89 protein-coding genes and 2 pseudogenes are annotated in these 106,038 nt (G+C 34.2%); 42 read left to right on the top strand and 49 right to left on the bottom strand.

Annotated elements, in window-relative coordinates; all coding sequences use genetic code 11:
* Window positions 1-946: pseudogene (locus ASD98_RS23945) on the top strand (hypothetical protein); the annotation flags it as partial.
* A gap of 73 nt (window positions 947-1,019) precedes the next feature.
* Here ASD98_RS23945 and ASD98_RS02775 read toward each other — a convergent pair.
* The 15 genes from ASD98_RS02775 to ASD98_RS02705 all read right to left on the bottom strand — a co-directional run bounded on the left by ASD98_RS02775 (window position 1,020) and on the right by ASD98_RS02705 (window position 19,902).
* On the bottom strand, window positions 1,020-2,189 hold the full coding sequence (locus ASD98_RS02775) for a beta-ketoacyl synthase N-terminal-like domain-containing protein (RefSeq protein WP_056199899.1): 1,170 nt from the start codon (window positions 2,187-2,189) through the stop codon (window positions 1,020-1,022).
* A 132-nt stretch (window positions 2,190-2,321) separates the two neighbouring features.
* Entirely contained in the window at window positions 2,322-3,593 is a 1,272-nt protein-coding gene (gene bioA / locus ASD98_RS02770; protein WP_056199897.1) for an adenosylmethionine--8-amino-7-oxononanoate transaminase, read from the bottom strand.
* 98 nt (window positions 3,594-3,691) lie between these two features.
* Entirely contained in the window at window positions 3,692-4,309 is a 618-nt protein-coding gene (gene bioD, locus ASD98_RS02765; protein WP_056199893.1) for a dethiobiotin synthase, read from the bottom strand.
* Between the two features lie 161 nt (window positions 4,310-4,470).
* Window positions 4,471-5,085 (bottom strand): hypothetical protein, encoded by a 615-nt coding sequence (locus ASD98_RS02760; RefSeq protein ID WP_056199891.1) that lies wholly within the window; start codon window positions 5,083-5,085, stop codon window positions 4,471-4,473.
* On the bottom strand, window positions 5,075-5,506 hold the full coding sequence (locus tag ASD98_RS02755; protein ID WP_369814743.1) for an RNA polymerase sigma factor: 432 nt from the start codon (window positions 5,504-5,506) through the stop codon (window positions 5,075-5,077). The genes ASD98_RS02760 and ASD98_RS02755 overlap by 11 nt, the downstream gene beginning before the upstream one ends.
* A gap of 78 nt (window positions 5,507-5,584) precedes the next feature.
* Window positions 5,585-6,448, bottom strand: a complete 864-nt coding sequence (locus tag ASD98_RS02750; protein ID WP_056199885.1) for a TraB/GumN family protein — start codon at window positions 6,446-6,448, stop codon at window positions 5,585-5,587.
* Between the two features lie 212 nt (window positions 6,449-6,660).
* Window positions 6,661-7,797 carry a pyridoxal phosphate-dependent aminotransferase family protein gene (locus tag ASD98_RS02745; protein ID WP_056199882.1) on the bottom strand — a complete coding sequence of 379 codons (1,137 nt, stop codon included), beginning with the start codon at window positions 7,795-7,797 and terminating at the stop codon, window positions 6,661-6,663.
* A gap of 77 nt (window positions 7,798-7,874) precedes the next feature.
* Window positions 7,875-8,513, bottom strand: coding sequence for an NAD(P)-dependent oxidoreductase (locus tag ASD98_RS02740; RefSeq protein WP_056199879.1), 639 nt, complete (start codon window positions 8,511-8,513; stop codon window positions 7,875-7,877).
* 209 nt (window positions 8,514-8,722) lie between these two features.
* On the bottom strand, window positions 8,723-9,004 hold the full coding sequence (locus ASD98_RS02735) for a F0F1 ATP synthase subunit epsilon (protein ID WP_056199876.1): 282 nt from the start codon (window positions 9,002-9,004) through the stop codon (window positions 8,723-8,725).
* 91 nt (window positions 9,005-9,095) lie between these two features.
* Window positions 9,096-10,607: a F0F1 ATP synthase subunit beta gene (gene atpD, locus ASD98_RS02730; RefSeq protein ID WP_056199873.1), complete on the bottom strand. Its 1,512-nt coding sequence runs from the start codon at window positions 10,605-10,607 to the stop codon at window positions 9,096-9,098.
* 235 nt (window positions 10,608-10,842) lie between these two features.
* Window positions 10,843-12,408 (bottom strand): G-D-S-L family lipolytic protein, encoded by a 1,566-nt coding sequence (locus ASD98_RS02725; RefSeq protein WP_056199871.1) that lies wholly within the window; start codon window positions 12,406-12,408, stop codon window positions 10,843-10,845.
* An 87-nt stretch (window positions 12,409-12,495) separates the two neighbouring features.
* Complete coding sequence (locus ASD98_RS02720; protein WP_056199868.1) at window positions 12,496-15,267, bottom strand: carboxypeptidase-like regulatory domain-containing protein; 2,772 nt, start codon at window positions 15,265-15,267, stop codon at window positions 12,496-12,498.
* A gap of 317 nt (window positions 15,268-15,584) precedes the next feature.
* Complete coding sequence (gene glmS / locus ASD98_RS02715) at window positions 15,585-17,435, bottom strand: glutamine--fructose-6-phosphate transaminase (isomerizing) (RefSeq protein ID WP_056199865.1); 1,851 nt, start codon at window positions 17,433-17,435, stop codon at window positions 15,585-15,587.
* A 7-nt stretch (window positions 17,436-17,442) separates the two neighbouring features.
* The gene (locus tag ASD98_RS02710; RefSeq protein WP_056199863.1) at window positions 17,443-19,074 is read right to left on the bottom strand and encodes a DUF4270 domain-containing protein; all 1,632 of its coding nucleotides are present in this window, start codon (window positions 19,072-19,074) and stop codon (window positions 17,443-17,445) included.
* A 21-nt stretch (window positions 19,075-19,095) separates the two neighbouring features.
* Window positions 19,096-19,902, bottom strand: coding sequence for a glycogen/starch synthase (locus ASD98_RS02705; protein ID WP_056199861.1), 807 nt, complete (start codon window positions 19,900-19,902; stop codon window positions 19,096-19,098).
* Window positions 19,903-19,980: 78 nt separating this feature from the next.
* On the opposite strand from ASD98_RS02705, the gene panC reads away from it, so the two are divergent.
* The 5 genes from panC to ASD98_RS02680 all read left to right on the top strand — a co-directional run bounded on the left by panC (window position 19,981) and on the right by ASD98_RS02680 (window position 25,924).
* Entirely contained in the window at window positions 19,981-20,859 is an 879-nt protein-coding gene (gene panC / locus ASD98_RS02700; RefSeq protein WP_056199858.1) for a pantoate--beta-alanine ligase, read from the top strand.
* Between the two features lie 14 nt (window positions 20,860-20,873).
* Window positions 20,874-21,224: an aspartate 1-decarboxylase gene (gene panD, locus ASD98_RS02695; protein ID WP_053473997.1), complete on the top strand. Its 351-nt coding sequence runs from the start codon at window positions 20,874-20,876 to the stop codon at window positions 21,222-21,224.
* A gap of 199 nt (window positions 21,225-21,423) precedes the next feature.
* A complete protein-coding gene (locus ASD98_RS02690; protein ID WP_056199855.1) occupies window positions 21,424-22,578 on the top strand; it encodes an alpha/beta hydrolase in 1,155 nt (384 codons plus the stop codon).
* A complete protein-coding gene (gene radA / locus ASD98_RS02685; protein WP_056199852.1) occupies window positions 22,578-23,939 on the top strand; it encodes a DNA repair protein RadA in 1,362 nt (453 codons plus the stop codon). Before ASD98_RS02690 ends, radA begins: the two co-directional genes overlap by 1 nt.
* Before the next feature lie 20 nt (window positions 23,940-23,959).
* Complete coding sequence (locus ASD98_RS02680; RefSeq protein WP_056199849.1) at window positions 23,960-25,924, top strand: transglycosylase domain-containing protein; 1,965 nt, start codon at window positions 23,960-23,962, stop codon at window positions 25,922-25,924.
* Window positions 25,925-26,194: 270 nt separating this feature from the next.
* On the opposite strand, the gene ASD98_RS02675 is transcribed toward ASD98_RS02680, so the two are convergent.
* The gene (locus tag ASD98_RS02675) at window positions 26,195-26,941 is read right to left on the bottom strand and encodes a LytTR family DNA-binding domain-containing protein (RefSeq protein ID WP_199866265.1); all 747 of its coding nucleotides are present in this window, start codon (window positions 26,939-26,941) and stop codon (window positions 26,195-26,197) included.
* On the bottom strand, window positions 26,941-28,764 hold the full coding sequence (locus ASD98_RS02670) for a histidine kinase (RefSeq protein ID WP_056199841.1): 1,824 nt from the start codon (window positions 28,762-28,764) through the stop codon (window positions 26,941-26,943). The genes ASD98_RS02675 and ASD98_RS02670 overlap by 1 nt, the downstream gene beginning before the upstream one ends.
* Window positions 28,765-28,912: 148 nt before the next feature.
* Between ASD98_RS02670 and ASD98_RS02665 the strand changes: the two genes are divergently transcribed.
* The 4 genes from ASD98_RS02665 (at window position 28,913) to ASD98_RS02650 (ending at window position 33,512) form a co-directional block, all read left to right on the top strand.
* Complete coding sequence (locus tag ASD98_RS02665; RefSeq protein WP_056199839.1) at window positions 28,913-29,887, top strand: SIMPL domain-containing protein; 975 nt, start codon at window positions 28,913-28,915, stop codon at window positions 29,885-29,887.
* A 110-nt stretch (window positions 29,888-29,997) separates the two neighbouring features.
* Window positions 29,998-31,158: a VWA domain-containing protein gene (locus ASD98_RS02660; protein ID WP_056199836.1), complete on the top strand. Its 1,161-nt coding sequence runs from the start codon at window positions 29,998-30,000 to the stop codon at window positions 31,156-31,158.
* A gap of 22 nt (window positions 31,159-31,180) precedes the next feature.
* On the top strand, window positions 31,181-31,804 hold the full coding sequence (locus tag ASD98_RS02655; protein WP_056199916.1) for a murein L,D-transpeptidase catalytic domain-containing protein: 624 nt from the start codon (window positions 31,181-31,183) through the stop codon (window positions 31,802-31,804).
* A gap of 67 nt (window positions 31,805-31,871) precedes the next feature.
* Window positions 31,872-33,512, top strand: coding sequence for a DUF4139 domain-containing protein (locus ASD98_RS02650; RefSeq protein ID WP_082577781.1), 1,641 nt, complete (start codon window positions 31,872-31,874; stop codon window positions 33,510-33,512).
* Window positions 33,513-33,636: 124 nt separating this feature from the next.
* Here the strand turns inward: ASD98_RS02650 and ASD98_RS02645 are convergent, their stop codons facing one another.
* From ASD98_RS02645 to ASD98_RS02635, 3 genes are all read right to left on the bottom strand, one after another.
* Entirely contained in the window at window positions 33,637-34,674 is a 1,038-nt protein-coding gene (locus tag ASD98_RS02645; protein WP_056199833.1) for an aldo/keto reductase, read from the bottom strand.
* A 280-nt stretch (window positions 34,675-34,954) separates the two neighbouring features.
* Entirely contained in the window at window positions 34,955-35,899 is a 945-nt protein-coding gene (locus ASD98_RS02640) for an OmpA family protein (RefSeq protein WP_056199830.1), read from the bottom strand.
* A 148-nt stretch (window positions 35,900-36,047) separates the two neighbouring features.
* Window positions 36,048-36,809, bottom strand: coding sequence for an exodeoxyribonuclease III (locus ASD98_RS02635; protein ID WP_056199827.1), 762 nt, complete (start codon window positions 36,807-36,809; stop codon window positions 36,048-36,050).
* Window positions 36,810-36,929: 120 nt separating this feature from the next.
* On the opposite strand from ASD98_RS02635, the gene ASD98_RS02630 reads away from it, so the two are divergent.
* Window positions 36,930-38,732: a lysophospholipid acyltransferase family protein gene (locus tag ASD98_RS02630; RefSeq protein WP_056199824.1), complete on the top strand. Its 1,803-nt coding sequence runs from the start codon at window positions 36,930-36,932 to the stop codon at window positions 38,730-38,732.
* A 99-nt stretch (window positions 38,733-38,831) separates the two neighbouring features.
* Here the strand turns inward: ASD98_RS02630 and ASD98_RS02625 are convergent, their stop codons facing one another.
* From ASD98_RS02625 to ASD98_RS02610, 4 genes are all read right to left on the bottom strand, one after another.
* On the bottom strand, window positions 38,832-39,095 hold the full coding sequence (locus ASD98_RS02625; protein WP_056199821.1) for a TM2 domain-containing protein: 264 nt from the start codon (window positions 39,093-39,095) through the stop codon (window positions 38,832-38,834).
* Window positions 39,096-39,181: 86 nt separating this feature from the next.
* Window positions 39,182-39,460 (bottom strand): TM2 domain-containing protein, encoded by a 279-nt coding sequence (locus tag ASD98_RS02620; protein WP_056199818.1) that lies wholly within the window; start codon window positions 39,458-39,460, stop codon window positions 39,182-39,184.
* 21 nt (window positions 39,461-39,481) lie between these two features.
* Entirely contained in the window at window positions 39,482-39,853 is a 372-nt protein-coding gene (locus tag ASD98_RS02615; protein ID WP_056199815.1) for a DUF805 domain-containing protein, read from the bottom strand.
* Window positions 39,854-40,062: 209 nt separating this feature from the next.
* Entirely contained in the window at window positions 40,063-41,010 is a 948-nt protein-coding gene (locus tag ASD98_RS02610; protein WP_056199812.1) for a 2-hydroxyacid dehydrogenase, read from the bottom strand.
* A 280-nt stretch (window positions 41,011-41,290) separates the two neighbouring features.
* Between ASD98_RS02610 and nhaA the strand changes: the two genes are divergently transcribed.
* From nhaA to ASD98_RS02595, 3 genes are all read left to right on the top strand, one after another.
* The gene (nhaA, locus tag ASD98_RS02605) at window positions 41,291-42,436 is read left to right on the top strand and encodes a Na+/H+ antiporter NhaA (RefSeq protein ID WP_056199910.1); all 1,146 of its coding nucleotides are present in this window, start codon (window positions 41,291-41,293) and stop codon (window positions 42,434-42,436) included.
* Window positions 42,437-42,503: 67 nt separating this feature from the next.
* On the top strand, window positions 42,504-43,049 hold the full coding sequence (locus tag ASD98_RS02600) for a hypothetical protein (protein WP_056199810.1): 546 nt from the start codon (window positions 42,504-42,506) through the stop codon (window positions 43,047-43,049).
* Window positions 43,050-43,213: 164 nt separating this feature from the next.
* Window positions 43,214-43,513: a hypothetical protein gene (locus ASD98_RS02595; RefSeq protein ID WP_056199806.1), complete on the top strand. Its 300-nt coding sequence runs from the start codon at window positions 43,214-43,216 to the stop codon at window positions 43,511-43,513.
* Window positions 43,514-43,679: 166 nt separating this feature from the next.
* Here ASD98_RS02595 and proC read toward each other — a convergent pair whose 3' ends face one another.
* From proC to ASD98_RS24085, 12 genes are all read right to left on the bottom strand, one after another.
* Entirely contained in the window at window positions 43,680-44,456 is a 777-nt protein-coding gene (proC, locus tag ASD98_RS02590) for a pyrroline-5-carboxylate reductase (protein WP_056199802.1), read from the bottom strand.
* Between the two features lie 112 nt (window positions 44,457-44,568).
* Window positions 44,569-45,918 carry a magnesium transporter gene (gene mgtE, locus ASD98_RS02585; RefSeq protein ID WP_056199797.1) on the bottom strand — a complete coding sequence of 450 codons (1,350 nt, stop codon included), beginning with the start codon at window positions 45,916-45,918 and terminating at the stop codon, window positions 44,569-44,571.
* Window positions 45,902-46,687 carry a 16S rRNA (adenine(1518)-N(6)/adenine(1519)-N(6))-dimethyltransferase RsmA gene (rsmA, locus tag ASD98_RS02580; RefSeq protein WP_056199794.1) on the bottom strand — a complete coding sequence of 262 codons (786 nt, stop codon included), beginning with the start codon at window positions 46,685-46,687 and terminating at the stop codon, window positions 45,902-45,904. The genes mgtE and rsmA overlap by 17 nt, the downstream gene beginning before the upstream one ends.
* A gap of 239 nt (window positions 46,688-46,926) precedes the next feature.
* Entirely contained in the window at window positions 46,927-47,238 is a 312-nt protein-coding gene (locus ASD98_RS02575) for a DUF4286 family protein (RefSeq protein WP_056199791.1), read from the bottom strand.
* A gap of 92 nt (window positions 47,239-47,330) precedes the next feature.
* Window positions 47,331-49,112: a tetratricopeptide repeat protein gene (locus tag ASD98_RS02570; protein ID WP_056199788.1), complete on the bottom strand. Its 1,782-nt coding sequence runs from the start codon at window positions 49,110-49,112 to the stop codon at window positions 47,331-47,333.
* Window positions 49,113-49,225: 113 nt separating this feature from the next.
* On the bottom strand, window positions 49,226-50,497 hold the full coding sequence (gene serS, locus ASD98_RS02565; protein WP_056199785.1) for a serine--tRNA ligase: 1,272 nt from the start codon (window positions 50,495-50,497) through the stop codon (window positions 49,226-49,228).
* 178 nt (window positions 50,498-50,675) lie between these two features.
* On the bottom strand, window positions 50,676-52,085 hold the full coding sequence (locus ASD98_RS02560; RefSeq protein WP_056199782.1) for a T9SS type A sorting domain-containing protein: 1,410 nt from the start codon (window positions 52,083-52,085) through the stop codon (window positions 50,676-50,678).
* Window positions 52,086-52,109: 24 nt separating this feature from the next.
* A complete protein-coding gene (locus ASD98_RS02555) occupies window positions 52,110-53,006 on the bottom strand; it encodes a hypothetical protein (RefSeq protein WP_056199779.1) in 897 nt (298 codons plus the stop codon).
* 91 nt (window positions 53,007-53,097) lie between these two features.
* Window positions 53,098-54,648 carry a patatin-like phospholipase family protein gene (locus ASD98_RS02550; RefSeq protein WP_056199776.1) on the bottom strand — a complete coding sequence of 517 codons (1,551 nt, stop codon included), beginning with the start codon at window positions 54,646-54,648 and terminating at the stop codon, window positions 53,098-53,100.
* 24 nt (window positions 54,649-54,672) lie between these two features.
* Window positions 54,673-55,239 carry a hypothetical protein gene (locus tag ASD98_RS02545; RefSeq protein WP_056199772.1) on the bottom strand — a complete coding sequence of 189 codons (567 nt, stop codon included), beginning with the start codon at window positions 55,237-55,239 and terminating at the stop codon, window positions 54,673-54,675.
* Between the two features lie 265 nt (window positions 55,240-55,504).
* Window positions 55,505-56,047, bottom strand: coding sequence for a hypothetical protein (locus ASD98_RS02540; RefSeq protein WP_056199769.1), 543 nt, complete (start codon window positions 56,045-56,047; stop codon window positions 55,505-55,507).
* Between the two features lie 70 nt (window positions 56,048-56,117).
* Entirely contained in the window at window positions 56,118-56,288 is a 171-nt protein-coding gene (locus ASD98_RS24085; RefSeq protein ID WP_199866264.1) for a hypothetical protein, read from the bottom strand.
* Window positions 56,289-57,195: 907 nt separating this feature from the next.
* Between ASD98_RS24085 and ASD98_RS02525 the strand changes: the two genes are divergently transcribed.
* From ASD98_RS02525 to ASD98_RS02515, 3 genes are all read left to right on the top strand, one after another.
* On the top strand, window positions 57,196-57,705 hold the full coding sequence (locus ASD98_RS02525; RefSeq protein WP_056199760.1) for a hypothetical protein: 510 nt from the start codon (window positions 57,196-57,198) through the stop codon (window positions 57,703-57,705).
* A gap of 5 nt (window positions 57,706-57,710) precedes the next feature.
* Complete coding sequence (locus ASD98_RS02520) at window positions 57,711-58,268, top strand: YdeI family protein (protein WP_056199757.1); 558 nt, start codon at window positions 57,711-57,713, stop codon at window positions 58,266-58,268.
* A gap of 163 nt (window positions 58,269-58,431) precedes the next feature.
* The gene (locus ASD98_RS02515; RefSeq protein WP_056199755.1) at window positions 58,432-59,334 is read left to right on the top strand and encodes a PhzF family phenazine biosynthesis protein; all 903 of its coding nucleotides are present in this window, start codon (window positions 58,432-58,434) and stop codon (window positions 59,332-59,334) included.
* 57 nt (window positions 59,335-59,391) lie between these two features.
* On the opposite strand, the gene ASD98_RS02510 is transcribed toward ASD98_RS02515, so the two are convergent.
* A complete protein-coding gene (locus ASD98_RS02510; protein WP_035632488.1) occupies window positions 59,392-59,619 on the bottom strand; it encodes a CDGSH iron-sulfur domain-containing protein in 228 nt (75 codons plus the stop codon).
* A gap of 387 nt (window positions 59,620-60,006) precedes the next feature.
* On the opposite strand from ASD98_RS02510, the gene metG reads away from it, so the two are divergent.
* The 9 genes from metG to ASD98_RS02465 all read left to right on the top strand — a co-directional run bounded on the left by metG (window position 60,007) and on the right by ASD98_RS02465 (window position 69,119).
* Complete coding sequence (metG, locus tag ASD98_RS02505) at window positions 60,007-62,064, top strand: methionine--tRNA ligase (RefSeq protein WP_056199752.1); 2,058 nt, start codon at window positions 60,007-60,009, stop codon at window positions 62,062-62,064.
* A 93-nt stretch (window positions 62,065-62,157) separates the two neighbouring features.
* Window positions 62,158-63,042 carry a DMT family transporter gene (locus ASD98_RS02500; RefSeq protein WP_056199907.1) on the top strand — a complete coding sequence of 295 codons (885 nt, stop codon included), beginning with the start codon at window positions 62,158-62,160 and terminating at the stop codon, window positions 63,040-63,042.
* Window positions 63,043-63,258: 216 nt separating this feature from the next.
* A complete protein-coding gene (locus ASD98_RS02495; RefSeq protein WP_056199750.1) occupies window positions 63,259-63,969 on the top strand; it encodes an HAD family hydrolase in 711 nt (236 codons plus the stop codon).
* A complete protein-coding gene (locus ASD98_RS02490) occupies window positions 63,966-64,598 on the top strand; it encodes a chloramphenicol acetyltransferase (RefSeq protein WP_056199745.1) in 633 nt (210 codons plus the stop codon). Before ASD98_RS02495 ends, ASD98_RS02490 begins: the two co-directional genes overlap by 4 nt.
* Window positions 64,599-64,706: 108 nt before the next feature.
* On the top strand, window positions 64,707-65,837 hold the full coding sequence (locus tag ASD98_RS02485) for an OmpA family protein (protein ID WP_056199741.1): 1,131 nt from the start codon (window positions 64,707-64,709) through the stop codon (window positions 65,835-65,837).
* A gap of 152 nt (window positions 65,838-65,989) precedes the next feature.
* On the top strand, window positions 65,990-67,471 hold the full coding sequence (locus tag ASD98_RS02480) for a hypothetical protein (protein ID WP_056199738.1): 1,482 nt from the start codon (window positions 65,990-65,992) through the stop codon (window positions 67,469-67,471).
* A 78-nt stretch (window positions 67,472-67,549) separates the two neighbouring features.
* Window positions 67,550-68,068, top strand: coding sequence for a ferritin (locus ASD98_RS02475; protein WP_056199735.1), 519 nt, complete (start codon window positions 67,550-67,552; stop codon window positions 68,066-68,068).
* Between the two features lie 82 nt (window positions 68,069-68,150).
* Window positions 68,151-68,336 carry a hypothetical protein gene (locus ASD98_RS02470; protein WP_053473091.1) on the top strand — a complete coding sequence of 62 codons (186 nt, stop codon included), beginning with the start codon at window positions 68,151-68,153 and terminating at the stop codon, window positions 68,334-68,336.
* 90 nt (window positions 68,337-68,426) lie between these two features.
* Window positions 68,427-69,119: a DUF2461 domain-containing protein gene (locus ASD98_RS02465; protein WP_056199734.1), complete on the top strand. Its 693-nt coding sequence runs from the start codon at window positions 68,427-68,429 to the stop codon at window positions 69,117-69,119.
* 72 nt (window positions 69,120-69,191) lie between these two features.
* Here the strand turns inward: ASD98_RS02465 and ASD98_RS02460 are convergent.
* Window positions 69,192-69,524: pseudogene (locus ASD98_RS02460) on the bottom strand (single-stranded DNA-binding protein).
* Between the two features lie 175 nt (window positions 69,525-69,699).
* On the opposite strand from ASD98_RS02460, the gene ASD98_RS02455 reads away from it, so the two are divergent.
* The 3 genes from ASD98_RS02455 to ASD98_RS02445 are packed head-to-tail and all read left to right on the top strand — an operon-like array spanning window position 69,700 to window position 73,977.
* Complete coding sequence (locus ASD98_RS02455) at window positions 69,700-71,223, top strand: carbon-nitrogen hydrolase family protein (protein ID WP_056199905.1); 1,524 nt, start codon at window positions 69,700-69,702, stop codon at window positions 71,221-71,223.
* 3 nt (window positions 71,224-71,226) lie between these two features.
* Window positions 71,227-71,574: a hypothetical protein gene (locus ASD98_RS02450; RefSeq protein ID WP_056199732.1), complete on the top strand. Its 348-nt coding sequence runs from the start codon at window positions 71,227-71,229 to the stop codon at window positions 71,572-71,574.
* A 9-nt stretch (window positions 71,575-71,583) separates the two neighbouring features.
* A complete protein-coding gene (locus ASD98_RS02445) occupies window positions 71,584-73,977 on the top strand; it encodes a M28 family peptidase (RefSeq protein WP_082577780.1) in 2,394 nt (797 codons plus the stop codon).
* 247 nt (window positions 73,978-74,224) lie between these two features.
* On the opposite strand, the gene ASD98_RS02440 is transcribed toward ASD98_RS02445, so the two are convergent.
* On the bottom strand, window positions 74,225-74,620 hold the full coding sequence (locus ASD98_RS02440; RefSeq protein WP_056199730.1) for a rhodanese-like domain-containing protein: 396 nt from the start codon (window positions 74,618-74,620) through the stop codon (window positions 74,225-74,227).
* 145 nt (window positions 74,621-74,765) lie between these two features.
* Between ASD98_RS02440 and ASD98_RS02435 the strand changes: the two genes are divergently transcribed.
* The 9 genes from ASD98_RS02435 to ASD98_RS02395 all read left to right on the top strand — a co-directional run bounded on the left by ASD98_RS02435 (window position 74,766) and on the right by ASD98_RS02395 (window position 84,094).
* Window positions 74,766-75,668 carry a LysR family transcriptional regulator gene (locus ASD98_RS02435; RefSeq protein ID WP_056199728.1) on the top strand — a complete coding sequence of 301 codons (903 nt, stop codon included), beginning with the start codon at window positions 74,766-74,768 and terminating at the stop codon, window positions 75,666-75,668.
* Window positions 75,653-76,102 (top strand): GNAT family N-acetyltransferase, encoded by a 450-nt coding sequence (locus tag ASD98_RS02430; protein ID WP_056199725.1) that lies wholly within the window; start codon window positions 75,653-75,655, stop codon window positions 76,100-76,102. The genes ASD98_RS02435 and ASD98_RS02430 overlap by 16 nt, the downstream gene beginning before the upstream one ends.
* Window positions 76,103-76,274: 172 nt before the next feature.
* Window positions 76,275-77,087: an NAD-dependent epimerase/dehydratase family protein gene (locus ASD98_RS02425; RefSeq protein WP_056199722.1), complete on the top strand. Its 813-nt coding sequence runs from the start codon at window positions 76,275-76,277 to the stop codon at window positions 77,085-77,087.
* 207 nt (window positions 77,088-77,294) lie between these two features.
* The gene (locus tag ASD98_RS02420) at window positions 77,295-77,771 is read left to right on the top strand and encodes a methylated-DNA--[protein]-cysteine S-methyltransferase (RefSeq protein ID WP_056199719.1); all 477 of its coding nucleotides are present in this window, start codon (window positions 77,295-77,297) and stop codon (window positions 77,769-77,771) included.
* Window positions 77,772-77,899: 128 nt separating this feature from the next.
* Window positions 77,900-78,613, top strand: coding sequence for a 3'-5' exonuclease (locus ASD98_RS02415; protein ID WP_056199717.1), 714 nt, complete (start codon window positions 77,900-77,902; stop codon window positions 78,611-78,613).
* Window positions 78,614-78,708: 95 nt separating this feature from the next.
* On the top strand, window positions 78,709-79,782 hold the full coding sequence (locus ASD98_RS02410; RefSeq protein WP_056199714.1) for a winged helix DNA-binding domain-containing protein: 1,074 nt from the start codon (window positions 78,709-78,711) through the stop codon (window positions 79,780-79,782).
* A 110-nt stretch (window positions 79,783-79,892) separates the two neighbouring features.
* Window positions 79,893-81,332 (top strand): nucleoside recognition domain-containing protein, encoded by a 1,440-nt coding sequence (locus ASD98_RS02405; protein ID WP_056199711.1) that lies wholly within the window; start codon window positions 79,893-79,895, stop codon window positions 81,330-81,332.
* A 490-nt stretch (window positions 81,333-81,822) separates the two neighbouring features.
* The gene (gene tnpA / locus ASD98_RS02400; protein WP_056199901.1) at window positions 81,823-82,284 is read left to right on the top strand and encodes an IS200/IS605 family transposase; all 462 of its coding nucleotides are present in this window, start codon (window positions 81,823-81,825) and stop codon (window positions 82,282-82,284) included.
* Window positions 82,285-82,489: 205 nt separating this feature from the next.
* Complete coding sequence (locus ASD98_RS02395; RefSeq protein ID WP_056199710.1) at window positions 82,490-84,094, top strand: fumarate hydratase; 1,605 nt, start codon at window positions 82,490-82,492, stop codon at window positions 84,092-84,094.
* 171 nt (window positions 84,095-84,265) lie between these two features.
* Here ASD98_RS02395 and ASD98_RS02390 read toward each other — a convergent pair whose 3' ends face one another.
* Window positions 84,266-84,766, bottom strand: coding sequence for a PAS domain-containing protein (locus tag ASD98_RS02390; protein WP_056199708.1), 501 nt, complete (start codon window positions 84,764-84,766; stop codon window positions 84,266-84,268).
* A 96-nt stretch (window positions 84,767-84,862) separates the two neighbouring features.
* Window positions 84,863-85,945 (bottom strand): DNA polymerase IV, encoded by a 1,083-nt coding sequence (gene dinB, locus ASD98_RS02385; RefSeq protein ID WP_056199705.1) that lies wholly within the window; start codon window positions 85,943-85,945, stop codon window positions 84,863-84,865.
* A 139-nt stretch (window positions 85,946-86,084) separates the two neighbouring features.
* On the opposite strand from dinB, the gene ASD98_RS02380 reads away from it, so the two are divergent.
* Window positions 86,085-86,819, top strand: a complete 735-nt coding sequence (locus tag ASD98_RS02380) for a metallophosphoesterase family protein (protein ID WP_056199703.1) — start codon at window positions 86,085-86,087, stop codon at window positions 86,817-86,819.
* Between the two features lie 48 nt (window positions 86,820-86,867).
* Window positions 86,868-87,398 carry a DUF6646 family protein gene (locus ASD98_RS02375; RefSeq protein WP_056199700.1) on the top strand — a complete coding sequence of 177 codons (531 nt, stop codon included), beginning with the start codon at window positions 86,868-86,870 and terminating at the stop codon, window positions 87,396-87,398.
* A 73-nt stretch (window positions 87,399-87,471) separates the two neighbouring features.
* Here ASD98_RS02375 and ASD98_RS02370 read toward each other — a convergent pair whose 3' ends face one another.
* A complete protein-coding gene (locus ASD98_RS02370; protein ID WP_056199697.1) occupies window positions 87,472-88,359 on the bottom strand; it encodes an S-adenosyl-l-methionine hydroxide adenosyltransferase family protein in 888 nt (295 codons plus the stop codon).
* A 190-nt stretch (window positions 88,360-88,549) separates the two neighbouring features.
* Here ASD98_RS02370 and ASD98_RS02365 point away from each other — a divergent pair, with 190 nt between their 5' ends.
* The gene (locus ASD98_RS02365) at window positions 88,550-91,204 is read left to right on the top strand and encodes a TonB-dependent receptor (RefSeq protein WP_056199694.1); all 2,655 of its coding nucleotides are present in this window, start codon (window positions 88,550-88,552) and stop codon (window positions 91,202-91,204) included.
* A gap of 353 nt (window positions 91,205-91,557) precedes the next feature.
* Here ASD98_RS02365 and ASD98_RS02360 read toward each other — a convergent pair whose 3' ends face one another.
* From ASD98_RS02360 to ASD98_RS02330, 7 genes are all read right to left on the bottom strand, one after another.
* On the bottom strand, window positions 91,558-94,329 hold the full coding sequence (locus ASD98_RS02360) for a M4 family metallopeptidase (RefSeq protein ID WP_056199690.1): 2,772 nt from the start codon (window positions 94,327-94,329) through the stop codon (window positions 91,558-91,560).
* 325 nt (window positions 94,330-94,654) lie between these two features.
* A complete protein-coding gene (locus ASD98_RS02355) occupies window positions 94,655-95,083 on the bottom strand; it encodes a hypothetical protein (protein WP_128414772.1) in 429 nt (142 codons plus the stop codon).
* Window positions 95,084-95,207: 124 nt separating this feature from the next.
* A complete protein-coding gene (locus ASD98_RS02350) occupies window positions 95,208-95,861 on the bottom strand; it encodes a 3-oxoacid CoA-transferase subunit B (protein WP_056199685.1) in 654 nt (217 codons plus the stop codon).
* A 95-nt stretch (window positions 95,862-95,956) separates the two neighbouring features.
* Entirely contained in the window at window positions 95,957-96,658 is a 702-nt protein-coding gene (locus tag ASD98_RS02345; protein WP_056199682.1) for a CoA transferase subunit A, read from the bottom strand.
* Window positions 96,659-96,826: 168 nt separating this feature from the next.
* On the bottom strand, window positions 96,827-99,133 hold the full coding sequence (locus ASD98_RS02340) for a penicillin-binding protein 1A (RefSeq protein ID WP_056199679.1): 2,307 nt from the start codon (window positions 99,131-99,133) through the stop codon (window positions 96,827-96,829).
* A 10-nt stretch (window positions 99,134-99,143) separates the two neighbouring features.
* Window positions 99,144-99,623 carry a gliding motility lipoprotein GldH gene (locus tag ASD98_RS02335; protein WP_056199676.1) on the bottom strand — a complete coding sequence of 160 codons (480 nt, stop codon included), beginning with the start codon at window positions 99,621-99,623 and terminating at the stop codon, window positions 99,144-99,146.
* Entirely contained in the window at window positions 99,607-100,977 is a 1,371-nt protein-coding gene (locus ASD98_RS02330) for a regulatory iron-sulfur-containing complex subunit RicT (RefSeq protein WP_056199674.1), read from the bottom strand. The genes ASD98_RS02335 and ASD98_RS02330 overlap by 17 nt, the downstream gene beginning before the upstream one ends.
* A gap of 329 nt (window positions 100,978-101,306) precedes the next feature.
* Here ASD98_RS02330 and ASD98_RS02325 point away from each other — a divergent pair.
* A partial coding sequence (locus ASD98_RS02325) for a hypothetical protein (protein WP_131725757.1) occupies window positions 101,307-106,038 on the top strand: 4,732 nt, incomplete at its 3' end.

The raw sequence follows: 106,038 nt of genomic DNA, 5'->3' as shown, positions 1-106,038 counted from the left end.
CTATACCTTAACGGGAAGTATTGTAACAACAAGCGGTGCGGCGGCTCCAACAGGAAGCATTGCTGCAGGACAGGCATTTTTCTTTAAAGCCAGCACAGGAAGCAATATTGTCTTTACAAACGGCATGAGAATTCCCGGTGATAACACGCAGTTCTTTAAAACTTCACAAACAGCCGGTGAAACAAACCGTTTATGGCTGAATCTTACCAATGCCGAAGGAGCCTTTAAACAAGCTTTAATTGGTTATGTAGACGGAGCCACAAACAGCTGGGATCAGAATTACGATGCAGCCACCCTTAACGGAAATACTTATGTAGATTTCTATAGCGGAAATACTTATGTATTTAAACAAGCTTTAATTGGTTATGTAGACGGAGCCACAAACAGCTGGGATCAGAATTACGATGCAGCCACCCTTAACGGAAATACTTATGTAGATTTCTACAGTATCAGCGATGCAAAAAAATTAACTGTTCAGGGACGTGCACTGCCTTTTGAAAACACTGATTTAATTCCGCTTGGATATAAAACAGCCGTTGCAGGAGAGTTTACAATTGCCATAGACCATACAGATGGACTATTAAACAATCAGGCAGTTTATCTGGAAGATAAAACAACTGGTATCATTTATGACCTGAAAGCCGGAAACTATAAATTTACTACTGCAATAGGGACTTTTACAGATCGTTTTGTGCTTCGTTATACAAATAAAACATTAGGAACAGGCGATTTTGAAAATGTAAAAGACGGCCTTTTGGTATCTGTAAAAGACAAAGTAATCAAAGTCACTTCTTCTAAAGAAAATATCAAAGAAGTCTCTGTATTTGAGAAAGTGGGAACGACAGAATTGTCAATCTCAAATCTGCAGGCCGCTGATCAGGTTTTACTTGTAAAAGTTACTCTTGAAAACAAAGCTGAAGTAACCAGAAAGATTATCTTTAAATAAAAAAAACTTCTTCTAATAAAAAAATCCATTCCGTTTTGCGGAATGGATTTTTGTTTTTAAATAAGATAAATATTTAAGCTTTTTCAATTAAAATACTCACAGCATTGCCGCCAAAACCTACTGCATTAATTAAAACTTTTTTAATTGATTTGTCTTGTTTTTTTGATTCTGAAAAAGGTGTTTCGATAAAAGTATCATTCTGCAGCATCAAAAGTGCCAATTCTAAGCTCAGCGTTCCCGATGCTCCAAAAGTGTGCCCTATTTTCCATTTATTAGTCGTTAATAAAGGTAAATTAGACCCAAAAACTTTTTCAATTGCCCGCAATTCTGTTAAATCTCCTTTTATAGTTCCGGGAGCATGCATCACAATGGCATCAACACTTTCTAAATCAATATTTTTTAAAGCCATTTTCATAGATTTTTGAAAACAGTCAGCTTCTGCAGAAATTGAAATATTGTGTTCCAAAATTTCAGTCGCGTAACCAACACCAGTTACATACGCTATTGCATTTTCTTTTTCTCCTGCTTCTAAACAACAAACCGCTGCACCTTCACCCAAAATCATTGTGTTTTGTGTTTTCTTGAAATCAAAAGCCAAATTTGGCCACAAATCAATATTCTGGTCAATTCTTGAATAAATTTTCAGAGCCCGCATTTGTCCAATTGTAAAATCGGTTAAAGGAGCTTCACTTCCTCCAACCAAAAACTTATCAGCCATTCCTGATTTTAACCATGCAACTCCGTTTAAAAGTGCATGAAGCGCAGTTGAGCAGGTAATAGAATGCGAAATTTCAGGGCCTGTACTTTGCAAATCATGCGCTATCCAGGACGAAATATTTCCTAAAGTTGTTGTTGGCGAAGCTAAAGTTTGTGCTTTTCCAGTTTCAAGATATACTGCATAATGTTTTTCGAATAGATCTGTAGCGCCTCTTGAAGAACCAATATTGATTCCGAAAATATCATTTGAATTCCAGCCTGCATTTTCAATTGCTTTTCGCGAAGCTGTTAAAGCAAATAAAACAGAATCATCTAAAAATTTATATTTAATATCTGATTCGCGAATTTCAGCAACAATTTGTTTCGAATCATTACTCAGTGCAGCAACAGAAGTTTCCTGTTGATCCAAAAACTGTTTCGTAAAACAATGGTTATTGTCGAGATATTTTTTCCAAACTTCATCACTATTATTTCCTAACGGAGAAATAGATGAAAAAGCGGTTATGGCAATCTTTGGTGTATTCACAATAGTTTATTTATCACAAAGGTCTGTAAAAAAAATGGCATCACACACTGATGACACACATTAAACGGATGAACACGGAAGAAATAATTAATCTGTATTCATCCGTTTAATCCGTTAAATCTGTGGGCAAAATCACACCATTTCAATAGCTTCTTCAATCGTAGTGTATACTTTATGAAGCTGTTCATCTGTCATTATATACGGTGGTAAAATATAAACGATATTTCCAACGGGGCGTAAAACGACTCCTTTATTGATAAAAAAATTATACAACTTTGTCCGCATTGATCCGTAATAACTTTCTTCCGAATCTGATTTTATTTCAACGGCAAAAATAACGCCCAAAGTTCTGGCGGTGATTACTTTCGGATGAGTCCCGATTTTCTTTTGAAAGTTTAAATGACTTGTGTTTATTCTTGCGATATTTTGCTGCATTTCCTTTGTCTGCAATAAATCTATACTTGCCAAAGCTGCTGCACAACCTGTTGGATTTGCAGTAAATGTATGACCATGAAATAGTGCTTTATTAATATCATCATCATAAAAAGCATCAAAAATATCCTGCGTAAAAGTCGTAATCGCCATAGGGATTGTTCCTCCGGTTAATGCTTTCGAAAGACAAATCATATCCGGTTCTTCCAAAACATAATCCATAGCAAAAGTTTTTCCGGTTTTCCCAAAACCTGTCATTACTTCATCGGCAATTGTCAGGACTTTATTTGCTGCACAAATCCGAATCAATTTCTCTAAAGCTTCAGGCTCATACATTACCATTCCTGCCGCACCCTGAACCAAAGGTTCGAAAATAAATCCGGCACAATTATGTTTTTTAATTGCATTTTCTAAAGCATCAAAACTTACCTGCTCCTGCCCTTTTATTGGAACCGGAATTCGAACTACATCTATAAACATACCTTGAAAAGCTTGTGTATAAAACGAAATTCCGCTAGCCGCCATCGCCGCAAAAGTATCTCCGTGAAAAGCATTTTCAAAAGCAATAATCGTTGTTCGCTTTTCATTCTTATTAAAAAAATATTGAAGTGCTACTTTTATTGCTACTTCAACTGCTGTAGAACCATTATCTGAAAAGAAAATCTTCTGTTGGTTTTTTGGTAAAATTTCCATTAATCTCTCCGCAACTTTTACTGCCGGTTCATGTGTAAAACCTCCAAACAAAACGTGTTCTAAAGTTGTCAATTGCTTATAAATAGCATCGGCAATAAATTTATTACTATGTCCAAACGGATTTACCCACCAGGAAGCAATTGCATCGATATATTCTTTATTATTTTCATCCCAAAGCAATGCACCTTCTGCTTTTGTAATTGCAATTGGTGTTTGTGAAGTTTTATGCTGCGTATAAGGATGCCAAAGGTATTGGCGGTCTTTTTCTGTTAAGCTCATTTTTAAGAAAATAGAAGAAAGAGAATAGAAAAAAGACTAAACTCAATTGTTTAAACAAAGATAGGAAAGTCTATTTTCTTTATTCTATAATCTTTGCGCTATAAATTAAGCAAATTATCTCTAAATAAATCTGCGTATTCTTTAATTACGTTTTGATCGAAATAGGGTTCTTCGTCAATTCTTCCAATGCAGTTTATTCCGGTTTTATTCAGGATTAAACTTTCTGTTGATTTGTTTTCGCTTCCGCTGAAGATAATTCCAGCGACTTTAAATCCCCGATTCTGAATTGCTTCAATTGTTAATAAAGTATGATTAATACTTCCCAGATAATGTCTAGAAACCACTATTATTTTATAATCTGGTTTTATTAAATCGATGATTGTTTCTTTATCATTCAAAGGAACAAAAATTCCGCCAGCTCCTTCAATAACTAAATTATTCTTCGTTTTAGGTTCCTGAATTTGATTTAGTTCAATTGTTATTCCATCAATTTCTGCGGCAAAATGCGGACTTGCCGGCGTATTTAATTTATAACTGTTCTCAAAAATTTGAGTTTTTTTATTAGAAATTCTGGATTGAATTTTATGACTGTCTGAATTGTCTAAATCTCCAGCCTGAATAGGTTTCCAATAATCAGCTTCTAAAGCTTCGACAATAATCGAAGAAGCGATTGTTTTACCAACATCTGTCGAAATTCCTGTTACGAATATTTTCATAGGTTTCTTGTTTCGCAGAGATACACAAAGAAACACGAAGATTTACAAAGTTGTTTTTTTATACTTTGCGCTATTTTGCGTTTTTCTTTGTGTATCTCTCTGTAATAATTTCCTCAAAAATACCAATAAAAACAAACCCATCATTACGATGGGTTTGTTTATTATTCTTCTGTTAATTCATCTATTACTTTCCTTATTTCTTTGGCAAATTTTCCATAAAATTTGTGAACCCACCATTCTAAAGAAATTCCCATAAAAAGTACCCCGAAAACAACAACCAAAAAGAATCCAACTAATTGTCCATTTGAAAATTCGTGATCAAAAAATCCCGGAATTTTTGAAAATGCATAATAATAAAGACCCAAAAGATATAAAACCAAAAACGGCGTTAAGGCAAAGCCAAATGTTTTGTACAATTCCATATTCAATCTTATGTCAAAATAAGTTTCATATAAGCTGTCCTTCGTTGTTAAAGTTGTATTATTTAATCTTTTATAAAAGAAATAAAGTTTCATTAAATAGTAAACACAAACGGCCACAAAAAGACTAAAAAGTAAATAATAAAAAAAAGTCCATTTTGCGGGCAGATTACCAATCAAAGGAACTGTACCAATGAAAATTATTGACAGGATTTGATAATAAAATTCTGTTTTTAGATTTTTTTTAATTTTATCCAAAGGTGTATTTGCCGATTGTATTTTCTCTAAATTATTGGGAAGAACAATGTTTTTTGGTTTGTCGTTATTCCATGCGTTTTGTATTTCATCAAAATCCATATCCTTGGTTTTTAATTATTTCTTTTAATTTTTCTTTTGCCCGATTCAGTTTTACTCTGGCATTTCCTTCAGAGATTCCGAGATTTTCTCCAATTTCTTTATGTGAAAATCCTTCTAACTGATAAAAAATAATAGCCTTGTCTATTTTTTCAAGCTTTTGAACTGCTTTATAAAAATGTTCGATTTGGCTTTCTTTAATGTGAGAGTCGCCTTCCTCTTCTTTTATATTTTCTGAAGCGATTTCATATTTATCAACTTTCCGCTTTTCTTTCTTCAGAAAAACAATTGCCGTATTTACAGCAACCCGATACATCCAGGTCGAAAACTGGCTTTCATTTCTAAACGAATCATACGATCTCCAGAGCTGACAAATAATTTCCTGAAATAAATCCTGCTGATCGTCATGTGTATCCATGTACATTTTAGAAACTTTGTACAAAATTCCTTTGTGACTTTCAATCCGATTTAAAAATTCTTGTTCCCTTTCTTTCAAAATCTATTAATTCAGAATTGGTTTTACCTTGTAACCTGCTTTTCTTAATAAATTGATAACTCCAAATTTTCCTGCCAAATGTCCTGATCCAACAGCAAAAAAGATACTTTGATTCTTCATTAATTCGGGCATATTTTTTGCCCAGTTTAAATTTCTTTCGTCAAGAATAATCTTTTTTGTTTTATCACTTGTATATTTTTTATCTGTTGTAAAATCATACATTAAATCAATATTCTCGGTTTTATAGGCGGAAACTAATTTTGTTGATTCTTCGGGTGTTGACTCTTCCAGCATTGCAATCATTTCATCATTCGAATACGCTTTTTCAAACATGCCAAATTGTTCTTTTACAGTTTCAAAACCGCCAACTTCAATAGTTCTTTTTTTAGCCTGCTCGATAAATTCCATTTCGTAGAATTTTAAATCCAAACAGCCAAAACTTTTCATTGAAATCAAACTCATTACAGTCAGCAAACTAAAACTGTCAACTTGTTGTACCGTCATTCCGGTAGTTTTTTTGAGAATTGCATCTAATTTAGCCAGCTGCTCTGGGTTCAGTTTTTTACTTAAAGGTTCTTTTCCCATTGCCAATTGCTGCATTTCTGACATTTCTTTTGGGTCAGAAAAATTGATTTCTAATATCAGTTTTTCAGATGATTCTAAAGCTTTCTTCGTTTTTTCAGTCAGAAAATAATCCGAAGAACAAATCATGTGAATCGTTCCATACAAATAAGAAGGTTTCGAAAGTCCATTTCCGGAAACTTCCCATAAAAGAGAATTTTCTAATTTTGGAGATTCTGTTTGAGCTTGTGATTTTATGCTAAAAACAACTAGTATAAATGCTATAAATAAATGGAATACTTTTTTCATTTTGAAGGTTGATTAAGTTAATGACTAAAACTCATTTTGTAATTACAGCTCGTAAGTATAGGAATAGTCAAAACGTTACAAAAAAATATTAGAAATTTATTTAGGCCACTGATAAAATGTAAGATTTCATTAGCCAAATGTCACCCTGAGCGGAGTCGAAGGGCTCGCTGACTAAAATGGGCTTCGACTTCGCTCAGCCTGACAACTACATCTTAAAATATAAAATCTCGCAAAAGTTCTAATACGGAACTAATTTCTTCTTCAGAATTATAACTGTGGATGCAAAAACGCAAACGTTCCTGACCTTCAGGAACCGTTGGAGAAAGTATTGGTTTTACATCAAAACCTTTGTCTTGTAATTGCCGGGCTAATTTTTTGACACTTTCATTTCCCTGAACAATGGCAGACTGAATTGCTGATTTGCTTCGAACAAACATTGGCTTTAGACCTAATAAATTTTTTTGCTGATTGAAGAAAACAATATTTTGACGTAATTTTTCTATTGCTCCTTTTTCGGTTTCCAACTGTTGATATGCAGTTAAAATTGTAGCAACAGAATGTGGAGATAATCCTGTCGTATATATAAAACTTCGGGCAAAGTTTATTAAATATTCTTTGAGTTCCGGACTTCCAAGTACAACTGCGCCGTGACAGCCCAAACCTTTTCCAAAAGTCATGATTCGGGCAAAAATTCTGTTATGCAATTCCAAATATTGAAGAAGACCTTCTCCTTTCTCTCCAAAAACACCTAAAGTATGAGCTTCATCAACCACTAAATAACAGTTATGTTTTTCGGAAAGCTGTACTAATTCTTCTAAGTTCGGGCTGTCGCCATCCATAGAAAAAACAGTTTCGGTAACTATGTAAATATTGGTGTCGGGAAATTTTAGAATAAGTCGTTCTAAATCTTCAAAATCATTATGATTGAATTTGTATGATTTTGCATTTGACATTAAAATTCCATCCCGAATGGATGCGTGACTTAACTCATCATACAAAATAACATCATTTCTTTGCGGTACAGCACTAAAAAACCCCAAATTGGCATCGTAACCCGAATTAAAAATTAAAGCGGCTTCTGCATCATGAAATTGAGCAATAAAGTTCTCTGCTATTTGATATAAAGAATGGTTTCCAGAAATTAATCTTGAACCTGTCGCCCCGTTTTGAAAAATTTCATTTTCATGCAGATAAGCATGTGTAAGTTTGAAGATTGATTCGGATTTTGAAAAACCGATATAATCATTAGAAGAAAAATCAACCAGATTATTAAACACAGGAAGTTTGCGAAGCGAATTATTCAGCTTTCGGTTTTCGATTTTCTGATTAAGGTTTTCGGGTAATTTCATAAAAACAAAGTTATGAAATTGAAATTTGATAAAACAAACAGCGGGTTTTGATATTCCCCGCTGTTCTTTAATGTATTCTAAATGGTACTTATAAAAGGTGATTGCCTGCTATAATTTGATTCCATCATTTCTTTAACCATAAATTTGGCAATATCAAACGCACTGATTTTATCTTCTAAACAATCTTCAAGATTTACTGCTATATCAGAACTATCATCTGTGAATTCAATAAAAGGAACACGAACCTGCGTCCAATTTACATCGCTTTCAACTAAAAGAATGTAGGCTTTTTGACGATCTTCCTGAATTACTGGAAAATTGGTTTTCATCCAATCTGTTGCCATAATAGTTTTTGGACTTTTTTTATCGAATGGTGTATCGATATTAAGCCCCGCAAGAAGAACATAACGTTTAATTCCATATTCATTCATTGCTTTTAAAACAATTTTGGTTACTGCACTTGCAACCAAAGGTTCGTCTTTTCTTTGACCAATTGTACTTACTACTGCCTGACAATCTTTCAACAATAATTTTATGGATTCAAAATCAAGCGCGTCACCCTGAATGATTTCAATTTTAGGATTTTGAATTTCGAAATTTTCAGGATTTCTTAATAAAAGTTTTAAATTAACTCCTTCTTTTAATAGCTGGTTTACAAGATATTTTCCAGTTCTTCCGCTGCCGCCCAGAACAGCGATTTTTGATATATTTTTCATATGTATTCTTTATAAAATTTGACATAAATAATTTACGCTTTATCAGGCCAATAAAACGAAAAACATAAAAGCTTACTGAGCTTTTATAATTGAATCAATATTTTATAAAGAGATTTTAATACTTCAAAAGTAAAAAATATTTTTGAAGCATCGCATAAAAAAAGCCACTCACTATGTGAATGGCTTTTAAGATTATTTCGAAATTGTCTTTAGTCTACTAAAACAATTATCTTGTTATCTTTCATTTCGATTGTTCCTGACGTAATATCTAACGTATAGGTTTGGTCATTAACTTTCGTAAATTTACTTGCTACCTCTTTAGGAAAATCGAAGCTTGCCGCTGCAATTTTAATAGTTCCTTTTTCTAGAATAGAAACAATAGGAGCGTGATTATTCAAAATCTGAAAGCTTCCATCAACTCCCGGAAGTGTAACCGAAGTTACTTCTCCTGAAAATAATTTTGCTTCTGGTGATACTATTTCTAAAATCATAATTTTTGAGTTATGAGTTATGAGCTATGAGTTATAAGTTCGGTAAAGCTTTGCTAAACTCATAACTCATAACTCATAACTTAAAACTATATTAAGCTTCAGCTAACATTTTTTCTCCGGCTTCGATAGCGTCCTGGATAGAACCTTTCAAGTTGAAAGCTGCTTCTGGAAGGTGATCTAATTCACCATCGATAATCATGTTGAAACCTTTGATAGTATCTTTAATATCTACTAAAACTCCAGGAATACCTGTAAATTGCTCTGCTACGTGGAACGGCTGAGACAAGAAACGTTGTACACGACGTGCTCTTGATACAGAAAGTTTATCTTCTTCAGATAATTCTTCCATACCTAAGATCGCGATAATATCTTGAAGTTGTTTGTATTTTTGAAGAATTTCTTTTACTCTTTGTGCACAGTCATAGTGCTCAGCTCCTAAAATTTGTGGAGTCAAAATTCTTGAAGTAGAATCTAACGGGTCAACCGCTGGATAAATACCTAACTCAGCAATTTTACGAGATAATACTGTTGTTGCATCTAAGTGGGCGAAAGTTGTAGCCGGCGCCGGGTCAGTTAAGTCATCCGCAGGAACGTAAACCGCTTGTACAGATGTAATAGATCCTTTGTTTGTAGATGTAATACGCTCTTGCATAGCTCCCATCTCTGTTGCCAAAGTTGGTTGGTATCCTACTGCAGAAGGCATACGACCTAAAAGTGCTGATACCTCAGAACCTGCTTGTGTAAAACGGAAGATGTTATCAACGAAAAACAATACGTCTTTACCTTGATCAGTTCCAGCTCCATCACGGAAATACTCAGCGATAGATAATCCTGAAAGTGCCACACGTGCACGAGCTCCAGGTGGCTCATTCATTTGTCCGAAAACGAAAGTAGCTTTAGACTCTCTCATTCCTGGCATATCTACTTTAGATAAATCCCATCCTCCATTTTCCATAGAGTGCATGAAATCATCACCGTATTTAATAATTCCTGACTCTAACATCTCACGAAGCAAGTCATTTCCTTCACGTGTTCTTTCTCCTACTCCTGCGAATACAGAAAGTCCACCGTGACCTTTTGCGATATTGTTGATCAACTCCTGAATCAATACTGTTTTACCAACACCAGCACCACCAAACAATCCAATTTTACCTCCTTTTGCGTAAGGCTCGATCAAATCGATTACTTTAATACCTGTGAATAAAACTTCAGATGAAGTTGATAAATCTTCGAATTTAGGAGCTTGTCTGTGAATAGACAAACCGTTTTCTCCTGTTTTTGGCAAGTTTCCTAAACCATCAATTGCATCTCCAATTACATTGAATAATCTTCCGTATACATCCGGACCGATTGGCATTTGGATTGGATTTCCAGTTCCAACTACTTCATATCCTCTAGACAAACCGTCTGTAGAGTCCATAGAGATTGTACGAACAGTGTTTTCTCCAATGTGAGATTGTACTTCTAGAACTAATAAAGTTCCATCTTTTTTAGTGACTTCTAGTGAATCATAAATTTTTGGAAGTTCAACATCCTTACCGTTGAAAACTACGTCTACTACTGGTCCAATGATTTGAGCAACTTTTCCTATTACTTTTGACATTACTTATGTATTTATTAAATAGCTATTTAGGTTTATCGAAAATACCTCTTTTTTCAGAGCGCAAAGATAATTTTTTAAAATATAAAATCAATTTTTTTTTCATAAAAAATAGCATGATTTTGTTTGATTCATAAAAACAGACTTTTAAACTGTCGTTTATATCATTTTTTAACTAAATAAAAAAGCCACTCCATTTTATAAAACGAGTGGCTTTCTTAATTAAAAAAATGGTATATTATAATGACGCCGGATATTGAATTGGATATAAAGCCAAATCAACATGACGAAGTGTAGAACCATACTTAGCGTTTATTGCATCAATAAAAATATTAGCAATCAAACCATATCCTCTTCCGCTTGGGTGTACTCCATCTAAAGAAAAAGCACCACCAGTCACATAAGTAGACGACATTGTGTAATTTCCAAATCTATATCCTCCGCTTGCCAGTTGAGTTAATAAAGCTCTTGTATCTACAAAAGCCAATCCTTTTTCTTTAGCAACTGCTTCGATAGTTACATTATAAGCATCTGTTGCAGTTTTAATTTCTGCAATTTCAGTTGGAATTAAAACGTGTTTATCCTGTAGAGGATACGTTACCCCAAATTTATCTAGTGGTGCAGGCGGTGCAATACCAAGTCCAGAATCTGAAGCTTTAGGAGCAGCTCCAATATCGGTTCTTGTTGGAAGCACTACTAAATCTGTAGCTTTTGCTTGTCTTGCCTGTCCAAAAACAGCTCCGTAAAAAGCTGCAGTCTGCGCTCCTAAAGAAGGCGTAAATGCTGCGGTCAATTGAGCAGACAAATTAGTAAGAGACTCATCCTTTATTAAAACCGGATTTGCAGCAGTTTCAGATAATAAATTAATTCTGTCACCAGCCTGAAAAGCGGTTAATACTTGTTTTAAAGGACCGTATAATTGTGTATTTAATGCTTTAATCGTTGCTTTACCTACCGCTTCATTATTACCTCCAAGAGATTTTGCCGTAAGAGGATTATAAGGAACTGTTGTAAAATAAGGTAAAGCTGTAATATAAGGAAGATTTGCTACTACCCCTTTTGCTCCATTTGCTGTTAAAGTTGTTGCCAATGTAGAATATACATTCGCAAAAACTGTTGGATCTGTAATATCATTTCCTCCGTAAGTAGCTGGATTTAAATTTCCTTTTTGATCTTTTCCAATTCCACCAGAAGTTGCATAACTCAAAACATCATTTCCTCCAATAAATAAAGAGAAAAATGTTGGTGCCTGCGTTGCTGCATCACCCAAAACTGTTGTTGAAGGCGTACTTGCAAATCTTGCAAAATAAGGATTCGCTGCTCCAGTAGCTACACCTTGAACATTTCCATATCCCGGCGCAACTAAGTGAAAACTTTTTGCACCCGGAACTCCCATATTATTAAACGGCCCTGTAAGATGTGCTGTCACTTCTGTCGTTGGTTTTCCAGCTACATTTACCGGACCTTGTCCATTAAAATATAATCGGGTTGCGGCCACGACATTTCCTCCCAACAATAAACCACCAAGATTATCATTCATGAATGGAGTTGCAAAAGTTCCGCCGCCAGCAGCCGAAAACTGTTGTGCTAAAATATTAGTATAAGCACCTTCCTGTCCTTTTTTGAAAAGAGCATTATCGCTGTAACCAGCTGCAAAAGAATCTCCAAGGGCAACATATTTTGTAAAAACTGCCGAGCCCGGAGTTACCGGAACTTCTTCCGGAGTATTATTATCATCATCACTATTACAAGCCGCCATAAAGGTTAAAGAAACCAATAATAGCCATTTTATATTTTTTTTCATGTTAGTACTTTTTAAATTATTACCTCTTCATTTTCATTGAACCGCTTCAAAAAAGCTGAATCAATTTCACACAAATAATTATATCATTTAAGGATTAATTGTCCACGAAGCAAACCATTGCTGCCCTATCATTCCCGCTCCAATTACCTGAAGATAATCCTTTCCAAAAAGATTTGTTGCTCCAACTTTAATAACAGATTTTAGTTTTGGCAGTCCGTAGTTTATCTGAGCATCAAGAACCGTATTTTCTGGAATTATTCCATCTCCAAAAGAAGATTCCCATAAATATTCTGTATTCCATCTTACATTTACATTGAATCCTAAATTTTTAATTACTTTAGAATTTCCTAAAGAAGCTTTAATTCTGTGTTTTGGAGTGTTAAATCCTGCTACGAAATCAGGATCATCTTGCTGCTTAAAGTTAAATTGAGCATAGTTGTAATTAACCCCTAATTCAAAATCTTTATATACTTTTTTAGACAAACCAACTCCAAATCCTAAAGAAGAAATTTCAGCCGTTGTATTTGTATAAACCTGATAAACCCTTCTGTCTCCAAACGCCAAGGCTTGGTAACTTAGCGGCGTCCCTACTGTTCCGTAATACGGAGAAATAACTCTCGCAGTATTCATGAAATCATTATAAATATTGTAATATCCGTTAATATCAATTGATAAATCGTTTTGAATTACTGTACGGTAACCAGCTTCAAAAGCTTGTACTTGTTCCGGTTTTACCAATCCTATATTAGCCACCTGAAGATCAGCAACATTTCCTGATGCACCAAATGCCTGAACAGATGCTACAGTATAAGCATTATGATATGCATTTTGACCAGACATTCCAATTGTTGCTGGCTGTCCGGCGATTGTTTGTCCTGCCGCACTTACATTTACTGTTTCCTGAAAACGATCTAAATTTTCTGCTGCTGAACCAATCAACGCAAATGGTCCTAGATCTAAACCAATATATTGATCTTGTGTTGTTGGGTTACGGAAACCTGTTTGATAAGACACTCTGAAATTATGTCTTTTTGATGCTCCTGCAGAATATACAAATGAAACTCTAGGAGAAACATTTCCGTCAAAGTTTTGACTTTTATCATAGCGTAACGATCCTGTAAATTTCAATCTGTCATCTAAGAATTTTTTCTGTAATTGCGCATATGCACCGTATTCTCTGTAAGAGATTGGTCCGTCGTAATCTGTAAAGATTGTTCCTTCAGAGTTCATTATGTATTCTCTCCAAGATCCACCAACCTGAACTTCTGCCCATTTGATTATATCTCTAAAATTATAGTTCACATCTGAGTGGTATAATTTTGAATGATCGATAAATTTTGCTCCTTGCGTTAAATCAGGATTTGAAACCACAGTAGACAAAGCACTGTTGAATTTCGCAGAACCCGGTTCAAATCTAGGAGAACCTGTTGGAGCCGGAATAAATGATATAGCAGCCGGAAGTACGTTGTAATCAGCAAAATTTCTTGCTATTGCAGCAGATTGATTTGCATCTGTTCCCATAACTGCACCAGCATATTGGTAAGCTGTTGCGTAATTTGTAAACCATTCTGTATCTGATTTAGCAGCTCTGTTAACGTTCCATGCTGCAAATCTCATGTCATAAGAATCACCGGCATCTTCACTTGTAAAATATACTCTACCAAAAAAGTTTTTCCCTTTTACTTCAAATTTACCTTGCTGCATTAAGAAATCTTTTAAAGCATATCTGTTTGCACCTTGGTAGATGGTACTTCCTGTACCAATTTTATATTGTAGTATAAATTCTGTATCGTCTGCCCAAGGTCTAATATGAGCACTAAAATCAGCTTTCATACTTTTAACTTTATTGTCAGTCAAATCTTGTTCACGATACCCCGTTCTACTTACCTGACCTACATTTGGAACAAAAGTAGTAACCTCGTCACCGTATATATTCAATCCGTCATAATTTTGATTCACTGCATGGCTGTCGCCTCCTGCTGTCACACTTCTTTTATCTCCCGCAATCCATTCGGTAGCTGTCATATAAGTAAAATTAGCTTTCATAGCAAAATGCTTTGTAAATGCTTTTGCTGCTCTAATTCCGAAGTCATTGTAATCATTTGTTCCTGCAATATCCTGACTAGTTTTTCCGTATTTATAGTAAACACTGATTCCTTCATTTGTAAAAGGACTTTTACTATTCATAAACATAATTCCGTTGAAGGCATTTGCTCCATAAAGAGCAGAAGATGCTCCAGGCAAAAGCTCAACACTTGCCACATCAATATCAGAAACACCAATTAAGTTTCCTAACACAAAGTTTAATGCTGGCGAAGAGTTATCCATTCCGTCTACCAATTGCATAAATCTGGTATTGGCTACCGTAGCAAAACCACGGGTATTGATCGATTTAAAAGAAATACTGCTCGTATTGAAATGCACTTCTTTTAAATTTTCTAATCCGTCATAAAAACTAGGAGCTGTTGTATTCTTAATTTCCTGAATACCCATTCTTTCGATAGTAACTGGCGACTCAATAACTCTTTCTGGAGTTCTTGAAGCAGAAACCACTATCTCGTCTAGTTTAGTTTCTTCATCTTTTAAAACCACATTAATTTTTTGGTTTACAGATGTAATGCTGATTGTTTGAGCTTCAAAACCTACAGCCGATACTTTTATCGAAAAAGGCAATTTTGCACTTGTGGTTAATTTAAATGTTCCATCAAAATCAGTGGATACACCGTCGCTGCCTCCAAGTACAACAACATTGGCACCGGGAATAGATTGTTTGTTACTGTCAGTAACAGAACCTGTAATTGTATTCTGCGCGAAGGATATTCCGCTGAAAAACAACATAATTAGCAAGTAGACTCTCATTAGGGTTAGTTTTTGGTTAGTTCTTATTAGTTTTATTAGCCAAAATACAAATATTTTTAATATTAATAAAAAAACGTTAAAAAAAATTCATATTCAGCACAAATTTTTAAACTATTTTAACTATTTCATAATTGATTTTATTAGATAAAAATCAATTATAAAACAAAGAAAAACCATAATACTATGCATACATATAAAATTTGAAAGAAAAATTGCGGATTTACTAAAAATACAGGGTCTAGAAAAAAAATTTGACAAATAAAAAAAGCGAGACCTAAATCTCGCTTTTTTAACATATTTGTATTTTAAAAATATAGCTATTCTACAGTAACCGATTTTGCTAAGTTACGTGGCTGATCAACATTACATCCTCTCATAACTGCAATATAGTATGAAAGTAATTGTAATGGGATTGTCGTGATAAGTGGCGACAATGCATCTGAAGTTTCTGGAATTTCGATTACATAATCGGCTAATTCACGAACTTGCGTATCTCCTTTTGTAACAACGGCAATGATTTTACCACTTCTGGATTTAATCTCCTGAATATTGCTTACAATTTTATCATAGTGACCTTGTTTAGGTGCAATTACAATAACCGGCATTTGTTCATCAATTAAAGCAATTGGACCGTGTTTCATTTCAGCAGCCGGATAGCCTTCTGCGTGGATATAAGAGATCTCTTTAAGCTTTAAAGCTCCTTCTAATGCTACCGGGAAATTATATCCTCTACCTAAATAAAGGCAGTTTGGAGCATCTTTAAATTTAGCAGCAATTTCTTTTGCTCTGTCATTTGTTTCTAATGCTTCTGCAACTTTTTCAGGAATTAATTCTAATTCTTGTAAGTATGCATGGAAATCAGGATTTGACAAAGTTCCTTTTGCTTTTCCTAATCGCAAAGCAATCATAGTTAAAACTGTGATTTGAGTTGTAAAAGCTTTTGTAGAAGCTACTCCAATTTCTGGTCCTGCGTGCGTGTAAGCACCTGCATGACTTTCTCTTGAAATAGATGAACCTACAACATTACAAACTCCAAATACAAAAGCACCATTTTCTTTAGCTAATTTAATAGCCGCCATAGTATCTGCCGTTTCTCCAGATTGAGAAATTGCGATTACTATGTCATCTTTATTTATAATTGGGTTTCTGTATCTAAACTCAGAAGCATATTCTACTTCAACCGGAATACGTGTAAATTCTTCAAAGATATACTCAGCAACTAAACCAGCATGCCATGAAGTTCCACAAGCAACAATTAAAATTCGCTTAGCATTTAAGAATTTTTCAAGATTATCTTCAACACCAGCCATTTGAACAATTCCTTCATTGGCATGAAGTCTTCCTCTGTACGTATCTTTAATTACACTTGGCTGTTCGTAGATTTCTTTTAGCATGAAATGATCATAACCTCCTTTTTCAATTTGCTCCAAATTCAATTGAAGCTCCTGAATGTAAGGATCTACTAAAGAGTCATCTTTAATCTTTCTTACTTTAAGAGGCTTGTGAAGTCTGATATTAGCCATTTCACCATCTTCTAAATATACCGCATTTGCAGTATATTCAATAAACGGAGAAGCATCAGAAGCGATAAAGAATTCTCCTTCACCTACACCAATTGCTAATGGACTACCTAATCTTGCAGCAACAATTTCGTTTGGGTTTTTTCTATCAAAAACGGCAATTGCATATGCTCCAACAACTTGATTTAACGCAATCTGAACTGCTTTACCAAGTTTAATTTTCTCATTTTTCTGAACTTCTTCGATTAAGTTTACTAAGACTTCTGTATCAGTATCAGATTTAAAAGAATACCCACGTTTAATTAACTCTTCTTTAAGCGGCGCATAATTCTCAATAATTCCATTATGGATGATTACTAAATCTCCAGAATTAGAAACATGAGGATGTGAGTTCACGTCATTTGGTACACCGTGGGTAGCCCAGCGAGTGTGTCCAATTCCAATATTTCCATTAATTGTAAAACCTTCATTAGCTTTAGCCTCAAGATCTGAAACTTTACCTTTTGTTTTACAAACTTTTATACCTGATTCGTCATCATACAACATAACGCCGGCACTATCGTATCCTCTGTACTCAAGCCGCTTTAAGCCCTTGATAACAATAGGATAGGCCTCTCTATGGCCGATATATCCAACAATTCCACACATATATTACTTATTTATTTGGTTTCGTGTAGTAAACCTCAAGCCTCAATCTTTTGTCATAATCAGCATTACCGACAGGTATATTATTACCATATAATATCGTACCTAACGGATTCATAACTGATGCTCTCGGTGCTTCTGAAAAATATTCATTTGTACTTGCGTTTAACAGAATTCTATTTTTCAGTTTGTTTGATGTTACAACACTTATATCGTCGATAACAACTAAACCTAATTTAACATTAGTCGCTGTTGCAGTCTTTATAAGATTACGGATATGATTTGTAACTCTAATTTTATAAGTAGTCCCTCTTCCTGTTGTTGCATCTACATTTATTATTCCTCCGTAAACGACTTTTGACATTCTCGGATCATCTGTTATACTTGAGCTTCCATCTGCAGCATAATCTAAAATTGCTACATTATTTGTAAAGTCATATAAATAAACTCTTTTAGGTTCCTGAGCTTCCAGGTTATCCGTTTTTTTAACCGCCATTTTTGCAGCATCTATAGTAAAGACTAAATTAGCTTCATTTACCAGCCAGCCATTTTTTCTAATTTCTTCTAATTTAGAAGCAAAATCTTTAAGCTCTATAATGGCTAGAGACCCTTGGCCTCCTTTTAAATAAAGCCTCTCATCACCCGTAGTCATATTACGGCTGCTTATTGTATTTTGATACGTGGCATCTTTAACATCCTGAAGAAGACTAACATTACTTCCTGTTAAATTTATCACCAAAGTTCTGTCCTCTTTAACGTCATCAGCATCGGTTGTAATATCTGTTTTTGCTTTATAATAAACCGTAATTTTTCCTTTCGAAAAATCCATTAACGCCATATTACTTGGGCTGCCACTAACTCTTTCAACCTTAAAATATAATCCTCTAAAATATTCCTGAAACACATCAGCAGCAGAAAGTTTTTCTTTTGCAGCGTTTAAAATTTTAGTCTGGAAAAATGCTTTATTTAACTTTAAGCGCATTGCTGGCGACGTATAAGTTGTAACGTCTTTATTATCTTTATCTTTTGTTATCTCCGTAGTTTCCTTAGAACTAAAAAAGAATTTATTATTTTGAAATTCTTTAGGGTCATCATTCAATAGCGTCCCTTTATTAGTATCAAAATCACTATTTTGATCATTATAATAAAGCTGTGCTAATTGATTACCATTATCATAGTAAGAACTTCTCATTTGATATTTAGACTCATAAACCCCCAACTTTAAAAACCCACCAGGGCTTCCATAAATAGAATCAAGTTCATACTCATTCCTTCCAGTAGTAGCATTTGTACCTTTAACATGACTATAATAAGGTATATTAACCGTCACACTATCAATTACCGGCGCATCTCCAATTGATGGTGCGTACGCAGCAAGTGCTACCTGCGTATTGTAATTTGCAGTAGTTGTGCCAAAAACCGGATTATCATAAATCCCTAAAGCATTAGTTACTAAAGAATTTGATTGTATTGGAGTTACTTCTTGATTATAAGCTATAACATCATATTTTTCAGATTCTAATCCAAAATGATCATCACCAATTAAATCATCACCAATCGCATTAAAATCTTTGTCGCAAGAATATAATAAAACAACTGTTGCGGCTAATAGAATTTTCTTAATAAAAGAAGTATTGTACATATTCGTATTAATAGTTAAAATTTAAAGACCCATAGTTTTATAGAAATTTGTATACGCTTCTGCGAATGCATCTTTCGCGGCGAAAGGTAAAAAAGGTTTTCCTGAAGATTCTATAAATTTTGTTAAACTTGGAGAAACATTTTCTGACGCAATAATAACAGCATCAGAGTGCAATATACTGGCCTTTAAGACATTTTCGTAATTTGGGGTTTCAAGATCAGAAATTGATTCGTGCGGAACACCATCAAATTTAACCTTGTTTATCATTTCTAAATCTAAATTTTCATCAAAAGACTGACCATAAACTGAGGTAACGATTTTTGTATCATTAAATAAAGCCTCATTTTTATAATAGTGTTTCATATAAATTGGAAGCATCGCCGCTAACCATCCATGAACATGGATAATATCCGGAACCCAATTTAATTTTTTTACAGTTTCAACAACTCCTTTTGCAAAAAATATAGCACGTTCATCGTTGTCTGGATATAAAACCCCTTCTTCATCTGCAAAAGTGGCTTTACGCTTAAAATATTCATCATTATCAATAAAATAAACCTGAATTCTTTCTTTCGGAATTGAAGCTACTTTGATAATCAATGGCATATCTAAATCATTCACTACCAAATTCATCCCTGAAAGCCTGATCACTTCGTGTAATTGATGTCTTCTTTCGTTGATATTTCCATATCTTGGCATGAAAATTCTTATCTGACCTCCCTGATCGTTAATCATTTTAGGAACGTCATAAGACATTAAAGAAACCTCATTTTCAGCCAAATAAGGCACGACTTCAGATGATACGTATAATATCCTCTTATCTTTCATAATAGTATTTTACTTAATTTTTGGTAATAAAAACGTCGCAAAATTACAAAAATTTATGCAGTTTATAACTAATATATTATGTTTGCACTAAATTTTAATAATACCGCCATGCATATTTTCTACGGTAAAGTAGCTCTGATAGCTTATTTAAAAACTATCAAAACCGCAAATTCGACTATAGGATTTGTCCCAACCATGGGAGCTTTACACCAAGGGCATCTGGCTTTAATGCAACGTTCACTTAAAGAAAATGACGACACTGTTGTAAGTATTTTTGTAAATCCAACGCAATTTAACAATCCCGAAGATCTTGAAAAATACCCTCGAACTCTTGAAGAAGACGTAAAAAAAATGAGAGGTTTAAGTGACAAAATAATTTTATATGCTCCTTCTGTCGATGATATTTACGAAGGACAGACAATTTCGCAGTCTTTTGACTTTGACGGTTTAGAAAATCAGATGGAAGGAAAATTCCGTCCGGGGCATTTTAACGGTGTTGGAACAATCGTAAAACGTTTGTTTGAAATCGTGACGCCAACCAACGCTTATTTTGGCGAAAAAGATTTTCAGCAGCTTCAAATTGTTAAAAAATTAGTCGAAAAAAATAATCTTCCTGTAAATGTTGTGGGTTGCCCAATTTTTAGAGAAGACAATCTTTTGGCAATGAGTTCAAGAAACGAAAGACTAACTGCCGAAGAAAGAAAAGAAGCTTCTATAATCTATAAAGTTTTAACTGAAGCTAAAGAAATCTTCCAAAACAGTACTCCAGAAGAAACCATTAAATTTGTTGAAGATTCTTTTAAAGATAACGAAAGATTTGACTTAGAATATTTCGTCATTGCTGATGAATCGACATTATTACCTATAGAACATAAAACAAACGACAAAAAATACCGTGCGTTTATAGCAGTATTTGTTAATTCTATAAGGCTGATAGACACCATTTCATTAAATTAAATTACCTTTGCTCCATGCAAATTCAAGTTATAAAATCAAAAATTCATCGAGTAAAAGTTACCGGAGCTGATTTAAATTATATTGGCAGTATTACTATTGATGAAACTTTACTGGAGGCTTCAAACATTATTGAAGGCGAAAAAGTAGCTATTGTTAACATTAATAATGGAGAACGTTTTGAAACTTACGCCATTAAGGGAGAAAAAAATTCAGGCGAAATTACGCTGAATGGTCCTGCTGCCCGAAAAGTTCAAAAAGACGACATTATCATCATCATTTCTTATGCAACACTGGATTTTGAAGAAGCTAAAACCTTCAAACCGTGGATCATTTTCCCAAATGAAAACGATAATTCGTTAACATAAAACATATTCCTTTCTTATTTACGTGTGTAATTTGTCAAAAATATTTTTGTACAAACAGATTTTCTTATGCCTAAATCGAAAATGTATTAACCGTAAGAAATCATTGCTTTTTTTACAGCCCCAAATAACAAAAAGCAAATAAAGTATTATATTGCTACACTATTTGAATACTTTTTAATTCACTGAAATGCCACAAATCATGAAAAAAGTTTACCTGCTAATTACATTAATTTCCATTTCTGTTTTTTCCCAGAAAAAATTTGACAATATTCAATCCGAAAAACTTGGAGAAGAAAGAAGAATAACCATTGGACTTCCTGCTTCTTACGATGCAAAATCAGATAAAAAATATCCTGTTTTATATTTATTAGATGGTGATTATTTGTTTGATCCGTTTTCTGGAGCTGTAAGTTATGGTAATTATTGGGACGATATTCCGGAAATGATCATCATTGGTATTCATCAAAACAAAGATGAAGAACGTTATGATGATACCACGATTGATCAAAATGAAGGCTTGCCTTTTGAAAAAGGAGCAAAATTTTTCGAATTTATTGGTTCAGAGCTTATTCCGTATGTAGAGAAAAAATACCGTACATCACCTTTTAGAATTATCGCAGGTCATGATGTAACAGCAAGTTTTGCCAACTTTTATCTTTACAAAGAGGAGCCTCTTTTTAACGCATACATTTGTTTGAGCCCGGAACTTGCTCCAAAAATGGAAGTCCGTATCGCTGAAAAGTTTGCCAAAATACAAAAACCAATATTCTATTATCTTTCTGCGGGTGAAGGCGACATCAAGAAAATAAAAGAACCTATTGAAAAATTGGCCGGAAATATTAAAATCGCAAACAATCCGTTAGTGAATTATAAATACGAAGTATTTAAAAACGCGACACATTATACTGAGGTTTTACATTCGATTCCGAGTGCATTATATCAGATTTTTGAAATATACAGACCTATAAATTCTGCCGAATACAACGACAAAATTGCGGTTCTTCAAACGGGTTATGCTGATTATTTACAAAAAAAATACAATGACATGTCTGAAGTTCTGGGCGTTCAGATTCCTGTTAGAATGGGTGATTTTAAAATAATCGAAAATATTATTTTAAAAAGAAACGCCTACGACGAATTAGGAAGAATGGCAGAAATTGGAAACGTAAATTATCCAAAAGCCATGTTAGGTGAATACGAATTAGGCTTGATGTATGAAAAAATGGGTGATCCTAAACATGCCTCAAAAAAATACCAAAATGCTTCGCAAATGGAGCCTATTGGCGACTTGAATAAAGATTTGATGTATGAGAAAATTGACGAAATGAATACGCTTGCTAAAAAAACCAAATAATGTCAAAAGTTAAAACTTCCTTTTTTTGCCAAAACTGCGGTACTCAATATGCCAAATGGCAGGGACAGTGCAATGCCTGCAAGGAATGGAATACTATTGCCGAAGAAATAATTCAGAAGCAGGAAAAAGTAGCGTGGAAAAGTGAACCAACCTCAACAGGCAAAGCACCGAAACCTCTAAAAATTAATGAAATCGATTCGGCTCTGGAAATCCGAATGGATACTACTGACGGCGAATTGAATCGTGTTTTGGGCGGTGGAATTGTTCCGGGATCTTTAACCCTTTTGGGCGGAGAACCGGGAATTGGAAAAAGTACACTTTTACTTCAAATCTCATTAAAATTACCTTATAAAACATTATATGTTTCTGGAGAAGAAAGTCAGAAACAGATAAAAATGCGTGCTGAAAGAATTACCCCAAGCAGCGAAAATTGCTATATTCTAACGGAAACAAAAACGCAGAACATATTCAAACAAATTGAAGCTATTCAGCCAGAAATTGTAATCATCGATTCTATTCAGACTTTACATACTGATTATATTGAATCGACTGCCGGAAGTATTTCTCAAATTAGAGAAACTACTGCCGAATTGATCAAATTTGCCAAAGAAACCAATATTCCGGTTATTTTAATCGGCCATATCACCAAAGACGGAAATATCGCCGGGCCAAAAATCCTGGAACACATGGTTGATACTGTTTTGCAGTTTGAAGGCGACAGAAATCACATTTACCGAATTTTACGTTCACTAAAAAACCGTTTTGGCTCAACCTCTGAACTTGGAATTTATGAAATGCTTGGAAGCGGTTTGCGCGAAGTAAGCAATCCGTCAGAAATTTTGATTTCACATAAAGACGAAGAATTATCAGGAACTGCAATTGCTACGACGCTTGAAGGAATGCGTCCGTTAATGATTGAAATTCAATCTTTGGTAAGCACTGCAGTTTATGGAACTCCACAACGAAGCACAACGGGTTACAACGCCAAAAGACTAAACATGATTTTAGCTGTTCTTGAAAAAAGAGCTGGATTTCGTTTAGGTGCAAAAGATGTTTTCCTGAACGTAACCGGAGGAATTTCTGTTGATGATCCTGCAATTGACCTTGCGGTTGTTGCCGCCATATTATCATCAAATGAAGATATTCCGGTTGGTAAAGGTTTTTGTTTTGCCGGCGAAGTTGGACTTTCCGGAGAAATTCGTCCCGTTAATCGCGTTGACCAGCGTATTCAGGAAGCCGAAAAATTAGGCTTCGACACCATCTTTGTTTCTAAATACAACAAAATCGCTTTAAAAAATACCGGAATCAAAATTGAACTTGTAGCAAAAATTGAAGATGTTGCAAGTATTCTTTTTGGTTGATTTTTTATAAACCTACTACTATGAATCTTCCAAAACAAAAAATTTTCAAAGCTTTAAAAATACTTGCCCTGGTATTGATTTTGCTTTGCATTGGATTATACTTTTTTCGTAATTCTCTTTTAAAACAGGCAATTGCAAAAGTAACCCACAAAATGGCTGTTGATTATAACAGTGATTTTTCAATCAAAAAAGCTTCTTTTGACGGTTTATCAACCATTAAACTTACTGATGTTGTACTGGTTCCCAAAAATGCCGATACGCTTCTAAAAATTAAAAATATTGAAACCAGCGTCAGTTTAAGTAATTTACTAATTGGCGATGTTCAGGTTGGAACTTTAAAAGTCGACAACGGTTACATACAATTAGTTAAAAAAGGAAAAATTCGCAACTTCGATGCTTTCTTAAAAAGAGACCGTGACGATTCTGAAAAAAGCGAAAAACGAAAATATGGTGCTTTTGCCTATCGCATTATTTCAAAACTCCTCAATTTAGTTCCGACTGACATGAATTTGGATAACTTCCAATTCAAAATTGACGATAATGGCAAAAAAACGGCTATTGCAATAAATAAGCTGGTTTTAAACAACAAACAACTCGAAACCAGTATTCATGTTCAAAGTAAAAATTTTGATCAGCGTTGGAACTTAAAAGGTTTTGCAGACCCAAGAAACCAAAAAGCAGATATTCGATTTTTTAATTTAGATACCGGAGCGATTCGTGTTCCGTATCTTGATGAAAGATATGGCTTAAAAGCAAGTTTTGATTCTATCCGTTTAAACGTTGAAAACATTGATAAAAGCGGAAGCGAATTCCATCTTGATGGTTTTACTTCTATTGTAAACCTAAAAATCAATCATCCAAAAATTGCCAGTAAAGATGTTGTTATAAAAAATGCACGTTTCGATTATAGATTTTTATTGGGCGATGATTTTATTTCGATTGACAGTACTTCGACAATGACGCTGAATAAAATTAAACTGCGACCATACGTTTCTTACGATACTGAAAAAGATACAGTTTATACTCTAAAAGTTGATATTCCGAAAATGAATGCGCAGGATTTTATCGTTTCGCTTCCTGATGGTTTGTTTACGCATTTCCAGGGAATGCAGGCAACCGGGAATTTCGATTATAAATTGGATTTTAAGTTCAATAAAAATAAACCAAACACACTTGTTTTTGACAGTAAACTGAACAAAGAGGATTTACGGATTACGAAATATGGCGAAGCCGATTTAAATAAACTAAACGGCGAATTTGTCTATCGTGCGATTATTCAAAATGTACTGCAAAGACCAGTTTTGGTTGGAAATGCAAATCCGAATTATACCCCATTAGACCAGATTTCTCCTTATTTAAGAAAATGTGTTTTAACGACTGAAGATCCGTCGTTCTTCTCGCATCGAGGTTTTATAAATGAAGCTTTCAAACAATCGATTCTAAAAAACATCCGAACTAAGAAATTCTCGCGCGGCGCCAGTACGATCAGCATGCAGTTGATTAAAAATGTTTTTCTTACCAGAGAGAAAACGCTTTCGCGAAAGCTGGAAGAAATCCTGTTAGTTTACATTTTAGAAAATAACCGAATTGTAAGCAAGGAAAGAATGCTCGAGGTTTATTTCAACATTATCGAATGGGGACCAAACGTATACGGAATTGGCGAAGCGAGTCATTTCTATTTCCAAAAAAGTCCTTCGGCTTTAAATGTTGATGAATGTTTGTACTTAGCTACCATTATTCCGAAACCAAGGAAATTCATGTATCAATTTAATGACGAAGGAAATTTGAAAGATTATGCATTGAAAAATCAAAAATTCCTGAAAAGCTTAATGTTCCGTCGAGGCCTTTTAATTCCTGAAGATACAATTGGCCAGCTTCCAGTTTATATTTCCGGAAATGCGCGTTCTCTGATAAAAATCAAAGCTCCGGATTCGACTGCGGTTAAAAATGATTCTTTATCAACAGACGAGGAATTTGATTTGTAGGTTCTTGTTTAACCGCAAAGTTCGCAAGGTTTTACGCAAGGCACGCTAAATTTTTGAATTGCGTCCAGCTTTAGCTGGATGGAACAAGATTTAAATAGAAAAGGGCTTTAGCCAAAACAGTAAATGTTTGGCTAAAGCCCTTTCACTTTGGCTATTTCTCATCCAGCTAAAGCTGGACGCAATTCAAAAAACATTTGCTCTAACAGAAAAGAAACTATCTAAAATCTTGCGTGCCTTGCGTAAAACCTTGCGAACTTTGCGGTTAGAAAACTACCTGAAATTCTTTAAAAACTCTTCTTTATACGTTGATGAAACTTCAATTTCGGTTTCGTCATTGAGTGTAACGATGCCGCCTTTGTTGTATGCTTTTACGCAATTCATATTGATAATATGCGATTTATGAACACGAATAAAAGGCAGTGGTAAGATTTCTGAAAAGTGTTTTAAAAATCGGCAGACCATTTTTTTGCTTCCGTTATTGAGATATAAATCGGTGAAATTACCGTTACCGCGAAGACGCACGATTTCTTCCATTTTTACGACTTCAAAACCTTCAAGTGTTGGCAGAATAACTTGCTGTTTTTCGGGTTTTTGTTCGTGAAAGTTTTCTACAATGATTTTGTTTCGATTGAAGATTTCGTTGTTCATTATTTGATGCTGTACTTTATTTACGGCAACAATCAATTCTTCGATACTTATGGGTTTTAGCAGATAATAAGCTGCACTCTGATTCAAAGCTTTTAACGAATATTCAGAAAAAGCAGTGACAAATATGGTTTCAAAATGTAAATCTTTGCAGGCTTCCAATACATCAAAAGCATTTCCAAAAGGCATTTCTACATCCAGAAAAACTAATTGCGGTTTAACTTCGTGAAGCAGCGGAACAGCTTCTTTTATATTTTGAGCTTCGCCCACAACCTCAACCTGCGGACAATATTTGCTTAAATAATTTTTAAGCACTTCGCGCGCGGCAAGTTCATCTTCGACAATAACACTTTTTATCTTCTGCAAAGTCATCATATTTTGTCAATTAATGGAAAAACAATTTCAACAACAGTTCCCTTCTCTGCTCCTTCTTTTTCCGAAATCTTAAATGAAATCTCTTTTTTGTACAATTCGTTCAAAAGATCAATTCGCTCTTTTGTATTGTTCAAACCACGGGATTCGTATATTTTTTGATTCGTTGTTTTAAGTTCGCGGCTTTTGGTTAGACCAATTCCGTTATCATCAATGGTAACGATTATTTTTCCGTTTTTAAAATCAAAGCGAAGTGATAAAAATCCTTTTTGGTCTAAATATCGCAATCCGTGCCAGATTGAGTTTTCTAAATGCGGCTGGATAATCATATTCGGAACAAAAACTCTTTCAGTATCCAGCGAATCATTCACTATAATTTCAAAATTAAATTTATCCTCAAAGCGTAAATGTTCTAAATCCAGATATTTCTTAAGCTGCTCGACTTCTTTATCCAAAGAAATAAAATCCTTATTGGAGTTTTCCATCATATTTCGCATCAAATTCGAATACGAAGTCAGATATTTATTGGCTTCCAATTCTTTATTTTCAGATATAAACTGATTCACACTATTCAAACTATTGAAAATAAAATGCGGATTCATTTCACGACGCAATGACTGCAGAGCAATTTCTTTGTTTTTTATTCGAATGGAATACAATGCTTTCGAAATAAACGAAAACAAAAACAATAGTAAAACAACCGAACCAATCAGAAAATAATTGAATGTATTTTTCTTTGAAATCAACTCGTCTTTTAAGGTTTTTTCTTTTTCTAACTGACGAATTTTATCTTCGGTAATCTGAAATGTTTTGGCATCGATTAAAGTCGTATCAGAATGAATGAGCTTTTCGAAGTTTTCAAAAAACTGCTCATACAACGCCATGCTTTCTTTGTCTTCGCCTTTGGTTTTGTAATATTTAATTAAGGAAGACAAACTTTTTTTGGCTTCCGCCGAATTTCCTTTTTGAAACGATAAATCATAAGCTTCTTTCAAAGATGAAATTGCCTTTTCGGTTTCTGATTTTTGAAAATAAAGAGACGCCAGCGATTGCAATTGTTTTATTTCTGTGGTATAATCTTTATTGATTTTGGCTTCGGCAAGCAGCTTTTCATTTATGCTGACGGCTTTATCAAACTGATTGTCTTCGGCATATACTTTTGCAATTTCATTTTTGATTTTAATTACAGCTTCGGGTTTGTCTTTTGCATAAACTAATGCTTTTTTATAGCTTTCTATAGCAACCTTTTTATCTTTTAAGTCTAATGAATTTTGCGCTTTTTGCACATAGGCATCTGTAACTTCCTCGCTTTTCTTTTCCTTTTTCAGCAATTCAATATTAGAATCTACATAACCCTTTTGACTCACAGGATCAGACTGATTTTTAAGTCGGTTGGCGTCGTTTAAATTTATCTTTTCTTCAGAGACATCTTTTGCCAATGAACCTGCAACTTCATAATTTTTAATTGCCGAATCAAAATTCTTTTGGTTTTCCTGTGTTTTGGCTAAACTTCGGGTTACCCGGGTTTTATCTTCGGTTAATTTTAGTTTGGTATAACTGTTTAATGCTCTTTTAAAATATTCCTCAGCTTTGGCATTATCCCCTTTATTTAAAAATTCATTGGCCAGTCTTTCATAATTCTGGGCAATTTTTGCTTCATCATTTTCATCTAATGATTTGGATAAATCGTCGGCCGCTTTACTGATTTTGACCTGTTTGCTTTTTTCACTTTTCTGCACAGGAAGTTCCTGCGCTATTGTTCGCTGCGGAAACATTAGCACTAAAAAGAGCAGACTAAAACCAATTAATAAATGACGTTTCACAATAAGTTATTTTGAAAGTGTAAAGTAACCTAATTTCAAATTCCTATCCTATATTTTTCACCAAGTCAAACGACCTGTTGACCCATTCTGTCAAAAATACGTTTTTTCGATCAATACATTTGACCAGTAATTCTTAAAAACTATAATCATGAAAAAACTATCCTTTACATTTTTTGCTCTTCTATTTTCTTCATTTATAATTGGTCAGGCTTCAGGAAATGTCAATTATCAAAATCAGCAATATTATGGCAATAATATAATCAACGTAGACTTTCCTTCAAATGGTGATATTGTTGTAAGCGTAAAAGGGCTTGCTAATATTAAAGCAGATGCTTATACGGCGATTTTTAGCGTAACTCAAACTGGCAAAACCACTAAGGAAGTAAATGAATTAATTGACCAAAGAATTACGCAGTCAATCAATGCTATTAAACTTAAAAAAGGTGTTGAGACTTTTGTCGACATGATTTCATTTGTTCCTGCTTATGAATATGAAGCAGAAAAAAAACTTTTTAACCGTAAAACCTATAATGAAGTACCTGCAGGATTTGAGTTGAAGAAAAACATTCATATCAAATACTCAGATCCAAATCAGCTTAATGAATTTATTTCCATTTTGTCCAATAATGAAATCTATGACCTGGTAAGAGTTGATTATTTTTCCAATACTTTAGAAACAGTTAAGAGAGAAATGATGCTCAAAGCGAAACTCCTGGTTCAGGAAAAAATAAAAAACTATCAGGAATTACTTGGGGAAACATTTACAAATGCCGAAAAAAGAATCACCGATGATTATATCATAAATGTCCCTGTAGAAATGTACAAATCGTATGAGGCTTATAATGGTTCTTCTTTGAACTTAAAAAAAGCGGCAAACGTTAATCAGCTTAGCAAATCTGTTACACTTTATTACCAGCCTGTATTTAATAAAGAGTTTGATTTTGTAATTAATCCCACTGTTTTAGAACCTGTTATTCAAGTACAATATGAGGTTAAAATAGCGATTAACCGAGAAAAAAAACAGGTTTTAAAAGCAGATAAAACAGATAAAGAATTTATTCTGATTACTCCAAATGGTGATTTAAAAACATTGAATACAAATACAGCCAAACCAATTCATTAATCTGGCAGAAGCATTTCACCAAGTCAAAATACCGTTTCACCATTTGTACAAAAAGTGTGCATTTTAAGTTTTTAAGTTTGATCTGTAATCATCCAATTAAAACTAAAATTATGAAATCAAATCTTTTTATTTCCGCGCTTTTTGCCACTGTATTTTCTTTTGCCAGCTGTAATTCAGCTAATGCAAATCCAAAAAATAAAACTGAAATCGAAAAACCAGTTTCGGCTGCAACGACTAAAATACAAGTGGCACTTTTACTGGACACATCAAGCAGTATGGAAGGATTAATCGATCAGGCCAAATCGAGATTATGGAACATCGTGAATACGTTGACGACTTTAAAATATGAAGGAAAAACTCCGGATATCGAAATCGCCTTGTATGAATATGGAAATAGCGGCTTATCAGAAAAATCAAATTACATCAGACAAATTACGCCGCTTTCAACAGATTTAGATTTGATTTCGGAACAATTATTTGCACTTAGAACCAATGGCGGAAATGAATATTGCGGTGCTGTAATTCAGGATGCGACAAAAGAATTAAAATGGGAAGCAGAAAATAACAGCATGAAACTGATTTACATTGCCGGAAACGAAGGATTTAATCAGGGAAAAATCAGCTATAAAGAAGCCATAAGCAGTGCTTTGAAAAATGATATTTATGTAAACACGATTTTCTGCGGTAATAAAACAGAAGGCATAAACATATTTTGGAAAGACGGCGCTGACCGTGGAAAAGGAAAATATTTTAATATCGACGCCAATCAATCTGTTGAATATATCGCAACGCCATATGACGATGAAATCACTAAATGCGATGAAAAAATGAACAAAACCTACATTAATTATGGTGCTAAAGGCGAAGCCAAAAAAATGAATCAGGTTATGCAGGATCAAAATGCAAAAAAGGTTTCAAAGGCGAATTATACAGATCGTGCCGTAAGCAAATCAAAAGCGGTTTATAAAAATGAAAGCTGGGATTTGGTCGATAAAACAAAAGATGATGCCGCAGCACTTTCAAAAATTAGAAAAGAAGAATTACCCGAAGAACTTCAGGGTAAATCGACTGAAGAATTGCAAAAAATTGTGGCTGAGAAAACGAAGGAAAGAGAAACGATTCAAAAAGAAATTAGCGTATTGGCAAAAAAACGTCAGGCTTATATTGATACCGAAGCCAAAAAAACCAAAAAGCAAGACGATCTTGGCAACACGATAAATACTTCGATAGTTGCTTTTGCAAAAGTGAAAGGTTATACGGTTGAGAAATAAATCCTGCTGCAAATCCCGAAACATGAAAAAGAAAATATTCTTTTTGCTTTGGCTGAGCATTTTTGGTCTAAGTTTTGCCTGTAAGAATAAAGAAGAAAAACCAGAAATCGTTAAAAATTCAAAACCGGTTTACTCCTACGAAGAGGAACTAAAAAGTGAGATAACTGAGATTAGGAATTTTTTGGGGAAAACTCCTAAATACAATTCAAATGTTGTCTTCTTATTAGATATGAAGATTGAATCTGGAAAAAACCGGTTTTTTGTTTATGATTTAAAACACAACAAAATACTGAACAAAGGCTTAGTTGGTCACGGTTCCGGATCTGAAACCGGAATTGCCGGAAAACTGCAGTTTAGCAATACAAAGGATTCTAATTGCAGTTCGCTTGGCAAATATGCAATTGGCAATTCTTATTTTGGAAGCTTTGGAAAAGCATACAAATTATACGGTTTAGACAAAACAAATAGTAATGCTTTTGATCGAAATATTGTACTTCACAAATATGCAGATGTTCCTTTTGAAGAACAAATAAATCCTATTTGCAATAGTTTGGGATGCCCAATGGTTAACGAAAAGTTTTTTGGCGTAATTGAAAAAATGATCGATAGTTCTAAAAAGAAAATCATTTTGGTAATTTATTATTAAGTTAAACCAACCTAACGCCCGTTTTTGTTATCTATACTTTTATAATAACATTTTAAATTATACTCCGATGATTAAAAAACAAGCAACAGCGCTCTTATTATTGTTAGGCATTTTTGTCTTTGCGCAAAAACCAATTTTTACCACTGCAAAAGTAAAAGCGGCAACGGTATATTTTAATGCTGCCGAAATTTCTCAGACAGCAAATACAACTTTACCGTTAGGAACAAGCGAAATTGTGATTAAAAATGTTGCAGTAAATTTAAATGAAAGTTCTATTCAAATTGGTACGCCGGCAAGTGTAACAGTTTTATCGGTTCAGTTTACCAATAATTATATTTCAGAATATGAAACCGATCCTAAATCGCCTTTATTGAAAAGAGTTCGTGACAGTATTGTTTTGGTTCAGAAGGAAATTCAGAAAGTAAATAATACTATAAATTCTGAATCAAAAACCATTCAGTTATTAGATAAAAACCAACAGATTTCCGGCGTAAATTCTGGATTGAATGTTGCCGAGTTAATGAAAATGGTAGATTATTATAAAAGCAAGCAGATAGAAATTGCAAACAATATTAATACGCTGACAGAGAAAAAACAAAAGCTGGACGAAACGCTTCAAAAGCTAAACAACAAACTTGAAGTTGACACAAGCAAAGAAGAAAAAACTTCCTCTGGAAAACTGATTGTTCAGGTAATGAATAGTGCAGCCGGGCCGGTTCCTTTAGAAATATCTTATTTAACTAATAACGCTGGCTGGTCTCCTTTTTATGATTTACGCACTGAAAGTGTTGCAGCTCCAATTAATATGATGTATAAAGCACAAGTGGTTCAAAACACAGGAATTGACTGGAAAAAAGTAAAACTGACTCTTTCAAGCGGTTATCCAAATCAAAATAATCAAGCGCCAATATTGAGTTCCTGGTTTCTGGCGAATCAGGTATACGATAATGAAATTGTGACTATAGGATATGGAACACAGAGAAAAAAGAACCAGCTGCAGGGAAGTGTTTTTAAAGATAAAATAGCAGGTGTCCAAACGGAAATGGCTGCACCTGCGATAGCAGAATCTTCTGTTTCGAATTACACAACTGTTGCAGAAAACCAGCTTAATATTTCTTTTGATATTGATATTCCGTATGATATTTTATCAAATGGAAAAATTCACAGTGTATCCTTAAAAGAAATAAAACTTCCGGCAACGTACAAATATTATGCTGTTCCAAAAGTGGAAAATGACGCATTTTTACTTGCTGAAATTGCAGATTACAGTAAATACAATTTACTGCGAGGCGAGGCGAATATTATTTTTGAAGGAATGTATGTTGGCAAAACATTTATTGAACCAAATCAAACCAGCGATACTTTGAACTTAAGTATGGGACGCGATAAAAAAGTATCTATCAAACGTGAAAAAGTGGCGGATAAATCGGGAACCAAATTTTTATCTGCCAAAAAAGAACAGACTTTTACTTTTGATATTACAGTAAGAAATAACAAAAAAGAAGCGGTTGAATTGCTTTTGAAGGATCAATATCCGTTAACTACAAATAAAGACATTGAAGTAGAATTACTGCAAAGTGATTCGGCAAAAGTAAATGCCGAAACCGGAATATTAACCTGGCAATTGCAGTTGAAACCAAATGAAACTAAGAAATTCAGAATTAGTTACAGAGTGAAATATCCAAAAGATCAGACTTTGAATTTATAAACAGATAACATTTTAAACACAAATTCCACAAATTTTCACGGATTGATCTGTGTTAATTTGTGGAATTTGTGTTTATAAAAAGCCTTCTCCCGAAGCCTCGGGATCGCTCAGGCTGACACTTGTGTTATGGTGCCGGATCTGGAATTATCGCCTGAACGTGATTAATTTCGGCTATGATTTCTTTTGATAAAACTACATCAATTGTGGCAATATTTTCTTTTAACTGTTCCATTGTTGTTGCACCAATAATAGCACTTGTCAAAAATGGTTGTTGCAAAACAAATCCCATTGCTAATTCAGTTAGCGTTAATCCATGTTTTTTAGCAATTTCCTGATACAATTTTGTTGCCTGTGTACATTGTTCGCTTTTATAACGCGTGTATTGCGGAAAAAGATTAACTCTCGCATTTGGATGTGCTTCACCAGTTAAAAATTTACCCGTTAAAACTCCAAAAGCTAAAGGTGAATATGCTAATAATCCAACATTTTCATATTTTGAAACTTCTGCAGAACCAACTTCAAAAAGACGGTTCAATAAATTATATGGATTTTGAACTGTTTTAATTCTTGGAAGGTTTTGATATTTACTTTCTTCCAAAAGACGCATCATTCCCCATGCATTTTCATTTGAAACGCCAATATGTTTAATTTTTCCTTCTTTGATTAACCCGTCAAACGTTTCCAGGATTTCTCTAAAATGATCTTCCCAGGCATCTTCATAACCATTAAAACCACGCTGCCCAAAATAATTGGTCTTGCGTTCAGGCCAATGCATTTGGTATAAATCAATATAATCAGTTTGAAGACGTTTTAAGCTATTTTCAAGAGCATATTTGATACTTGCCGGAGAGAAATCTCCTTTTTCTCGCATATAGGTGAAATTCGGGTTTGGTCCTGCAATTTTAGATGCTAAAACGATTTTATCACGATTCCCGGATTTTTTAAACCAGGTTCCAATAATTTTTTCTGTGCTTCCGTAAGTTTCTTCACGTGCCGGAACAGAATACATTTCGGCAGTATCAAAAAAGTTTACACCTTTTTCAAGCGCATAATCCATTTGTGCGTGGCCTTCAGCTTCTGTATTCTGCTGGCCAAAAGTCATGGTTCCAAGATTTATTTTACTAACTTTTATATCGGTGTTTGGTATTGTAGTGTATTTCATTTTTTTTAAGGTTCTAAGGTGCTGAGTTGCTAAGATTCTAAGGTTTTTATTTTGATGCTTTTTATTAGTTTCAAAGTTTTAGAGGCGCAAAGGTACAAAGGGATTTTGCAAATCTAAATTTGACAAAGGTTAAAAAAAGTACAAGATTTTTTTTAAGGGGCTAAGGTTCTGAGGGACTAAGATTCTAAGTTAGATTTAGAATAATAAAAAAGGGTTCAAAGTAAAACTTTGAACCCTTTTTAAAAATCTTAGCATCTTAGTCCCTCAGAACCTTAGCAACTTAATTTATGCTATTAAGCATTTCAGCGATTTCATCTAATCTTGGTGTTAAGATGATTTCGATTCTACGGTTTTTAGCTTTTCCTTCCGGAGTGGCATTACTTGCCAAAGGAGAAAATTCGCTTCTTCCTGCTGCTGTAAGTTTTTGTTTGTTGATTTTATTGTTTTCGCTCAAAATAGCTACAATTGCTGTTGCTCTTTTAGTCGATAAATCCCAGTTGTTTGCAATTGGTCCAGAACCAGCGTACGGATCATCATCTGTATGTCCTTCGATAAGAACGGAAAGATCCGGATTATCACCCAAAACTTTTCCAAGTTCTACAACGGCTCTTCTACCTTCTGTACCAACAGCCCAGCTTCCTGAATTGAAAAGTAATTTGTTTTCCATAGAAACATAAACTTTTCCGTTTTTCTGTTCTACTGTCAAACCTTTACCTTCAAAACCGTTCAGGGCTTTAGATAAAGTTTCTTTTAGCTTGCGCATTGCTTCTTCTTTAGCGGCAATCATATCTTCAAGCTCTTTTAAACGATTTGCTGTTTTATCTAAACGTGCTTGTTCATCGGCCAATTTTTTAGATTTTGCTTCTAGTTGAGCAAGCAAATCACGATTTTTAGCCATATTACTTTCTAATGCATCGTTGCTGTTTTTCTCTAATGCATTATAAGAATCCTGCAATACTTTGTATTTCCTTTGCTCAGCAGCTAAATCAGCTTTTTGTTTTGCAAGTTCATCTTTTGTTGCCGATAAATCTTTTGTTAGTTTATCGCGGTCTAATTCTAGCTGATTTTTTGCTGTTTTTAAATCCGCATTTTCGTCAGTAATAGAACGGTTTTCTTTTTTTAGATCTGAATATTTAGTTTCGAGATCATTGTAAATCTTTTTGGATACGCAAGAAGTTGCAGACAATGCTAAAACTACTAATCCGATGGAGGCTTTTTTAATCATTTTACTTTTGTTTTTTATTTGGGGCGTATTAATTATTCTAAATATCTTAATTCTCAAATTTAAATTCCAAAATGCTTCATAGTTTTATTAAAATATGAATTTAAATCTTTGAACCGCAGTTCTCTTTCAACAAGAACAATACCAAACTTTATTCAATTTCAACTAAAACCGGACAATGATCTGAGTGAACAGCATCTGGAAGAATAACAGCGCGCTTTAAACGATGACCTATTACTTCACTCACTAAATTATAATCAATACGCCAGCCTTTGTTATTTCCTCGGGCTCCCGCACGGTAACTCCACCATGAATAATGATGCGGATCTTTATTAAAATGACGGAAACTATCGATAAAACCAGACTTCATAAAACCATCAAGCCATGCACGCTCTGCAGGTAAAAATCCCGAAACCGTTTTGTTTCGAACGGGATCGTGAATATCAATCGCTTCGTGGCAAATATTGTAATCCCCGCAAATAATAAGATTCGGGAGCGTAAGTTTCAATTCATTAATATACGCTTGAAAATCATCCATAAACATAAATTTATGATCTAATCTTTCGATATTAGTTCCAGACGGAAGATATAGACTCATTACCGAAATATCATCAAAATCAGCCCGTAAGTTTCTGCCTTCAAAATCCATATGATGAATTCCAGTTCCATAAACTACTTTTTTAGGTTCTATTTTAGATAATATTGCAACGCCGCTATACCCCTTTTTTGTTGCCGGATAATAATATTGATACGGATAGCCGGCAGCCGTTATTGCCTCAACAGGAATCTGATCCTGAGTAGCTTTTATCTCCTGAAGGCAGATCACATCTGGATTTGCTGCCTGAAGCCATTCAATAAAGCCTTTAGTAATTGCAGCACGAATTCCGTTTACATTATAAGAAATAATTTTCATCTGGATATTTTTTTTAGGATTCCAAATGTAATAAAAAAGAGGAAAGTTTGTAATTGAATAAAGGAAAAGTAGAGTTTTTTGTTATCTTTGTTCGCTGCTCTAATAAATTAAAAATAGTACATGGGTTTAGTTACCGCGAAAGAAGTTGCAAAGGCAATAAATGTTGAGAAGTACGGAGTGCTTGGTACTTTCTCAGGCTGGATTCTTATGAAGGTTCTTAAGATCTCTACCCTTAATAAAATTTACGATCATAATAAACATTTAGAGGATGTTGCGTTTTTAAACGGAATTTTGGATGAGATGGAAATCAAATTCGAAATACCTGAAGAAGATTTAAAACGTTTACCTAAAGATGGCGCTTATATAACCATTTCAAATCATCCGCTTGGAGGAATTGATGGTATTTTACTTTTGAAATTAATGCTTGAAAGAGAACCAAATTTCAAGATTATCGCTAATTTCTTATTACATCGAATTGTTCCGTTAAAAAAATACATCATGCCGGTTAATCCTTTTGAAAATCATAAGGATGCCAAATCGAGTGTTGTTGGAATCAAAGAAACTCTGCGTCATTTAAGTGACGGAAAGCCTTTAGGGATTTTCCCTGCCGGGGAAGTTTCGACTTATAAAGACGGGAAATTAGTTGTAGACAAGCCTTGGGAAGAAGGCGCTCTAAAATTGATCCGAAAGGCAAAAGTTCCGGTTGTACCGATATACTTTCATGCTAAAAACAGTAAATTATTCTATTGGCTTTCTAAGATAGATGACACTTTGCGTACTGCAAAACTTCCGTCAGAACTGCTTACACAAAAAGATCGCGTTATTAAAGTTCGTATTGGAAAACCAATTTCTGTAAGCGAACAGAACGAAATAGAATCATTTGAAGAATACTCAGAATTTTTAAGAAAGAAAACTTATATGCTGGCCAATCCTTTTGAAAAGGACAGCAAATTACTGGACACTGCCAGTTTAAAAATACCAAAAGCGCCTAAAAAAATTGTTACGCCGGCCAACGAAACAAAAATGATCGACGAAGTAAATGCGTTGAGAAATAGCGATTGCAGGCTGCTACAAAGCAAAAACTACGAAGTTTTTTTTGCCAGAGCAAAAGCAGTTCCGAACATTCTGCATGAAATTGGCCGTTTACGTGAAATTACTTTTCGTGAAGTAGGCGAAGGAACCAATGAATCTATTGATTTAGATAAATTTGACCAATATTATCACCATATGTTTTTATGGGATGATGAAACCAAAAAAATTGCCGGAGCTTACAGAATGGGACTTGGTTCTGAAATTTACCCAAAATACGGAATTGAAGGCTTTTATCTCAATGATCTTTTTAGATTCGAACCGGAATTACACGATATGATGCACAAATCGATCGAAATGGGACGTGCTTTTATCATTCGTGAATATCAGCAAAAACCAATGCCTTTATTCTTGTTATGGAAGGGAATTATTCACACCACATTGCGTTATCCTGAACATAAATATTTATTAGGCGGCGTAAGTATCAGTAATCAATTCTCAGATTTCTCTAAATCATTGATGATTGAGTTTATGAAGTCTAATTATTACGATCCGTATATTGCACAATACATTCACCCGAAAAAAGCATATAAGGTAAAACTGAAAGACGCTGACAAAGACTTTATTTTTGACGAAGCTGAATCTGACTTAAATAAGTTTGATAAAATTATTGACGAATTAGAACCAGGAAATTTACGTTTGCCTGTTTTAATTAAAAAGTACATCAAGCAAAATGCACGTGTCGTTGCTTTTAACGTCGATCCTTTGTTTAACAATGCTATTGATGGTTTAATGTACATTAGAATCGCAGATATTCCAGAAAGCACTATGAAACCCGTTATTGAAGAGTTTCAAATAGAACTAGAGCGTAAATTATCTGAGAAGGAAGATTAATCAGATTTACTTCAAATAGAAAAATCCCATTTGCTTATACAAATGGGATTTTTTATTTACAATTTTTGTTTAAAAACTAGTTCGTTTTACTTTCCAGGATTAAAACCAGCCTTTCTTACCAACCTGGTAGGTTTGATAAAAATCTTCATCTGATTTTGTCAGGTAAATAATTCCTTCGATTAAACCAATTATACCTCCTACTCCGCATAAAAGGCCTAAAATAAGCTGAATAATTCCTTCTTTGCTATATCCTAAATAGAATTTATGAATTCCTAATGCTCCTAATAAAATGGCTAGAATTCCAGCAACAACTTTTTTGTTTTCTGGTTTTGGTCCTCCAAATTCTGATTGTGTATTTTCCATAGTTTTATTAAAATTAATGTTCAAATTAAAAAATAATCGGGCAAAAAAAATCCCATTTGCTATGCACGAATGGGATTCAATATGTTTTAGAACCAGCCTTTCTTACCTACTTGGTAAGTTTGGTAAAATTCTTCGTCTGATTTTGTCAGGTAAATGATTCCTTCAACGAAACCAATCATGCTTCCAATTCCACAAGTAACAAGAGTAATTACTATTTGAATAATTCCTTCTTGTGTATATCCTAAGATAAATTTGTGAATTCCAAATCCTCCTAATAAGATCCCAAGAATTCCGGCAACAACTTTTTTATTTTCTGCTTTTGGTTCTGATGGTGTATTCCAAGATTCTGGTTTTGTAGTCTCCATTTTTATATCGTTTAATTTTAATTAAAGTTCAGCTTTTCCAATTTCATTGACTTCGTCAAATTCATTTTTAGGATCTGGTCCATATTCATTTACACCTCTATCGCCTTCAGTAGCAAGCAAAATAATGTTGTAAATTGGAATAAGTAGAAACCATCCGCTTTTACCTGTATCATGCAATCTTCTAACACCAACTGCAATCGAAGGAATTAAAACAGCCAGACTATAAACATTTGCAATCAATGCTAAACTAGGCGCAAGTAATCCCATGATAAAACCTAAACCAAAACTTACAATAAAATTTGCCAAGAAAAACATCCAATATTCTTTTCTTCTTGCTCTTCCATTAAAATTTGCATAGTTTTCAAAAACCACTTTTTTGTACCATTCAATCATAATTAATAAATTAGTTCGTTTATCCCTACTCTTTTTAGGATTTTCAGTTTCTCCTTATTTAAAATTTTGTTAAAAAAATTGGAAACAATATTAAACAAAATTAATTTTAAAAACTAATTATACACATTACTTTTACAGAAATGCCTTGTTATTAAAATCTAAAGTGATTTTCTCAAAATTAAGAAGTAATTAAATTCTGATATCAATAATTACTTAGAATAAACTTTTTTTATTTTATCTACAATAACCTGCGCTAAACGCTCGTGACTTTCAAAAGTCCATCCGGCAATGTGAGGTGTTAAAATCACCTTTCGTCCATCTAATAGATACTGAAAAGCTTCGGGAGTATTTTTATCCTGAAAAAGTGTTTCAAAAGATAATTTTTCATATTCCAAAACATCCAAACCAGCGCCAAGGACTTTCCCTGCTTTCATTGTCTCGACCAAATCGGCGGTAACAATGTTTTTGCCTCTCGAAGTATTAATTATCCATATTGGTTTTTTGAATTCGTTAATAAATGCCGAGTCCACCATTTTATCGGTTTCAGGCGTCCACGGAATATGCAGACTCAGCACATCTGTCTTTTCCTGAAGTTCCTTTAATGAAACTTGTCTGGCATTTTCGTCTCCCATATTATCCTGAATGTCATAACATAAAACGGTAACATCAAACCCTCTAAGCTTTTTTGCAAATGCTTTACCCATATTTCCATAACCAATAATCCCTACCGTTTTTCCATCAAGTTCATGGCCACGATTACTTTCTCTATTCCATTGTCCTGAGCGAATTTCATAGTCGGCAATATTCAATTTATTAAAGAGAGAAAGAATCATCCCTAAAGTATGCTCTGCAACTGCATTACAATTCCCTTCGGGAGCAGCAATTAGTTCAATATCTTTAGATAAGGCGTAATCACAATCAATACTTTCTAAACCCGCGCCAACCCGTGCAATAAACTGCAAATTGGTCGCTTTGTCTAAAAATGTTTTATCAATTTTAAATCGGCTTCGAATTACAATTCCGTTATAATCCTGAATTTTTGCTTCAATTTCTTCTTTGGAAGATTTAAAATCGGCGTGATTTTCAAAACCGGCTTCTTCCAGTTGTTTCCAAAGAATGGGATGATTGCTGTCGATATGAAGAATTTTTATGCTCATTTTTTTTATTTTAACTAAAACAAAAATACAGTAATTCTTTAAAAGTTACTTTAATTATTAATCTCGCAAAGTCTCAAAGCGCAAAGATTTATTACACGCATTCGTAACAGCTTTAGGATGTAGATTGAACTAATCTTTTTTAATAATATAGTATCATTAAAAAACTTTGTCCCTTTGCAGCTTTGTCCCTAAACTTTTTTTATTGGTCAGATTTTTTTTAACTTTGAAAAACAAGCCTCAAAGAAATTCTCTCTTTTTTAAATCACACAATCTTTCTAAAATGAAATTAACCAAGACTTTTAAAGCCTTTTTTGAAAACGAAAAATCAGGAGGAATGCTTCTATTATTTGTCACGATTATTTCTTTGTATGTGGCAAATTCGTCTTATGGTCCAGAATATATTGCTTTTTGGGAAAAAGATCTGGGCGGACACTCGATCACACATTGGATCAACGACGGATTGATGACCATTTTCTTTTTATTGATTGGTTTAGAGCTGGAACGCGAAATTTATCATGGCGAACTATCGAATATAAAAAATGCTTCGCTGCCTATTATGGCTGCTTTTGGCGGAATGCTGGTTCCAGCCGCCATATTTCTTGCTTTAAATTTTAAAACGGCAACGCAAAATGGTGCAGGAATTCCGATGGCGACAGATATTGCCTTTGCGATTGGAATTTTATCTCTTTTAGGAAACAAAGTTCCTGCGTCTTTAAAAGTCTTTTTAACTGCACTTGCCGTTATAGACGATTTGGGTGCTATAATTGTCATTGCTGTTTTTTACACTCAATCAATTGCATTTTTAAATTTAGGAATTGCATTAGGAATCTGGATTTTATTATTTGCTTTAAACCGAATGAAAATTTACAACCTGATTCCGTATTTAATTGGAGGCATCATAATGTGGTACTTCATGCTAAACTCTGGAGTTCATGCAACAATAACAGGTGTTATTTTAGCATTTGTGATTCCGTTTGGAGACGGCAGCGAAAAATCATCATCTTATAAATTACAGCATTTTTTACACAAACCTGCAGCGTTTATTATTCTGCCTTTGTTTGCAATTGCCAATACTTGTATCGCCATAGAATCTGACTGGCATGCCGGATTAAACCATCCTAATACATTTGGAATTATTCTTGGTCTGGTAATCGGAAAACCTTTAGGAATTGCTCTTTTTTCTTCCATTGGAGTAAGCGCCGGTTTATGTGCGTTACCGAAAAACTTAAGATGGGCGCATATTTTGGGTGCCGGAATGCTGGGCGGAATAGGTTTTACAATGTCTATTTTTATTACGCTTCTGGCTTTTAAAGATCCTGAAACAATTCTTTATTCTAAAATATCAATTATTATAGCCTCTGTACTTTCCGGCGTTCTCGGATTTGCTTATTTAAAGTTTGTTCTCTCAAAAAATAAAAGCGCTTAATTTTTGGCACACAGATTTTCGCAGATATAAACAGATTTAATTTTTAAAAATAACCTCAATTCGAAAAATGAAAAAGTATTACTATTTACTATTTAGTTTTGCCTTGCTTTTTTCTTGTAACGACAAAAAAAACGCTTCTGAATCTCCTGAACCTGCCATTTCAAAAAATTCAGTTACTTTAGAAAAGCCATTTGACAAAAAATGGATAGAAGGCACTTATGAAACTAAACCCGAGGAAAACGATTCAGGTGAATGTAGACTCTTATTAGAAATAACAAAAACAAAAAATGGTTATGCTTATTTCTTAAAAACAAAAACTAGAGAACTTAAAGGAATTGCAACTTTTAAAATCCAAAAATATGGAGAAAAATATTTGATTTTAGAAGGTATAAAATGGGATGAATATGAAGGCGACATAAGCCATGAAGAAGAAAATGATTCTATTTCGGATTCTAAAACATCTACAAAAGAATTAGAAATCCCAGTTGGAATCGAAGCCGGTTATTCAAAAGACACGCTTACTATTCAAAATTATGGCAACTCGATGAATTCTTATACAAAGCTTTCAGAATGTGGGAGGAAATATATTCAATTAATTAAATCTCAAAAATAAAATTCCAAATTCCAATTTTCTCCACAATATTGTCATTCCGAGGAACGAGGAATCTTCGTAAGAAAACTCGACAAAGATTGAGGCATTATATTGCGGAGCTACTTGCGAAGATTCCTCGTTCCTCGGAATGACAAAAAGCCTAAAATAACTTTAAATTCAATATTATGATCGCAAGAATATGGCACGGAAAAACAAGAATTGAAGATTATGAAACTTACACCGAATTCATTAAAAAGACTGCAATTCCTGATTACTCAAAAACTACTGGTTTTGTGAAACTGTCTTTTTTAAGAAATATAAAAGACAACGAAGCACATTTTACAATAATTACGTATTGGAAAAACGTAGAAGTAATTAAAAATTTTGCCGGAGACGATTTCGAAAAAGCAAAATACTATCCTGAAGATGATGACTTTTTATTAGAGTTTGAAGAGAAAGTCGAGCATTTTGAAGTTTTTGCTTAAACGACTATTATAACAGCTGTATCCTGAGCGAAGTAGAAGGGATTTGTCATATATAAGGTCTTCGACTTCGCTCAGACTGACAATCTATTAAAATTCCAAAAACAAAAAATCCCAAACTCCAACAAAAATTGGAATTTGGAATTTTAAATATTGAAATTTTAAAAAACTACCCTTTGATTTGCTTTAAAGAAGTCTTTATTCCTTTTATTAAAGACGAACTGAAACCATTATGTTCCATTTCATTTAAACCGACAATTGTACAACCTTGTGGTGTTGTTACGCGGTCAATTAATTGTTCTGGGTGTACTTTTTCCTCTAATAACATTTTTGCAGCTCCTTTTACGGTTTGTGCAGCAATTGCGAGAGCGGTATTAGAATCAAATCCAATTTCGATTCCCGCTTGCATAGAAGCACGAATATATCTTAAAGCATACGCAGTTCCACACGCGCCTAAAACTGTCGCTGCATCCATTAATTTTTCGTCGATTACAGGAGCCGTTCCTAAATCCTCAAATAAGTCCACAATTGGCAATGCTTTTTCTTTGTCTTTTTCAGGGAAAGAAATACATGTAGCCGATTCCCCAAACTGCGCAGCAATATTTGGCATAATACGCACAACAGGGTATTCGTTATTTGTTTTTGTTTGAAGAACATCAAGAGACAATCCGCTTACGGCAGAAGCGATTGTTTTGTTTTGAATTACCGGTAAAATTTCAGACAAAACGGTATCAACCTGATACGGTTTTATGGTTAAAATTACCACATCGGCTTCTTGAATATTATGTTTATTATCGTTAGAAACCGTAATCCCGTATTCGGCTAAATATTGAATACTTGCAGTGTTTCTTCTTGTTACGGTAACCTGATTGTTTTTAGAAAATTTTGCAATTCCCAAGGCAATAGAAACCCCAAGGTTTCCTCCCCCTATAATGTGTACTTTCATCCTGCTTGGTTTTAATTTATTCTGGGCTGGCTAACAGCATATTTTTCGGCTGTAAATTACGCAGATTTTAAGGATTTTAAATCACTGCAATCTATTAATTTGTGGCAAAAATTTAAAACCCAAGAATCAATTTGGCTACTCCAAAATAGAGCATAATTCCAAAAACATCATTAGTTGTAGTAATAAATGGCCCGGTTGCAATTGCGGGGTCGATTTTATTTTTATGAAGAAAAAGCGGTACCAAGGTTCCTAAAATTGCGGCAAACATAATGACCACTATCATAGAGATCGAAATAGCAATTCCTACTAAATATTGTCCGTACATAAGAGAATGGTATCCCAGCAGAAGCAGGGAAATTATACTTCCGGAAATCATCGAAACGGTAACTTCTTTACTAAAATAACTTTTGCTGAATTCTTTCAAGGTTCCGTTTGCCAAACCCTGCACAACAATTGCCGATGCCTGAACTCCAATATTTCCGGCTGTAGCCGAAAGCAGGGGTACAAAAATAATTAAGGTCGAATATTTCTGGAAAGCGCTTTCATTATCTTTCAAAACAAAAGAAGCGACAATCTCGATTACCATCCCAATTAAAAGCCAAGGCAGACGCGCTTTTGTTAATTCAAGAACACTGTCGTTTGTTTCAATATCCTGTGTAATACCCGCTGCTAATTGGTAATCTTTATCGGCTTCATCTTTGATTACGTCTACGATATCATCAATTGTAATTCTTCCAACCAAACGTCCCAGTTCATCCACAACCGGAATCGCCTCTAAATCGTACTTTTGCATAATACGGGCTACCTCAACATCTTCGGTATCTACGTTCACGAAATTTAATTTTCGAATATAAATATCTCCAATTTGAGTTTTGGTCGAAGTTGTCAATAAATCTTTAAGAGATAAACGGCCTTTTAAGCGGTTTTCATCATCAACAACATAAATAGAATGAACTCGCGAAACATTTTCTGCCTGAATTCGCATTTCTTTTACGCAGGTTAAAACATTCCAGTTTTCATTGACTTTTACAAGTTCTTTACCCATCAAACCACCCGCCGTATTTTCATCATAGCGTAATAATTCAACAATGTCTTTTGCGTGTTCTACGTCAAGTAACTCAGAGATAACTTCTGCCTTAATTTCCTGCGAAAGTTCAGCGATAATATCGGCCGCATCATTTGTTTCAAGCTCATCAAGCTCTTCGGCAATCTCTTTAGGAGAAAGTCGGCTTAAGATATTCTCACGCAAGTCTTCTTCTAATTCAAGAAGAATTTCTGCAGTTTTATCACTATCTAAAACTTTGAAAATATAAGTTGCTTCGTCAAAATCTAATTCTTCAAGGATTTCGGCGATATCAGCATGGTGAAGATCATTAAGTAAAACTTCAAGTTCATTGTCATTTTTCTTAACGATTAAATCTTCTAATTGATGAATAAATTCTTTGCTAACTTTGAACTCCATCGGCTTCTATTTTTTGAGTCAAAACAATAAATTCGTCAACGCTTAGCTGTTCGGGACGTTTATCAAAGATAATGTCTTCTCGCAGTTTATCTGATAAATTTAATGTTTTCAAACTGTTACGTAATGTTTTTCGTCTTTGCTGAAAAGCAGTTTTTACAACCGTAAAAAATAACTTTTCACCACACGGAAGACTATAATCTTCCTTTCGGGTCATTTTCATCACACCCGACTTGACCTTGGGCGGAGGAATAAAAACATTTTCGTCTACAGTAAACAAATACTCAGTATCATAGAAGGCCTGAGCCAATACGGATAAGATTCCGTAAGCTTTTGATCCTTTTTTCTCGCAGATTCGCTCTGCAACTTCTTTTTGAAACATTCCGGAAAACTCCGGAATCTGATCTCTAAACTCTAATGTTCTAAAAACAATTTGAGTCGAAATATTATAAGGGAAATTTCCAATTATAGCAAATTGCTTATCCTTGTAAACTTCGTTAATATTATACTTTAGAAAATCCTGAGAGATAATCTGATCTTTTAATTTTGGATAATTTTCACCTAAATACACCACCGATTCTGTGTCAATTTCAATAACATGTGTATTTATTGGCTTTTCAAGCAAATACTTAGTCAACACACCCATCCCTGGTCCTATTTCTAAAACCTCCTCGTATCCTTTTAAACTCAAAGTATCGGCAATTGCTTTTGCAATACTTTCGTCTTTAAGGAAATGTTGTCCTAAATGTTTTTTGGCTTTTACTTTTTCCATTTTCTTTCTTGTTTTGCCACAAGGGCGCAAAAGTATTCTTTTTGGAGCGAAGGGTCAAAGCTTATTTCACTTTTTTTGCCACAAAGGCTCAAAGACTCAAAGCTTTATATTTTTTTGCCACGAATTCCACAAATTAGCACAAATTTTAAATCTAATAATCTGTATAAGTCCGTTTAATCTGTCAAATTTCTGGGCAATTCTGTTTCCTGAAAACTGAATACCGAGACTGAAATACTAAATTAATGTTCCGAAATAACCTGCAGCTCCGTTCTGAAAGAAAGCATTTTATCTGCAAATAATTCTAAAGCTTCTCTGTCAAAATGCGGCTGGTCCTCAATATAATATTTCTCTAAAGTTTCTTTACTATCTGTTGTATATTGAACCGAATACGTGATTCCGCCCATTTCTTCTTCAACTAAAACTTTTACAATTCGTGCCGAAGAGAATTTCTCAGTAGCCAGAATTTCCGGAATATGTTTTTCCTGCATCCATTTTAACCATTGATCGTGAACGCTTTCGTGTATATTGGTAGTAATATTGTAAATTATCATTTGTTTTTAGATTATTAGATCGTTAGACTTATTAGATCGTTAGATTTTAGAAAAGTCTAAAAATCTAAGCAGTCTAATATCTAAGATCTATTTTATAAATTCTTATCCCCTCTTAACTCGCGGTATTTTTTTCTGGCATCAACAAAGTAAATACTATCCTGATGGTTAAAAATTACCTTTTCATATAAAGGCTTAGCCTTTTCTATATCTTTTAACTCGTCGTTGTAAATTTCTGCCGAGAAAAACAGCGCTTCATCTACATAAATTCCGTCGCTGTGATTGTCAATGATTTGCTGGTATTGGCTTAAAGCCGAAGTATAATCCTTCTGACTTTCATATATTTGACCTAAACGCAACAATGTTACAGCTTCGATTTCCTGTCCTTTAAAGGTTTTTAGAATATTTTGAAACTGTGTAATTGCTTCTTGTTTTTTATTCTGATAAAGTAAAAAATCGGCTTTTGCAAACTGTTTTAAAGCCGTTTGAGTTGAATCAGCAACGGTATTATCATTTATCAGTAAGAAATATTCAAGAGCGTCGTTGGCAATCAATTGCGTGTTTGCCGATTTCAATTCTTTAAATTGTTTTAAAGCCCATTCAAAATCGGTTTTGAAATAACTTGTTTTTGCCGCTTTCAAACTTGCTTCATGCGACATGACATCATTCTTTAAATCCAGCTGAATTTGAGAATAATAAATCAAGGCCTGATTGAACTTTTCTTCTAAAAGCAAAATATCTGCCAGCTCCATCTTTGCATCAGCCTGCTGATAAGCATTTAAATTTAATTCTAAAGCTCTTTTTACAACTGCTTTGGCTTCTTCTGTCTTTTTTAAATTAAAAGCCAGGAAATGTGCCTGAATTAATTGCAAAGATAAGGTAAAAGGATTTATCTCATAAGTAACCAGTAATTGCTGCAATTCAGTTGTAATGGCCGGATAATCTTTTTCCTGCGCTTTATCAATTTTAATCTGCATTAAACTGGCGTTGCTGTGAATCAGTAAATCCGTATCTTTTGTATTTTGAAGAATGAAATTCAGAATTTCGGAAGCTGTTTCGGTATCATCTTCATTCAATGCAAACTGACTTAAGTTTACAATACTAATTAATGATTCCGGTTCGCGTTTGTAAATGGCTTTTTCCTGGATAAAGGCTTTTCCAAATTCTTTCTGCTGTACATAAAACCAGCTTAAATAATGATTCCAAAAAACATCCTGCTCTTTCTGTGTTCTTAAAATCAACGCTTTTCGCATCGCGTCTTTAAAGGCCGTATTATCAGTTTCTCCATTCATAAAACGAGATAACTGCGTCTGGATTAAATTAGCATTCTGCTGATTATTATATGATTCTGTTAGCAAAAGATCGATCATCAAATCAGTTTTTCCTAATTGGCCGTACAACATTCCAATCTGAAAATTGAAATTATAATTCGGCTGAACCTGCATGGCAGTTTGGTACGCTTTTAAGGCATATTCTAATAAAACCTTTTTTTCAAAAGCATTTCCAACTCCGTAAACATCATTTGGACTGGTTTTGATTTTATCAATTGCCTGTTCGTAGTAACTTTTGGCTTTAGATTCGTTTTTCTGTAATTGATAATTGTATCCCAATTCAACTAAAAAAACACCTTGCTTATAGGCATTGTAACGACTTAAAATTGTTTTTTCTGCAAGATCAAATTGCTGCAATTGCTGATAACAATCTATCGTTCGTAAAAAATATTGGGTATTGGATGGTGAACTTCTTAAAAGGTCTTCGTAAATGATTTTTGCTTTTTCAAAATCACCTTTGTCGTAGTAATTATTCGCTAACTGTTCGTTTTGCGAGAATGCAAAACCAGACCACAACAAAACGATATAGATAAAGATGTTTTTCATATTTCAGTTTTTTAATGTGGCATTTTTAGTCGCAGTTTACAGTCCCGGCTTTAAGTTCAGTTTTAAAACTGTAAACTGAAACTGAGACTGTAAACTAAAACTGCATACTAAAGTTAGTCAATTATATCAAATCCGCAGTAAGGACGTAAAACTTCTGGAATTACGATTCCTTCCGGCGTTTGGTAATTTTCTAAAATTCCGGCTAAAACTCTTGGCAATGCTAATGAACTTCCGTTTAAAGTGTGAGCCAATTGGTTTTTTCCGTCTTTGTCTTTGAAACGTAATTTCAAGCGGTTTGCCTGAAAAGTTTCGAAGTTAGAAACTGAACTAATTTCTAACCAGCGGTCCTGCGCTGTAGAAAATACTTCAAAATCGTAAGTCAAAGCCGATGTGAAACCCATATCGCCTCCACAAAGACGTAAAACTCTATATGGTAATTTCAATTCCTGAAGAATGTTTTTTACATGTTCCACCATTCCGTCAAGAGCTGCGTATGAATTATCCGGATGCTCAATGCGAACGATTTCTACTTTGTCAAACTGATGTAAACGGTTTAATCCGCGAACGTGCGCTCCGTAAGAACCTGCTTCACGACGAAAACATGGTGTATAAGCTGTATGCAAAATCGGTAATTCACTTTCGTTTAAAATAACATCGCGGAATAAGTTCGTAACCGGAACCTCAGCAGTTGGAATCAAATATAAATCGTCAATTGTTGAATGGTACATCTGCCCTTCTTTATCTGGCAATTGTCCTGTTCCGTAACCTGAAGCTTCGTTTACCAAATGCGGAACCTGAACTTCATTATATCCTGCGGCTGTGTTTTTATCTAAAAAATAGTTGATTAAAGCACGCTGCAAACGAGCTCCTTTTCCTTTGTAAACAGGAAAACCTGCTCCGGTAATTTTTACACCTAATTCAAAATCGATGATATCGTATTTTTTTACCAGCTCCCAATGCGGCTGTGCGCCTTCATGTAAAACCGGAATATCGCCTTCCTGAAAAACATTCAAATTGTCGTCTGGAGTTTTTCCTTCAGGGACAATATCTGCCGGAAGATTTGGCAACGTGTATAATTTATTCGTTAAATCAACCGCTAAAGCTTCTGCTTTTTCACCAAGTTCTTTGCTTTTTTCTTTTAATGAAACTGTTTTTTCTTTTAAGATTGCTGCTTTAGCTTTCTCACCCGCTTTCATTAATTCGCCTATATCTTTGGACAATTTATTAGATTCAGCTAAAGTATTATCTAATTCCACTTGAGTTGCACGACGATTTTCGTCTAATTGCACCACCTCTTCAACAACGCTTTTAGCATCGATATTTCGTTTTGCTAAAGCCTTGATTACTTTCTCCTGATTTTCTCTAATAAATGCGATTTGTAACATAGCTTGATTTTTATAACTATTGTATTTTTTAATAACGGAAGCAAATTTAAGGAAATGTTTGCTAAGATTACATACAAAGTTTAGTCTAAAGTTATTTCGCAGATTTCGCAGAGATACACGAAGTTGGCGCAAAGATGCACGGAGCGTTTTTGTTTTTAAACGAAGTTTTAGAATAGATTTATTCTTTGATCACTTTAAAAGTTTCTATAGAATCTCCAAGTGTCACTTTTAAGATATAAAATCCAGAATCCAGACCAATGATATTTATACTTCCGTCGCTGGTTTTCCCTTTTAAAACTGATTTTGATTCGAAATTAAAGAATTCAAAATCAAAATTTTTAGCGTTTAAGTTTTCTATTGAAATGGTTGTCAGCGCCGGATTTGGCAAAACAAAAGGTTTGTTTTTAAGTGATTTTTCTAAAGGATGTTTATTACATGCACTTTCTAAAAGCGAATCCAGATCATTTTCATCGTATATCAAAGTGTAATGAAGTTCTTTTGCTTTTTGGAATAACTTACAGGCTTCGTCATACTTTTTCTGGTCGAGATAAATTATTCCGAGGTTTTTCATTGCATACGAATTGTTTTTATCCATTTCTAATGCAGCATTCAAATCGGCAATTCCTTTTTTAGATTCTCCCAGTTTATGATAAAGCAAACCTCGGGTTGTTCTTAAATCTCTTCCTCCGTAAGCTGGAGTTCGTTCGTTAATTACCTTTTCATATTGAAAGGCTTTTTCGATATTTTCAAATGCTTTTTCATACTCGCCTTCATCACTCAATAACCTGGAAAGCGCCCAGTATGCGTAGGCATGGTCAGGTTTTTCTTTTATAATTTTCTCTAAATAGTAGCGTGCTAAATCGTACGATTTTCGTTTTTGCAACAATGTTGCAAAATTATATAATATGCGATAATCGGCTGGTGCATTCTTAATCGCTTTAAAATAATAATTATACGCAAAGCTTTCCATTTCGAGTGAAGCATAGACACTTCCCATTCGATCATAAAGCTTACTTCGAAAGACTGCGGTTTTCTTTTGAGCAGAATCAGATTGTGCTAAATTTTTGTTTTTTGGATCTTTATCGATTGCAAATTCAACCTTTTTTAAATCCTCAATTGCTAAAGTATTATTACCAAGACTTATACCTAAAACACCTCGGTTATACAAATCATTAATACTCGTTGGGTTAAAATTGGTTCTTGCATTAATATCCGTGAGCATTTTTAAGGCTTTTTTGACTGATTCTTCACGGTCTTTGTTAAACGGAAGTTTATGATCTGTTCTGCCCGTCATTTTTCCGTGTGCAAAATTCCAGGTTACGAGTTTTTCGCCTTGGTAATTATACTGAAAACAATCTCCGTCTTTAAGTCCTTCTTTATCAAAATAGAAAACTTCGTTTAACTTTCCGCTCGGATAATAGGTTTTAGAACTGTCTTGTTTTTTATCTGCACCGAACCAAATTTCGACCGAAACTACTTTATCATCATAAAAATAGCGCGTAACATTATCAGGGGCCTCTTTTTGTTTTTCCTGAGCCAGCAAGAAAAAAGGCCAAATGAGTACAGCAAAAAAGATTTTTTTAGACATTTTTAGTTTCAATTGAATGCGAAATTACAAAAATCGATTCCTATCGTCTTTTTTAAAAGAATAAGTTTTTCCGTCAAATTTCAGTTTTTGGAATTCTTTTTTGACTTTTAGATCGCTTTTTTGTTGAATATCGTTTTCTAAATCTTCTTCGGCAGCGTCTTCATAAGTATAGATTTTCGAAACTAATAAATCATAAAAACCCTTTGTTTGCGAATCAGAAAGGCTTATTCCGGTTTCTAAGGTTTCTATTTGATAGGTTCCGCCTCCGTTTGAATCTCCGTTTGCTGATCGAATTGGATATTCGTATAAAACTTTTCTCATTCTGTTTCCATCAAGAGTCACAATGGTAAATTTTTCTTCAGAATACATTACAACTCTGCTATTTGAATATACTTCTGTACTAAAAGCAATGGCCGGAGTTTTGTCATTAAGCTGCAATACATTATTTAAAATATAAGTTTTTGCAACTCTTAAACCTTCATTTTCGTAATAACCAAGATTTTTATCGGTTTCTTCTGCCAGAATTTTTCCGTCTTCATTATTAACAAATACGAATTTTCTTTCGTAGTAATTGCCTAAATCTTCTTCGCTTGATTTTACTTTCTTGTTTTTATTGATAATACAAATGACAAAAAAAGTAGTTTCGCCGTTGTAACGAATAGAACTTACATCTTCAATTTTAATATTTGAATATTTGATGTTTAGATTTTCGGCGGTTTTTTTGAGCAGACTCAAATTGAGTTCTTCGGAAGGAACAATGTCTTCACTTTTTCTAAAAAGAAGCTGTTCGGCTGGTTTTGGGCTTTCAGACTGAACGGCTAACGATGGGGCGTTTTCGTCAATGATCTGTTTTTCATTTTTTCCACAGGAATATAGAAATAGAAAAATGCCACTGAGAATTAAGTAGGTTTTAATTTTCATTGGTGTTGATTTTAAAATTAGGGGCTATCAAATATAAAATATTCTTACTTAGCTTTTTAAATAAAATCAAAAATTTAATAAAATTGGTAAATTATTTATATTCTACTAATAATTCTCTTAATTCATTGTTTTTTAAAAACACCGCAAATCGTCCTGCCAAAAGCAGAATATCTCTTTCTTCGGGTCTGATTCTCAGTTTTGTTTCAATGTGCGAGGTGTATTCATACATTAATAAAATTTCTCCAGCCGTAAATTCTGAAAATTTATCTTTTTGAAGTGTTGCTGCAATTATCTCACCATCCTTATTTTTTTTGAATGCGCTTTCGCCGAATTTGTTTACAATATCTGTCTTAAAATCAGTATATAATTTAAACCAACCAGCAGAATCGTCGCTTGTATTTTTTAATTCTGTTACGAGTTCTTCATACTTTTCATCTTTTTGCATTTTTTGTAAATGATTTCGAATGGTAGTAAAACCAATAACCTGATAATTTTTTATCGGAATTTTATAGCGTTCAAAGGTGTTTTCTATATCCTTATCAAAAGTCATATATCGGGTTTGAACAGTATAAAGTGAAGCGGTTTCGAAAAGAGAAAGCAATCCAATTTTTGTGTCGTTGATGTAAGGTTCTTTTTTTCCCTGCCCAAGACAATCGATAAAAAGTGCTTTTTTGTTTTTATCATCAACTGTAGTATCCGAATGAAGAAGTTCTACCAGAGTTTTATAACCCGTATTGTCTGAAGCGCCGCCGTCAATAATACATAAAATTTTATCCTGATTTTTAATGCCAAATTTCACCTTTGGAAGAACGCCCGGAAAAGCAGAACTTGCCGTAATACCGTAAGTAACCGGAAAATTATAGCCGTCGTTTATTTTATTTTCATTCAAAACAAGATCAGCTTTATTTGGTGCGAGTGATTCATCTATTGATAAACCCTTGATGATGTGGGGCATAAACGGAATACGTTCGCCGTTGTTAAAAGCGGTTCCGTTGGCAACAAACATTGGAAGTGAAGGTTCTTTTTTGCTTTCTTTTGAAACAAAAAAATCAGACAAAAGCATTTGAGTGTCAAATTTATCTTTGTTATCAGGATTTGTCACATCATATTGCAAAATATCCGCATCAATACGCTGTGTCATTGGTATTTTATCTCCTTTTTCGTTTCGGCTGTTGTTTAAAAGTGATAAAATATTGGCCGATTTATCGACATAATCTTTGAAAGCATCGGCTTTTGAAAAGTAAAATTCATTAAAAGAACAATTATCATGATGCAGTTTGTTTTTTAAAACGGTTAAATAATATCCCGCCGAAAAGCAACCACCCGAAACTGTTGAGTAATAATCGATTTCATTTAAAAAATTGCGCTGCAAATAGTTTTCGTCAATTTCTTCAAGTCCGAGAAGAACACCCATACTGAAAAACTGTGCACGCGATCCACCTCCAGAAATCCCGATTCCGAGTGCAATATGTGGGTTTTGAAATTTTTGATCTCTCTCCTGAACCGATTTATAATCCGATAAAGAAACGGCAGGAATCGAATTGTAATTGATCTCTGAAAAAAGATTGATTTTATTTTGAGAAAATCCTCTATCCAAAAAAACCAGAAGCAGCAATATCAGCTGCAGCTTTTTAATTTTCATGCTAAATTCTTTTAATTAATATCGCTATTCAACATTAAACAATCTCAGTATGTAGGAGAGTTCGTAGAGAATAAAAAGTGATACTAAAATAGTGTGAAACATTTTGTTGTTGAATTTTATTGCTGCAAAACATAGAATAATATGACTTATAATGCGGACATAATATTCGGTTTGATTGTATAAAAAATAGTCGCCTCCTTTTATTGCCGTGTCAACAATATCAGCTATAAAACTGATGGCTAAAATCGAAAAGAACCATTTTTTTCGAGAGTAAAAATAATCTTCATATCCGGTATAATCTACCAAATCGTCCGGATATAAAATAGCTGACAGTAAATAGTAAATCAAAATATAACAGATAATGAAAAAATAGTCGGCAAAGTACCATTCGTGGATTAGTTTGAGATTAAATTCCCACCACCAAAAATGAATAAGCAGTAAAAAAACATAAAATACCCAAAGCGAATGCACGAAATAGATTTTCTTACGCCCCGGATGCTGAATAAAGATTACGGATCCTTTTATGAGATGTGTTAAACTCAAACCCAAAATGATTCCGATAACTGATTTAATATGAGTAAGTTCTTCCATAAATAACGCTATTATTTATACGGAACTAAATTTAAATCAATTAATTCAGAAAGAAGTGTTTACGTGAGTTTATTTCACAAAGCTTCGCAGAGATTTTTCGCAGAGATTCGCAAAGAATATTTAAAGAAGTGTGAATTAATCTCGCAAAGTCGCGAAGTCGCAAAGTTTTTATTTTCTCTGCGACTTCGCGACTTTGCGAGATTAAAACAAAAAAACTTAGTGAATCTCTGCGAGAAACCTTTGTGAATCTTTGCGGTAGAAAAAACTACGCTCTCTTAATTTCATGCCCAACAAATTCCTCTAAATCCGCAAACATTTCGTCTACAGAAAGCACTTCAAAATCGGGATGGTTTTTTAAGAAATTGGCATTTAGTTGGGCCAGATTTTCTTCTAATTCAAAAAAAATGTCGTTGTTTAATGAATCACGAACCGGATTTACGCCTTCTAATTTCGCTTTCAGGAATTTCCCCAGCTTGATATTGCTTATTAGTTTCACTTTTTTGCTTTGCTCCAGAAATAATTCTAAGTGTTTTTCGGCACCAATTAAAGCCAGGCCTTCTTCAATCAATTCGTTTAGTTCTTTGTTCCAGCCTGAATTGTAGACAAACTGCGAAAAATTTCCTTCGGTATATTGTGAATAGTAATAATCGAGATAGTAACTTGTCAATGCATCTTCGTGAATAAATTCGTCGTCTACACCTTCTTCACGCATTAAGTTGATTACCGAAATATTAGAGTGAATAACATCCTGCGGATTTTCACTTTTCATTGCTGTTTCAGAAACTATTATTCTACCGAATTCCTCCATTTGAGTTTTGTTTTGAGATTTGTTTTTGCAAATTTCAGCAAATTAAAACAGAAAAGAAATACAATCTGATTTATTTGGCATCAAGTTCGTCGTTCCTCTTTTTTTCATTGATTTTTGCAACTAATTCTTTCAAACGCAAGGCGCGTTCTCTTTTTTCTTCTTGAAGTTTAGCCTTTTTCCGATTTAGTAATTTGGTATGCAAAGCTTTGTTTTTGGTGTTTTTTTCGGGTCCCTTTGCCATGGTTTAGATTATTTAATTTTTCAAAATAAAAAAGCGACAAATACAAATTTACTGCTTTTCTTAAAGACTATATTGTTTTCTAGAATCTTTCAAAACTAAAGTTAATTTAATTTCAGAATAGAAACTGTATAGGACTCGATAAAACCAAAATTGAATTGACAAAACCTTCGGCATGATAAATGTAATAGTGTAAATTTCAATATTTAACCAAAAACCACCAAACCATGAAAAACATTATTTACAAAAGTTTACTTCTTTCTCTTTTAATTACCAATATCTGGTCAGTCGTTATGTTTTTTATTTATTATTTTGACAACCCTGTTCTTTTTAGTGGCTTTAAAACACTTTTTATTTACATATGGAGTTGCTGGATTAGTTCAGGATTAGGTATATTAATTCTTTTGTTTTCATTTTTAAAGATTTGGAAATCAAATCAATCAAAAGTTTTTCTGCTAATACTTATTGGCTGGTTTAATATTTTTTTTTCAATATTGCTTGTCGTAACCGTTTGTTTCGAAATAATTAGACATGAAGCTATAACTGGGTTTTATCTTTTTACTAATTTTATTATTTCAATTGTAATTTTCTTTCGTGCAAGAAGAATAATCAGCAGAACTATATGAACTTCCCCAAAAACCTAACTCTATTTTTCCTTTTAGGAATTCTCTCCATTTTAGCAGGAATAATTTATTCCATAATCCTGATAACAGAAAATTCTGCGGAAGATAGTTTATTGGGAATTTATATTTTAATGGGTTTGATTCCTGTTTCTCTAGTTATATTGATTGATAGATTATTCGTTAGAAAATTTGGAAATCAAAAAGTCAATAAAGTACAATTCTCTTTTCTGTTATTTATTATACTTTTATGGATTGTTAGAGCAATCGCTAATTTGTTCGTTTAAATTATGAAGAAAACAGTTTTATTAATTACAATCGGATGTCTTTTCTTCGGCTGCAAAAAAGAAGAAACAACAGAATTTCCATTTGACAGTTTGGTTTTATCTGAAAGTGGATTGCGTCATTCCATTTCTATTAAGTTTACCAAAAGTGACACTGTATTTTTTCAAAAAAGATTTCCAGAACCTCAAGGAAATTTTTACGCTATAATTCAAAGTGAAGAAAAAATAAAATTAAACAAATATTTCAAAAAATTAGACTTTAACAAGTTTAGCTCTGAATATCACCAAGAAAATTTATGCGACGGATATAGCTGTTTAATAAATATCATTGTAAATGGCAAGAGCAAGTCAATTTCTATCTATGGAAATAATGCACCTAAAGAACTTTATAACTACATCGATTCTTTAGCTTATTTTAAAAAAAATCTGAAGTTTATATCAACAAAACAAATTATAGATTTTGGTGATTTAACTTCTTTTCTACCGCCTCCACCACCACCTTTAAAAGAGAACTAATAAATATGAACCCAACCTTCTTCCCAACCCAGGAAAAATTTAGAGAATGGTTAGAAAAGCATTATCAAAAAGAAACCGAACTTGTCGTTGGTTTCTATAAAGTGAGCACCAAAAAACCATCTATGACCTGGTCAGAATCTGTAGATCAGGCACTTTGTTTTGGCTGGATTGACGGCATTCGAAGAACTATTGACGAGGAAAGTTATACGATTAGATTTACGCCAAGAAAAAAGTCGAGTATTTGGAGTGTTATAAACATTAAAAAAGTCGAAGTGCTCACAAAAGCCGGATTGATGAAAGAAGCCGGAATAAAAGCTTTCGAACACAGATCGGAAGAAAGATCTAAAATTTACTCGCATGAAAATGAAGCGTATGTTCTCGACCCTGAATTCGAAAAGCAATTTAAAGCTAATGAAACAGCTTGGGAATATTTCAGCAATCAGGCGCCATCATACAAAAAAGTAATAATTCACGTAATTATGAGCGCCAAACAAGAAAAAACCAGACTTGCAAGATTAGAGAAAGCAATAAAATTTAGCGCTGAAGGAAAACGAATGTTGTAAAGTAATGAAAGCATATTCTACCAACCGTTCAACCTGAAATTTGTGATTCAGAAAGCGAACTTCTTTTAACAAAATAACTATAAAAATGGGTATTTTTCCTGTAGGTTATTTACAATAATAAACCGTAATTTTATTCCCTCAAAAAAACAAAAGAAATTAAGGAATGGAAGGAAGAACAGCATTAGAATATTATGTTTTAGATGTGTTTTCAAACGAAAGCTATAAAGGAAATCCGCTTTCTGTAGTTTTTACCGATGGAAATCTAAAACTAGAAACCTATCAGGATATTTCTAAAGAATTTGGCTATTCTGAAACTTCTTTCGTGTATTATTCTAAAGAAAAGAAAGCACTAAATGTTCGTTCGTTTACTCCAACCGGAATTGAAATCGACGGCGCAGGCCATAATCTATTAGGTGCAGTCTGCGGTGCTTTACTAAAAGGAATGCCCATTTTTGACGAGCAAAATGAAAGCGAACCTTTTGTAATTATGAAGCGTTCCCCAATTCCGTTAACTGTAAGTTTTGATCCGGTTACTTTTTATCCTGTTGTTCAAATGCATCAAAAATCGGCAGTGATCAAACAAGAAATACCAACTTATAGAATTGCGGTAGCTCTCGGTTTAAAAATTGAAGATTTAGATGTGAATGCTTTTGTTCCAACAATAGTTAAAACAGAAGTCGCTCACACAATGGTTCCCATAAAAAACAGTCAATTACTTAACAGCTGTGTTCCAGATAATCAACTCTTAATCGAAATCTCAAAAGAATATAATTTTGAAGGTTTTTATTGTTTCACTATTGCCGATGAAGGTCAGGAACATATAGTCGAAACGAGATTTTTTAACCCAATAATCGGGATATTTGAAGATCCGGCAACGGGAACAGCTGCTGGCCCGTTAATTGGCTTTTTAACACAAAAGAAATTCACTAAATCTGAGAAAGAGTATAAAATTCTTCAAGGTGTCAAATTAAAACAGGCTTCAATGATTGAAGTTATGAATCGTGAAGAAGATATTTTAGTAGGCGGTTCTTCGATTATTACGATGAAAGGGGAACTTTATATATAAACAAAAAGCTGCATCCAGAAAATGCAGCTTTTTTTATATTCAAAACTAAGTAAAGATTTAGTTCGTTTTCATTGGCGGTAAATCAAATGCAACAGAATCATGTTCGAAATTGTTTCTGTGTCCACCATCGCAAAATGGTTTGTTATTAGATAATCCACAACGGCAAAGCCCAAGTGCAGATCTTCCTTGTAAACCGTAAAGTACTCCTTCCGGATCCATGATTTCAAAATCACCTTCTATTTTGATCGATCCGTTTTTATTGATGATTAATTTTGTCTTGCTCATAAACTTGTTTTTTTGTTTTTTTTTCGGAAAGCAAAGATTGCGAAATAAATCTTGAAGATTTTACTTGTAATGCTAGTTTAAACTGGTTCTATTTTATGGGGTTATACCACAGAGACTCGCAGAGTTTTTTATTTTTTGAATCTCGCAAAGTCGCAGAGTCGCAAAGTTTTGTTTTACGCAGATTGAGCAGATTTAAGTAAAAATCATTTAAATCCTTCTAATCTGTGGCTAAAATTAAAAAAACTTTGCGACTCTGCGACTTTGCGAGATTATTTCGCCACAACAACAAAAATCTTTGTGAATCTTTGCGAAAACTCTTAGCGAATCTTTGTGCAATAACAAAATCTCAATTCTATTGCTTATTTTTGCACTCAATAAAATTGAGTTATGATACAAAATCCAAAGAGATATACTATTACTGCGGCATTACCATATACAAACGGACCAATCCACATTGGCCATTTGGCAGGGGTTTACGTGCCTGCAGATATATATTCAAGATATTTGCGTTTGCAAAATAAAGACGTTGCGTTTATCTGCGGAAGCGATGAACATGGTGTTGCCATTTCGATGAAAGCAAAAAAAGAAGGAGTTACGCCACAAGAAGTTATAGATAAATATGACGGAATTATCCGCAGATCATTTTCTGATTTCGGAATTTCTTTTGACAATTATTCAAGAACTTCGGCTAAAGTTCATCATGATACGGCTCAGGAATTCTTCAGAACTTTGTATGATAACGGTGATTTTATTGAAGAAGTAACAGAACAATTGTACGATGCAAAAGCAGATCAGTTTTTAGCAGACCGTTTTGTGGTAGGAACTTGTCCAAAATGTGATAACCCGGAAGCTTACGGCGACCAATGCGAAAAATGCGGATCGACTTTGAATGCGACTGATTTGATTAATCCGAAATCAACAATTACTGGTGAAACTCCAATTTTAAAAGAAACAAAACACTGGTTTTTACCTTTAGACCGTTATTCTGATTTCTTGACCGAATGGATTTTGGTTGGACATAAAAATGACTGGAAACCTAACGTGTACGGACAAGTTAAATCTTGGATCGACGGCGGACTTGAGCCTCGTGCCGTAACGCGTGACCTTGATTGGGGAATTGACGTTCCGGTTGAAGGTGCCGAAGGAAAAAAATTATACGTTTGGTTTGATGCACCTATCGGATACATTTCTTCTACGAAAGAATGGGCAGCGCGCGAAGGAAAAGACTGGGAACCATATTGGAAAGATGAAGAAACGAAACTGGTTCACTTTATCGGGAAAGACAATATTGTTTTTCACTGTATTATTTTCCCGGCAATGCTTAAAGCCGAAGGAAGTTATATTTTACCAGACAATGTTCCTGCAAATGAGTTTTTGAATTTAGAAGGAAACAAACTTTCGACTTCAAAAAACTGGGCGGTTTGGTTACACGAATATTTAGAAGATTTTCCAGAGAAACAAGATGTTTTGCGTTACGCTTTAACATCAAACGCTCCGGAAACAAAAGATAACGATTTTACCTGGAAAGATTTCCAAGCTAGAAATAACAATGAATTAGTTGCCATTTTCGGGAATTTCATTAATCGTGTTGTGGTTTTAACTAACAAATATTACGAAGGTGTTATTCCAACTCCAAATGAATTTACTGAAATTGACGAAGCAACTTTAGCCGAATTAAAAGCGTATCCTGCTGTAATTTCAAGTTCAGTTGAGCGTTACAGATTCCGTGAAGCTTTAGGCGAATTGATGAATGTTGCCCGTTTAGGAAACAAATATCTTGCTGATGAAGAGCCTTGGAAAGTAATGAAAGATGATCCGGAACGTGTAAAAACTCAAATGTATGTTGCACTTCAAATTGCTGCTGCGTTAAGCGTTTTAGCTGAACCGTTTTTGCCTTTTACAGCTGCTAAATTGTCAAGAATCTTGAAAAATGAAGGTCAATTGAAATGGAATGATGTTGCTGAAAATTCAGAATTAATTGTAGAAGGGCACAAAATTGGTGAAGCAGAATTGCTTTTCGCAAAAATAGAAGACGAAGAAATACAAAAACAAATAGATAAATTGGAAGCTACAAAAACGGCTAACCTTGCCGAAAACAAACAAGCTGAACCGCAAAAAGATTTAATTCAGTTTGAGGATTTTGCCAAAATGGACATTCGTATTGGAACTATTCTGGAAGCAGAAAAAATGCCAAAAGCGAACAAACTTTTGGTTCTTAAAGTTGATACAGGAATTGACGTTCGTACCATTGTTTCGGGAATTGCCGAGAGTTTTTCTCCAGAAGAAATCATTGGGAAACGTGTTTCTGTTTTAGCGAATTTAGCGCCAAGAGCTTTACGCGGTGTTGAAAGTCAGGGAATGATTTTAATGACTACAAATGCCGAAGGAAAATTGGTTTTTGTAAATCCAGATGCTGATGCACCAAACGGATCGACTGTAAACTAAGATTTTATATACTTATATAAATTGCGTGAGTCGATTATTTTAATTGATTCACGCAATTTTCTTTTTACTTACAAGCCTAAAAAAACAAATAAAATGAAAATCACCAAACCAAGACTAGCTTTAATATGTGGTATACTCTGTATTTCGATTTTTCCTATATTGGTTAAATTACGTTTAACACCTGGATTAATTTCGGCTTTTTACCGAATGTTTTTTGCAGTCGTTTTGCTTTTGCCTTATGTTGTTTTAAGTAAAAATTTTAAACTTCCGAGTTTGAAATTTGCTCTTTTGGCAATGCTTTGCGGGGTTTTATTTTCTTCGGATGTTGCGGTTTGGAATATTGCCATTCAGGATTCGAGTGCAACTCAGGCTTCTTTATTAACGAATTTATCTCCGGTCTGGGTAGGAATTGGTTCATTTTTATTTCTGAAATCAAAACCAGCGCCAAACTTTTGGATTGGAACAATTGTTTCTTTATTCGGAATGGTGACTTTGGTTGGATTTGAGTTTTTTATTGATTTAAATTTCAATCAGGCTTTTCTGTTTGCCGTTTTATCCGGAATCTTATATTCGATTTATCTTTTAGTCAGCAAAAATGTACTTTCTCAAGTAGATGTTTTATCGTTTATGACCATTAGTTTATTGGCTTCGAGCGTTTATCTGGGAATTCTTTGTTATTCTTTGAATGAACCTTTTACAGGATTTTCAAATACAGGCTGGTTTGTCTTGATTCTTCAGGCAGTAATTTGTCAATTGTGCGCCTGGCTTTCGATTAGTTACGCCACGCAGCACATGCGCGCGACCAGAGTTTCATTGAGTTTATTGAGTCAGGCTGTAATTACCTCTATTTTAGCTTGGTTATTTTTAGAAGAAAAAATAACTTTACAAATGGTTTTCGGCGGTATTATATTACTTTTTGGAATCCGAATTACTTTTTATGATAAGACGATTTCTTTAAAAAGTCTGTTTTCTAAATAAGCTGGTCCGCGGATTTTACAGATTAAACGGGTTTACGCGGATTGATTTTTAAATTTGCTTCTGAAAAGTTCTCACGCAGATTTGGCAGATCAGGCAGATAAAAATCATTTTAATCTTTTTTAATCTGTGGCAAAAAAAATTAGTGCAATTCGTGTAATTCTTGGCAAAAAACCAAAACCTGAAACCTGAAACAAAAAACACTTGAAACAAAACATTATGTTACATAAAAGCAAAATACCAAACTTAAAAGTAATCGCATTTGATGCCGATGATACTTTATTTGTAAACGAACCTTATTTTCAGGAAACAGAGCACAAGTTTTGCGCCTTGATGGAAGATTATCTTTCGCATCAGGGAATTTCGCAGGAATTATTTAAAATCGAAATTGCAAATTTACCTTTATACGGTTACGGAATTAAAGGTTATATTCTTTCGATGATCGAAGCGGCGATGAACATTTCAAACAATACAATTCCGGTTGAAGTGATCGAAAAGATAATTCAATATGGAAAAGAACTCCTTGAAAAACCAATCGAATTGCTGGACGGAATCGAAGAAACGCTGCAAGCTTTACACGGAAAATATAAATTAGTAGTTGCCACAAAAGGCGACTTAAAAGATCAGCACAGCAAACTGCATCGTTCTGGTTTAGGTCATTATTTTCATCATATAGAAGTAATGTCAGACAAACAGGAAATTGATTACCAGAAACTGCTTGGTCGTTTGGATATTCAGGCACATGAATTTTTAATGATCGGAAATTCATTAAAATCTGATATCCTGCCCGTTTTAGAAATTGGCGGTTATGCCGTTCACATTCCGTTTCATACCACCTGGGAACACGAAAAAATAAACCATAAAGTTGAACACGAACATTTTAGTTCATTCGAAAAGATTACAGAAGTAGTCCATAATTTAATAAAATGAAAACACTTTTAGACTTAGAAAACTGGAACAGAAAAGAACATTTTGCACATTTTAAACAAATGGAAGAGCCTTTTTTTGGTGCAACTGTCGAAATTGACTGCACCAAAGCTTATCAAACTGCCAAAGAACTTAAGGTTTCTTTTTTCATTTTCTATTTACATAAAACGCTGGTTGCTGTAAACGCGATGGAAAATTTTAGGTATAGAATTGCCGATGGAAAAATATATATTAACGATCGCATAGATGTGTCGGCAACAATTGGCCGTGAAGACGGTACTTTCGGATTTTCATTAATTGAATATAATTCAGATTTTGAAACCTTCAAACAAAATGCTTTAACCGAAATTGAGCGTGTACAAAACACAACCGGGCTTTTCACCAGATCTTTTGATGATGATAATGTGATTCATTTTTCGGCAATACCGTGGTTGAATTTTACATCGCTTTCACACGCACGAAGTTTTACATTTCCAGACAGCTGCCCTAAAATTTCGTTTGGCAAAATGATAACATCTGAAACCGGAAAACGCACTATTGCAATGTCTATTCATGTACATCATGGTTTAATGGATGGTTTACACGTAGGTCAATTTGTAGATTTCTTTCAAGAAGAGCTGAATAAAAAATAATCTTAATCCTACAATTTGGTCTTATTTTAATACTTTAATGGCTTATCGCGGACAAGGCAAGCAGTAATAAATTCGTTGGTTTGGGAAAAATTTAAAACTCAAATTACAATGAAAAAATCTGTAATGATTCTCGCATTTGCTTTAGGCTTAACTGGCGTGAATGCACAAACAGAAACAAATTCTTCGAACAATTACAATAAGTGGTCTATAGAATTTGCTGGTGGTGTAAACAAACCTCAAAAACCATTTTCAGACGGTTACTTTACAAGTACCCCAAGTCCGTGGGTTGGTGATTTCGGAGTACGTTACATGTTTAATAACAAATTCGGTTTAAAAGCTGATTTTGGTTATAACAGTTTAACGAGTAAAAACAATTCTTTAGATTTTGATTCAAAATACTACAGAATAGATTTACAAGCTGTTGCTAACTTGGGACGTATCATGAATTTTGAAACATGGACTAATACTCTTGGATTATTAGGACATGCTGGTTTTGGTTATTCTCAATTAAGAAACGACAATTTTAGAGGTGCAGACGAAATGGGTAACTTTATTGCTGGTGTAACCGGACAAATAAAATTATCAAACAGACTTGCTTTAACTGGAGATTTCTCTACAATCTTTAATGCATCTCAAGATCGTACTTTTGACGGAGCTTACTTACCTGAAAACAGAGGTTTCTCTGGATTAATTTTCAATGGTACTGTTGGATTAAATGTTTATTTAGGCAAAAACACTAAACATGCTGACTGGACTGTAATTTCTGAGAATATTGATCTTTCAGCATATGACAACAAAATTGCTGATCTTGAAAATCAAATTAAGAACATACCGCAAAAACAAGTTATTGTAGAAAAACCTGTTACAAACAATGTGGTAAACGACAAAGATGTTGTTAAAGACATGATCAATGACAAATATTACAGTGTTTATTTTGATTTCAACAAATCGACTCCAATCGAAAATTCAACTGCTGCAATTGATGTTCTTTTATCTTATTTAAGAAAAAATCCATCGGCAACTGTTGACATCATTGGTTATGCTGATCAAGTTGGAAAATCTGAATACAATGAAAAATTATCAAATGCCAGAGCAACAAATGTAAAAACTATCCTTGAAAAAGCCGGAATCGCATCTTCAAGATTAAATGTTGTAGCTGCCGGAGCTGATACATCAATTCAAAAAGATTCAGAAGAAGCTAGAAGACTGGCAAGAAGAGTTACTTTTAAAATAAAATAATTCTTTTAAAAATAAATAATTTAAAAGTCCGAAAGAAATTTTTCGGGCTTTTTTGTATTTTATAGTTTAAAAATAATTATTCCCTTTCTATGCTTAAATTATAGTCTTAATTATTTCATTAAATTTGGAATAATATTTGCCCGTAAAAACATATGAAAAAACTTTTACTTTTTTTGCTTATACTTTCTAAATCAGTATTGTTAAGCCAGACAGTATTGAATTCATTTCCGTTAAACCTGAACAACCCTTTAGAAGACGGTCAAATTTTAAATATTGAAGATGTAAAAACGCATGATATTTATGTTTTTGCTGCAGATACTAAAAACGTCAATATTTTAAAATATAATAAATCGCTGTTTCTCACAAATCAATTTACGGATTCAATAAAAAACCCGCTAAACAGACCTTTGAGCGGCTACAGCATTAGTGAAGATGGAAATCCATTATTATACTGGAATTTTCCAAACGCCAGAAATCTTAAAATCGTAAAATATTTTCTGGATTCAAAAACTTCCCGAACATTAAACTTCGATTTTCCTGAAAACAATGAATATATTATAGGCACTTTTCAAAAAAACAATATTTTTTATGTTCTGGGAAAGGAAAAAGATCAAAAGCATCTTCTTCTTTATGAATTTCAAAATGGAAAATGCGAAATTAAAATGTTTGACTTTTCAGATTATAACTTTCAAACTGAAAAAGGACAGAAATTTACATTCAATGGATTGATTCGAAATTTTCCAATACAAAAAATAGATTCCGGCGTTTTTAATTCTTTAGACAAAACTTCAGGGATAAACAAAATGTATGTTCTTGATGATCATATTATTTTGACATTTGACTATAATACACAAAAAACACAGGTTTTTGATCTGAACTGGCAAACTCTTGAAGTGAAAGAGAAAATATTTACTCAGCCCAACTCTAAAAAACCTGCTAAAAGTTCCAATTCTTTTTACAGCGACGGCAGATTATTTCAAATCAAAGCTAACAGCGAAGAGTTTTTGTATGATATAAAAGATTTTGAATCTGGACAAATCCTAAAAAGTGTTTCGGTTTCAAAAAATGATACAATTCGTTTCAAGAACTCTCCTTTGTTCCTTCAAACAAACAATCAAAAACCTCAGGAATTAAAAACCACAGCTAAATTCCTTAAGCACTTATCAGATTTAAGCGTAGGGATTTCAGTTTTCCAAAGCAAGAAAAACAACTATATAACGTTTGGAGGTTTTGTAGAGTATATTGTTACCCGTTATTATGGCTTGGATGATGTTGCTGACTTTAATGGCACTGGCGCACAATCTACCTATATCCAGAATAAAATGGTATTTTTTGATTCGACGCTTGATTCTAATCTTGAATTTGTAAATAACAAACAATCAGAACCATTGGCCATTGATAATATTTATTACTATTTAAGCATAAATAAAAATGTATCGCTTCAAAACATTCTAAAACTAAAAGATTATTATATTTTGAGCTATTACGATGATACTCAAAAACAATTTATAATTCGCAAATTTACAGATGGCTTTATAAGGGAAGATAACGGAAATCCAATTATGAACAAGTCTCAATTCTCGAAACCTGCCTCTTTTGGCAAGATCAAAACTTATAAATTTATTGAGAATTAATCCAAATGTCTCAATGTTTTCGTGGTTTGAAAAAGTGGTTTGGAATATTTTTGTTAATTTTACAAAAAAGACATCATTATGCTATCAAAAAATATTGAAACAGCTTTAAATAAGCAGATCCGCATAGAAGCAGAATCTTCGCAAACTTATCTTTCTATGGCTTGTTGGGCTGAAGTACACGGATTAGAGGGAATTGCTCAATTTATGTACACACAATCAGACGAAGAGCGTGCACATATGCTTAAATTAGTAAAATATGTGAACGAACGCGGAGGACACGCTCTTATTACAGATCTAAAAGCACCTAAAATAACCTATTCTACTTTTAAAGAAATGTTTGAGGAGCTTTATAATCATGAAATTTTTGTTTCGCAATCTATCAACGAATTGGTACACATAACTTTTGAAGAAAAAGATTATGCAACACATAATTTCTTACAATGGTATGTTTCTGAACAAATCGAAGAAGAAGCTACAGCTAAATCTATTTTAGATAAAATCAACTTGATTGGTGAAGATAAAGGCGGACTTTACTTGTTTGATCGTGATATTCAGCAATTAACAGTTACAAGTTCAATTGCAATTAATCCAAAATAAAAAAGTTAAAGTTTATTTAGAATACTTAAAAATAACTTTTTTCATTTATATTTGCCTCTGTTTTTAATAATACAGAGGAAAATTGGGCAAGAAAGAAAAAGACAAGGACAAGAAAAAGGATAAAAAGAAAAAAAAGAATGCTGTTATCCTTGATAAGATTAAGAAGATTGAAAACTGTAAATCTTCTTGCTGTGAGAAATATAAAAAAAGCGAAAAGAAACGCTGCTCGCGCTGTCCTATGTTTGATTTATTCAAAAAAACTGCTTAACGAAATATAGAAAACCCACCAAGAAATCTGGTGGGTTTTTAATTTTAAATTATATTCGTCTTCTGATTTTAAAAGAGTCTCTATTTAATTATGAAAAACCAAATTTCTATACCAAAATCAAGTCTTGATTTTTTACATCAGCTCAAACAAAACAATAACAAACCTTGGTTTGAAGAGAATAAACCAAAGTATTTAATCGAATTAAATCACATTGAGACCTTTTCAGAAGCACTTCTTCAGGAACTTTCCAAAACAGATGTTTTAGAAACACGTTCCGGAAAAAGAAGCGTATATAGAATTTATCGTGACATTCGTTTTTCTAAAGATAAAACTCCATTTAAAACTTTTTGGGGCGGTAGTTATACCCGTGCTACAAGTGCCCGACGCGGTGGATACTATTTCCATATCGAAAAAGGAAACACTTTTTTTGCCGGTGGTTTCTGGGGACCAAATGCTGCCGATCTAAAACGCATAAGAAGCGAGTTTGCCCACGATCCTGAATCGTTTAAAAAAATATTGAATTCAAAATCTTTTAAAAACACTTTTGGAGCTTTGCAAGGCGAGCAGCTTAAAACGGCACCAAAAGGTTTTGACAAAGATCATGAGGCTATAGATTTACTTCGTTTCAAACAGTATTTAATCATCAAACGATTTAGTGATGATGAAGTTTTGAGTCCGCTATTTTTAGAACAGGCTTTGGAAACCTTCAAAAACATGAGACCTTTTTTCGACTATATGAGCGAAGTGCTTTCGACAGATATAAATGGTGCTTCGGTTTTATAAATACATTTCAACACAAAAATAAAACCCGGCAGATTTTAAAAACCTGTCGGGTTTGTTGCATTTAATCAAACGTTATTTACTTAGCAGCAAAATCTCATTTACAACAACTTCGGTAACATATCTTTTTTCTCCATTTTTGTCATCGTAGCTTCTGTGTGTTAATTTCCCGTCGACAGCGACTTCTTTTCCTTTCACTACAAATTTCTCGATGATTTCGGCTGTTTTTCCTCAGGCTGTAACTCGGTGCCATTCGGTTTGTTCTACTTTTTCACCTTTATCATTTTTGTAAATCTCATTTGTTGCGATACTCAAATGAGCCAGTTTTTTTCCGTTTTCTAATGTTCTAATTTCAGGATTCTGTCCTACGTTACCAATTAGTTGTACTCTGTTTTTCATTGCATTCATGGCGTATACTATTTAAATGTTCATATAAAAATTCGCTGATTAATTTCAACGAGACAAAGGTGCGGCCGTTCTCCTAAAATATTCGGTTGCAAACTATTTACTTTCGGTTGTAATTATTTGTAAGCGTTTGTAAATGGAAATTATTTTTGCTATATTTGAGATAAATCGTACATATATGCAGACAGAAATTAAAAAAGTAGAGTTACGAAACCTTGCATTTGAAGATTACAAGCAATTGAAAAATTCAATGGTAGAATCGTATCCTGAAATGGCCAATAATTATTGGAGATCAAACGATATAAAAAAATTACTCAAAATATTTCCCGAAGGACAATTAGTAATCTTAGTCGATGGAGTCGTTGTGGGCTCGGCATTATCGCTTATTGTCGATGAAAAACTAGTCGACAAAAGACACAATTACAGACAAATTGTTGGTGATTATTCTTTTTCAACTCATAATCCCAACGGCGAAATTTTATACGGAATCGATGTTTTCATTCATCCAAACTATCGCGGACTTCGTTTGGGCCGACGCCTTTATGATGCCCGTAAAGAACTTTGCGAACAATTAAATTTAAAAGCTATTGTTTTTGCAGGCAGAATTCCGAATTACAATCAACATTCTGGCAAGTTTACTCCAAGAAATTATATTGAAAAAGTAAAAGACAAAGAACTTCATGATCCTGTTCTTTCTTTTCAGTTAAGCAATGATTTTCACGTTCTGCGTATCATCAAAAATTATTTGGAAGGTGACGAAGAATCAAAAGAATTTGCAGTTCTTTTGGAATGGAACAACGTTTATTATGATGAAAGTCCGAAATTAATTAATTCTGAAAAAAGTATTATTCGACTGGGATTAATTCAATGGCAGATGCGTCAGCTCAATAATGTTGAAGCGCTTTTTGAACAGGCCGAATTTTTTATCGATGTTGTTTCCGGTTACGGAAGTGATTTTGCATTATTTCCTGAACTTTTCACGGCGCCTTTAATGGCTGATTTCAATCATTTATCTGAAGCCGAAGCAATTCGGGAATTAGCCAGACATTCAGATCCAATCAGAAAGCGCTTTCAGGAATTTGCTATTTCGTACAACATCAATATTATAACCGGAAGTATGCCGCACCTGGAAAATGGTGTTTTGTATAACGTTGGTTTTTTATGCAAAAGAGACGGAACTTCTGAGATGTATTATAAAATCCACATCACCCCAAATGAAGTACATCATTGGGGAATGAAAGGCGGATCTGAGTTCAAAACTTATGATACAGACTGCGGTAAAATTGGAATCTTAATTTGCTACGATGTCGAATTCCCGGAACTTTCAAGATTATTGGCAGATGAAGGAATGAATATTCTTTTTGTTCCGTTTTTGACCGATACTCAAAATGCGTATACCCGAGTTAAACACTGCTCACAGGCACGCGCGATCGAAAACGAATGTTATGTTGCCATTGCCGGCTGCGTTGGAAATCTTCCAAAAGTAAATAATATGGATATTCAATATGCACAGGCTTCGGTTTTTACACCTTCAGATTTTGCTTTTCCAAGTAACGGAATCAAAGCAGAAGCAACTCCAAATACTGAAATGACGCTGATTGTAGATGTCGATTTAGACTTATTGAAAAATCTTCATGAACATGGAAGTGTGCGAATTTTAAAGGATAGACGAAACGATTTATATCAAATTAAAAAAACGTAATCGATGAGAACATGCCTTGAATGTGCGGAAAAACTTGTGGGCCGTGAGGATAAAAAGTTTTGTTCAGACAATTGTCGAAATGCCTACAACAATAAAATAAATAAAGACAGCAACAATTTCATGCGAAATGTAAACAACAAATTACGAAAAAATTACCGTATTTTGTCAGAGCTAAATGTTGACGGAAAATCAAAAGCAACTAGGGAGAAAATGATTAATAAAGGTTTTGATTTTGATTTCTTTACTAATATCTTGCAAACCAAAACAGGGAATACCTACTATTTCTTGTATGACCAAGGATATAGGTCTTTGGACAATGATTATTATATGCTTGTTAAAAAAGAAATTTAGTTATTCATCATGAGAAAAAACCCCACCTCGATTCTGGCAGTTGTCTTAATTCTAGCCATTTTAGGTATCATTTATGCCACAATGATGCCGCAGTATATATCTAAAAATGACGAGGCACTGGCTGATTTTTCTACTGAACGGGCTTTAAATCAAGTCGAAATTATCGCTCAGAAACCGCATTATGTGGGTTCGACAAATCATGAGTTGGTAGCTAATTATCTTAAACTGGAGCTAAACAGAATTGGATTAGAAACAAGCGTTCAGGAAGGTTTTACTCTTAATGATAAAGGACTTTTAGTAAAATCTAAAAATATTCTTGCCAGAATTAAAGGAACAAATAGTTCAAAAGCACTTTTATTACTTTCTCATTATGACAGTGCACCGCATTCTTTTTCAAAAGGTGCGAGCGATGACGCATCTGGTGTTGCAACAATACTAGAAGGAATCAGAGCATTTTTATATGCTAAAGAACCTCAAAAAAATGATATTATTATTCTTTTTTCAGATGCTGAAGAATTAGGCTTAAATGGGGCCGCACTTTTTGTAAACAAGCATCCTTGGGCAAAAGACGTAGGTTTGGTTTTAAATTTTGAAGCAAGAGGAACTTCCGGGCCAAGTTATATGCTGATGGAAACCAACAAAGGAAACCAAGCACTCGTTCAGGAATTTACAAAAGCAAAAGCATCTTACCCCGTTTCAAACTCATTGATGTACAGCATTTATAAAATGCTTCCAAATGATACCGACTTAACCGTTTTTAGAGAACAGGGAAATATTCAGGGGTTTAATTTCGCTTTTATCGACGGACATTACAATTATCACACACAGCAGGACGATGTTCAGCATTTAAACAAAATGACTTTGGCGCATCAAGGTTCTTATTTGATGCCTTTGTTAAGATACTTTGCAAATGCAGACTTAAACCAAACGGCTTCAACAGAAGATTATGTTTATTTCAGTGCTCCGTTTTCTTTCATCAGTTATCCTTTTTCGTGGGTAATGCCAATGACTTTAATCGCTTTTGGTTTGTTGGTTCTTTTCATGTTTATCGGAAAAGCCAAAAGAATGATCACTTTTAGAGAAATATTTAAAGGATTCGTTCCGCTTTTAGGGTCATTAATTATAGCCGGTTTAGTTACCTTTTTAGGATGGAAAATCATTTTAGAAATCTATCCGCAGTATTCTGATCTCTTAAATGGATTTACATACAACGGTCACGCTTATATTGGTGCATTTGTAACCTTAAGCATTGCAATTTGTTTCGCTTTTTACCATCATTTTTCTGATGCAAAAATTACGATGAATCATTTTGTAGCGCCTTTGCTGCTTTGGATCGTAATAAATGGATTTTTAGCCAATAGTTTAACCGGAGCCGGATTCTTGATTATTCCTGTTTATTTCGGAATTCTTTTATTCGGAATCTTCGTTTTTACACAGCACTACAGTTTGGGTATAAATTTAATTTTCAGTATTCCTGCTTTAGCTATTATTGCACCGTTTATTGTCATGTTTCCAATTGGCTTAGGATTAAAAATACTTTTTGGAAGTGCTGTTTTAACCGTTCTTCTCTTCGGATTATTACTGCCAATATTCAATACTTTTGTTAAAAAAGGCGCATGGATTATGGTTTTCTTTGCTGCATCGATTGGATTCTTTATATACGCAGGATATCATTCAGGATATGAACACGGAAAAGCAAAATCAAACAGTTTACTTTATGTTTATAATGCAAATACCAACTCAGCACTTTGGGCAACTTATGATGTAAATCTTGACGACTGGACTAAATCATATTTGGGTCAGAAAAACCAAAAAGCTGTAGGTTTAAACAGTCTTCCTATTGCAAGCAAATACAATTCTGCTTTTACATACAGCGCAATTGCTCCTGTAGTCGATATTCCAAAACCTACTATTTCTTTCTTAAAAGACAGTGTTGTGGGTAATAACAGATATATCAAAATCCAAATAACGTCAAATAGAAAAGTAAACCGTTACGATATCTATGCAAACCCAAAAATGACTTTTTACAACTTTAAAGCAAACGGCGTTTCAACTTCTGGCGAAAAAACAAATCGTTTAGAACGAGACGGAATGCGCGTTCTGTGTTATTATGTTGTAGGAAACGAACCGCTTGTTATGGATTTCTACATCAATAAATCATCTATTTTTGATATGGATTTAATTGAAAGCTCATTCGACTTGATGACAAATCCGTTATTGAAAGTGAATCCGAGAAGCGACTGGATGATGCCAACACCATTTGTTTTAAATGATGCGGTTATGATTCAGCAAAAAATCAAGAGATATACAGCTCCGGTAAATCCGCCAATACAACCTGCTCCGGTTCAGGATAGCACTGTAATTGCAAAAGACAGTTTAAAACCGGTTGTAAAACCAGAGTAGTAAACTATGGAAGGTCCAGATTTAACAACATTATTCCTTTTACTATTTGTTTTATGCTGTATGATGTATAGATCATTGAACTCTAAAAAAAGTTTTTCAAAAAAAGACTTTTTCCTTCAATATGATTCTATTAATCAAACGATTTACTTGCTAATTGGAATTATAATCGTAACAGTAGTAATAATAAAACGATTGACAGATCTTTACATATAAATAAAAGGCAGACTTAATAAGTCTGCCTTTCTTTTTAACAGGCACATTCAATTTTTAAACCTGCTTTGTTTCCTTTTACACCTTCCGTTGCATATCCGTCAAACTTCCACCACTCTATTCCGCCAATTAATTCTTTTACTTTAAATCCTAATTTTGTCATATTCAAAGCTCCTTTAGTCGAAGCGTTACAGCCAATTCCGTCGCAATACGTAACATACAAAATATCTTTATCTAAATGTTTTGTTGTTTCTGCCGACATTTCGCGATGCGGAATATTAATCGCATTCGGAATATGTTCTGCTTCAAACCCAAAAACTTTTCTGGCATCAAGCGCAATTACTTTTTCACTATTATTTAAAGCATCAAATAAATCAGACGGATCCATTTCGAATGTTAATTTATGCTCATAAAATTTAATTTGATCTTCCATTTTAATGTCGTTTAATGATTTTGTTTTTTCAAAAGTAGCAGCTCATATCATGTCATAAAAACGAAAAGAATTCATGAACCGCATTACTTTTTTTCATGCAAAAGGCAGTCTAAAATTTTGTTCCTTTGTACTTAAATCTCAAAAAATGGAAATACGTCACCTAAAATTGATAAAAGCAATTGTTGAAGAAGGAAGCATTACAAAAGCTATTGACAAACTTCATTTGACACAATCGGCTTTGAGTCATCAGCTCAAAGAAGCAGAATATCAATTGGGTACAGCCATTTTTTTAAGAACCAACAAAAAACTGGTTCTCACAAAGGCCGGCGAAAAAATCTATGAATTGGCCAATGAAATTCTGGATAAACTTTCGCAGGCGCAAACACAGATCAAACAAATGGTTTATGGCGAATATGGCGAAATCAGAATCAGCACCGAATGTTTCTCAAGTTATCACTGGCTTCCGCCGGTTTTAAAACAGTTTCATCTTTTATATCCTAATGTTGAACTGAAAATTATTACCGAAGCAACCCATATTCCGCTGCAAAAACTTTTAGAAAATACCATTGACATTGCCATTGTAAGTGATACGATTAAAGACAATCATATAAAATATACCGAACTTTTTCAGGACGAAGTAGTTATGGCAGTTTCAGAAAATCATCCTTGGGCAGATAAAAAATATGTTGTTGCCGAAGATTTCATCAATGAACATTTAATAATTCATTCCCTTCCGATGGAAACGGTTACGATTCATCAGTTTGTTTTGGCTCCAGCCAAAGTAACGCCGAAAAAGGTAACACCGCTTCCACTAACAGAAGCTTCTCTTGAAATGGTAAAAGCCGATATGGGCGTTATGTCGATGGCAAAATGGGCATTACAGCCACATTTAAAGAATAATCCAATAAAAGCGGTAAAAGTGGGCAAAAACGGCTTAAAACGTAAACATTTCATCGCAACGAGAGCAAACGAAACGTATCCCGATTATTTTCAGCATTTTATTAATTTTCTTCAAAACGAAATTAACCTACAATGGAATATACAATAAGAAATTGCGAAATAGCCGATTTACCCAAATTAGTCGTTTTATGCCAAAAACATGCAGAATTTGAGAAAGCCGATTACAATTCACAAGGAAAAGAAGAAGGTTTAAAAGAAGCTTTATTTAGTGAAAACCCTAAATTATTTTGTTTAGTTGTTGCAACTGACAATGATATTGTGGGTTATGTTTCTTATAATTTTACTTACTCAACCTGGAGCGCTGGTGGTTTTATTTATATGGATTGTTTGTTTCTAGAAGAAGAAGCTCGAAATTTTGGAATTGGAGAAGTTCTAATTAACAAATTAAAACAAATCGGAAAAGAAAAAAACTGCGTCAACATGCAATGGCGAACGCCACAATTTAATGAAAGAGCTATTAAATTCTATCACAGAATTGGCGCAAAAGGAAAAGACAAAGTTTGCTTTTTTCTGGATTTGTAATAATCTGAAAATTTAATCTCGCAAAGTCGTAAAAACGCAAAGTTTTTTATTTATAGCCACAGCTTAAAAGATTAAAATGATTTTAAAATCTGCTTAAATCTGTTGAATCTGCGTGAAACAAAAAAACCTTTGAATCTTTTGTACCTTTGAGTCTTTGAACCTCAAAAAAGAAATGAAACAAATAAGCATATTAGGCTGCGGGTGGCTCGGACTGCCTTTAGCTAAAAAACTAATCGAAAAAGGAAATTCGATAAACGGATCAACAACTTCTGAAAGTAAACTTTCTATTTTAGAAAATGCCGGGATAAATCCATTTTTGGTTATCGTTGAAAGCGAAAATGTATCAGAAAAGATTACTGATTTTTTAGCCGAAAGCGAAATCCTGATTATTGACATCCCGCCAAAATTGCGAACTGTTTCATCCGAGTCTAACAAAATTTTTATTCAGAAAATCGAAAACCTAATTCCGTTTATTGAGAAATCAAGTGTTTCGAAAGTTCTTTTTGTGAGTTCAACTTCAGTTTATGGAGATGAAAACGAATTTATTACTGAAGAAACAACCCCAAATCCGGAAACCCAAAGTGGTAAACAATTAGTTTTAGCAGAAGCAATCCTTCAAAAAAATCAAAATTTTGAAACTACAATTCTACGCTTTGGCGGATTAATTGGTGAAGACCGACATCCGGTAAAATTTTTAGCGGGAAAAGAAAATCTAGAAAATCCAGATGCTCCAATAAACTTAATTCATCAAAATGACTGTATTTCAATTATTGAAGAAATCATAAACCAATCAAAATGGAATGAAGTTTTTAATGCCGCTGCGCCTTTTCATCCATCAAGAGAACAATATTATACTCAAAAAGCAAAAGAACAAAACTTAGTTTTACCAAAATTCAGTTCTGAAAACTCAAATATCAAGAAAACTATTTCAAGCGAAAAAATCGAAAATATTTTAAACTATAACTTTAATTTGGAAGATTACTAGAATTTCAAATATCAGGCTGAGCGAAGTCGAAGCCATTTCCTTTTTTGTAAGCCTTCAACTTCGCTCAGGATGACAACAGCGCAAACTTTGTGATCTTCAAACAACAAAAACTTAAATTACTTACAGAACTTATATGGTTTAAAAAAAACTTTGCGAACTTTGCGATACCTTCGCGTCTTTGCGGTAAAAAACTTTACGGTTAAAACTATGGAAACAGTTTATGTTAATTCACCTTTAGGAATCACCAAAATAGTTGGAGATGAACATGGTATTGCTGTAATCTCCGTTTCTGATGTTGGGACAAATGAAGTTTCAAAGAAAATACCAAAAGTTTTAAAAGATGCCGTTTCGCAGCTTGAAGAATATTTCGAAGGAAAAAGAACCGATTTCGATTTAAAACTAAATCCAAAAGGCACTGAATTTCAGCAGAAAGTCTGGAAAGCATTACTGGAAATTCCGTACGGAAAAACGGTAAGTTATATGGATCAAACCAAAAAACTGGGCGATATAAAAGCAATTCGTGCTGTAGCATCTGCAAATGGTAAAAATCCGCTTTGGATTGTCGTTCCCTGCCACAGAGTTATCGGAACAGATGGTTCATTAACGGGTTACGCCGGTGGATTGTCACGTAAAAAATGGCTTCTCGAACACGAAAGTCCTTCTACACAGCAAAGTTTATTTTAAACACAAATTTCACAGATTTTCACGAATTAAAATTATAGTTTTATATTTACAAAACATTAAACTCTGTGTGATCATTTTACTCAAAACCATTCGTGGTAATTGGTATAACCCGTGTTTAAATTAAAACTATGATTGAAAAAATAAATCTCAACAACATTTTATTTCTTGATATAGAAACCGTTCCGGAAGAGGAAAACTTCAATTCTCTTGATACAGAAATGCAGTCGCTTTGGGACTTAAAAACGCAGTATCAGCGAAAAGATGATTTTACACCGGAAGAATTCTACGATCGCGCCGGAATTTGGGCGGAATTCGGAAAGATTATTTGTATTTCTGTTGGCTATTTTACAATCAAAGGCGACGTTAGAAATTTCAGGGTGACTTCTTTTTTTGGAGAAGAAAAAAAGATCCTGAAAGACTTTAATAATCTGCTGAACAATCATTTTAATCAATCTCAGCATATTTTATGCGGACATAATGCAAAAGAATTTGATCTTCCGTTTATAGCACGCCGTATGATTATAAATCAAATTGCAATTCCCGACAAGCTGAATTTATTCGGTAAAAAACCTTGGGAAATTGCACATCTTGATACTTTAGAATTATGGAAGTTTGGCGATTACAAACATTTTACGTCGCTAAAACTATTGACAAAAATTCTCGGAGTTCCATCGCCAAAAGGTGATATCGACGGCAGTCAGGTCGCACACGTTTATTATGTTGAAAAAGACATAGACAGAATTATAACATATTGTGAAAAAGACACAATCGCTGTAGCACAGATTTTCCTTCGCTTACGACGTGAAGATTTATTGATTGATGACGAAATTATTCATGTATAGTTTTTTTTGAGGTACAAAGGAGCAAAGGCTCAGAGGGACAAAGGTTTCTTTAATGAACTTATATTTCTTATATGTTTTAATAAAAAGTTTGAAAGATGACACATTCGGAAATTTCACATCATCGTCTTGTTTCACAGAAGCTGTATAAAACAGACAAATGTTCTCCTCAAGAAATTGTACATCATTTTGGTGCGATGCAGGCTCAGGATTATGCAATGGCAAAATGGGCAGTTGGTTCCCGATGCGATTCATCAGAAAAAGAAATTGAAGAGGCTGTAAACTCGGCACAAATAATAAGAACTCATATTTTACGACCAACCTGGCATTTCGTTTCTTCAGAAGATATTTATTGGATGCTCGATATTGCCGGACCTCAAGTAAAAAGAATGACTATATCCGGAGCTAAAAAATTTGGTTTTGATGCTAAAAAACTAGATCAGGCCAATAATTCCATCGAAAAGCTGTTATCTGGAAATAATCATTTGACCCGGGATGAAATTATGCAGGAACTTGGTATCAAAAAAACTTCAAAAGAAGATTTTCTAAGCGCAGCCATTATGATGCATGCTGAGCAAGACGGTTTGGTTTGCAACGGAAAAATGAAAGGCAAAAAAATCACTTATGCTTTGCTCGAAGAGCGAGTTAAAAAACCTAAAACACAATTAACAAAAGAAGAAGGTTTGGCAAAATTAGCCAAACGCTATTTTGAAAGTCACGGTCCCGCAACATTACTTGATTTTTCGTGGTGGTCTGGTTTTCCGCCTACTATCTGCAAAAAAACCATTGATGCAATTAAGTTGCAATTATATTTTTTTGAAGTTGAAAACCAAACTTATTATTTTGTAAATCAAAACATTGATAAAGACAACTTAAAGAAAAACATTTACTTTCTTCCTTCTTTCGATGAAATTTTGATTTCGTATAAAACCAGAGAGGCTTCTATTCTATTAGAAGACCATCCTAAAACTTTTACCAACAATGGCATCTTTAAACCCATAATTATCGAAAACGGAAAAGTTATTGGAACCTGGAAAAGAACGATAAAAAAAGATCACACAAAAGTTGAAACGGAATTTTTTAATGAAACCGAAGATTCTAAAAAACAAATTCTCTTTGAAGGAATTAAGGCTTTTGAAAACTACTTAGAAACTAAAATTGTTATCGAATAATTTAAAATTTCACTAAAAGTCTGCACTTTCTTAGAAATACTTCTCCTTTCAGGAATAAAATCTTTGTGCATATTCTACCTAAATAATTACATTTACAAAAAAATAGCATTATGGTATTAAGTAGATTTTGGTTAGTTATTTTTATTTCTTCAATTGTTTTTATTGTAGTCAGTTTATTTACTGCCAATACTTATACGATTGATTCTGTTTTAAATGGAAAGAAAGACGATCCTGTTTTAGTCTCTGAAAAATACATTCATGAACTTCCGGCTTTTCTTAAAGACAGTATAAAAAAAGCACCGGATCAAACCATGATTATCAACCGTGACACGCTTAATGCCGACACGACTTATGTTTACAAAAGCAAAACCGTAAAAATATACAGCGGCCTTCAAAAATCGGATGGTTTATTACCAACTTGTAAAAGTACTTTGGTTGATTTAATTCTGCCGCTTATTGCGTATTTGGCTTTCTTCTGTGGATTAATGGAACTTTTAATTGTTTCCGGAGCTTCTGGAAACCTGGCTAAAGTATTGAGTCCTGTTTTTGTAAAAGTGTTTCCGAGTATTCCTAAAAATCATCCTTCAATATCCTATATGACTTTAAACTTTGCTGCCAATTTCTTGGGATTGGATTCGGCTGCAACACCTTTTGGACTTAAGGCCATGGAAAGTTTACAGGAAATAAATCCGGACAAAGACAAAGCGAGCGATGCGCAAATCATGTTTATGTGTCTTCATGCTTCAGGGTTAACTTTAATTGCAACATCAATTATTGGATATCGCGCTGCTGCAAATGCGAGTAATCCCGCAGATGTTATGCTGCCTTGTATTATTACTTCTTTCATCGGAACTATTGCTGCATTTTTAATTGTGGGAATTAAACAAAAAATCAATTTCAAGAGTGCTTCTCTTCTTATCGTCTTAATGGGATTAATAGCCGCCATTGTTGGTTTGCTGATGTATGTTAATCATTTAGACTTAATTGGAAAAAATTACTTTACTTCTAATCTTTCGGGATTAATTTTAATTGCAATTATTGCTTTTACTTTGATTTTTTCATTCAAAAATGAAAAGAAATTCAGCGAAGCAAATACAACCGTTTTTGACACTTTTGTTGTTGGTGCTAATAATGGTGTTAAAACCGGAGTAACTATTTTTCCTTATGTATTGGGAATGTTGGTTGCTATTTCTCTATTCAGAAATAGTGGTTTATTTGAAATTATCAGTGACGGAATTGCTTTTGTTTTTTCGAATATGGGAGTAAGTAAAGAAATTACTAACGCCTTACCTGTAGCGATGCTTCGCCCTTTTAGTTCTGCCGGTTCCCGCGGATTCTTAATTGATTCGATGAATACTTTTGGAGCCGATTCTTTAACGGCGAGACTGAGCAGTATTTTTCAATGCAGCGCCGAAAGTACTTTTTATGTAATTGCAGTTTATTTTGGTTCGGTTAATATCAAAAATACCCGTTATGCTTTAGGTACTATGCTTTTAGTGGATCTTATTTGTGTGATTACGGCTATTTTTGTGGCAACCTGGTTTTTTTAAAAATCAAAAATATAACGCTCCATTTCTTTAGATCGGATTGAAATCCGATTCTTCTCTTTACACATAAACTGGACTGAAGTCCAGCCCTACAATATGGTTTGAGCCGTTGGCTCATTTCCAGTTCTTGAAGAACTTTTTATTTGTAGAGCTGGGCTTCAGTCCATTTCTATAATTAAGCAAAAATACTGATTCTACATAAAGTTCCGCAGGAACGATTTATTTTGTGGGGCTGGACTGGACTGAAGTCCAGCCCTACAATATGGTTTGAGCCGTTGGCTCATTTCCAGTTCTTGAAGAACCGTTTATTTGTAGAGCTGGGCTTCAGTCCAGTTCAATAATTAAGCAAAAATACTGATTCTACATAAAGTTCCGCAGGAACGATTTATTTTGTAGGGCTGGACTTCAGTCCAGTTTAAATATATAAATGAGAGTTTGTATTTTTTGTAAGAAAATTTATATTTTTATAGCAAATTTTAATTGTTGTAATAAAATGTCAAATACCTTTCATCAAGTTTATATACAAGTCGTTTTTGCAGTTAAGCACAGAGAAGCACTAATCACAACTGAATGTAAATCTAAAATATTAAGTATAATAGGAAATTTAATAAATGAAACAGGCTGTAAAACCATAATAGTAAATGGGACCGAAGATCATGTTCATTGTCTTCTAGGGCTTAAACCAACCGTTTCTGTTTCCGATTTGATGAAGGTTGTAAAAGGGAAATCATCAAAATACATCAATGATAATAAATTGACAAAATGCAAATTTGAATGGCAGGAAGGTTATGGCGTCTTTTCATATAGCAAATCTCACATTGATACTGTCTATAAATATATTGCCAATCAAGAAGAGCATCATAAAAAGCAAAATTTTAAAGATGAATATTCTTCTTTTTTAAATAAATACGATGCTAAATTTGATGAACGATGCATTTTTGAAAATTTAATATAATACATTCTATATAAACTGGACTGAAGTCCAGCCCTACAATATGATTACAGCCGTTGGCTTTTTTTTCATCAGTTCCGCAGGAACGATTTATTTTGTAGAGCTGGACTTCAGTCCAGTTTAAATAGGATTTAAATTATGAATACACGCCCCTTATTCAAATTCTTTCTTAGGTAAATAATTTCTAACTTTGTAAAAAAACAAAGAAATGATTGATTTTATATACCAGGATCCTTACCCTATTTTAAAGGATGATACACAGTACCGCAAAATCACCTCTGATTTTGTAAAAGTGGAACAATTTGGAGAACGCGAAGTTTTAACCGTTGATCCAAAAGGCTTAGAATTACTGGCTGAAGAAGCTTTAACCGATGTTTCGTTCATGCTTAGAACGACACATTTGCAAAAACTAAGAAACATTCTTGATGATCCTGAAGCAACAGATAACGATCGTTTTGTGGCATACAATTTACTTCAAAACGCTTCGGTTGCGGCTGAAGGACAATTACCAAGCTGTCAGGATACCGGAACAGCGATTGTAATGGCTAAAAAAGGCGAAAGCATCTTTACGGGTGTTGATGATGCTGAATGGCTAAGCCGTGGTATTTTCAATACGTACCAAAAACGTAATTTACGTTATTCTCAAATCGTTCCGATTTCGATGTTTGAAGAGAAAAATTCAGGATCGAATCTTCCGGCACAAATTGATATTTATGCTAAAAAAGGAACTTCATATGAATTTCTTTTTATGGCAAAAGGCGGTGGCTCTGCAAATAAGACTTACTTATATCAACAGACCAAATCGTTATTAAACGATAAATCTATGGACGCTTTTGTAAGGGCGAAAATCAAAGATTTAGGAACTTCGGCTTGTCCTCCTTATCACTTAGCTTTAGTTATTGGCGGAACTTCTGCGGAAGCAAACTTAAGTGCCGTTAAAAAAGCGTCTGCAGGATATTATGATCACCTGCCGACTTCAGGAAATATGGCGGGTCAGGCATTTCGTGACTTAGAATGGGAAGAACGTGTTCAAAAAATCTGTCAGGAAAGTGAAATTGGAGCTCAGTTTGGAGGAAAATATTTCACACACGATGTTCGTGTAATTCGTTTACCGCGTCACGCAGCTTCATGTCCGGTTGGATTAGGAGTTTCTTGTTCTGCCGATAGAAATATAAAAGGAAAAATCACTAAAGACGGAATCTTCGTTGAACAGTTAGAAGTAAATCCTAAACAATTTTTACCAGAAACAGCTCCGCATTTAGAAGCGCCGGTTGAAATTGATTTAGATCAGCCAATGGCGGATATTTTGGCAAAACTATCTCAATATCCTATCAAAACGCGTTTAAAACTAAACGGAACTGTAATTGTTGCCCGTGATATTGCCCACGCAAAAATCAAAGAATTATTGGATGCCGGAAAACCAATGCCGGAATACTTTAAAAATCACCCTGTTTATTATGCAGGTCCGGCAAAAACTCCGGAAGGAATGGCTTCGGGAAGTTTTGGACCAACAACTGCTGGGCGTATGGACGTTTATGTGGATGAATTCCAAAAACATGGCGGAAGTATGATTATGCTTGCCAAAGGAAATCGTACTAAACAAGTTACGGATGCCTGCAGCAAATACGGTGGATTCTATTTAGGTTCTATTGGAGGTCCGGCTGCTATTTTGGCACAAGATAATATCTTAAAAGTTGAAGTTGTTGATTTTGAAGAGTTAGGAATGGAAGCGGTTCGTAAAATCACCGTAAAAGATTTCCCTGCTTTTATTATCACCGATGACAAAGGAAATGATTTCTTTGAAAATTTATGATTTTTTAGTCGCTAAGGTACTAAGGTGCTGAGTTGCTAAGTTTTTTAAACACAAAACCGCCTAAAAGGCGGTTTTTTCATTCTTATAAATTATTTTATTTGTGGCTTCGCTACTTTGCGAGATTAAAACTGCGTGCTTTGCGAAAATCTTAGCGTACTTTGCGGTTAAAACCTAAGCACTTTTATCTTCTTTTTCAAAAGCTATAAAATGCGAGACCTCTCCTTTCAAATTATAAATTGGAGTGGCATCTACACTGCATTTATAAGACCTGCCGTCTTTTTTATAGTTTTGGACTGTTTTCTTAAAAGGTTCTTTCAATTTTATGGCTTCCTGAATTTCTTTTAAAACCGCTTTACAAGTTGCCGGACCCTGAAACATTTTAGGAGTTTTGCCTAAAACTTCATCTTCTTTATATCCCGTCATTCTTTTGATTCTGTTTGATGCAAAGACAATTTTTAAATCTAAATCGGTAATAAGAACTACTTCGTCTTTGATCCTTTCTTCGATTTTAAGGTTTTTATCATTCCAGGTAAATTGATTTGAGATTTTATTTACCTTTTTCATATCGGCAAAAACCGCCTTCAATTCATTTAAATACTCATAATGAAGATCTAAGGCCAAAATAGGCAACCAAGTCCGGTTTGCTGAATCTTCAGAGCTATTCTTTTTCATATTAAATGAATTTTAGAAATCTTTTCTCTCAAACTTACAACTAAAGTTACAAAATAAATTACGGGAAAACCTCATTTAGTAAAATTTTACTAAAATTTAAAAAGCAAACTTTAATTGTACCACAACGGCCTTTTTTTCTTCGTTATTCAAATTGTTGAGCGAAATTCCGAGCAAACGAACAGAATCTTTCATTTTTTCCTGATACAGCAGTTCTTCTACAATCTCCATAATCAAACTCTTATCTGAAATAAAATAAGGCAGTGTTTTACTTCTTGTCTGTTGGGTAAAGTCGCTGTATTTGATTTTAAGCGTAACTGTTTTACCGGAAATATTATGTTTTTTTAATCTTTTTTCTAATGAAATCGCAATTCTATCAAGCTGTTCGAGCATAAAGATTTCTGAAGATAAATTAACATCAAAAGTATGTTCTGCAGCGACAGATTTTGTAATTCGATGCGATTTCACTTCACTGTTATGAATTCCCCGAACTACTTTATAATAAAAAGTGCCTGATTTCCCAAAATGTTTCTCCAGAAATTCCAGCGATTTACTTTTAAGATCCAGCCCGGTAAAAATTCCGAGCTGGTACATTTTTTCAGTTGTGACTTTTCCAACTCCGTAGAACTTTCGAATTGGCAGTTCTTCCAAAAAAGGTATAATTTCATCTGGATTTACCGTTTTTTGTCCGTTTGGTTTATTGATATCGCTGGCAATTTTGGCCACAAACTTATTTACAGAAATTCCTGCCGAGGCTGTAAGCCCAACTTCATTTAAAATTCGGAGCCTGATTTCCTTCGCTAATAAACTGGCACTTGGATTCCCTTTTTTATTTTGGGTTACGTCAAGATAAGCTTCATCCAGCGAAAGCGGCTCTACTAAATCTGTATATTCATGAAAGATTTTATGAATTTTAGAAGAAATCTCTTTGTAGCGGTCAAATCTCGGTCTTACAAAGATAATTTCGGGGCAATATCTTTTTGCCAAAACACCGCTTATGGCACTGCGCACACCAAATTTCCGGGCTTCGTAACTTGCGGCCGAAACTACTCCTCTATTTTCTGAGCCGCCAACAGCAACAGGTTTTCCGCGTAAAGCAGGATTATCCATCTGCTCTACCGAGGCATAAAAAGCATCCATGTCAATATGGATTATTTTTCGATATGTTGGCGCATCTGACATTATGCAAATTTAAACAGTAAAGCAATAAAAAACGTGTAGTTAATCGTTATAAATAGTATCAATTTTTAAAGATTAACAACTAAATGATTCCAGACAAATCATTTTATTTATTTTTGTAGTTTACTCGAAATTTTAAAAAATGCGAACATTTGTTATAGGCGACATACACGGAGGATTACTCGCACTTGAGCAAGTGTTGAAAAGAGCCGAAGTTACTACACAAGATACTCTTATATTTTTAGGCGATTATGTTGACGGCTGGAGCCAGTCGGCAGAAGTTATTGATTTTTTAATCGACCTTAAAACCAAACAAAACTGTATTTGCATTAGAGGAAATCATGATCAGCTGGCTTTAGACTGGCTGGAGAACAGGCATGAAGATCTGGATGAAGAAATGTGGTATAAACATGGTGGAAAAGCTACTGTTGAAGGATATTCTAAAATTTCCCCAGAACGAAAAAAAGAACATATCGCTTTTTTTGAATCGCTGAAAGATTATTATCTTGATGATGAAAACCGCCTTTTTGTTCATGCCGGATTTACCAATTTAAATGGCGTTGTCTGGGAATACTTTCCTAAATTATTTTACTGGGACAGAACACTTTGGGAATCGGCATTGGCATTAGATCCAAATTTAAAACCAGACGATTTATATTATCCGAAACGTTTTACGGTTTATAAAGAAATTTATATTGGCCACACTCCTGTTACTCGAATTGGAGAAACGGTGCCAATAAACAAAGCCTGCGTTTGGAATGTGGATACCGGTGCTGCTTTTAAAGGCCCGTTAACGATTATGAATGTGGATACCAAGGAGTTCTGGCAAAGCGAACCGTTAAATGAATTGTATTCTAACGAAAAAGGTAGGAATTGATATATAAAAAATTAAATTTGCACAGCAAAATAATTAATATTTAAGTTTATGAAAAAAGTTATTACATTATTGTTTTTAGTATCGTTCGGATTTATTCATGCGCAGAAAGCTTTTACTGGCAAAGGCGATATGAGAGTAAATGTAGGTGCTAATTTACAAGATGGAGGTTCAGGAATTCAGGGGTCTATTGACTTTGGTTTAGGAGAAAATTTCTCTTTCGGATTTGTTTCCAGCTATTTACTTGGAGTAGATAATTTTAATGGTTTCTACCACAATAATCCAAATCCATACAGCGATTACAAACCAGAATTTCAAGATCGTTTTGATGCAAAAGCAAGAATTAATGCTAATTTAAGCAGTGTTATTGGTGTTGAACAATTAGATGTTTATCCAGGTTTGAATTTAGGTTTACGTAACTTTGGAGGACACATTGGAGGACGTTACTTTTTTACTGACGGATTTGGTGTATTTACTGAACTTGGCTTTCCAATTGCAAAATATAGTGACGAGAAAGATGTATTTGATCATTTAAACAATCAGGTTACTTTTAGTTTAGGAGCTTCTTTCAATTTAAATTAAGTTTTTAATCAATACTTATAAAAAAAACCGCTCAATTGAGCGGTTTTTTCTTTTTATATAAAATAACTTCAGCTTATTTGCTAAGTAAAATACTCCAGTCTGAACCGCTGTAAATTTTATGTTTTGCTGAGAAACTTCCTTGATTTACCGCCAGTGAAAAATTTAAAAGGCTATTAAAGTAAGTAACATCGGTTCCTACAGGAACTTCTCCAAAAGTATTTACTAATTTTAATTTTCCTTCGTAAGCTTTTTTAGTTCCGTTGAAAATCTGGATTTTAACAAAATCTCCTGCTTTCAAACCAAGATTAGCAAAAGTCTTTTTATCAATATTTGTCCAAACGTTTCCGTATTGAATATCCAGAATTGGAATTCCTCCTTTTATAACGCCGTTTTCAAATACTGGTTTTTGGTAATCAATTTTAACTACTTCACTTGGTAATTTTAGCCCAACTTCTTCAAAAGTAATAGTTTTTGATGCTAAACGTGCTCCGGTAAAAGCATATACATCACGTCCATGAAACGTATATGATTCATTTGAGTTTTGACGACGGTTTTTTACCTCATCAATTTCACGAACTTCCTGAATCCCTAATTGTTCTGCAATTAAAGTTAAAGTTCCGTTGTCCGGAGTTACAAAATAATGTCCTGATTTTGTCAATAAAACTACCGAATGTCTTGCTGTACCCACTCCCGGGTCACAAACTGAAACAAAAACAGTTCCTGTTGGGTAATATTGAGCAGTCTGCGACAAGCGATATGCTGCTTCCCAAATATTAAAAGCCGGAATTTCGTGCGTTAAGTCAAATATTTTCAAATCGGTTGAAACCCCCATTGCAACACCTTTCATTGCAGAAACTGCTCCATCTTTCAAACCAAAATCTGATTGAAAAACCAATACATTATTTTGCGAAAAGCCATTAAATGTAATAGCAAGCAAAAAAAGTAATACTCTTAATTTCATTTTTTCTCTTTTTAAATTTATGCAAAGATATTTCATTAAAACCAAAAATTGACAGCTTGAACTTATAAAAAACAAGATTATATAAATTGATTTTAGTTTTTTACAATTACATTTGCATTTTATTCTTTATCCTATATAAATAGTAGGTAATTTATTTTTTGCATTTCTTTTATTACAAAACCATTTTATTATGAGAAAACAATTAAAACTTATTATAACTCTCGTTCTCACTTTTTCGAGTAGTTTGTTTTTTGCCCAAAATCATGAAGTCAACGGAACAATTACAACTGAAACGGGAATTCCGTTAGAATTTGCAACAATTCTTGTAAAAGGTTCTCAAATAAGTACTACGAGCGATGCATTAGGAAAATTTAAAATTCAATCTCCTGTAAATAATCCAACACTTATTGTATCGCTATTTGGCTATCAAACCAGAGAAGTCAATCCCAAAGATCATTTTGTTGAAATACAATTGGTTTTAGAAAATAATAGTTTAGATGAAATTGTGGTTGTTGGAAGCAGAAACCCAAAGAAAAGCAAATTGGAAACGGCAGTTCCTGTTGATGTTGTAAATCTGGCAAAAATCAGAAATACAACCCCGCAGACTACAACAAATGACATTTTAACTTATTTGATTCCATCTTTTAATTCAAACAGACAATCTTCTGCTGACGGAACAGAACATATCGATCCGGCTTCTTTAAGAGGTTTAGGCCCAGACCAGGTTTTGGTTTTAATTAATGGAAAAAGAAGACATACAACTTCCTTAGTAAATTATCAAAATACGGTTGGAAACGGTTCTGTTGGTACCGATTTGAGTGCAATTCCTGCTTCGGCTATTAAACGGATTGAGGTTTTAAGAGATGGAGCAGCGGCACAATATGGGTCTGATGCTATTGCGGGTGTTATAAATTTAATTTTGAAAGATAATGCAGGTTTAGAGGCAAACGCTACTTATGGCTCGACATCCAGAGATGACGGACAAACTACCAATTTAAACCTTAATTACGGAACAAAAATTGGACACAAAGGCGGGTTTATAAACTTTTCGGGTGAATTTAATGATCGTCAAAAAACGAATCGTTCTCAAAATCATAATCTTATTATTTTTGATCAATCGGCACAAGGAAACTTCTTTGCTTATGAATATGCAGATGATCCGGCTCAATCACGTCAAATTGATGATGATTTGTTAGCTCAAAATGGTTTAAAGCGTGATGATTTCAATTTCCAGATTGGTGATGCCAAAATCCAGAATTTACAAGGTTTTTTTAATGCTTCAATTCCGCTAAACGATCAAATCGAATTTTATGCTTCCGGCGGTGTGAGCCACAGAAAAGGAACGGGTTACGGATTCAGACGTTTACCAAGTGAAACAGAAAGTGTTGTAGCTTCAATTTTCCCATTTGGTTTTCAGCCTGAATTGAACTCGGTTGTAACAGATCTTTCATCTTCTTTTGGTTTCAAATTTAAATTTGGCGAATGGAAACTGGATTTGAGCAATACTATTGGTGAAAACAAATTTGTTTATGACGTATCAAATACGAACAATTTTTCTCTGGGAGATGCAAGTCCGACAGAATTTAAAGCGGGAAATCATTCTTTTCTTCAAAATACGGTGAATGCAGATATTTCAAGATTGTATAAAGATATTTTCAGCGGATTGAATATTGCTTTTGGCGCTGAATATCGTTTTGAGAAATACAAAATTGTTCCCGGCGAGGAAGCTTCTTATATTGACGGCGGCGCACAATCTTTTCCTGGATTTTCTCCTTTGAACGAAGTGAATGAAGACCGAAACAGTGTGGGTGTTTATGCTGATGTTGAAGCAGATATTACAGATAAATTTTTAGTTGGAATTGCCGGCCGTTATGAAGATTATACTGATTTTGGAAACACAATTAATGGAAAATTATCTCTGAGGTATAAAATCCTCAATAATCTTTTCGTTCGTGGCGCTATAAGCTCTGGTTTTAGAGCGCCTTCGCTACATCAGCAATATTTTAATAATATCGCAACAGATGTTGTTGACGGAGAACTTTTGAATTCGGGTATTTTTAGAAATGACAGCGATGTTGCCAAACAGCTTGGAATTCCGAAATTGAAAGAAGAGACTTCAAGAAACTATAGTTTTGGGGTTGTTTTTTCTCCAACAAAACAATTGCATATTACGACTGATTACTATCATATTAGAATTGATAACAGAATTATCTTGACGGGAAATTTAGGAAATGACGCGTATGGAGAACCTGTTCCCGAACTTCGTAATTTGTTTGCTCAATACGGCGCGCAAACGGGTCGTTTCTTTACAAATGCAATTAATACTACTACAAACGGTCTTGATGTTGTTATTGATTATGATTTAAATGCCGGGCGTGGTAAATTGAATCTTTCTTTACTATACAATTACAACAATAATCAGGTTGATAATCAATTAAACAATATTCCATCAATATTTATTGGTCAGGAAGATGTGTATTACGGGCCGCAGGAAAGAAGTCTGATCGAATCTAATACGCCAAAACACAAAGGAACTTTTGCCGTAAATTACAATATTGACAAATGGAACTTTTTATTGAGAAATACTTATTTTGGAGAGGTTGTTCGTGATGGTTTTCCTTTTGGGGGAATCCAGAGACATAACGGAAAAGTGGTTACAGATTTAACAGTTGCTTATAAAATAACTCCAAAGGTTCAGTTTGCTTTGGGTGCGAACAATTTATTTGATGTTTTTCCGGATAAACAAATCTACGAGAATAGTTATTTCGGAGTATTTAAATATGCACCGGTTCAAATGGGAACTACGGGGGCTTATTATTTCGGAAGAATGAGTTTTAGTTTGTAGTTTTTTTAACCGCAAAGGGCGCAGAGGTTTTTTTAAGCTTTATGAAAGAATCTCGCAAAGTCGCAGAGTCGCAAAGTTTATCAATTGCCTCCAGCTTTAGCTGGAGGAAGGATAAAATTACACAAAGGGCTTTAGCCAAACAGTAATTTGTTTGGCTAAAGCCCTTTTTACTTTGATTACTTTACATCCAGCTAAAGCTGGACGCTATTAATTTAAACAATAAACTTTGCGACTCTGCGAGATTAAAAAACCTCTGCAAACTTTGCGAAAAACCTTAGCTCCCTTTGCGGTTAAAAAAACAAAAAAAGCCCCGCAGATTGCGAGGCTTTTCATTTCTATGCTAATTCAATTCTTTATTTTTTAGCAAATTTCTTCACGATTTTCTTATCGCCATTATTTAATTCAATAAGATAAATCCCTGTGCTTAATTTACTTACATCAATTGCACCTGCAACTTGTCCTGAACCAAGCTGCTGCCCTAATGAATTTAAGATTTTATATGAATAACCGTTTTCTTCTGAAATTGAAACGTTTAATTCGCTTTCAACCGGATTTGGATATACTGCAAAACCAGCAGGTGCAGTAGTTTCAATTAATCCAGCTGCAATTTCTTCTGCCTCAATTGTTCCAGAAGCTGTAATGTTTATAGAGTAATCTTCAACTTGTCCATAAGAGAAGCCTTCACAAGCTGTTGGAACTCCGTTGTATTTTAGAGAAACTCTTAATCTTGTTGTGCCTAAAGCTGCTGCAGCCGGAATTGTGATTGTTCCTGTTACCGGAGTCGTTTTTGATGCCGTTTTTGTCCACACTGTTTCTCCAGAATCTGAAAAATCTCCATCTTGGTTATAATCAATGAATACTCCGTATCCTTCATTATAAATTGTCGACGTCCATGTTGGTGTTATTGTAATAGTGTAGGCAGTTCCTCTTGCTGCATTTGTAGAAATAGCCGTATAGTTTTCGTAACCTGTTGTTCCTGTTGAAGTATTATTAATTGTTCCGAAAACAACTTTACCAATTCTTTCATCAGTCGCGTCGTTTCCTTGCGAATTACAATACGTTACACTCGTAGTTGTGGTAGTTACGTTTACCGTATTACTTGACGCAGAAATATTTCCGGCAGCATCTTTAGCTTTTACACTAAAAGTATAAGCTGTTGAAGGTGTTAACCCAGTTACAGTATATGAAGTTGTAGTCGAAGAACCTTTAAGAGTTGCTCCTTGATAGATATCATATCCGGTAACGGCTACATTGTCTGTAGAAGCTGTCCAAGTTAAGTTTGTAGTAGTTCCTGTTGTTCCAGAAGCTGCTAAACTAGTTGGTGCAGATGGCGCAATTGTATCGCTGCCTCCTCCAGAATATGCAGCACCAACTCCTACTGCGTAAAATGCATTTGTAGTGGCAATAACTTCTGCAGAACCCGTTCCGTATAAATCAATAGCAGATTGTATTCCGTACGTTCTTGCGTTAGCATAAGTTGAGTTTGCTCCTAAATAAAAATCTTCTAAACGAAAAGCAATTTTTTCTGCTTTATCGATAGTAATTCCAGTTACATTATAGGCATTTCCAATATCATTTGTTCCTGATTTACCTACTGATAAGATATAAAACCAATGGTTTAAAACTCCAGAATTTGTATGTACGCCGCATTGGTCGTTGTTGTTTGTTGGTGTACAGTTTACATTTACCCAATACGTTCCTCCATAAGTATCCGGCTGTCCTTCTGCATTTGGATCACTCATAGAACGTAACGCAACGTGTCCGCTTCTTCTTTCAATATCTTCACCAACCAGCCAGATTGATTTTGTTGGTGCTGAATGATATTCAATACAAGCTGCCCAAATATCAGAGAAAGCTTCGTTCATCGCACCGGACTCTTTTTGGTAGGCTAAGTTTGCTGTGTAAGTACATACGGCATGACCAATTTCGTGTCCTGCAACGTCAAGTGAAGTTAAAATATCAAATCCTCCAGTACCGCTTCCATCTCCGTAAGTCATAACGCTTCCATTCCAGAAAGCATTATTATTGCTTGAATATCCAGCAGCAATTAAATTATAATGCACGTAGCTTTTAATTTTTGCACCGGCATTGTCAAAACTGTTTCTTCCATGAACAGATGACCAATAATCATATGTCATTTCAGCTCCCCAATGGGCATCAAGCGCTCCATTGTCTTTGTTGGTGTTGTTATATTCTATCCAGTTATTATCTGCATCAGAAAAATTTGTTGTTGGATAAGTCGCAGTTCTTGCAGAATTATAAGTTTGGATTCCTAAACCACGTGTTCCATCCAGTAAGATATACGATGAACCGTTTAGAGTAGTTTGAATTGTCTGCGTTCCGCTGTAGCGTGTTGCTGCATTTGCCGCAACGAATGTCATTTTAGATGCAGTTTCATTTTTAGCCGAATTTAAAACCTTACTTCCATGAACATTATCGTTCAAGTGTTTTATAGTTGCATTATAAAACAATGCTTTTCCAGTTTCAGCATCAATGTAAAGATCTCCGCGGCTTAATGGTTTTGTAGCATAAATATCAAATTTGTAAGCTAAACGAACTTTATCGCTTCCTCTTTTTTGACCTTGCTGTTCCATGTCTGGAAGCAGAACCAGTTCTCCTTTTGGTTTTTCATAACCCAGTTCGCGGGCGTCTTGCGGTTTGTCCCAAAGGTATTCGGTTGCGCGGGTATAACCCAATGCTTTATTAAAAGCATCTTGTGCAGAAAGTGAAGGAGCTAGTTTCACGTTTTCGATGTTATAAAATTCACCGTTCATCGAAACTAATTTTCCATCTTTTGAATGTAAAGTATAATTGGCAAATTCTACTTTAATTCCTTGTTCGTACAATTGAAATTTCTCGTGTGTGTAACCTTGTTTGTCTGATTCTGTTTTAATTTTTGTGAAGGATTGAGAATCTTTTAAACCTAATTGTTCTTTAAAAACCTTTTGCGATTCTGAACTTTTATAATTCGAAAGCTCATTAAACTTAATTAAGTTGGGCTGTCCGTTTTCTGAAACACTTTTCTGTTCCACACGTTTGTCGTCTGTTTGAACCTGTGCGAAAGCAGAAAAAGAAAAATTAAGAACAATTGCGGTCACAATAATCTTTGGTAATTTTTTTTTCATAATAAGTGGGGGTTTTAGTTTGGTTAAAAATAATTTTCGAAATCAATTAAAGTAAGTAAATACTTAAATTTGAGATAAAAGTATTTTAATTTTGTTAGATAATCGATGAAATTTGCCGTTAATCGATAAAATGCAACATTTTTTGCATAAATTTAACTTTTATATAACAAAGCATAAGAATTAAGCAGCTAAATTGTCCGAAAATTAATATATCAATTATTTTTAATATACTGAAATACAGACAAAATGCCTAAAATAGAATCAAAAAGAAATAAAAAAACCGCCCAAAAGGCGGTTTTTTTATTTCTTTTATATGTACAAATGATTATAGTCTGGAAAACTTTCTTTTTAAACTAACAATAAAGTCTTTCAATGTAATATCGTTATCTTCAATTGGATGATCTTCAACTAATTCGGAAATATCTTTTTTTCTATAAGGAAGAAGTAAAGAGAAACACCAAATATTTGTTCTTCCATCAGAAAATGAAATTAACATGAAATAGAACGCCAAAAGTCTAACAAATACAAAAATCTTTCGAAAACCTTTATTTAAATGATGTTTATTGTTTTCACTAATCGCTTTAATAATAAAATAAATCAGTTGAACTATAAATACTGGTATAAGAATATCATATAAATAGATTAAACTGTAACTATTAGTTAAAAACATCAACAACACTATACAAATTGTAGAGACTGCATTTGTAATAAACAAATAACTCCCCCATTTAATATCAATTTCGAACTTTTCCAAACGCATTTTTTTTTGATCACAGCAAATGTAAATAAAAGATTATTCGCTATTTGATCTATAAGAATAAAAAAAGAGAACCTTCACTCTGGAAAATTCTCTTTTATCTAAACTAAGTTGATCAAAACTAAATCAACATTTCCGGAATTTCACCTTCAATTATCAAATCTGCTTCTGTTGAAGCGATAATATGCTCCACAGAAATGCCTGGCGCTCGTTCTAAGAGCTTAAAACCCTTTTTAGTCACTTCGAGAACTGCAAGTTCCGTTACAACCTTTTTTACGCATCCTACACCTGTTAATGGCAAAGTACATTTTTTTAGAATTTTAGATTCTCCTGCTTTGTTCACGTGCATCATCGCAACAATTATGTTTTCGGCGGAAGCCACCAAATCCATTGCACCTCCCATTCCTTTCACCATTTTTCCCGGAATCTTCCAGTTGGCAATATCTCCGTTTTCTGAAACTTCCATTGCGCCTAAAATAGTTAAATCTACTTTTTGGCTTCGGATCATTCCGAAACTAAAAGCTGAATCAAAGAAACTCGCTCCGGGTAATGTTGTAATGGTTTGTTTTCCTGCATTAATAATATCGGCATCTTCTTCTCCGGCAAAAGGAAAAGGTCCCATTCCCAAAACCCCGTTTTCACTTTGAAATTCAACGGCAATATCTTCCCGAACATAATTGGCAACCAAAGTTGGAATTCCAATACCAAGGTTTACAAAATATAGGTCTTTAACTTCTTTCGCAATTCGTTTTGCTATATCTTCTTTTGTTAACATATTTTATAATGTGTCAATTTGGAAATTAGATAATTAGATAATGTCTCAGCACAATCTAATTAATTATCTAATTATCACATTTTCTAATTATCTAATTACGCCCTCTGTCTTACAGTACGTTGTTCAATTCTTTTTTCAAATTTTTCTCCCTGAAAAATACGCTGTACCATAATTCCCGGAATATGAATTTGATTTGGATCTAAAGTCCCAACCGGAACCAGTTCTTCAACCTCAGCAATTGTAATTTTTCCAGCTCCGGCCATACATGCATTAAAATTTCTGGCAGTTCCTTTAAAAATCAGATTTCCGGCTTCATCGCCTTTCCATGCTTTTACAATGGCAAAATCTGCTTTGAAAGCTTCTTCCATAATATGCATTTTACCGTTGAATTCACGGACTTCTTTTCCTTCGGCAACTTCAGTTCCGTAACCGGCTGGAGTAAAAAAGGCAGGAATTCCGGCTTGAGCGGCACGGCATCTTTCTGCCAAAGTTCCCTGCGGCGTTAATTCAACTTCAAGTTCTCCCGAAAGCATTTGGCGTTCGAACTCTGCATTTTCACCTACATAAGATGAAATCATCTTTTTGATCTGTTTTTTTTGCAAAAGCAATCCTAAACCAAAATCATCTACACCTGCATTGTTTGAAATACAAGTTAAATCTGAAATTTGAGTGTTTACTAATGCTGCAATCGTATTTTCCGGAATTCCGCATAAACCAAATCCGCCAAACATAACTGTCATACCGGTTTCAATTCCTGCGATAGCGTCCTGAACATTATTAACTTTTTTTGTTATCATAACAAACGGTCTTTATTACTGTATATTTTTGATAAAAATAAGATTTTTAGATTAAATTATATCGATTTCGTAAAAAATAAAATTTGAGTTCAAAAAAAATATCCTTTTGTAATCTTTCACATCTGGAAAGCACAAAAGGATATTTTTTATAGTAAACTGAATTTAAGTTTATAACTCGAATTCGTCTGTGTTTTGTTCTGTCTGTGTTGTGTCTTTTACAACAGCTGGTCTTTGATAACAGTCTACTTTTATAGAAAGATTTGCCGGACGCTCAAATTCTGATTTTGAGATTTGAAGGTTTTCATCTTTATAACAAAGTTTCATGAAATAAGCCCAAACCGGTAACGCTGCCGTTGCACCTTGTCCGTAAGTTAAGCTTTTGAAACGTGCCGAACGATCTTCGCAGCCTACCCAAACTCCGGTTACTAAGTTTGGAACCATTCCCATAAACCAACCGTCTGACTGGTTTTGTGTTGTTCCTGTTTTACCTGCAATTGGATTTTTGAACATATACGGATATCCTGTCCAGCGATTATCTCCGCTTCCTCCGCCCTGCGTACGTAAACGTGCTCCAGAACCTGTTTCGGTTACACCTTCTAATAATTTGATTACGGCAAAGGCAATATCTTTATTTAAAACGTCGTGAGATTCCGGAATTGGTTCGTAAATAACCTCACCGCTTTTATTTTCAATTCGGCTTAAAAACTGAGGTTTTACATAAACTCCCTGATTTGCAAATGTACTGTAAGCAGCAACCATATCTTCAACTGTAATATCTACAGCTCCCAATGCGATTGAAGGCTGTACCGGAATTTCAGTTTTTACACCTAATTTTCTAGTCAAATCTACAACGGCCTCAGGACCAGTTCTATCAATTAATTTTGCAGAAACTGTGTTAATTGAGTTTGCCAAACCTTGCTTTAGAGTTACCATTCCGCGGTATCTGTTATCAGAGTTTCTTGGTTCCCAATCTTCTGTTACGTGGTGACGCCCTTTATGAATCATAAATGGTCCGTCGAGAATAGAGTCGCAAGGAGACATATTTAATTCTTCAATAGCAGTTGCATAAACAAAAGGTTTGAATGTAGAACCTACTTGTCTTGCTCCCTGACCTACGTGATCGTATTGGAAATATTTGTAATTGATACCTCCAACCCAGGCTTTAATATTACCGGTTTGAGGTTCCATTGCCATTAATCCTGATTGCAAGAAGTGTTTGTAATAACGAATTGAATCTAATGGAGTCATAATTGTATCACGTTCGCCTTTCCATGTAAATATGCGCATTCTCGTTTTTACTTTGAAAGAAGCAATGATATCATCTTCGCTTTTGTCCAAATCTTTCATCTCAGCCCAGCGAACAGAATTTTTCATCGCCTGCATCATGATTCTGTCTGTCTCTGCTTGAGTAATATTTACGAAAGGTGCATTTTTATTGTTTTTCATTTCAATAAAAAATTGCTGCTGTAAATTTTTCATATGTTCAGAAACTGCTTCTTCTGCATATTGCTGCATTCTCGAATCGATAGTTGTGTAAATTTTCAAACCATCTTTGTAAATATCGTAATCAGATCCGTCAGGCTTTTTGTTTTCTGCTACCCATTTTTTCATGTAATCACGAAGATATTCTCTAAAATAAGTAGCTGTTCCTTCACGGTGGCTTTCTAATTTGAATTTCAATGCAATTGGTAAAGCCTGTAATCTTTCTTTTTCAGCCTCTGTAATCATTTTTGCTTTTGCCATCTGCGAAAGCACCACATTACGACGGTTTTTTACTCCTTCCGGATTTCTAACCGGATTATACAATCCTGAATTTTTGAACATTCCAACTAAAATAGCTGATTCATCCATTGTTAAATCTTTTGGGTCTTTTGAGAAATAAGTCTGCGCTGCAGAACTTACTCCAACAGAATAATTCCCGAAGTCGTAAACATTGCAATACATCGCAAGGATTTCATTCTTCGTATATTGTCTTTCCAAACGAATGGCAATAATCCATTCTTTTATTTTTTGTACAATTCTAAAAGGAAGAAATTTTGAACCTTCTCCGTGAAACAATTGTTTTGCAAGCTGTTGCGTTAATGTACTCGCTCCACCATTAGTTCCTAAACTAGAAACTGCTCTTAAAGTTCCGCGTCCGTCAATTCCAGAATGTTCGTAGAAACGAGCATCTTCTGTAGCAACTAAAGCTTCAACTAAGCTTTTTGGTAAATCAGAATATTTAAGCTGAGATCTGTTGGTTTTAAAATATTTACCAATTACAACTCCATCTGAAGAAATAATTTCGGTAGCCAAATTAGAATCCGGATTTTCTAAATCTTCAAAAGAAGGCATTGAACCGAAAAATCCCCAAGAGGCAAATAAGAAGAAAGCCAGAACGCCTAAAAGTGAATAGGCAAAAATTCTCCAGAATTTCTTTTTGTAGTAATTAATATCCTTTACGGTATTGGTTTGATTGTTTTTTTTAGCAGCCATAACTATTTTTCTAATCTTTTTGTTCTATTCTAAAACCTACGTCTGTAATACCTTCTAAAGCCTCGACTCCAGGAATTTTACCTGATTCTCTAACAGCTTGTTTGATATGAACTTTGTATTTTCCTTTAAACGTTACATTATCTTTATAAAAAAGCTTACTTTCTTTGATATCTGTAAAACCATTTCCCATCAATGTTCCGTCCGGATTTGCCATTGCGTATTCTAAAGTATCAACTTTTGTAAAACCGCTTGGCGTTTCAATAGCCACAATTAAAAATAAATTATTGAAAGGATAATTGTTGTTATCTCTCAAATTTACAAACAAATTGTACTTTTTGGTAGAGTCTAAAACTGGCAGGTCAAAGGTTACAATACTGTCTTTATGCCAGGCACTTCCAACAGATTTATACTCGTCGAATACTCTTTTTTTATCGCACGAAAAAAGAAGTATAGTTGCCAAAATAAGAATCCCGCTATTTTTTATTCTCATTTTTTGTAATAATTATAGGTTTTCTAGGTTCAGCTGGTTTATTTTCATTTGAATTTGGCTTGTTCGAATTGTTTTTATTCGGATTCGGCTTGTTCTTATGATTTGGGTTATTTTGTTTATTCTGCGGCTGATTCGGATTTGGATTTGCTCCGGCAGGTTTATTAGTGTTGTTATTACTTGCTGCCTGTTTTGGTTTTTCAGGTACTGCAACAACTACATTTTCAGCATTTTTGCGTTTGCGGTTTGGTTTTTTCTTTCTTTTTGGCTGATCGAAACGTGTTAAACTTTCCTGACCCATTGCATTATTAAAATCTTTTTCAGGTTCTGAAGTAACTTCGATTGCAAAATCTTCTAAAGAAGAAACTTTATTTTTCTGTTTATTTTCAGCAATAATTTCTTTTACCTGATCTATTTTCAAAACGTGCCAGTTTGCAAAATTATTGGTGTAAGCAAACCACATTAATCCTTTAAAAATATCTTGTTTTTGGCAGACTGCATCTCCTTTTTCGGTCACTAATTTAGTGTCGTAATCCGGAAAATCCTTCAATGCGTCCATGTAAGTATCTAACTCATAGTTCAAACAGCATTTTAATTTACCACATTGCCCTGCTAATTTTTGCGGATTCAATGATAATTGCTGGTAACGTGCTGCTGAAGTATTTACACTTCTAAAATCTGTAAGCCAAGTTGAACAGCAAAGTTCACGTCCGCAAGAACCAATTCCGCCTAAACGTGCTGCTTCCTGACGGAAACCAACTTGCTTCATTTCGACTCTTGTACTGAATTCTTTAGCAAAATCTTTAATCAAAAGTCTAAAATCGACTCTGTCATTTGCCGTGTAATAAAATGTTGCTTTTGATCCGTCTCCCTGGAATTCAATATCTGAAATTTTCATCTCTAATTTATGCTGAATTGCCAATTCGCGGGCGCGAACTTTCATTGGTTCTTCGCGATCACGCGCTACAGACCAAATGTCAATATCTTTTTGAGATGCTTTTCTGTAAATTTTTGGAACTTCGTTACTATCCGGATTAACTCCTTTTTTCTTCATTTGAATTTTAACCAATTCGCCTGTCAAAGTAACAATTCCGATATCGTGTCCTGGCGATGCAACAGTTGCTACAATATCACCCATACTTAAAGTTAATTTCTCTGTATTTCTAAAGAATTCCTTACGTCCGTTTTTGAAACGAACCTCAACACAATCAAAAATCGCCTCTCCATTAGACGGGCTCATGTTCGAAAGCCAGTCAAAAACCGTCAATTTATTGCAGCTATCGGTGCCGCAAGTCCCATTATTTTTACAACCTTTTGGTGCGCCACCATCTGAGGTTGAACAACTTGTACATGCCATAATTATATATGTAGTGTTGCAAAAAGCAACTTAAGTTCATAAACGTTTAATCGGTAAAGATAGTATTTTTTTTAGTTTGCTTTTTATCTATTAAAACTAAAGGATTGTTAAACATTAAAACCAATTAAATAACCCTATTCTAATACTCTTTTGATTTCTCGAGGCAATTACAATTCGTTAAACATAGCACTTTTATAAATTATTTATGTTTTATAAATAAAAAAAACACTAACCATTTGATTTTAAATAATTTATATCCAAATAAAATAAAAAAACAGGTGTAGTTAGTTTATTACAAAATTTATATAAAAATTCAGAATTAGTTTCATATGCACAAAATTACTTACGAAAAACTTCATTACATAAAGTTAATATTATTTGTATTATTTTCTATAAGTTCCCAAATAATTGCCCAGAATCCCATTGTAACTACAGGAGTCAATATCTGCAAAGGCGATTCAGGCTCATTAACTGCAACAAATTCTACAGTTCCGGCAACAACATTTTCAGGTCATTGGAACGCCCAAACGGATCCCCGAGCCTACATACCCTATAGTTCATATCCTGATGTTATGAGAAATACTCCTATTTGCTCATTTTCTACCACTGCAAGCTCAAATTATACTGCCACCCAGTTTAGCGTCAGCGTTTCAGGAATTTACAGATTCCAAATGGATCAAAATTACACTTATGATGGTATGGCCTATATTTATAAAGGAAATTTTACTCCGGGAACATGTTCAGGAGGAGGCACATGGATAATAGGCGATGATGATCCTTTCTCAATGCAATCAGAACCAATTATGACAGTATATCTGGATGAGGGGATTAATTATACATTAATATCAACACTTTGGACAACTGGAAATTTAGAATTTTTTGGTGATTATACATGGACGGTTACTCCACCTCCAGGAGGGCAGTTTATTATGAAAACTTTAAACTATTGGTATACATCACAAACCGGCGGAGTACCTATTGGCTGGGGCAATTCTTTTAATCCTGTTGGAGTGCCGGGATCAGGATTAACAGATACTAATACTCCCGGTACAACTACTTATTATGTAAGCGATGGTAAAAATGATTCGCCCAGAATTCCTGTTGATTTTGTTATTAATGATAAACCGGCAGTTCCTTTAATAGATCATACACCTGCAAGTAGTACTGCTCCAGGCAGTAGCAAAATCAGCAATTATACTTCAGGAAACAGCTATACTTTTACCCCGAACGGCCCAACAGCTGGTGCCGGCGGAATAATAACAGGCATGGTCATTGGAACAAATTATACTGTAAAAGCTTCAAATGGAACTTGTACCTCGCTGTCTTCAGCATCATTCTTCAACGAGCCGCATTCATTTATATGTTCTACAATAACTTTCGATCCACCTAATCCTATTATTATTGGTCAATGCTCCTCTATTTCTATAAAATCCCAATTATCTGCCGGGGATTACAAAATTTTAGACACAAAATGGACGTTACCTTCATCGCCACATTCTTCGATAAGCAATACAAATTCCTTAACAACTAATTTAAGTGGTATTTCTGAAGGTTATGATGAGTACAATTTAAGTGTAAAAATTATTAGTAATGAAAATTTAATCAGAAATGGAAATTTTGAACTAGGATATAGTGATTTTACTAGTAGTTATACTTATAAAAACGGAACTGGTGGGAGTGTTTTATGGGATCCAGGCACCTTTGCAGTAGTTAATACCCCAAATTGGGTTCATTCAAATTTTCCAAATATGGGTGATCATACAAGTGGTACAGGAAAAATGCTGGTTGTAAATGGTGCAGAACAAGCAAATGTAAAAGTTTGGTCTCAAACCATTCGAGGAGTAAAACCTCATACTAAATATGCTTTTTCAGCTTTTTTAGCTTCTTTAAGCCCCAATAATCCTTCAATTTTAAATTTTTCAATAAACGGAAGATTGGAAGGCCCTACTTTAAGAGCTGGAGCTCCTTTATATTGGAATCAATTTTATACAGAATGGAATAGTGGAGAATTAAGCGGAGATATAACTATAGATATTGTAAATCAACAATTAGGCGGCGATGGAAACGATTTTGCTCTTGATGATTTATCTTTTGCCGAGTTATGTGAAACATCTGCTACATTAAAAGTAACGGTAAATAAATTGCCAACGATAACAATTACAGTACCTGAGGCAGTATGCGCCGGAAACGCATTGTCTTTAACTGCGCCGGATGTCGACATTAAAGAGTCGGCAATAATAGCTCAGGGATGGTATTTAGGCAATAATTCTTTTGATCCCCAAACCATTTTGGCTTACGCCGATAACGGGAAAAAATTAACATACAGAGTAAGCAGTACTTGCGGGCAGATTTCAAGCAATGAGATGCCTATCATTGTAAATAATAAACCGACGACCCCTGTAATAGTCCAGACACCTGCCAGTTGTACTGCTCCGGGCAGCAGCAGAATCAGAAATTATATACCAGGAAACAACTATACTTTTACACCAGTTGGCCCAACAGTTAATGATACCGGTGTAATAACGGGGATCATCGAAAACAATGGAGAGGGATATACCGTTACGTCAAAAAATGGAAGCTGTACATCTTTGCCCTCAGAAAGATTCTATTATATCGATTCTGATTGTTGCAATGGAGAAATGCAGGTTATATTACAAGATGATTTTGATTCAGGTACGTCAAACTGGGGGCCTAATCCGTTATTATCTAGTGATTTTAGAACTACATATGGGTTCTCATCAGGTGGTTTTTTGGGAGTCAGCCAATTTGGTGTTCTAAAAAATGCTTCTTTAGCCAATAGTGCCTGGTCTAAAGATGGGGATCATACAACCGGAAAAAACGGGAACGGATATATGCTGATTTTTGATGCGAATTCTGATATCGGAAGTGTTTTTTACGAAAAAGACTACACAGGTCTCTGTGCAGGAAGTGTATGTATGTTTTCTATTTATGCATCAAATATAGTCTCACCAACATATCAGAACGCTACGGTAAACCCAAAAATCAAAATAGAATTAATTAATCCGTTAAATAACACTGTATTAAAATCAATTATTTCTAATGAACTGCAAATAGGTGGAGAGGAACAACTCACTTGGGAAAAATTAAGCTTATCTTTTACCATTCCGGAAGGAATAAATAGCATAAGAGTTAAAGTTAGTAATGCCCAATCAGATACAAACATCCAGGGAAATGATTTAGCTATTGATGATGTGTCATTTAGCATATGTGTACCGCTATTAACATATCAGCTGGCTTTCGAAAAAACATGTCAAGCTCAAAATAATACTATAACAACTGCTCTTGCTACGTCAATCCCTTATCATTATCAATGGCAGCAATTTGACGGAACAGACTGGGTAGATATTCGTGGAGCTAATTTATCACAATACCAGACGCCATCATTAACCCAAGACACAAAATACAGGATTCGTTATGCTCAATTAGGAATTGATATTACAAATAATAACAATTTAAAATGTTCCGGCAATAAAGAAATTCCTATTAATATTACTTCAAAACCCGAAACTGTTACAACAAATGAAAATATCTGTTTCGGACAAACTTATACATGGCTTGTAGATGGAAATACTTATAATACATCAGGAACTTACAAAGTAACTAATGACGGATGTACGGCGGATCAGGTTTTGAATCTTACAGTTACTCCTAAACCTGACGATGTGGTAACAACAGAATCAATCTGTTCGGGGCAAACTTTCACATGGCTTATAGATGGAAACACTTACAGCACATCAGGAACTTACAAAGTAGAAAATAACGAATGTACGGCGGATCAGGTTTTGAATCTTACAGTTACTCCTAAACCTGACGATGTAGTAACAACAGAATCAATCTGTTCGGGGCAAACTTTCACTTGGCTCGCAGATGGAAACACTTACAGCGAATCGGGAACTTACAGAAAAAACAATGATTTTTGCACTGCAGATCAAGTATTAAAACTATCAGTTGATCAGCGAATTACCCAAGCCCTAATATTTCCAGAAACTATTTGTGTTGGAGAGACTATTTTATTTGCGCCTCCAACCGAAGGAAATACATTAATTTCTTCAGACGACACTATCGCTACAATATCATCAGGTTTTGTAACAGGAGTAAAAGCTGGTTCAGCCACAATAACTTATAAATGGAAAAATTTAGGAGTATGTCCTGACGACACTATCGCTACAATATCATCAGGTTTTGTAACAGGAGTAAAAGCTGGTTCAGCCACAATAACTTATAAATGGAAAAATTTAGGAGTATGTCCTGATGGGTTAATAAGTGGATTAATAACCGTAACATCAAAACCAGATGATATTATAACAACAAAATCAATCTGTGCAGGAGAATCTTATAAATGGATTGATAATATTACTTACACAACATCTCAGACAGGACTCAGAATAAGCAATGACGGATGTACAGCCGATCAGGTATTAAATCTGAGTGTGGGTTCTAAACCTGCCGATATTGTGACAACAGAATCAATCTGCTCAGGACAAGCTTATAAATGGCCTGTCGATGGAAATGCTTACATTGCATCAGGAACTTACAAAGTAGAAAATGATGGATGTACGGCGGATCAGGTTTTGAATCTGACTTTAGAATCTAAGCCATCAAATATTGTTACAACCGAATCAATATGTTCTGGACAAACTTACACTTGGCTTGAAGATGGAAACACTTACAATACATCAGGAACTTACAAAGTAACCAATGATGGATGTACTGCTGATCAGGTCTTGAATCTTACGATTACTCCTAAACCTGACGATATTGTTACGACAGAATCAATATGTTCCGGACAAACTTATACATGGCTTGAAGATGGAAACACTTACAGCGAATCGGGAACTTACAGAAAAAACAATGATTTTTGCACTGCAGATCAAGTATTAAAACTATCCGTTGATCAGCGAATTACCCAAGCCATAATATTTCCAGAAACTATTTGTGTTGGAGAGACTATTTTATTTGCGCCTCCAACCGAAGGAAATACATTAATTTCTTCAGACGACACTATCGCTACAATTTCTTCAGACGACACTATCGCTACAA

Origin of the sequence: Flavobacterium sp. Root186 (assembly GCF_001428525.1) — a bacterium.
Lineage (GTDB): Bacteria > Bacteroidota > Bacteroidia > Flavobacteriales > Flavobacteriaceae > Flavobacterium.
This window is presented reverse-complemented; position numbering and strand designations above follow the sequence as displayed.

Excerpts from the sequence above, each read along its gene's own strand:
- bioA (WP_056199897.1), bottom strand. The coding sequence starts at position 3,593 with ATGAGCTTAACAGAAAAAGACCGCCAATACCTTTGGCATCCTTATACG.
- bioD (WP_056199893.1), bottom strand. The coding sequence starts at position 4,309 with ATGAAAATATTCGTAACAGGAATTTCGACAGATGTTGGTAAAACAATC.
- ASD98_RS02760 (WP_056199891.1), bottom strand. The coding sequence starts at position 5,085 with ATGGATTTTGATGAAATACAAAACGCATGGAATAACGACAAACCAAAA.
- ASD98_RS02755 (WP_369814743.1), bottom strand. The coding sequence starts at position 5,506 with ATGTACATGGATACACATGACGATCAGCAGGATTTATTTCAGGAAATT.
- ASD98_RS02750 (WP_056199885.1), bottom strand. The coding sequence starts at position 6,448 with ATGAAAAAAGTATTCCATTTATTTATAGCATTTATACTAGTTGTTTTT.
- ASD98_RS02745 (WP_056199882.1), bottom strand. The coding sequence starts at position 7,797 with ATGAAATTACCCGAAAACCTTAATCAGAAAATCGAAAACCGAAAGCTG.
- ASD98_RS02740 (WP_056199879.1), bottom strand. The coding sequence starts at position 8,513 with ATGAAAAATATATCAAAAATCGCTGTTCTGGGCGGCAGCGGAAGAACT.
- ASD98_RS02735 (WP_056199876.1), bottom strand. The coding sequence starts at position 9,004 with ATGATTTTAGAAATAGTATCACCAGAAGCAAAATTATTTTCAGGAGAA.
- atpD (WP_056199873.1), bottom strand. The coding sequence starts at position 10,607 with ATGTCAAAAGTAATAGGAAAAGTTGCTCAAATCATTGGACCAGTAGTA.
- ASD98_RS02725 (WP_056199871.1), bottom strand. The coding sequence starts at position 12,408 with ATGAAAAAAAATATAAAATGGCTATTATTGGTTTCTTTAACCTTTATG.
- ASD98_RS02720 (WP_056199868.1), bottom strand. The coding sequence starts at position 15,267 with ATGAGAGTCTACTTGCTAATTATGTTGTTTTTCAGCGGAATATCCTTC.
- glmS (WP_056199865.1), bottom strand. The coding sequence starts at position 17,435 with ATGTGTGGAATTGTTGGATATATCGGCCATAGAGAGGCCTATCCTATT.
- ASD98_RS02710 (WP_056199863.1), bottom strand. The coding sequence starts at position 19,074 with ATGTACAATACTTCTTTTATTAAGAAAATTCTATTAGCCGCAACAGTT.
- ASD98_RS02705 (WP_056199861.1), bottom strand. The coding sequence starts at position 19,902 with ATGAAAGATAAGAGGATATTATACGTATCATCTGAAGTCGTGCCTTAT.
- panC (WP_056199858.1), top strand. The coding sequence starts at position 19,981 with ATGTTTGCACTAAATTTTAATAATACCGCCATGCATATTTTCTACGGT.
- panD (WP_053473997.1), top strand. The coding sequence starts at position 20,874 with ATGCAAATTCAAGTTATAAAATCAAAAATTCATCGAGTAAAAGTTACC.
- ASD98_RS02690 (WP_056199855.1), top strand. The coding sequence starts at position 21,424 with ATGAAAAAAGTTTACCTGCTAATTACATTAATTTCCATTTCTGTTTTT.
- radA (WP_056199852.1), top strand. The coding sequence starts at position 22,578 with ATGTCAAAAGTTAAAACTTCCTTTTTTTGCCAAAACTGCGGTACTCAA.
- ASD98_RS02680 (WP_056199849.1), top strand. The coding sequence starts at position 23,960 with ATGAATCTTCCAAAACAAAAAATTTTCAAAGCTTTAAAAATACTTGCC.
- ASD98_RS02675 (WP_199866265.1), bottom strand. The coding sequence starts at position 26,941 with ATGACTTTGCAGAAGATAAAAAGTGTTATTGTCGAAGATGAACTTGCC.
- ASD98_RS02665 (WP_056199839.1), top strand. The coding sequence starts at position 28,913 with ATGAAAAAACTATCCTTTACATTTTTTGCTCTTCTATTTTCTTCATTT.
- ASD98_RS02660 (WP_056199836.1), top strand. The coding sequence starts at position 29,998 with ATGAAATCAAATCTTTTTATTTCCGCGCTTTTTGCCACTGTATTTTCT.
- ASD98_RS02655 (WP_056199916.1), top strand. The coding sequence starts at position 31,181 with ATGAAAAAGAAAATATTCTTTTTGCTTTGGCTGAGCATTTTTGGTCTA.
- ASD98_RS02650 (WP_082577781.1), top strand. The coding sequence starts at position 31,872 with ATGATTAAAAAACAAGCAACAGCGCTCTTATTATTGTTAGGCATTTTT.
- ASD98_RS02645 (WP_056199833.1), bottom strand. The coding sequence starts at position 34,674 with ATGAAATACACTACAATACCAAACACCGATATAAAAGTTAGTAAAATA.
- ASD98_RS02640 (WP_056199830.1), bottom strand. The coding sequence starts at position 35,899 with ATGATTAAAAAAGCCTCCATCGGATTAGTAGTTTTAGCATTGTCTGCA.
- ASD98_RS02635 (WP_056199827.1), bottom strand. The coding sequence starts at position 36,809 with ATGAAAATTATTTCTTATAATGTAAACGGAATTCGTGCTGCAATTACT.
- ASD98_RS02630 (WP_056199824.1), top strand. The coding sequence starts at position 36,930 with ATGGGTTTAGTTACCGCGAAAGAAGTTGCAAAGGCAATAAATGTTGAG.
- ASD98_RS02625 (WP_056199821.1), bottom strand. The coding sequence starts at position 39,095 with ATGGAAAATACACAATCAGAATTTGGAGGACCAAAACCAGAAAACAAA.
- ASD98_RS02620 (WP_056199818.1), bottom strand. The coding sequence starts at position 39,460 with ATGGAGACTACAAAACCAGAATCTTGGAATACACCATCAGAACCAAAA.
- ASD98_RS02615 (WP_056199815.1), bottom strand. The coding sequence starts at position 39,853 with ATGATTGAATGGTACAAAAAAGTGGTTTTTGAAAACTATGCAAATTTT.
- ASD98_RS02610 (WP_056199812.1), bottom strand. The coding sequence starts at position 41,010 with ATGAGCATAAAAATTCTTCATATCGACAGCAATCATCCCATTCTTTGG.
- nhaA (WP_056199910.1), top strand. The coding sequence starts at position 41,291 with ATGAAATTAACCAAGACTTTTAAAGCCTTTTTTGAAAACGAAAAATCA.
- ASD98_RS02600 (WP_056199810.1), top strand. The coding sequence starts at position 42,504 with ATGAAAAAGTATTACTATTTACTATTTAGTTTTGCCTTGCTTTTTTCT.
- ASD98_RS02595 (WP_056199806.1), top strand. The coding sequence starts at position 43,214 with ATGATCGCAAGAATATGGCACGGAAAAACAAGAATTGAAGATTATGAA.
- proC (WP_056199802.1), bottom strand. The coding sequence starts at position 44,456 with ATGAAAGTACACATTATAGGGGGAGGAAACCTTGGGGTTTCTATTGCC.
- mgtE (WP_056199797.1), bottom strand. The coding sequence starts at position 45,918 with ATGGAGTTCAAAGTTAGCAAAGAATTTATTCATCAATTAGAAGATTTA.
- rsmA (WP_056199794.1), bottom strand. The coding sequence starts at position 46,687 with ATGGAAAAAGTAAAAGCCAAAAAACATTTAGGACAACATTTCCTTAAA.
- ASD98_RS02575 (WP_056199791.1), bottom strand. The coding sequence starts at position 47,238 with ATGATAATTTACAATATTACTACCAATATACACGAAAGCGTTCACGAT.
- ASD98_RS02570 (WP_056199788.1), bottom strand. The coding sequence starts at position 49,112 with ATGAAAAACATCTTTATCTATATCGTTTTGTTGTGGTCTGGTTTTGCA.
- serS (WP_056199785.1), bottom strand. The coding sequence starts at position 50,497 with ATGTTACAAATCGCATTTATTAGAGAAAATCAGGAGAAAGTAATCAAG.
- ASD98_RS02560 (WP_056199782.1), bottom strand. The coding sequence starts at position 52,085 with ATGTCTAAAAAAATCTTTTTTGCTGTACTCATTTGGCCTTTTTTCTTG.
- ASD98_RS02555 (WP_056199779.1), bottom strand. The coding sequence starts at position 53,006 with ATGAAAATTAAAACCTACTTAATTCTCAGTGGCATTTTTCTATTTCTA.
- ASD98_RS02550 (WP_056199776.1), bottom strand. The coding sequence starts at position 54,648 with ATGAAAATTAAAAAGCTGCAGCTGATATTGCTGCTTCTGGTTTTTTTG.
- ASD98_RS02545 (WP_056199772.1), bottom strand. The coding sequence starts at position 55,239 with ATGGAAGAACTTACTCATATTAAATCAGTTATCGGAATCATTTTGGGT.
- ASD98_RS02540 (WP_056199769.1), bottom strand. The coding sequence starts at position 56,047 with ATGGAGGAATTCGGTAGAATAATAGTTTCTGAAACAGCAATGAAAAGT.
- ASD98_RS24085 (WP_199866264.1), bottom strand. The coding sequence starts at position 56,288 with ATGGCAAAGGGACCCGAAAAAAACACCAAAAACAAAGCTTTGCATACC.
- ASD98_RS02525 (WP_056199760.1), top strand. The coding sequence starts at position 57,196 with ATGAAGAAAACAGTTTTATTAATTACAATCGGATGTCTTTTCTTCGGC.
- ASD98_RS02520 (WP_056199757.1), top strand. The coding sequence starts at position 57,711 with ATGAACCCAACCTTCTTCCCAACCCAGGAAAAATTTAGAGAATGGTTA.
- ASD98_RS02515 (WP_056199755.1), top strand. The coding sequence starts at position 58,432 with ATGGAAGGAAGAACAGCATTAGAATATTATGTTTTAGATGTGTTTTCA.
- ASD98_RS02510 (WP_035632488.1), bottom strand. The coding sequence starts at position 59,619 with ATGAGCAAGACAAAATTAATCATCAATAAAAACGGATCGATCAAAATA.
- metG (WP_056199752.1), top strand. The coding sequence starts at position 60,007 with ATGATACAAAATCCAAAGAGATATACTATTACTGCGGCATTACCATAT.
- ASD98_RS02500 (WP_056199907.1), top strand. The coding sequence starts at position 62,158 with ATGAAAATCACCAAACCAAGACTAGCTTTAATATGTGGTATACTCTGT.
- ASD98_RS02495 (WP_056199750.1), top strand. The coding sequence starts at position 63,259 with ATGTTACATAAAAGCAAAATACCAAACTTAAAAGTAATCGCATTTGAT.
- ASD98_RS02490 (WP_056199745.1), top strand. The coding sequence starts at position 63,966 with ATGAAAACACTTTTAGACTTAGAAAACTGGAACAGAAAAGAACATTTT.
- ASD98_RS02485 (WP_056199741.1), top strand. The coding sequence starts at position 64,707 with ATGAAAAAATCTGTAATGATTCTCGCATTTGCTTTAGGCTTAACTGGC.
- ASD98_RS02480 (WP_056199738.1), top strand. The coding sequence starts at position 65,990 with ATGAAAAAACTTTTACTTTTTTTGCTTATACTTTCTAAATCAGTATTG.
- ASD98_RS02475 (WP_056199735.1), top strand. The coding sequence starts at position 67,550 with ATGCTATCAAAAAATATTGAAACAGCTTTAAATAAGCAGATCCGCATA.
- ASD98_RS02465 (WP_056199734.1), top strand. The coding sequence starts at position 68,427 with ATGAAAAACCAAATTTCTATACCAAAATCAAGTCTTGATTTTTTACAT.
- ASD98_RS02455 (WP_056199905.1), top strand. The coding sequence starts at position 69,700 with ATGCAGACAGAAATTAAAAAAGTAGAGTTACGAAACCTTGCATTTGAA.
- ASD98_RS02450 (WP_056199732.1), top strand. The coding sequence starts at position 71,227 with ATGAGAACATGCCTTGAATGTGCGGAAAAACTTGTGGGCCGTGAGGAT.
- ASD98_RS02445 (WP_082577780.1), top strand. The coding sequence starts at position 71,584 with ATGAGAAAAAACCCCACCTCGATTCTGGCAGTTGTCTTAATTCTAGCC.
- ASD98_RS02440 (WP_056199730.1), bottom strand. The coding sequence starts at position 74,620 with ATGGAAGATCAAATTAAATTTTATGAGCATAAATTAACATTCGAAATG.
- ASD98_RS02435 (WP_056199728.1), top strand. The coding sequence starts at position 74,766 with ATGGAAATACGTCACCTAAAATTGATAAAAGCAATTGTTGAAGAAGGA.
- ASD98_RS02430 (WP_056199725.1), top strand. The coding sequence starts at position 75,653 with ATGGAATATACAATAAGAAATTGCGAAATAGCCGATTTACCCAAATTA.
- ASD98_RS02425 (WP_056199722.1), top strand. The coding sequence starts at position 76,275 with ATGAAACAAATAAGCATATTAGGCTGCGGGTGGCTCGGACTGCCTTTA.
- ASD98_RS02420 (WP_056199719.1), top strand. The coding sequence starts at position 77,295 with ATGGAAACAGTTTATGTTAATTCACCTTTAGGAATCACCAAAATAGTT.
- ASD98_RS02415 (WP_056199717.1), top strand. The coding sequence starts at position 77,900 with ATGATTGAAAAAATAAATCTCAACAACATTTTATTTCTTGATATAGAA.
- ASD98_RS02410 (WP_056199714.1), top strand. The coding sequence starts at position 78,709 with ATGACACATTCGGAAATTTCACATCATCGTCTTGTTTCACAGAAGCTG.
- ASD98_RS02405 (WP_056199711.1), top strand. The coding sequence starts at position 79,893 with ATGGTATTAAGTAGATTTTGGTTAGTTATTTTTATTTCTTCAATTGTT.
- tnpA (WP_056199901.1), top strand. The coding sequence starts at position 81,823 with ATGTCAAATACCTTTCATCAAGTTTATATACAAGTCGTTTTTGCAGTT.
- ASD98_RS02395 (WP_056199710.1), top strand. The coding sequence starts at position 82,490 with ATGATTGATTTTATATACCAGGATCCTTACCCTATTTTAAAGGATGAT.
- ASD98_RS02390 (WP_056199708.1), bottom strand. The coding sequence starts at position 84,766 with ATGAAAAAGAATAGCTCTGAAGATTCAGCAAACCGGACTTGGTTGCCT.
- dinB (WP_056199705.1), bottom strand. The coding sequence starts at position 85,945 with ATGTCAGATGCGCCAACATATCGAAAAATAATCCATATTGACATGGAT.
- ASD98_RS02380 (WP_056199703.1), top strand. The coding sequence starts at position 86,085 with ATGCGAACATTTGTTATAGGCGACATACACGGAGGATTACTCGCACTT.
- ASD98_RS02375 (WP_056199700.1), top strand. The coding sequence starts at position 86,868 with ATGAAAAAAGTTATTACATTATTGTTTTTAGTATCGTTCGGATTTATT.
- ASD98_RS02370 (WP_056199697.1), bottom strand. The coding sequence starts at position 88,359 with ATGAAATTAAGAGTATTACTTTTTTTGCTTGCTATTACATTTAATGGC.
- ASD98_RS02365 (WP_056199694.1), top strand. The coding sequence starts at position 88,550 with ATGAGAAAACAATTAAAACTTATTATAACTCTCGTTCTCACTTTTTCG.
- ASD98_RS02360 (WP_056199690.1), bottom strand. The coding sequence starts at position 94,329 with ATGAAAAAAAAATTACCAAAGATTATTGTGACCGCAATTGTTCTTAAT.
- ASD98_RS02350 (WP_056199685.1), bottom strand. The coding sequence starts at position 95,861 with ATGTTAACAAAAGAAGATATAGCAAAACGAATTGCGAAAGAAGTTAAA.
- ASD98_RS02345 (WP_056199682.1), bottom strand. The coding sequence starts at position 96,658 with ATGATAACAAAAAAAGTTAATAATGTTCAGGACGCTATCGCAGGAATT.
- ASD98_RS02340 (WP_056199679.1), bottom strand. The coding sequence starts at position 99,133 with ATGGCTGCTAAAAAAAACAATCAAACCAATACCGTAAAGGATATTAAT.
- ASD98_RS02335 (WP_056199676.1), bottom strand. The coding sequence starts at position 99,623 with ATGAGAATAAAAAATAGCGGGATTCTTATTTTGGCAACTATACTTCTT.
- ASD98_RS02330 (WP_056199674.1), bottom strand. The coding sequence starts at position 100,977 with ATGGCATGTACAAGTTGTTCAACCTCAGATGGTGGCGCACCAAAAGGT.